Below are 90,520 nucleotides of genomic sequence, written 5' to 3' on the forward strand. Positions count from 1 at the left end.
CGATATATATAGCTGGTAAGAGAAAAGCAATCAAGAAACTCACTAAGCGAATCATTCGGACGAAAGAACCGACAATCCAGCGGTTATTATAATCGTCTGGTGATTGATAGAAAGCAAATAACGTAACAGGAACGATAAGCGCTGTGGGATCTCCATCAGATAAAATAGCAACTCGTCCTTCCATTAAATTTGCAGCGGTCCTATCTGGACGCTCTGTATTTAATTGCTGCGGAAATGGTGAGAAAGACGTATCCTCTATAAATTCTTGTATATATCCTGGAGGCATAAGTGCATCTGTCTTAATCGTTTCTAACCTTCTTTTTACTTCTGTAACTAAATCGTCATTCGCTATGTTTTGCATATAAGCAATTGCCACTTTCGTATGCATTTCTTCACCAAGTGTGAAATATTTAACGACGATATTTGGACTTTTTATGAGCTTACGAATCGAAGCTAAATTAGTTGCTAGATCCTCTACAAAACCAGTATGTGGACCGCGCACAATCCCTTCATTATCAGGCTCTGCTATATCTCGCTTTAAAGATAAAGCTGTTTCGAAAATAAAAAAACTGTCGACGTGTTCATGAAAATATAAGGATTTACCTTGTAATAAAAGCTGCACACCATAATTTAAATTCGTTTCTTTTTTCATATTTAATGTAGAAAAAGCTTTATCTATAGCTAAGTCTGACCGTGTTAATAAAGGCTCAAGAGCTAACTGATGAATTAGATTTGGATCTGCTAAAGATTCGATATATAAGATTATTCCTTTTCCGTTTTGAAAAGGGAGATCTAATTTTTTTATATCATCAGAATGAGAAAGTTTATTTTCAATGTAATTAATGTTCTCCGGAAGTGATGGAAACATATGCTTTTGGCCCGTACTCTCTTGTTGTTCTTTTTTCTCTGTCATAATTTCCACCTCTTTTAGATAAAGTTGCTTCTGTTAATTTTTGCTTTTTGTGAGAAATTTATGCTTGGATTATTTTTGACAAAGTAGCTTGAAAGTTACGTTACGTCATCTTTTATACTATAGAAAATAGGGTATAGGGGATGATATAAATGACTTTGAGGGATATGTGGGGATGGAAAGAAATTTTATATTTATTTATGTTTGTATTTGTTATTGTTCCAGTAACTGTTGAATCTCTTTTTTATAAATATATTTTAGAAATAATAGGTAACTCACTATATGCTGGAGTATTAATGGGCTTTATAATGGCAGTGATATTTACTACTGTAGTTTATCTTTTTTGTATCAAAAGATATAAACTCTCGTGGAAAGATATTGGAATTCGGAAGCTTTCATGGAAAGATCTTTTATGGACAGTTGGAGCGGTAATTTTCTTAATTGTAGCTAGTATTGCTGTATTAGTGATAATGGAGAAAATGGGTATTTCCTTTGAGAATAGTAAGACGGAGACGGTCCAAAATGATAAATCAATCTATTCATTCTGTATCGCGGTAATTGGAGCAGCAATTATATCACCAATCTATGAAGAAATTTTATATCGAGGTGTTTTTTATACATTTTTTCGTGATAGATATGGCATGTGGGGCGGTATGTTTATTAGTTCCATAATATTTACCGTTGTCCATATCCCTACATATAACACATTACTGGTGAATTTTTTGAGTGGGGTAGTATTTGCATGGTTATATGAGAAAACAAATTCTATTTTATCAGCTATGATTGCCCACGCATTATTCAATTTCATAGCAGTACTTCTAACATTTGTGTCGAATTAAGAAGATATATAGGAGGGATATATATGGAAATAGCTGTAGAACGTGTTTTTACAAAAGAGATTTTAAAAACAGCAGCGAATTTGTTTCATGTAACAGTGGAAGAAAAGCCACTTGGAGATTTTGAGAATTATATTTTTAAGGCGAAGGGTGATAATGATGAAGATTACGTATTACGTTTAACACATTCTTCTCATCGCTCTAAACAAGAGGTAGAGGCTGAACTAGATTTTTTACGATATGTTGCGGAGAATGGGGCAAAGGTAGCAGGACCTCTTTATTCAACGTCTCAAAATCTTGTAGAAGAAATCGCAGCAGAGGATGGGACTTTCTTTTTCGCTTCCTTATTTACATATGCAAAAGGTGAGCAAGTAAAAGGAGAAGAATCGCCTTATTGGGGAAATGCTTATTTTGAAGCGTGGGGAAAAGCGATTGGACAACTGCATCGCCTTACAATGGATTATCCTAAAACAGACTACCGTGATACGTGGGAAGAAGACGAAAGTGGAATTGTTAATGAATTAGAAGATGAGAAAGTGAAAGAGGTTGCTGCTGTATTAATGGGGGAAATAAAGACTCTTCCAATTGGAAGAGAAACATTCGGCCTTATGCATGGCGATATTCATCCAGGTAATTTCCATTATGATGGGAAAGAGCTTACAATCTTTGATTTTGATGATGCGGCCTATAATTACTTCATTCATGATTTGGCAATGGTTCTTTATTACTCGGTCCTTTTTACACCGTGGACAGTGGAGGAGAAGACGACATTCGCTCGTAAACAGTTACAAGTGTTAAGAAAAGGATACGAATATGAGCACAGGCTGGCGGATAGTTGGTATGAATCGTTACCACTATTTTTACGCTTACGTGATATAGGTTTATATGGAACGCTTCAAAAGAAGTTTAAAGGGAAAGATATGCCTGATAATTTCTTGAAATTATCGGAAGAGCTATACGGAAGAATTATCAAAAAAGAAGCAATTGTGAATATATAATACATTTAGTTCAAAACAAAGTATATAAAACAAATATATACTTTGTTTTTTTATACAAAAATATGTTTACTTTATTAAAATAATATTGTCCTAGATTCGGTATACACTTATAATTTTATATATATTCTGAATATTCTTTATAAAAAGAGGAGGGGGAATGTTGGAAGCTATCGTAAGTTGGATCAATAATATTGTTTGGAGTCCAGCACTTGTTTATTTATGTTTAGGAGCAGGTTTATATTTTTCCATTCGAACGAGGTTTTTACAAGTAAGGCATGTAGGAGAAATGGTGAAGCTTACATTTCAAGGAGAAAAATCGGATGCTGGTGTTTCTTCGTTCCAGGCGTTAGCACTTTCTTTATCAGGGCGCGTTGGAACAGGAAATATTGCGGGTGTTGCAACGGCTGTTGCATTTGGTGGACCAGGAGCTGTCTTTTGGATGTGGGCGGTAGCTTTTCTAGGAGCAGGTTCTGCTTATGTAGAATCGACACTTGCACAAATATATAAGACGAAGCATCAAGGGCAATTCCGTGGTGGTCCAGCTTATTACATTGAAAAAGGGTTAGGGGTTAAATGGTATGCATTAGTATTCGTTGCAGCAACAATTCTTGCAACGGGGATGCTGTTACCGGGTGTTCAGGCAAATAGTATTGCTGTAAGTTTGGAAACAGCTTTCGGTATTAATACTTCTGTATCTGGAGCGGTATTAGTAGCGGCATTAGCGCTTATTATTTTTGGTGGAGTTAAGCGAATTGTTAACGTAGCGCAAGTTGTAGTGCCATTTATGGCGCTTGGTTATATTTTAGTAGCTTGCGTCATTGTTGCTATGAATATTGAAAAATTACCAGATGCTTTCATGTTAATTTTAAAAAGTGCATTTGCATTAGAAGCAGCTTTTGGTGGAATTATTGGTTTAGCAATCTCTTGGGGAGTAAAACGTGGTATTTATTCCAATGAAGCAGGGCAAGGAACTGGGGCCCATGCGGCGGCAGCTGCTGAAGTATCACATCCAGCTAAACAAGGGTTAGTACAAGCATTTTCCGTTTACATTGATACATTATTCGTCTGTTCAGCAACAGCATTTATGATGATTATTACAGGCATGTATAACGTATTTGATGCAAGCGGAAAAAACTTTATCGTCAATAAATTAAATGGTGCACAGCCGGGTCCTGGTTATACACAGGCAGCGGTAGAATCTGTTTTCCCTGGATTTGGAAATGGTTTCGTTGCAATCTCTTTACTATTCTTCGCGTTTACAACAATTATGGCGTATTACTACATTGCAGAAACGAATATTGCATACTTAAATCGTGATAAAGACCGTCCTTGGATGTCCATCGTACTAAAATTTGTATTCTTAGGAGTCGTATTCTATGGTTGTGTAAAAACAGCTGCAACAGCATGGGCTTTAGGTGACATTGGTGTAGGGATTATGGCATGGGTTAACATTATCGCGATTTTACTACTACAAAAACCAGCATTGATCGCATTAAAAGACTATGAAAAGCAGAAAAAAGAAGGTAAAGATCCAGTATTTGATCCGCAGGAATTAGGAATTAAAAATGCTGATTTCTGGGAGCATGAATACGGGAAAGATAAGAAAGAAGAAGTATCTTAACAGAATAGAAATGAAGAAGTAAAGGGGAAACTCTTTGCTTTTTTTTATGGACAAATTGAAGCTAAAAGTTATTTTTGGGACTGTTTTTGAATATAAAAAGAATGTACATGCTTTGTTAGGGGAAGGGGTGAGTATGTTGATAGAGTTTCGTAACGTAAATAAATATTATGGCAACTTTCAAGTTTTGAAAAATATTAATGTGCAAGTGAAAAAAGGCGAAGTGGTAGTAGTAGTTGGTCCTTCAGGATCAGGAAAAAGCACGTTGCTTCGGTGTATAAATCAGCTAGAGACAATTACCGACGGAGAATTAATCGTACAAAATACGGAGGTACACAATGCAAAAACAGATATGAATGAATTACGCCGAAATATCGGGATGGTTTTTCAGCATTTTTATTTATACCCGCATAAAACGGTTCTTCAAAATATTACACTAGCACCTATTAAAGTAAATAAAGTTTCCAAAGAAGAAGCAGAAAAAACAGCAATGTTTTATTTAGAGAAAGTAGGAATCCCGGAGAAGGCTAATGTATATCCGCATCAACTATCCGGAGGACAACAGCAAAGGGTAGCAATTGCTAGAGGACTTGCGATGCAGCCGGAAATTATGCTATTCGATGAGCCTACGTCTGCTCTTGATCCGGAGATGATTGGGGAAGTACTTGATGTTATGAAAACGCTAGCTAAAGAAGGGATGACGATGGTCGTCGTCACGCATGAGATGGGATTTGCAAGAGAAGTAGCAGATCGAATTTTATTTATGGATGATGGCCAAATCATTGAGGATACAACACCAGTGCAATTCTTTGCAAGTCCTGAACAAGAAAGAGCGCGTCTATTTTTAAGAAGAGTGTTAAATCATTAAAGGAGGAATTTCATGCTTAAAATGAAAAAGTTGTTTACGTTAATCGTATTTTCATGTTTATTCGTACTTGTCGTTGCTGGGTGCGGAAGTAAAAAAGATGAGGCGAAAGAAACGAATACGAAGCAAGGCGGGGCTGTTGAACAAATTAAGAAGCGGGGGAAACTAGTAGTTGGAGTGAAGAATGATACGAACTTATTTGGCTTGAAAAATCCTTCAACAGGGCAGGTAGAAGGATTTGATGTTGATATCGCAAAGGCGCTTGCGAAAAAAATCCTTGGAGATGAAAAGAAACTAGAATTAAAAGAAGTAACGTCTAAAACGCGTATTCCACTACTGAAAAACGGTGACATTGATGCAATTATCGCAACAATGACAATTACGGAAGAACGTAAAAAAGAAGTTGATTTTTCAGATGTATATTTTAAAGCAGGGCAATCGTTACTTGTGAAAAAAGGAAGCAATATTAAGAGTATTGATGATATAAAACAAGGTGTGAAAGTATTAGCTGTAAAAGGCTCAACATCTACAAATAACATTCGTCAAAAGTCACCAGAAGCGACTGTATTAGAATTTGAAAATTACAGTGAGGCGTTTACGGCGTTAAAAGCAGGAAAAGGTGATGTTTTAACGACAGATAATGCAATTCTTTACGGCATGGCAAAACAAGATTCAAATTATGAAGTTGTAGGGAAAATTTTCACGGATGAACCGTACGGAATTGCAGTGCAAAAAGGTGCAGATGATTTAACGAAAGAGATTAATAGCTTGCTAAAAGATATGAAAGCGAATGGAGAATACGATAAATTGTATGAGAAATGGATTGGTCAAAAACAAGAAAAATAAAGTGACACTTAATTGGAATAAATAATAAGAGTGAGAGGATGAGGGATGCTCATCCTCTTCTTGTAAAGAAAGAGGGGAGAATATGTGCCTGATTTTTCTATACTAACGAATAACATTGATATGTATTTAGAAGGCTTTAAGTATACAGTTATGTCTAGTGTAATTGCATTAATAGGAAGCTTTATTTTAGGAGTAATTTTGGCGGTAATGCGTATTGCACCGATTCGTATTTTAAATTGGGTAGGATCAGCTTTTGTAGAGTTTGTAAGAAATATTCCACTCGTATTAATTGCATTTATATTTTATTTCGCTTTACCTGTAATAGGAATTACTTTAAATGGTTTTGTAGCAGGAACAGTTACGCTTACGGTATATACGGCAGCTTTTATTGCGGAAGTCATTCGCGCTGGTATTCTATCAGTCGCGAAAGGTCAGATGGAAGCAGCAAGGTCTTCAGGGTTAACGTATGTACAGGCGATGTATTATGTTGTCTTACCTCAAGCGATGAAAATCGTAATTCCTCCTCTAGGAAATCAATTTCTCAATTTAGTAAAAAACTCTTCCATACTCGGAATTATCGCTGGTACTGATTTAATGTATCAAGGAGATTTAATTTCAACGAAGACGTTTGTTACGTTTGATGTTTATATATTTGTCGGGATGTTTTATTTAATATTAACAATTCCGCTCAGTATGCTAGTGCGTTATTTAGAAAAACGCTTGGCAAAGGAGGCGGTGTAAATGGATTTTAAGGGAGCAATTACAGGGGATCATATTCTATTTTTATTAAAAGGATTACTTATAACGTTAGAGGTAGCGCTCGTAGCAATTGTACTTAGCTTTATTATCGGTAGTGTAATAGGAATATTGCGCTACACGAAAATACCTGTCGTCTCACAAATATTAGGAATTATCGTTGAAGTGATTCGAAACTTACCACTACTGTTAATTATATTTTTCACGTATTTTGCACTTCCAGAAGCAGGCTTGAAATTAGAAATTATAACAGCTACAATTGTTGCTTTAACAATATTTGAAGCTGCAATGATATCTGAAATTGTTCGAAGTGGTCTATTATCTATCGAAAAAGGGCAAATCGAAGCAGCGAGGTCTTCCGGATTAACGTATGTTCAAGCGCTGTGGCATATTATTTTGCCACAAGCATTAAGAAGAATGGTCCCGCCACTTGTCAGTCAGTTTATTTCATTGCTGAAAGATACAGCGCTAGCAGTCGTTATATCACTACCAGAGCTTATTCATAATGCTCAAATTATTAGCGGGCAAAATGTAAATTATATGATTCCGACGTTTATAGTAGTTGCTTGTATGTATTTTATCGTAAATTATAGTTTATCAATTTTATCGAGAAGGTTAGAACTTCGTTGACTCTTACAATATATGTAAGAGTTTTTTCCTTGTTTATCCTTATTTTCCTCTAAATAGAATCTAAATCTTGCGATAATTAGATTTTTTATATTATTTTATCAGAAAAGTTTTAATTTTATATAGAAAATGTAATCGCTTTCGTGTATATTTTTATTATCAGAAAATTTTAACAAGACATAGGGGTATGGTAGGGGGAGGATTTAGATGCAGCAACCAACGAATGAGAAATTACATCGTACGATGAAGAGTAGACATTTATTTATGATCGCACTAGGTGGTGTAATCGGAACTGGTTTTTTCTTAGGTTCAGGTTACACTATTAATCAGGCTGGACCAGGGGGAGCCATCCTTTCATATTTAGTAGGCGGATTTATTATGTATTTAACAATGCTTTGTCTTGGAGAGTTAACGGTAGCAATGCCGGTTTCGGGATCTTTCCAAAAGTATGCAACGAAGTTTATTGGACCAGGAACGGGCTTTATGATTGGCTGGTTATACTGGCTTGGCTGGGCAGTAACAGTAGGACTAGAATTAACGTCAATCGGTTTAATGATGAAAAGATGGTTTCCAAATGTTGATGTTTGGGTATGGTGCCTTGTATTCGGCGTTATTTTATATGCTTCAAACGCAATTTCGGCAAAAAGTTATGCCGAATTAGAATTTTGGTTTTCTAGTATTAAAGTAATTACAATCCTTGCATTTGTTGTTCTTGGTGGTAGTGCATTATTAGGATTTATATCGTATGACGGAAAAGAAGCAGCACCTCTTTTCTCTAACTTTGTAAGCGATGGTGGACTTTTCCCAAATGGACTAGCTGCCGTATTACTTACAATGATTACAGTTAACTTCTCGTTCCAAGGAACAGAGTTAATCGGAATTGCAGCGGGAGAAAGTGAAAATCCAGAAAAAACAATTCCACGTGCGATCCGTAATACAGTATGGCGTATTATGTTATTCTTCATTTTAACAATGACAATTTTAGTAGGATTAATTTCTTGGAAGGAAGCAGGCGTAATTGAAAGTCCATTCGTAGTTGTATTTGATAAAATCGGTATTCCATATGCAGCTGATATTATGAACTTCGTTATTATTACTGCGTTATTATCTGTAGCGAACTCTGGATTATATGCAGCGACACGTATATTATGGTCACTTGCAAATGAAGGAATGGCACCAACTTCTTTCAAGAAAGTAAATAAACGTGGTATTCCAATTACAGCGCTAGTCGTAACGATTGCGGTAGCTGGATTATCCCTATTCACAAGTTTCCTTGCAGAAGATACAGTATACATGTACTTATTATCGATAGCTGGTTTATCGGCTGTTTCAAGTTGGATCATTATTGCTCTATCGCAACTTCGCTTTAGAAGTCAGTATATAAAAGGCGGAGGAAAGTTAGAGGACTTAAAGTATAGAACACCACTATATCCGATTGTTCCAATTTTAGCTTTAATTACAAATAGCATCGTTGTTATTAGTTTAGCGTTTATTCCTGAACAAAGAATGGCGTTATACTGCGGTATTCCATTTATCATTTTCTGCTATATATATTATTATTATATGAGTAAGAAACAGCAGAAACCGATGAAAGTGGAGATGGACAAAACAAATGAAACTAATAATCAAACACGATGATATAAAGGCAGATTTATCGTACGCTCAATTAGCGATTGGAAAAGAAAACGGGTATTCACCGTTACAATTACTCGTTTCTTCTATCGCAGGATGTAGTGCAATTGTCTTTCGAACAATTTTAGAAAAGAAACGTATTACATACGATACGTTTACGATCGAAACTGAAATTGGTAGAAGTGAAGCTTTATCCAAACCAGTTGAAAGTGTTCATTTGCACTATAAAATTAAAGCGGAAAACATTACAGAAGAGCAGTTGGACAAAGCATTGCAGCTTGCAGTGAAGAATTGCACGATTGTTCAATCTGTAAAAGATAGTATAAAAGTTACAGAAACAATTGAACTAATAAAATGAAACATAAAAACGTGAGAGCCGTATTCTCACGTTTTTATGTTTTTAGAAAGAGGGGAAAGTGTAGTGGACTGTTTAGGTTGTAAATTAGCAAACGAAGAGAAAAAAATATATAAAGTATATGAAGATGATTATGTAACTTGCTTTTTAGATCATGCGCCTTTCTACCCAGGACATACTTTAATTGTGCCAAAGCAGCATGTTGTAGAAGTAGACGAATTAGATGACGTTGTAGCAAGATCAATTATGGATGCTTCTAAGCTGATTGCAAAAGCGATTAAGGCATTATATAAACCAGATGGAATTACAGTTTTTCAAAATGGTGGAGTATTTAACGAGTTAACACATTACCATATGCATGTCGTACCAAGATATAAAGAGCGTTCGTTTGCTGAGTTTTATACGGTGCAACCGGAGGAAAAGAAGAATCATAATTTGGAAGAAATAAAGATGTTGTTAAAAGAAGAGATAGAGAAAATATTGCACACTAAAAAGGTGTAAAAGAATTTCTCTTACGCCTTTTTAATCTTCATACATACTTAAAACTTCTTTCGCACGTATACGTAAACCATCTATCAATTCTTTCGGTTCTAAAACTTTTGCATCTTTTCCAAGTCTATAAAATAAAGGAGTAATAAAGTTAATCTCACCTTTATCAATTGTTGAATTTATATATCCTGTCCCATCCTCGTTTACTATAACGAATTCCTCAAGATAAGGAACGCTTTTACATTGGCGTACGCCTTCTGTTGTCAGTAAAACATGTAACTGAGTAGGATTGTGTACTACGTTAGAGTTAGAGGCAAACCACTCTTCTAAATTCATGAATGTATCTGTATTTTCTTCCATCGATAATATTGAGAGAATACGATCGACGCGATACAGTAATACTTTTTTTCTACCGAAGTCATAGGACGGTAAGTACCATAACCCGTCGTGAGCATATACACCAATCGGATGAACATGTTTTGTTTTTACCCCTGATTTAGATTCGTATTGAAAGTGTAAATTTTTATTTTCAATAGCCGCTGTTAACACTTCGTTTAAAAGTGGGGTCTCAATTGTTCTCTTCGGATTCCAAAAGGCGATATAAGAACGTATTTTATCAACTTTCACTTTCGCCTCATGTTGTAGAGAGCTATATAGTTTATGAGTGACAGAATTGATTTCTGTATTAAAAGGCAAGTCTCTGTAGTAGCTTAAAGATTGAAAGGCAAAAAAGATGGAGACCGCTTCTTCTTCCGTAAATAAGATAGGTGGAATGACCCTAGTTGTTAATACTTTATATCCTCCATTACGACCTTGTTCAGCATAAATGGGTAATCCCATATCACTTAAATCTAAAATGTATCTATGAACCGTACGAACGGAAATATTAAATTCATCAGCTATTTCTTGAGCTGTAAATGTTTTTTTCGCAGAAGCAAATATAAGAATATCTAATAAGCGTTTAGCTTTTGACAAATGTATCACCTTTTCTTTTTAACGTGACATAAATTGTCATGTTTTATTGTTAGTATATTGTTTACATCATATGTTATCAAGATGAGATGCAAGGAGGAAAAGATATGTCACGTGAAATAGTTTTATTTATTGCAGCTAGTTTGGATGGATATATTGCGAAAGAAGATGATGATTTAGAGTGGTTAATGGAAACAGAAGGAGAGGGAGATAACGGTTATACAGAAATGTACGAAACGATTGATACAATAATAATGGGAAAGAGAACGTACGATTATGTAGTAGAGCATACAGAGACATTCCCGTATTTAGATAAAAAATGTTATGTGTTTTCTAATTCAGAAAAAGGCACGGACGGACATGTAGAGTTTGTAAATGAAGATGTAGTGGAGTTTACAAAAAGGTTAAAAGCACAAGAAGGATCTAAAATATGGATGGTCGGTGGAGGGAGTCTACTGAGAGAATTCTTTAAGAATAATCTAATTGATGAATATGTTGTCACGATTACCCCTCACATATTAGGTTCTGGAGTTCCGTTATTTCAAGACAAGAATCCAGAAATTAATTTAACTTTAACGGATACGAAACGTTTTGGGCAATTTGTAAATTTATATTATAAAGTAAAATGATAAAGTGAAACTTTAATCAGTGGGGGTTTTGTTCATCTCCCACTGATTATTAGTTGAACCAATCGGGCTTTTACGGGCAGTTGATCCCCCACCTAACTTCTTTGCTTCCGCTGAATTTTGATGTAGGGGTCTTACTGCCCGTTAATGCGGGATAAAGAAACACGACTATTGATGATAGTCGTGTTTCTTTATAGATGGTAATGAAATTATAAAGCAAGACCCGTGATTGACTTCACTCGTTACTGTAATATTCCCGCCGTGTAGCTCTACAATTTCCTTCACGATAGAGAGTCCTAAACCAGTTCCACCTGTAGCTCGTGATCTAGCTTTATCAACACGATAAAAGCGGTCAAAAATGTGAGGGAGGTCTTCAGGCGGGATACCTTCGCCTTCATCTTCAATTGTAATGGAGATACGTTTATGTTCTTCTGTAATAGAAATGTTTATATGAGAATGTTCTTTTGAATGTCTATAAGCGTTATTTAAAATGTTTACTATAACTTGTTCAAATCGCTGTTCATCCAAGTTTACTAGCAGTGTAGGAGGACAAGAGAAAGAAACTTTAATGTATCTTTCTTTATACATGGCGTTTACTTTTTCAGCTATACGAGTAAGGAAGGTGTGTAAATGCACTTCCTTTACTTGGATAGAAAAGTTATGTTGTTCCATTTGTGCAAGTGAAAATAAATCTTGAACTAAGTTTGTAATGTAATCAGACTCATCTTTTATAATTGATAAATATCGCAAACGTTGTTCAGGAGAGGTGCTTTCTTTTAAAGCAATGTCAGCATAACCTCTTACGTATGTTAACGGTGTTCGTAATTCGTGAGCAACACTTGCTAGAAATTCACTTCGCTCTGTTTTCATATAATGTAAATCATTTGCGAGCGTTTGAATAGATGATGCTAGTTCACCAATTTCATCATTTCGAGTAGTCGTTAACGAAACGGACAAATCGCCTTTACTCATTTTTTCAGTTGCATGTTTCATGTGTAACAATGGTTTTGTTAATAAACGTGATAATAGAAAGATGGTGATGGCTGTTAGTAGAAACGTAATGACTCCGGCAATAATGAATTGTCTTGTTAGCCCGTTCACCATTTCCTCGATTGATTCCGTCCCGAGAAACATATATACGTATCCTTCCGTTTTTCCAGCCACTACAATGGGGCTAACTGTACATATATAATTAGATGTTTTCCAATGATTCTCTATAATTGCTCCGTCATGATCTGTCCGTGTTTGCATCTTTTCAATATGCTTTTTTATAGTAGTATTTATTTCATTGGATTTAGCTAGTACCTCCTTATTTGCATTTGTAATAACAACAGTAGTTTCGGCTTCGGATTCCATTAGTGCAACATGGGAGATTGTTTGCTTATCAAAATACTTTTCAAGGACATCTCTGTGACTATTTCCGCGCTTTAATAAAGCTGTCATTTCTTCATTTACTCTATTGTTGACAAGGCTATAATAAAGCGAGACAAATAGAACACTTTCGATTAAAAGTGTAACAATCAAAAAATAAAATCCGAGCTGAATAGAAATTCGCTTCATTGCTTTGCTCCTTAATCTAGAGTATCAACCCATCGATATCCGACTCCGTAAACAGTTTTTAAATGGTGATCAATAGGGAAATTTGCTTTTCGCAATTTATCACGTAAATTACGAATATGTGAATCGACTGTGCGATCTTCTGTATTTGTGTTTAACCCCCAAATTCGTTCGATGAGCTGATCACGGTTTAATACGTAGTTCACATGGCGTAAAAATAATCCGAGTAAAGAAAATTCAATTGGTGTGAGAAGGAGTTCTTCATTATGGACAGAAACGAAGTGTTTTGTTTCATCCCATACAATACCGTGATATTGGATTTGTTTATGTTCATTTGTACGTCTTAAAACGGCTTCAATTCTTGCGAAAAGTTCTTCTTCATGGAAAGGTTTCGTTACGTAATCATCGGCTCCAAGTTTTAATCCTTGAACGACATCTACTGTTTGATCACGAGCTGTAACCATAATAATAGGAATGTTACTAAAAGATCGGATTTTTTTGCACGTTTCCCATCCGTCCATCTTTGGCATCATAATATCGAGTAAAACAAATTTAAAGTTTCGATTTTCTATATGTAAAATAGCCTCTTCTCCTGAAGTCGCACATACGCAGTTATATCCAATTGGGGTAAGATAAAGCGTTAATAATTCAAGCATTCTCGGTTCATCGTCTACGAGCAGTATATCAATCATAGAGAGCCCTCCATATTTATAATCGTTACTTAAAGTGTAATGCAAAATCATGAAGAAATGGTGCAGATTATGATGTGTCTGCATAATTTCTTCAGAATTGCTTGTTATTGTGGAGTTGAAATTACATTTTAGGTAATCATATTGGCTCAAAAATGATTAATACGGAGGCGGTATAGTGAAAAAAATGACCCGGATTTTTGGGATAACAATAATTACAGCAGTTGGTCTTGCTGCATGCGGACAAACGAATACAGACCATAAAAACCATGAATCTACAAAAGAGAAAAAAACAGAGCAAAAGGAAATGAAAATGAATCAGGAGGTAACGGCGCCAAAAGAAATGAACGAAGGGGCATCGTATGATTTATTAACGACAAGTTTAAAAAATGTGACGAGGTTAAATACAAATGATCCCCTGCAAATGGCAGTGTTAACTTCGCAAACGATATGGCCAGCAACCCATAAAGAGAACCAGCCGGGTGCTGTTATTTTAGTACCAGCAAGCGAGTGGCAATTAGGTATTGCGAGTGCAGACCTTATTCATCATCCGAATAACGGGCCGATTTTATTTATAGAAAAAGAAAAGATACCGGAAATGACGTTAAAAGAAATAAAACGATTAAATCCAATCGGAACGAAAGATGGAACACAAATTATGGTGATGGGGGATGTAGGTACTAGCGCGCTTGAACAATTAAAAGGTTATAAAGTAAAACAAATAAAAGAAACGAACCCAGCTATATTTGCGAAAGATGTTGATAAGGAGTATGCCGATATAACAGGAAGCTACCCAAATAGTGTTATTGTCGGTTCGTCTGCAGAAGAAGGACGTTTATATACAACCCCCGCTGTAAACTGGATTTCTCATATGCCGGAACCACTACTCTATACAGAAAAGAATAAAGTGCCAGAAGCGACAATAGAGGCATTAAAGATGAGAAAAGATAAAGCAAATATATATGTACTAGGACCAGAAAAAATCGTTTCAAAAGAAGTAGAAAAAGAGTTAAGCAAATACGGGAAAGTAACGCGTATTAGCGGTGAGACTCCAACAGAAAATTCTATCGCATTTGCGAAGTTTAAAGATGAAAAAACAAAATTTGGCTGGGGATTCACAAAACCTGGTCACGGTGTATCATTTGTTTCAAGCAAAACACCAGATTTAGCAGTTGCTGGGGCACCTTTTTCACATATGGGTAAACACGCACCTGTTGTATTATTAGAAGAAGGTAAAGCTTCACAACCAGTGTATGACTTCCTTGCAAGCATTCAGCCGAAGTTTAAAGATGATCCAACACTTGGACCATATAATCACGGTTTCTTATTAGGAAGTACGAGTGATATTTCATTTGAAACACAAGGAATACTAGATGAGAGGTTAGAAATTGTTCAGGAAAGTGGTCAAGGACACGGTGGACATTAATGAAATGAGAAAAGATGCTACTAAGGTAGCGTCTTTTTCTTTAGGAAACTTTTACATAGCAAAAAATCTTCTACTCGTTATATAATAGCTTTCGTGCAGTCGGCTAGATTTTCTTATGGAGAAAATCAAATTATAAAGGAGTAGAGGAGTGGTATTTTGTTTCAAACGATAAAAAATGACTGGTTTTCTAATGTGAGAGGGGACGTGTTATCAGGAATTGTCGTTGCTTTAGCATTAATCCCTGAAGCGATAGCCTTCTCTGTTATTGCAGGCGTGGATCCGACAGTTGGACTATACGCAGCCTTTTGTATTGCGGTTACCATTTCATTTGTTGGCGGAAGGACTGGAATGATTTCAGCTGCAACAGGTGCAATGGCATTATTAATGGTAACGCTTGTTAAAGATCATGGTTTGCAATATTTATTTGCTACAACAATATTAACAGGTATCGTCCAAATTATTTTTGGCGTGTTCAAACTGAGCTCATTTATGAAGTTTGTTCCGAAATCTGTTATGAGTGGTTTTTTAAATTCACTTGGAATTTTAGTTTTTACAGCGCAATTACCGCATTTTAAAAATGCAACTTGGCAAATGTATGCACTCGTTGTATTAGGACTTGCAATTATATATTTATTTCCACGTATTACAACGGTTGTACCTTCTACGCTTATTTCAATTATTATTGTGACGAGCATTGCACTTATGAGCGGATTACAGTTGAAAACAGTAGGGGATATGGGAAGCCTGCCGAAAGAATTACCGTTCTTTAGTATTCCTGATGTGCCATTTACATTAGAAACATTAGGGATTATTTTACCTTATGCAGTTATGCTTGCAATCATTGGTTTACTAGAGTCTTTATTAACAGCTTCAGTTTTAGATGATATGACGCATACAGAAAGTAATAAGCATAAAGAGGCACGCGGACAAGGGATCGCAAACATCGTTGCTGGATTTTTCGGAGGAATGGCAGGATGTGCAATGATCGGTCAATCTGTTATTAATATTAAATCAGGTGGACGAGGTCGCCTATCAACATTTGTAGCGGGCGGATTTTTAATCGTATTACTATTCGTTTTAGGCGATTATGTCGTTCATATTCCGATGGCAGCTTTAGTTGCGGTTATGATTATGGTTTCAATCGGAACGTTTGATTGGAACTCTGTAACAACGATTCATAAAGTACCAAAAGGAAACGCATTTGTTATGATCTTAACAGTTGTGATTGTCCTAATTACACATAACTTAGCATTAGGTGTAATTATCGGAACAGTAATTAGTGCGGTGTTATTTGCATTCAATATGGCAAAGATTCACGTGAAACATTTATATATTGAAAATAAGAAAATATACGAAATTCACGGTCAACTTTTCTTTGCATCCACAGCCGATTTAATAAATAATTTTTCATTTAATGAAGATGTAAAAGAAATTGAAATGAATTTTACTCATGCGCACGTATGGGATGATTCAGCGGTGGCATCAATTGATAAAGTTATCATAAAGTATGAGCAAAGTGGTGTGAAAGTAAGTATAACAGGATTAAATGAACGTAGCTCAAAACTTGTTGCAAATTTAGCTACTTATAATAAAAGAATTGCTAGTTAAAAGCCTCCTTTTTAGGAGGCTTTATTATATAATACGAGTAGGATAACGAAAAGGGGATTCAGCATATGTACAAACAAATTATATTAGCATGTGACGGTTCTGAACATGCACTTCGAGCAGCGGAACATGCAACATATATTGCGAAATGTAGCGAAGAAACAAATGTTGAAGTTGTGTACGTAGTAGATAATAGAACGGCAAAATCAGATATTATACAAGGTCAAACAGATTTAGAAACAATATCGGCTAGTCGAAAAGATAAATTAAAAGAGATTGAAGTTTTATTAAAGAAAGAGAACATATCTTATACAATTACGATATTACATGGTGATCCTGGAGATACAATTGTTCAATATGTAAATACAGGAGATATAGATCTTGTTATAGCGGGAAGCAGAGGGCTAAACACACTGCAAGAAATGGTGCTTGGTAGTGTCAGTCATAAAATAGCAAAACGAGTGAAATGTCCGGTGATGATTATAAAATGAAATAGAATGTAACTAAAGACCTTAGTATAACTGAGGTCTTTTTTATGTATAAATGACTCTTATTTGTGGAAATACTAGATATATAAGTTGAGAAGATGTTAACTTACAAATTTGTAAGTTAGTTGTTAGAGAAATCGATGTTATGAAATTTTTCCCATTGGTAAAATAAAAGTATCAAAGGGGAGATAGGGAGGATGGAAGCAATGAAATCATTTCAAAATTTGTCATATAGTCAAGGGGTAAGCTTAATTTGTCTAGGAGGATTTGCTGCATCTGTTACGTTAGCTGTTTTAATAAAGGTATTTCATCAAATCTTTTAATATTAGAGTAGGGAAGGAATTGGTTGTTATAAATAGTAAGAAAAGGATTGTAAATAAAAAATAGCTCTTAGCATGTATATGGATGCTAAGAGCTATTTTTATGATTACTTTTCTACTTCTGGCTTTTCGCTTGTTACAGTAACGTCTTTCCATTTTGAAGTAATTTGATTCACTTCAGTGTTGACATTAAAATCTTTCACGCGCTTATTAACACCTGTTAAATCGAATGTGTAATGAATTGGAATCATCGGTGCTTCGTCATGAATTAATTTTTGCCATTTATCGTATACTTCTTTACGATATTTTTCATCAGTAGCTTTTTCTGATAATCCTGCGTCTAATAACTTCGTATTTTCATCATTTACCCAGCGTTGGTAGTTGAATCCGGCATTTTTGCCCCATAGGCCAGAAAGATCAGGGTCAGAGCCAGTGTTCCAAGCACCAGAGAAAATATCAACCTTCGGATCATCTTTTTTAATCATATCACGCATAGCATTAAATTCGTGTAAGCGTCCATCAACAAGTTCTACTTTTAAGCCGATATCTTTCCAAGATTGAATATAGAATTTTGCGAGTGGTTCACTTGTTTCACTACCGTTACTAGCTAGGAAGTTAATTTTAAGTTCATTACCTTTTGGATCCTCACGGAATCCATCACCATTCTTGTCTTTATAGCCAGCTTCATCTAATAGTTTTTTCGCTTTATCTACATCTAAGTTATATGCGCCAACATTGTTATTATGGTACTTTGGCATAGATGGTGGAATTGGAGAGTTAGCTGGAACACGAAGTCCGTGATATACTTTTTCTCCTAATTTTTCTCTATCAATTGCATATGCCATCGCTTGACGTAAACGAACGTCTTTGAATTTATCGTTATCCATTACAGCTTCATTCTTTGCTTTGTCCATATGTCCGAACTTAAATCCGATATAAGTGTAAGCAAGGTCAGTTTTACCAATTAGTTGTGTGTTTTTTAATTTACTTACGTTCGGATATTGGTCAGCAGTAATTGATGCAATATCAATATCACCTTTTTTCAGAGATGCACTAACAATAGATGGATTTACAACTTTTAATGTTACATTTTTCAGCTTAGGTTTGCCACCCCAGTAATCATCAAAGCGCTCATACTCAACTGATTCACCAGGAACGATTTTCTTCACTTTAAATGGACCGAACCCGATTGGATTTTGACGGATTTTATCAGATTCAGCTAGTTTTTCAATTGGTACATCGCCTAAATATTTTTTAGGTGTAGGATATGTCCAAATACCAGTTTTCAATGAAGGGTTTACTTCTTTATAAGTAATGGAAATTGTTTTTGGATCGACTACTTTAATACCGGAAATTTTGTCAGCTTTTCCAGTGTGATATTCTTCCATACCTTCAATCATTTGCATTTGTGTGTCGTAACGGATACCTGTATATTTACTATTACCAATAATTAAGTAAGAATATTCTAAATCCTCGGCTGTTACAGGATTACCATCGTGCCATTTTACATTATCTTTAATCTTAATAGTAATTGTTTTTTTATCTTCAGAAATTGTATAAGTTGCAGCACCGTCATTTGTAATTTCCCAGTTTTTATCTGTAGCTAATAAACCTTCATCAAAGAAATCCATAATTTCTGAATCTGGAGCAACTTCATACAATACTCTACTTAAAACACCAGCGAAAGGTGAATTTGAAACGAGTCCATAAGTTAATGATCCGTCTTTAATTTCTTTACTGTCATTTTTTACAGTAGCACTAAATTTATTTGTTTCTACTTTTTTTGTGTTTGCCTTTTTACTACCGCTATCAGCACCCCCACATGCAGATAGTAATAATGTTGAAGCAGCAAGTGTACTTAATACTTTGTACAGTTTTGGTTTGTTCATAACTTCTCCACCCCTTATCCTTTTCTTTGTCTCGCATCAGCCGCACGCTTTAACGCTTGACCAATAAAATTTATACACAGCATCAGCACTAAAATCATGATTGATGCGGGTAACCAAATCCACCACTTTTCTTGCAATACATCTGGATTTGTTGCGTAACTTACAAGTGTACCAAGACTCGGTGTGCTTTCTGGTAGACCGAAGCCTAAGTAAGTTAAACTAGATTCGATCCCGATGTTACCAGCAAGATTTAATGTAATATTTACGATGATAATAGAACTTAGATTAGGTAATATTTGCTGGAAGATTATTTTCCAATTTGGTGTTCCTAACGTTTTTGATGCAGATACGTAATCAAGTTCTTTCTCAGTCAATACTTTAGAGCGTATAAGCCTTGCTTTTCCGACCCATAAGAAAGCCGTCATTATGAGAATAAAAGTTGTAATATTGAAAGTTGGAACGAGTGAGATAAACACGATAACAATCATTAAGAATGGTAAAATCATCATGAAGTCGATAAAACGCATAATGATGTTATCGACAACTCCGCCAAAATAGCCAGCAATTAGTCCCGTCGTAAGACCGATAAGGGTTGCTAAAAGAGTGATGGCTAAACCAACTGTAAAGGAGTTACGTGTACCAATAATTAATTGTCCGAAAATATCACGGCCTCCATAATCAGTTCCTAACCAATGTTCAGCAGAAGGAGGGTCATAAATAGCGAACAAATCGACTCGGACGATATCTTCTTGCTTCATAATAAATGAAGTTGCGTAAACGGCTATTAATATTAAAGCTAAAAAGAATAGAGAAAACATTGCTAGTTTATCTTTACGAAATTCTCGCCACATAATGGAGAAACCAGAGGGGCTCTTTTCGTAATGAATGACTTCAGTTTGTTTTTCAGGATTTGCTAACATAACGTTTCTTCACCTCCATTAATCAATACGAATACGTGGATCAACGATGCTTAGAATAATATCGGAAAGAAGAGTCCCGAGTAGCGTTGCGAATCCAGTAAATAATACAAGAGCAGTTACGACACTGAAATCACGTTGAGTGATAGATTGGAAAAATAGTTGTCCAATTCCTGGATAGCCGAAAATATTTTCTAGAATAATAGAGCCTCCAACTAAACCTGTAATTTCATATCCTAAAAATGCTGCAATTGGTAAAAATGAATTTCTTAAAATATGTCTGGAATATACTTTAGATTCTGGTACACCTTTTGCTTTTACTGTGCGTACAAAATCTTTATGTTTCGTATCGATAATTTCACTTCGTAAATATTGTACAGTTCCTACAGTCCCAATTAATGCCCCAGATAAAGCTGGTAAAATCATATGATTGAATTTACTTAAATAGTAATCAAATGATCCTGTTGCAACTTGTGGATCAACGCTACCACTCGTAGGGAAAATTGGATATAAAAAGCCGAATAAGAATAACATTACTAACCCGAAAATAAATAGTGGTGTACCGAATCCTAAAAAGTTATAGAGCGTAATGAGTCGATCAGCCCACGTATCATTCCAACGTCCACTTATAACTCCAAGTGGAATAGCAATTAAGTAAGTAAGAATAAGAATAAGAAGAGCTAACAGTATGGTATTGCCAAGACGTTCCCCGATAATATCTGTTACTTTTATTTTATGTGCGTAAGAAATACCGAAATCCCCTTGTACAGCATTTGAAATCCACCTTACATATTGAGTGGGAATAGGATCGTTTAAACCTAGTTTTTCACGTTGTTCTTCGAGCACTTTTGGATCGGCTTTTGGGTTTGCTAGTTCAGCGCCACTTAATGCATCACCTGGCATTGCCTTAGCCAGTGTAAAGACGAGTACGCTTAATATGAATAATTGCGGTATCATAACTAAAACCCGGCGTAATATAAATTTCCACATATTTTATCACTCCCTTAAGGTAATGCCACCCGGTGTGTTGGCGAGATTGGTTTTAAATCGTAAGCACGACCATTTTCATTGAAATAACTTTCGTATGATTTCTCATACTCAACGCTTACCTCACGACGCAATTTACGTTGTTGCTCGCGGTTTTCTGGACGAATATCAGGAATAGCTGATATTAGGCGCTTCGTATAGATGTGCTGTGGATTATTATAAATTTCAGCACTAGTTGCTTCTTCCACAATGCGTCCGCGATACATAACACCGATACGGTCACACATATGGCGAACTACACCTAAATCATGACTAATAAATAGGTATGTTAGTCCGAGTTCAGATTGTAAATCTTGCAAGAAGTTTAAAACTTGAGCTTGTACCGACACGTCAAGCGCGGATACAGGTTCATCTGCGATAATAAGCTTCGGTTTTAGTGTAAGTGCGCGTGCAATACCAATCCGCTGTCTTTGTCCACCGGAAAATTCATGTGGGTATTTATACATAGACTCAGGATTTAATCCAACTTTATCAAGATAATCTTGAACAGCTCTACGCTCTTCATCAGGTGAGAGTTTCTCAAAATTTCGAAGTGGTTCAGCGATAATATCCATAACACGTTTCTTCGGATTTAATGATGAATAGGGATCTTGGAAAATCATTTGAATATCTTTTCGTTGTTCTCTTAGTTCTGAGCGACTTAATTTTGTTAAATCTCTATTATTAAAATGAATGCTACCGCCTGTCGCTTTTGTTAAGTGCATAATTGCTTTTCCAGTTGTTGATTTGCCGCTCCCAGATTCCCCAACGATTCCGTATGTTTCGCCAGGTTGTAGTTCGAAGCTTACGCCATCAACAGCACGAACGTAATCTAATGTACGGCCGAAAACACCACCTTTAATTGGAAAGTGTACTTTTAAATCTTCTACTTTAAGCAGTGCCATGAGTTACGTCATCTCCTTTCTTATGTTGGAAATTGAAATGTTTGTAGCAAGTGCAACGTACCCAATGGTCTTGTTTTACTTCATGTAAAACGGGATTTTCTTCATGTTGATCAGGTCTAATCCATGGAATCCGTGCTTGGAATCGACAACCTGTGCGAGGTAACTTAGCTAATGTCGGTACAACGCCTTGAATAACATGTAATTTTTCTTTTTCAGCAGATGCAGACGGGATTGAATTTAATAAGGAACGAGTGTATGGATGAAGAGGATTATTAAAAATCTCTTCTACTGTTCCTGTTTCTACAACTTGTCCTGCATACATAACGACAATACGATCGGCGGTTTCGGCAACGACGCTTAAATCGTGTGTAATTAAGATGATGCCCATTTTTGTTTGTTCTTGAATGGATTTTAGTAAGTCTAATATTTGAGCTTGAATTGTTACATCTAGAGCGGTTGTTGGCTCATCTGCAATGATGAGTCCAGGCTTACAAGCAATTGCAATTGCGATAACAATTCTTTGTCTCATTCCGCCAGATAATTCGTGTGGGTATTGTTTATATGTAAGTTCTGGTTTTGGAATACCAACTTGATGAAGTAGTTCTAAGGTGCGTTCTTTCTTTTCAACTTTTGAAAGGCTTGTGTGGTAGTCTAAGTTTTCTTCGATTTGTTTTCCAACTGTCATAAGAGGATCGAGTGCTGTAAGAGGTTCTTGGAAAATCATTCCGATATTTGAACCGCGTACTTTATTTATTTCGGCGGTTGACATGCTTAGTAAGTCCTTATCTCTATAGTAAAGCTGCCCTTGTAATTTTGTATTTGCTTCATTATGCAGTCGCATAATGGAAAGGGCAAGTGCACTTTTTCCGCATCCTGACTCACCAACGATAGCAACAATTTCATTTTCATGAACAGTTAAGGATACATTATCAACTGCTGCATGATACTGATCTTGTATACGAAAGGAAGTTTGCAAGTTTTCAATACGAAGAAGTGAATTCTTCATGGCTATCCCTCCATCTTTTCTGAAAAGACTAAATATTTTGTATGTTGTTATTTTAATATAAATTGACAATGTTTGACAAGGGTAAGTTGAAAAAATATTCAAAAATCTTTTTATATAAAAGTGGAATGCAGTTGTATTAGGTGTTGAAGTAATTTGGAAGCGCTAACATATATATGAGAGGAAAATAAATCTTTTGTAAGAAAAAAGATTTATATGTAGAAAAAAGAGAGGCATTCTGGAAAGAATGGTCTCTCTTTTTTTGATAAGTATAATATTTGTACTTAAGCTTGCTTTTGTTTTGTTGATCCTGTATTTAAAGTAAGGGCAAGGAAGAACATTGCAAGTATGCAAGATGCAAGTAATAAGATAAATCCGCCATCCCATCCGAATGCATCTACGATAAAGCCCATAGCGGCGCTAGCGAAAGCAGCTCCGCCTAAGTAACCGAAGAATCCAGTTAAGCCTGCTGCAGTTCCAGCAGCTTTCTTTGGTGCTAAATCTAGAGCGTGTAGACCAATTAGCATAACCGGTCCGTAAATTAAAAATCCAATTGCGACAAGTGCGATACTATCAACCATTGGATTACCAGGAGGGTTTAACCAGTAAACAAGAACTGCGATAAATACACCAACCATAAATAAAATACCAGCAGGTGCACGACGTCCTTTAAATAGTTTATCACTCATCCATCCGCAAAGAAGTGTACCTGGAATACCAGCCCATTCATATAGAGCATAAGCAGTACGTGAGCTACTATGAGTAAAGCTTTTTTCTTCTACTAAATAAGTAGGAGCCCAGTCTACAACGCCGTAACGTACGAAATATACGAAAACGTTCGCAATAGCGATGTACCATAAAAACTTATTGTTTAGTACGTATTTAAATAAAATTTCTTTTGCCGAAAGTTCGCGTTCGCGATCTTTTATTTTCTCATCTGGTGGATATTCTCCAGTATGCTCTTCAATAGAAGGTAGTCCACAAGATTGAGGCGTATCTTTCATCGTAATTAATACATAAATACCAACTAAAATTGAAAGAATACCTGGGAAGTAAAAAATACTTTTCCAGTCATTTGCAAAGAAGTATAAGCCTAATGTTACAAGAGAAGGCATAAGCGCGCCGCCGACATTATGAGCGACGTTCCAAATAGACATTTTTGTACCACGTTCGCTAATAGAGAACCAGTGAACCATCGTACGACCACAAGGAGGCCATCCCATACCTTGTACCCATCCATTTAAAAACTGAAGTACAAACATAAGTATAATGCTCGTTGTAATGAAAGAAAATGAGCCGAAAATAATATTAATGATACCTGATAAAAATAGCCCAGCTGCTAAAAAGTAGCGAGGATTACAACGATCGGATACGATACCCATCAAGAATTTACTTAATCCGTAAGCGATAGATACTGCTGAAAGGATAACCCCAAGTTCCCCTTTACTAAAGCCTTGTTCGATTAAGTATGGCATTGCTAGTGAAAAGTTTTTTCGAACAAAGTAGTAACCTGCATAACCGATGAAGATACCTAAGAATACTTGTAAACGTAATTTACGGTATTCGCTATCAACGCGATCAGCTGGTAAGCGTTCCGCGTGGGGCGCAGGTTTAAATAATTGTGTGAAAAACATAAAATGAAAATCCTCCCCTAATTAATTCGAAGCGTTTTAAGACAGAGAATATAAAAAGGCCATGAAATATAAAAAAGTTTCCTTTTTTATGATTCATAGCCGTGTACTCCGTTTCTCCGTGACTGTCAATATTAACTTCGTCGAAAATTATACAACTTTGTGACAAAAATGTAAACGTTTTTATGAATAAAAGTATTGACGGATTTTGTTCGTGGGATTAATATTTAAATACGTTAAATATTTTATTGTTTAAATAAGAGGTGGATAACATGCCAAATGATATGACGCATATCGATAAAATTCAAGCTCTTGCCTTTTCGATTGGAAAGAAAATGCAGACGGAGTTATTAGAACAAATGCAAGCAACAGGACTTACACCACCGCAGTTTTATATTTTAAAGATTTTAGATCATTATGGGGCTTCAAGAGCGACAACATTAGCAAAAAAGATGTATGTGAAGCCTAGCGCGATTACAGTGATGATTGATCGTCTAATCGATCAAGAACTTGTAGAACGCTATCACGACAAAGATGACCGTCGTGTTGTCATCATCGAGTTAACGAAAAAGGGGAAAGCTAGAGTAGAAGAGGCAATGACAGCTCGCAATGAGCATATTGCAAAATACTTTTCACATTTAGAGTTGCAAGAAAGAGAAGATTTATTACGTCTCTTTGAGAAGTTAGAAACCATTATTTGCGGGACACAAGAGAAAAAAGAGAATAACTAAGAGGAATTGAGGAGATTACATGGAGCAACAAGAAAATCAAAATAGAAAGTTGTTGTTAATCGGTTTAGTAATCGCGATGCTATTTGCTGCATTAGATGGAACAATTGTTGGTACAGCAATGCCACGTATCGTCGGTGACCTAGGCGGATTAAGTTTAATGACATGGTTAACGACAGCTTATATGTTAACATCAACGACAGTTGTACCAATTGCAGGTAAATTAGCGGATTTACTTGGTCGTCGTAACGTATATATAACAGGGCTAGTTATTTTTATGATTGGTTCGGCGTTATGTGGTATGGCGAATGGTATGACAGAATTAATTATTTTCCGTGGTATTCAAGGTCTTGGTGGCGGTATTATGATGCCAATGGCTATGATTATTATTGGAGATATGTTCACGGGAAAAGAACGTGCGAAATGGCAAGGTATTTTTGGTGCGTTATACGGTCTTGCTTCTGTAATTGGACCGCAAGTTGGTGGTTGGATTGTAGATGCAGTGAACTGGAGATGGGTATTCTACATTAACTTACCGGTTGGTATTTTAGCAACAATCTTTATTGCAATGGGATTAAAATCACATAAACAAACAGGACCAATTAAAATTGATATCGCTGGAATCTTTACGATGATTCTAGGTGTTGTAAGTTTATTACTTGCGCTAACGTTTGGCGGAAAAGATTATGCATGGGATTCTTGGCAAATTATCGGTTTATTCGCACTAGCTGTAATTGGTATCGTTAGCTTTGTTATTGTTGAAACGAAAGCTGAAGAGCCGATTTTACCAATGCATTTCTTTAAAAATCGCACATTTACAATACTGAATGCGATTGGATTCTTTATGAGTATTGGAATGTTCGGCGCGATTATGTTCGTACCATTCTTCATGCAAGGTATTGTAGGAGTAAGTGCTGCTGAATCAGGAACAATTATGACTCCAATGATGATTACAATGATTGTAATGAGTATTATCGGTGGGCAACTTGTATTAAAAGTTGGTGTAAAACCACAAATTATCGCAGGTATGCTTATTATGGCCGGTGGTTTCTGGTTATTAACAACGATGGATATGCACACAACGAAGCTTACAGCTACTTCTTATATGATGGTTATCGGTTTAGGAATGGGTCTTGTAATGCCGACATTAACATTAGCGTTACAAGAAAGCTTCCCGAAAAAAGACCTTGGTGTCGTAACGTCATCAAGTCAGTTCTTCCGTCAAATTGGTGGAACATTTGGTATTACAATTTTAGGATCAATTATGAATAACACTTCAGGTACAACGTTAACAAATAAATTAGTACCTGTATTAGATACATTCCCGAAAGAAGCGGGACAAATGGTAACGAAATTTAAAGATATGATTCACACAGATCCACAAGGTTTATATTCGATGCTATTTAGCCCAGAGGCATTAAAACAAATGCCAGAAGCGTTTGCTAACAGCATTGTACCTATTTTGAAAAACTCTTTAGTAGACTCGCTTCATACTGTATTCTTAACAGGATTAGTATTTATCGTAGTAGGTGCCATCTTTACGATTTTCTTACAAAAAATTAAATTATCAGATCGTAAAAAAGATGCTGAAGAGCCTGCTGTAGAAGAAAAAGAAAAAACTGTATCATACTCGTAATGAAGAAGCATCGCCTTATGGCGGTGCTTTTTTGAGTATAACCTTAAAAGCTTTTTAGTGAGAAATGATTGACGTATTTTTAGAAATACGTTATATTATTTTCTGTAAACGGTTACATGAAATGAGGAGAAAAGAGAATGAGTACGATTAAAGACGTTGCGAAATTAGCGGGAGTATCTGTTGCGACCGTTTCCAGAGTTTTAAATAAAAATGGATATGTTCACGAAGATACATTAAAAAAGGTAGAGCGTGCAATTGAGATGTTAGATTATAAGCCTAGTACAGTAGCACGTTCACTGTATAATAAAAAGTCTCGTTTAATTGGCTTAGTTGTTCCAAATATCGTGAATCCGTTCTTTCCAGAAGTTGCACGTGCCGTAGAAGATGTAGCACATAAACAAGGTTACACAGTTGTCCTTTGTAACTCTGATGAAAGTTTAGAAAAAGAGAAACAATACATTGATGTACTTAGACAAAATAATGTAGATGGATTTATTGTAGCAACAAATCCACAAAATAGTGTTAATTACATGAATTTATCTGTCCCGGTTGTTGCGATTGACCGTATGTTTAATGAGCGTATTCCTACTGTATATGCAGATAACTATGCAGGAAGTCAGGCTGCGACAAAGTTGTTACTAGATAAAGGATGTAAACATATTGCACATATTCGCGGTCCACGTGATGTGAGTACTGCAAATGAACGTTTTGAAGGTTTTGTAGACGTTATTACGCAAAATAACCTTTCGTATATGATTGCGGAGAGTACGTTTGAGCCAGCAAATAGTGAGCGTGTAGCGATGGAATTATTAGAAGAATACCCGCATATTGATGGTATTGTTGCTGGGAATGATTTAATTGCGATTGGTATTGTAAAGGCTGCACTTCAAAAGGGGATTGCCATTCCAGATGATTTACAAATTATCGGATTTGATGGAATTTCTTTAACAGAAATGATGTATCCATCTATTACAACAGTTGCACAACCGATATATGAAATGGGGAAAATTGCAACAGAGTTGTTGTTAGAGCAAATGGAAGGAAATACATTAGAAGAGAAACACTATCGTTTGCCGATTGAAATTATAGAACGAAATACAACGAAGTAAGGAGATGAAACAGATGCCAAATATTGCAGTAGTAGGAAGCATTTCAATGGACTTAGTGGCTGTTTCAAAAAAACGGCCGAAAGCAGGAGAAACAGTAATTGGTGAAGCGTTTCATACAATCCCAGGAGGGAAAGGGGCAAACCAAGCAGTTGCTGCAGCTAGGTTAGGAGCAAATGTAGCAATGGTTGGAGCGGTAGGAAATGATGATTATGGAACAGTAGTTAGAAAAAATTTAGAGAACGAACGCATTTTTATCGATTATGTGGTACCGGTTACAGATAGAACGACAGGAATTGCTCATATCGTTTTAGCAGAAGAAGATAACAGTATAGTTGTCGTACAAGGGGCAAATGCTCTTGTAAATAAGTCAGTTGTAGATCGCTCCAAAGACCTTCTTGTAAAAGCGGATATGGTTGTTCTTCAACTAGAAATTCCACTTGAAACAGTAAAATATGTATTGGCTATTTGTGAAGAACATAATATTCCAGTTATGTTGAATCCAGCGCCAGCACAAGTTTTATCAGAAGAAATTTTAGAAAAAGCAACTTATATTACGCCAAATGAACATGAGTGCCGCATTGTATTAGATGATTTTACATCACCAATTAAAGATTTATTGGCGAAGTATCCAAATAAATTATTGATGACAGAAGGTTCTAACGGTGTTCGTTTCCATAATGGCACGGAGATTGTACATGTTCCTAGCATTGCTGTTGATGTAGTGGATACAACTGGAGCTGGTGATACATTTAATGGTGCGTTAGCAGTTGCACTTTCTGAAGGAGAGACACTTCAAAAAGCAATTCGTTTCGCGAATATTGCCGGTGGTCTTTCTGTAACGAAACTTGGAGCACAGGGCGGTATGCCAACGAGAGATCGAGTACGTGAAGTGCAGGTGATTGTTGGATGAAAAAGCATGGTGTATTAAACAGTGAAATCGCGGCAGTCCTTGCTTCACTTGGGCATACAGATACGGTTGTAATTGCTGATTGCGGGTTACCGATTCCGGATGGAGTAAAACGAATTGATTTAGCTGTTGAGATTGGAAAACCGAGTTTTTTAGAGGTGTTACAAGTTGTAGCTGATGATATGGCAATCGAAAAAGTGACGTTAGCAGAAGAAGTCATTATAAATAATGCGGAAGTAAATAAAGAGATCGAGCAAAAATTAATAGAGCCAGCATTTGAGTATGTATCTCATGAACAATTTAAAGAGCATACAAAGAAAGCGAAGGCGATTATTCGTACAGGCGAGGCTACGCCTTATGCAAATGTAATTTTACATGCAGGCGTGATTTTTTAATAAAGGGAAGTGATGGGAATGCATATTGAAATGAAAAACATTTCAAAGGCGTTCAATGGCAATCCTGTTTTGAAGAATGCACAGTTTATGATTGAAACAGGAGAAGTCCATGCATTGATGGGGGAAAATGGAGCGGGTAAATCAACGCTCATGAAGATTTTAACAGGTGTATACAAAAAAGATGATGGGACAATCACGATTGATGGGCAAGAGCGCACCTTTAAAAATGCGAAAGAAGCTGAAGAGTACGGCATCGCATTTATACATCAAGAACTAAACATATTGCCGAATTTAACAGTAGCTGAAAATATGTTTCTTGGTAAAGAGTTAATGTATGGGAAAACAGGTATTTTACGCACTCGACAAATGAACGCGATTGCGCAGCAGCAACTAGCAGAGCTAGGATTGCATGTAAGAGGTGCTATGTTAGCAGAGGAACTATCGGTTGGACAACAGCAAATTATCGAAATTGCGAAAGCGTTAATGACAAACGCGAGCGTTATTATTATGGATGAACCTACTGCGGCACTGACGGATCGTGAAATCGAAACGCTCTTTACAGTAATCAATAAGTTACGTAAAGAAGGTGTTTCATTCGTGTACATTTCGCATCGTATGGAAGAGATTTTCTCAATATGTGATGCCATTACGATTTTGCGTGATGGAGAATACGTTGGAAAGAGATTAATTCCAGAAACATCATTTGATGAAGTAGTGAGTATGATGGTGGGGCGCAGCATTGGTGAACGTTACCCAGAGCGAAATAGTCAAATTGGTGATGTCATTTTTGAAATGCGTAACGGAACGAAGAAAGGGAAATTTGAAAATGTTTCGTTTCAAGTGAGGAAAGGTGAAATCCTTGGTGTAGCTGGTTTGATGGGGGCTGGTCGCACTGATATTATGAAAGCGATATTTGGTTATGAACCTTTAGATTCTGGACAAATTTTTATAAATGGACAAGAAGTAAAGATTGATAGTCCGATAGATGCAATTAGACAAAGAATTGCTTTCATTACAGAAGATAGAAAATCTGAAGGGTTAGTGTTAGATTTCTCAATTCGAGAAAACTTATCGTTACCGAATTTAGAAAGTCTTTCAAAGGGAAGTGTTCTGAGCAACGAGCTAGAACAACAGTTTACAGAAGATATGATGAAGCTTCTTAATGTGAAAGCATCTAGCGGAGAGCAGGCAGTGAAATCTCTTTCTGGTGGAAATCAGCAAAAGATTGTAATCGCAAAATGGCTAGGCATTCATCCGCAATTACTCATTTTAGATGAGCCAACAAGAGGTGTAGATGTTGGAGCGAAAAAAGAAATTTACTCTATCATGAATAAGCTTACAGAGCAAGGCGATGCCGTTATTATGGTATCATCTGAGCTTCCGGAAGTTTTAGGGATGAGTGATCGAGTTCTTGTTATTCATGAAGGAAAAGTCGGCGGCATTTTAGGGAAAGATGAGGCATCACAAGAGTCTATTATGGCACTAGCTACAGGGGGAGAGTAAGGATGGCTAAGAAGGGGAATGTATTACAACAACTCGGTTCTTTAATCGGTTTAGTATTAATTATCGTCGTAATTACAGCTTTAAATCCAGCGTTCATTGAAATTCCAAATTTATTTAATATACTGCGTCAAGTATCGATTAATGCGCTTATTGCATTCGGAATGACCTTTGTAATTTTAACAGGGGGTATTGACTTATCGGTAGGTTCTATTTTAGCATTATCAAGTGCACTTGTTGCTGGAATGATGGCAAGTGGCATGGATCCGTTCCTTGCAATGGCAGTTGGACTATTAGCAGGTCTTGTAATGGGAATTGTAAACGGTATCATCATTGCGAAAGGAAAAGTAGCTCCATTTATTGCAACTTTAGCAACAATGACTATTTTTCGTGGGTTGACGCTTGTTTATATGGACGGACGTCCGATCACTGGTCTTGGTGATCATTTAATGTTCCAAATGTTTGGCCGCGGTTATTTTCTTGGTATTCCGGTACCAGCTGTTACAATGATGATCGCTTTCGCAGTACTGTACTTCATTTTGAAGAAAACGACATTTGGCCGTCGTACATTTGCAATTGGTGGAAATGAAGAAGCAGCAGCACTATCAGGTATTAATGTTACGAGAATTAAAGTAATGATTTACGGTCTTTCCGGAATTTTGGCAGCGCTTGCAGGTATTGTCTTAACATCACGACTAGATTCTGCACAGCCGACTGCAGGTACTTCTTACGAATTAGATGCAATTGCAGCAGTTGTATTAGGTGGAACAAGTCTTTCTGGGGGAAGAGGATGGATTGTTGGTACATTCATCGGTGTACTAATTATCGGTGTACTAAATAACGGTTTAAATTTATTAGGTGTATCTTCTTTCTTCCAACAAGTTGTAAAAGGACTTGTAATCTTACTAGCTGTATTAATTGATCGCCGAAAAGAAGCGTAATGGAGGGACAGTTCATGAAGAAATGGTTACTTATACTCGTTGCATGTATTATGGTCATTACTGCTGGTTGTTCAATGGAACCACCAGAATGGGCAAAGAATTCTAGCGATAAAGGTCGAAATAAAACTATTAAAGTTGGATTCTCTGTTTCAACTTTAAATAATCCCTTCTTTGTAACTTTGAAAAAGGGTGCAGAAAAGAAAGCGAAAGATAGCGGCATCGAATTGATTGCTGTTGATGCGCAAAATGATGCAGCGAAGCAAACGAACGATGTTGAAGATTTAATTCAAAAGGGTGTCGATGTAGTTGTTATTAATCCGACCGATTCAGATGCTGTTGCTTCAGCGGTAAGTGCGGCAAATGCAGCAAATGTTCCTGTTATTACAGTAGACCGCGTTGCGAATTCAGGTAAGGTTGTTTCTCACATTGCATCTAATAATATCGAAGGTGGTCAAATGGCTAGTGATTACATTCGTGAATTAGTCGGCGAAGGAGCAAACGTTGCTGAGTTAGAAGGAATCCCTGGATCGTCTGCTGCTCGTGAACGTGGGAAAGGATTCCATAACGTAGCCGATAAGTCTTTAAAAGTAGTTGCCAAACAAGCGGCTGATTTTGATAGAGCGAAAGGATTATCTGTTATGGAAAACATTTTGCAAGCAAATGGTGATATTAAAGCCGTGTTTGCGCATAACGACGAGATGGCATTAGGTGCACTTGAAGCATTGAAGTCTGCTGGAAAAACAGATGTAGTAGTTGTTGGATTTGATGCAACAGAAGATGCTGTGAAAGCGGTTAACGATGGGCGTATGGCTGCAACAGTCGCTCAAAAACCGGAATTAATCGGAGAGAAGGCGATGCAAACAGCAAAAGAGATAACACAAGGTAAAAAAGTGGACAAATCTATTCCGATTGAATTAGAGCTTATTAAGAAAAATAAATAAATATAAAATGAAAATTAGGAAGGAAGAATAACAAATGAAATTCTTTATTGATACAGCAAACATTAACGAAATTAAAGAGGCAAATGCATTAGGCGTAGTAGCTGGAGTAACGACAAACCCATCACTTGTAGCAAAAGAAGGCGTAGATTTCCATGAGCGTATTCGTGAAATTTGCAGCTTTATAGAAGGACCTGTAAGTGCAGAAGTAATTAGCTTAGAAGCTGATAAAATGATTGAAGAAGGAAAAGAATTAGCGAAGATTGCTCCAAACGTTGTTGTAAAAGTTCCAATGACAACAGAAGGTTTAAAAGCAGTAAAAGCATTCTCAGATTTAGGAATTCGTACAAACGTTACATTAGTATTCTCAGCAGTTCAAGCATTACTTGCAGCTCGCGCTGGTGCAACATATGTTTCACCATTCTTAGGTCGTTTAGATGATATCGGTCATAACGGTATGGATTTAATTCGTCAAATCGCAGAAATCTTTGCAATTCATGGCATCGAAACAGAAATCATTGCAGCATCTGTACGTCACAGCGTTCACGTAACTGATGCAGCATTAAACGGTGCACATATTGCAACAATCCCAGCAAACGTAATTGCTTCATTAGTGAAGCACCCATTAACAGATCAAGGAATTGAGAAATTCTTAGCTGATTGGGAAAAAACACAAGAGAAATAATAGAAAATCAAGAATCCTAGTTTAATTGACTAGGATTCTTTTTTTATTTAAAAGAATTTTCATGCAATTTTGCATATTGTCTTTTAAATTTTTTATATAAGATATTTAATATATATCACATAACTCTTTATTTTTCATATTTCGATATAAAGTGAAACTTTAATCAGTGGGGGCTTTGTTCATCAGCACACTGATTATTAGTTGAACCAAGGGATAAACAGATAGAGGGTCTGACCAGAAAACTGGAGGGCATGATTCTATAACAGAAAGTTTAATGTTTATAGAATTATGTCTTTTTATATAGGGAGGGTAGTAAACAGAGATTTCGACAAAAATGCACCGATTTATCTGAATTTTAAGTTTTATAAAAGGAGAGAAATGGAATGAGAAGAAAAGCCCCATTTAAAGTGTTGTCATCATTAGCAATTGCAGCAATTATCGGATGCACATCTGTAATGAGTGCGCCGTTAGCATATGCAGAAACGCCAGCAAAAGAGAAAGAGAATGTGTCTACAACGTCAATTGATTACAATTTAATTCAAGAAGATCGTTTAGCGGAAGCTTTGAAAGAAAGAGGAACAATTAATCCAGCATCTTCTAAAGAAGAGACGAAAAAGGCTGTCGAGCAATATATTGAAAAGAAACAAGGAGATCAGGCGAACAAAGAAATTCTTCCAGATGCTCACTCACAAGAAACGTCTGATTTCACAAAAAAAGTAAAAGAGAAAAAGATGGAAGAAAAGGAAAATGTAAAAAAGACTGAAAAAAATATTAATCTTGAGCAAAAGCCAGAACCAAATAAAAAGCAATTAAATGGGCAAGTTCCAACTTCAAAAGCAAAGCAAGCTCCATATAAAGGATCTGTTCGATCGGATAAAGTATTAGTGCTACTCGTTGAATTTAGTGATTATAAACATAATAATATTGATCAAACACCAGGTTATATGTATTCGAAAGACTTTAGTAGAGAACATTATCAAAAGATGTTGTTCGGTAAGGAGCCTTATACATTATTTGATGGTTCAAAAGTAAAAACGTTTAAACAATACTATGAAGAGCAGTCTGGTGGTAGTTATACGACAGACGGATATGTAACGGAGTGGCTAACAGTTCCAGGAAAAGCATCTGATTATGGAGCTGATGGTAGCAGTGGTCATGATAATAAAGGTCCGAAAGGTGCACGTGATTTAGTGAAAGAAGCTTTGCATGCAGCTGCTGAGAAAGGACTAGATTTATCTCAGTTTGATCAGTTTGATAGGTATGATACAAACGGGGATGGGAATCAAAATGAACCTGACGGTGTAATTGATCATTTAATGGTAATCCATGCTGGTGTTGGTCAAGAAGCAGGTGGTGGTAAATTAGGTGATGATGCGATCTGGTCACATCGTTCAAAATTAGCAGTAGATCCAGTAGCGATTGAAGGTACAAAATCAAAAGTAGATTACTTTGGTGGAAAAGTAGCAGCACATGATTACACAATTGAACCAGAAGATGGAGCTGTAGGTGTGTTTGCGCATGAATTTGGACATGATCTTGGATTACCAGATGAATATGACACGAAATATACTGGAAATGGTTCACCTGTCGAAGCTTGGTCATTAATGAGTGGAGGTAGTTGGACAGGAAAAATCGCAGGAACGGAGCCGACAAGTTTTTCACCACAAAATAAAGACTTCTTACAAAAGAATATGGGTGGCAACTGGGCAAAAATATTAGAAGTAGATTACGATAAAATTAAGAGTGGTGTGGGAGTTCCTACCTATATTGATCAAAGTGTTACGAAATCAAATCGTCCAGGCGTTGTACGTGTTAACTTACCAGGTAAAAGTGTTGAAACGATTAAACCGGAGTTTGGAAAGCATGCATATTATAGTACAAGAGGCGATGATATGCATACAACGTTAGAGACACCATTCTTTGATTTAACAAAAGGAACAAATGCAAAATTCGATTATAAAGCAAATTATGAGTTAGAAGCAGAGTGCGATTTCGTCGAAGTACATGCAGTAACAGAAGATGGAACGAAAACATTAATTGATAGACTTGGAGAAAAAGTAGTCCAAGGAGATAAAGATACAACAGATGGGAAATGGATTGATAAATCATATGATTTAAGTCAATTTAAAGGCAAAAAAGTGAAACTACAATTAGACTATATTACAGATCCAGCTGTAACATATAAAGGTTTTGCGATGGACAATGTAAATGTAACTGTTGATGGACAAGTTGTATTTTCTGATGATGCAGAAGGACAGTCTAAAATGAATTTAAATGGTTTTGTTGTTTCTGATGGGACAGAGAAGAAAGCTCATCATTACTACTTAGAGTGGAGAAACTATGCGGGATCAGATAATGGTTTAAAAGCAGGAAAAGGTCCAGTGTATAATACAGGTCTTGTCGTTTGGTATGCAGATGATAGTTTCAAAGATAACTGGGTTGGGGTGCATCCAGGTGAAGGATTCCTTGGTGTTGTAGATTCTCATCCAGAAGCGCTAGTTGGTAATTTAAACGGAAAACCAGCATACGGTAATACGGGCATGCAAATTGCAGATGCTGCATTTTCATTTGATAAAACACCAGCATGGAGTGTAAATTCATTAACACGTGGTCAGTTTAACTATTCTGGATTACAAGGTGTTACAACTTTTGATGATTCAAAAGTATATAGTAACAAGCAAATTGCAGATGCAGGAAGAAAAGTTCCAAACCTTGGACTTAAATTCCAAGTTGTTGGACAGGCAGAAGATAAATCGGCAGGCGCTGTTTGGATTAAACGTTAATAACATAAAAGCACATTCTTCATATGAAGAGTGTGCTTTTTAATTTGTACAGTAAGTTATTATTTTAGTTTATGTAATACAAGTGTTTATTCATGTGTAGTGTATCAAATTATGTGGGGAAAGGAAATATTTCCGAGGAAATTGTCGAAGTATCGTCGGTATTTATAAACTTTCTTTTTAAAAGAAGCGATGTATTATTGCCTTTACGGCTCAATTTATTTACATTGTTATTTGGTTATACACAAAAGTAATATATTGGGCAAAAAAGAGTTCTATTCAATAGGGCTCTTTTTATAGATAGAAAGGAGTAAGCGATAAATGAAAGAAGTTATTGAATGTCCACAGTGTGAAGGGGATATTACTGTACAGCATATTATTGATCTCCCGCATCCTTTTTCATTAAGGTGTCCACATTGTAAGGTGAAGTTGAAAGAAATAAGGGTAACGCCATGTTTAATATTAGCGATGATTTGTATAATTCCATTGTTTATTATTATTGGAGAGAGTATTAAGGAATTACTAGTAAAATATTTTTCTATTGTAGACAATGTACCAACTGTACTTATTTTCTTTTTATTTTGTTATCCATTGTATTATTTCTATGAAAAATATAATGCTATATTGTTTATTAAATATGGTTTGCTGAAAGTTAAAAGTTAAATTGAATAGGAGATTATCATTATGCTTTGGAAAATATATTTAGTTATTGTAGCAATGTTAGCTATTATTTCGTTAGTAAGGGGTATGTTTCAAACACCAATTCAAAAGTTTGACTTTGTAGTATCTATTATTACGTGGATAGGGCTCTTTGGTTTTGTATTTGATATACAAATATTAACCTCAATTGTTTGGAAATGTATCTTCTTGTTTAGCGTCATTTGGACTTTAACTGCAGTTTTTGTTTTTCGTTTATATGAAGAGCGAGATGAGCCATTACCTTTTATATTTAAATTAATTGGCATTATTCCAACGCTTCCATTATATTACGGATTATATCAATATGCATTTTAAAAAAGACAACGATGGATTATCCCATCATTGTCTTTTTTACTTTGCTTCTTACATAAATCATCCCAGCAAATGTTAATAAAAATGCTGTCCCGATAATGAAGCTGATGCTAGGTGATGCTCCGATTGCGCCGACTGTAAAGGAGCCAGCAACAACTCCTAATGAGAAGAAGGCATAAAATAATCCGAATGCCTTTCCGCGATTATCGTCTGTAGTATTTTCAACGAGTAAAGCGTTAATAGACGGAAAGAGGATTGCGAATCCAATTCCATAAATCATCATTACGATAAAGAGCATACCTTTTGTAGCAAATAATCCGAGTAAAGATAATGCGAATGCCATAACTGCAATTCCGATTAGCATTAGTTTCGAACGATTAAATCGATCGTAAATACGATTTGTTGGAAGCAAGAAGAAGAGGATAGCAGTAATACCGAATACACTTAACATCATGCCTGTTGTAGATGCTTTAAGCGCTAATGCCTCAACTTTTACTGGTAACATATAAGTGACAATCCCTTGTGAAAACATTAATGTGAAAGCACCAATATATGCTTGTAATAACGGTTCTGATTTTAAAAGTTCAACCATATCTTCTTTGTTCATCATTTGCGTTCTTGATGTATCTTTTCTTGATACGTTATTTGGTAAGAAGAATAGAGATACGATCGTACCAAGAGCCATTAAAATAGAAATAGTAATGAAGACCCACTCTACGCCAGCTGTTGCTTTCATAATACCGCTGAAAGCAGGTCCTACGATTGCGGCTGTTCCAACAGCAGCACCAGATAGAGCCATTGCTTTTCCTTGTCTTTTTGCATTTGTTTGTTTTGATAAAAATGTAAAGGCAGCAGGAATTAAAAAGCCATCACTAAATCCATGCATAAAGCGCACAACTAATAGTTGTTCACCACTTTGAACAACGGTGTATAACAAGACTATGAAACTCGTAATTCCCATGCTTATATAAAGGATTTTTTTTGCACCAAATTTATCGACAGCGGCTCCAGCAATAATATTACCGATCATATTAGCGAATGAGTACATACCGACAACTAGCCCGATAATAAGAGGAGTTCCTCCAAGGCTTTGAGCGAATGTACTCATAATAGGTAATTGTGAAAATGTATCTAAAAATGCCACGATAACGATAAAGTAAATAAAATATTTCAAGCGATATTCACCTCTCCTATGCTATTATGGCACAATGCTAATTTCACCTGCAATGAAATTGAATTAACAGATGTGGAAAAAAGTACAAAGTGACAAAATATTGAACGTTATTTGTAAAAAATTAGTGGGAATGTGATTGTTTTTTTGAAATATATGGATAGAAGTATTATAATAGAATTGTAAACTTCACCAGGTTAAGTATATACATAGAGAGGGATGTATAAAATGAAAGCACTACTTTGGCATAATCAACGTGATGTACGAGTAGAAGAAGTACCAGAACCAACAGTAAAACCAGGAACAGTGAAAATCAAAGTTAAATGGTGTGGTATTTGTGGGACAGACTTGCATGAATATTTAGCAGGGCCTATTTTTATTCCAACAGAAGAACATCCATTAACACATGTGAAAGCACCTGTTATTTTAGGTCATGAGTTTAGTGGTGAGGTAATAGAGATTGGTGAAGGAGTTACATCTCATAAAGTGGGAGACCGCGTTGTTGTAGAGCCAATTTATTCTTGTGGTAAATGTGAAGCTTGTAAACATGGACATTACAATGTTTGTGAACAACTTGTTTTCCACGGTCTTGGCGGAGAAGGCGGCGGTTTCTCTGAATATACAGTAGTACCAGAAGATATGGTTCATCACATTCCAGATGAAATGACGTATGAACAAGGTGCGCTTGTAGAACCAGCAGCAGTAGCAGTTCATGCAGTACGTCAAAGTAAATTAAAAGAAGGGGAAGCTGTAGCGGTATTTGGTTGCGGTCCAATTGGACTTCTTGTTATCCAAGCAGCTAAAGCAGCAGGAGCAACTCCTGTTATTGCAGTTGAACTTTCTAAAGAACGTCAAGAGTTAGCGAAATTAGCAGGTGCGGATTATGTATTAAATCCAGCAACTCAAGATGTGTTAGCTGAAATTCGTAACTTAACAAATGGTTTAGGTGTAAATGTTAGCTTTGAAGTAACAGGTGTTGAAGTTGTACTACGCCAAGCGATTGAAAGTACAAGCTTCGAAGGACAAACTGTAATTGTTAGTGTATGGGAAAAAGACGCAACAATTACTCCAAATAACTTAGTATTAAAAGAAAAAGAAGTTATTGGTATTTTAGGATACCGTCACATCTTCCCAGCTGTTATTAAATTAATTAGCTCTGGTCAAATTCAAGCAGAGAAATTAATTACGAAAAAAATTACAGTCGATCAAGTTGTTGAAGAAGGATTTGAAGCACTTGTAAAAGATAAAACCCAAGTGAAAATTCTTGTTTCACCTAAATAAGATAGAATCGAAAAAAGTAGCCCTTTTCTAGAAATAGAAGAGGGCTACTTTTTTTCTGTACAGAAAGGTGATAGACTTTCCTGTAACTAAAGGTATTTTGTTTGGAAGGGGAAGTCTAATGCTTTCATTTATGTTGACATTGAAACGGATGCTAAAAGCTTGTTTGCGAGCATGGAAAGATAAAGAATTTCAAGTGTTATTCGTATTAACAATTTTGACATTAATATCTGGTACAATCTTTTATAGTACAGTGGAGGGGTTACGTCCTCTGGATGCTTTATATTTTAGCGTTGTGACGCTGACTACTGTCGGTGATGGGCAATTTAGTCCCCAAACTGACTTCGGAAAGATATTTACGATATTATACATATTTATAGGGATCGGATTAGTGTTTGGATTTATACATAAGTTGGCAGTTAATGTACAATTGCCAAGTATATTATCGAATAGAAAAAAAGAGTAAAGCATGTGTATGCTTTACTCTTTTTTTACATTAGTTTAGACAAGCCTTAATAATAGTTTATTAAAATGAAAGTGTATTCATTCATTATATTCACTGTGTATAAAGTTATAATGATATGAACATTTGCATATTTTAATTTAGTGATAGAAATTTCGTGAAAGGTGGGATATTCTAGTCATAGGTTAACCGGACGACATCATAGGATCCTAACAAAATGTTTACAATAATTCAATTATAAAATGGAGGATTTTATATGAAAAAGAAAGTACTTGCTTTAGCGGCAGCTATTACATTAGTTGCTCCATTACAAAGTGTTGCATTTGCTCATGAAAATGATGGGGGACAGAGATTTGGAGTTATTCCACGCTGGTCTGCTGAAGATAAACATAAAGAAGGCGTGAATTCTCATTTATGGATTGTAAACCGTGCAATTGATATTATGTCTCGTAATACAACACTTGTAAAACAAGATCGAGTTGCACTATTAAATGAATGGCGTACTGAGTTAGAGAACGGTATTTATGCTGCTGACTATGAAAATCCTTATTATGATAATAGCACATTTGCTTCACATTTCTATGACCCTGACAATGGGAAAACTTATATTCCGTATGCAAAGCAGGCAAAGGAAACTGGAGCTAAATATTTTAAATTAGCTGGTGAGTCTTACAAAAATAAAGATATGAAACAAGCATTCTTCTATTTAGGCTTATCTCTTCATTATTTAGGGGATGTAAACCAACCGATGCATGCGGCAAACTTTACGAACCTTTCGTATCCACAAGGATTCCATTCTAAATATGAAAACTTTGTAGATACGATAAAAGATAATTATAAAGTAACGGATGGAAATGGATATTGGAACTGGAAAGGTACGAATCCAGAAGATTGGATTCATGGAGCGGCAGTAGTTGCGAAACAAGATTACGCTGGCATTGTAAATGATAATACGAAAGATTGGTTCGTAAGAGCAGCTGTATCACAAGAATATGCAGATAAATGGCGCGCTGAAGTTACACCAATGACAGGTAAGCGTTTAATGGATGCACAACGTGTTACTGCTGGATACATTCAGCTTTGGTTTGATACGTACGGAAATCGTTAAGTATTTGAAAAAGGTCAAATCTCAGAATAGAGTATTTGGCCTTTTTATTACTATACAATACATGGAGGTATGAAACGTGAAAGGTAAATTGCTAAAAGGTGTACTTAGCTTAGGGGTTGGTTTAGGAGCTTTATATAGCGGAACTTCAGCTCAAGCAGAAGCATCTACAAATCAAAATGATACATTAAAAGTGATGACGCATAATGTATATATGCTATCAACAAACTTATATCCGAACTGGGGACAAACTGAGCGTGCTGATTTAATCGGGGCGGCAGATTATATAAAGAATCAAGATGTTGTTATATTAAATGAAGTGTTTGATAATAGCGCTTCAGATCGTTTATTAGGCAATTTGAAGAAAGAATATCCAAATCAAACAGCAGTATTAGGTCGTAGTAGTGGAAGCGAATGGGATAAAACGTTAGGAAACTATTCATCTTCAACTCCTGAAGATGGTGGCGTTGCGATTGTGAGCAAATGGCCAATCGCTGAAAAGATTCAATATGTATTTGCAAAAGGATGCGGGCCAGATAATTTATCGAATAAAGGATTTGTATACACGAAAATTAAGAAAAATGATCGTTTCGTTCACGTGATTGGGACGCATTTGCAGGCTGAAGATAGTATGTGCGGAAAAACTTCACCAGCATCTGTACGTACGAACCAATTAAAAGAAATTCAAGATTTTATTAAAAATAAAAATATACCAAATAATGAGTATGTGTTAATTGGTGGTGATATGAACGTAAATAAGATAAATGCAGAGAACAATAATGATTCAGAGTATGCATCTATGTTTAAAACATTGAACGCTTCTGTACCATCTTATACTGGACATACAGCGACTTGGGATGCAACGACAAACAGTATTGCAAAATATAATTTCCCTGATAGTCCTGCCGAATATTTAGATTATATTATTGCAAGCAAAGACCATGCGAACCCATCGTATATAGAGAATAAGGTGTTACAGCCGAAATCTCCACAATGGACTGTTACATCGTGGTTCCAAAAATATACGTATAATGATTACTCTGATCATTATCCAGTAGAGGCGACTATTTCTATGAAGTAGTTTCAAAAAGTTTCTTCGTAAAGAAGAAACTTTTTTTATTTGCAAACAGGAAAATCATACTTTCTTTCCAATATGTATAAGACATATTGAAAAGAGGAGAGAAAAATGTGGATCGAGGAATTTTTAAAGAAGTTCCATTACCGTGTGCATTTTTGGATGAAGTGGCTTTAGATAGAAATATTCAATCGATTATAGAGTTAAGTGGAAATAAGAAGATTCGTATAGCGAGTAAATCGTTACGTTCTGTTCCGATTATGCAAAAGATTTTAGCTGCAAATGATCGATTTCAAGGTATTATGTGCTTTTCACCTAGAGAGGTTTTATTTTTAATAGAACAAGGATTTAATGATTTATTGCTCGGATATCCTGCTTATGATGAAAGAGCTTTGTGTGAAATTAGTTTGCTAACAAAGAAAGGTTTCATTATAACTTGTATGGTGGATTGTGAAGAGCATATTGTGTATTTAGAAAAAATTGCTGAGAAATCTAAAGGATGTTTTCGTGTTTGTTTGGATATTGATATGAGTAGTCGTTTCTTTCAATTTCATTTTGGTGTACAAAGATCCCCAGTAAAAAATGTGCAGGATGCGTTGAAAGTAGTAGAAAAGGTGAGAAGGTCATCATATTTAATGTTAGATGGTGTGATGGGTTATGAAGCTCAAATTGCTGGGGTGGGAGACCATATACCGAATCAATGGCTGAAAAGTAAAGTGATTTCGTATTTAAAGCAGAAATCAGTGCTAGAAGTGAAAGAAAGAAGAGAATATATTGTAAAAGCAATACAAAAACTTGGTATTGAGCTAAGGTTTGTAAATGGAGGCGGAACAGGAAGCATAAAAACAACTGAGAAAGATAATTCAGTTTCAGAGATTACAATAGGTTCTGCTTTTTATTCTCCGAAGCTGTTTGATTATTATAAAGAGGTGAAATTTCATCCAGCGGTCGGATTTGCTTTACCAGTTGTGCGTAAACCAGTCCCGTTTATTTACACTTGCCTAGGTGGTGGATATATTGCTTCAGGAGCAGTTGGAAAAGATAAAGAGCCTGAAGTTTGGAGACCGAAGGGTGCAAAACTATTAGCTTTAGAAGGTGCTGGCGAGGTACAAACGCCAATTTTTTATAGCGGCGAGGAACGAGTGGATATAGGAGAGTCCATTTTGTTTCGTCATAGTAAGGCTGGTGAATTATGTGAGCGCTTTCTTTTTTTGTATCGTGTTAAAAAAGGAGAGATTGTTGGGGAGTATTCAACATATCGGGGGGATGGCCAATGCTTTCTATAAAGGGACAAAAGTGGAGGAATTGGACAGGGAATGTAGAAGGAACGCCGCATTATACGATGTATCCAGAAAGTATACAAGATGTAGTAGAAGTAGTGGGGCTTGCACGAAAAAAGGGGCGGAAAATTCGTGTTGTTGGTTCAGGACACTCGTTTACACCCCTTGTGCAAACCGAAGAAGTTTTAGTTTCTTTAGATGAATTGAAGGGCATTGTGAATATTGATGAAGAGAAGATGGTCGCTGAAGTGTGGGCAGGAACAAAGTTATATGATTTAGGGAAGTTACTTGAGGAAAAAGGTTATGCGCAAGAAAATTTAGGGGATATTGATTCACAATCTATTGCAGGAGCGATTAGTACGGGGACTCATGGAACGGGCATTACCTTTGGGAGTTTATCAACACAAGTTATAGAGATTACGGCCGTTTTATCTAATGGTGAGAGTATAGTTTGTTCGGAAGCTGAGAACGTAGAATATTGGAGAGCGTTTCAGTTGTCACTTGGAATGTTAGGTATCATTGTAAAGATAAAATTGAAGGTTATTCCAGCGTATTCACTCGTTTATGAAAGTGAAAAACAGTCATTATCTACTGTAATGAATAAACTAGAAGAGTATAAGAAGCATCGTCACTTTGAATTTTTTGTTTTTCCTTATTCTGATGAAGTACAAGTAAAACTTACGAACGAAACAACGCATACAGGCAGTGATTTGAAATGGCATAAACTAAAGGTGGAGTTACTTGAAAATAGGATGTTCTCTTTGCTATCTAAAGGGTGTAAATGGTTTCCTTCTATAAGTAAAGGAGTGAGTCGATTATCAGCTAAGGCTGTACCAAACACAAAAATAATTGGCCCGAGCTATGAAGTATTTGCTACATCACGTACGGTACCATTTTATGAAATGGAGTATAGCATTCCTTCAAAGTATATGAGGACGGTTGTAGAAGAAATCTCAAATCTTATTGAAAAGAAAAAGTATAAGGTGCACTTCCCGATCGAATGCCGCTATGTGAAAGGTGATGATATATGGCTTAGTCCAGCCTATGGAAGAGATTCAGCGTATATCGCTGTTCATATGTATAAAGGTATGAAATATGCTGCTTACTTTGGCGAAGTGGAAAAAATTTTTCTGAAGTATGAAGGGCGTCCGCATTGGGGGAAAATGCATACATTATCGTATGAGCAATTACAAGATATATATCCAGAGTTTCATTCGTTTTTACAGGCGAGGAAGTCTCTAGATGAACTTGGAATGTTTTTTAATCCTTATGCAGAAAAGTTATTTATCCCGCTATTTGCTGGGCAGTAAGACCCCCACTGATTAAAGTTTCACATTATGTATATAAAAAAGCTGACAAATAATTATTTGTCAGCTTTTTTTAGTGTAATTGCATTTCTTGTATGACTAATATGTTCATAAAATAGTAGTTTATCACGGCTAAATACATGCAGTAAAACATGAATAATGAATAGGCCGTTAATGATAAATAGGAATAACAATGTAACGAGTAATACTAAAGGTTCTGTATGATTTAACATAGAGCTACTAGAAAGAATATAATTGATTCCGCCTAACGCAAAATAAAATATACCGTAGCGAATAAATAGTTCTTTTAATGTAATACGATCTGATTTTCCTTTCAGATGAATGCGGAGCAATGCTTTCCCAATTGTTTTTCCATTTGTAAAGTATGGAATAAGAATAAAATAAATAAGGATTGAACACGTAATGAAAATGAGTTCATACATATTCGTGTAAGATTGCATATTAGAAACGAAGAAAGAATTTCCTTTGTTTTTAACGACAGGTACGACGATAGATAAGAAAATCCAATCAATTTGCATCGCGATAAGGCGACGAATGAATCCGACTGGTTTCGTTTCCAAATCAATATGACTATCTAACTCGTTTGTCTTCGGAAGGAAGTACGTAAATATTGGTGCAATGATAAAACCAATTACGCCACCTAATGTATTTAAAAACAAATCATCGATATCAAATAATCGGTATGCACAATTGTATATACCGTATAATCCAGTCACTTGTGTTAGCTCGAAAAATAGTGAAAGGAAAAAGGAAATGCAAATTGTTTGTAAGAAACTACGTCGGAAATAATAACGTAAGTAAATACCGAATGGAACAGTTAATAGAACATTAAATGCAACTTGTAAAAACGCAGACTCTTTTAATAAGTAGAAATAAGTAGCTGGTTTCGTTAAAACTGCCGATGTATGACTACTAATCTCTTGTATGAAATAAAATGGTGAGAGTTGCATGTGTTGTGTATTAGCCGGTTGTAGGCTACAAGTATCAAACGTTTGTGGTAACGGCAAAATAACAAGAAAATAGGCATTTAATAAGTAAAGTAATAATGAGTATAAAATAAATGAGCGCCATTTATTTAAATAACCGTATTTTCGATAATTAAATATTAAAAAAGGGATTAAAAGAAACATTGCTAAAAAGGGAAATAAAATAAATGCTGTTTTTACTGGAAATAAATATGCAGTCAAAGTAAAACTCCTTTCAATGAAAATTCGTTTATCATTATAGCGCTAAAAATATTTAAATACAAAGTTAAAATCTTTCGAAATAGAAATAATTACTAATTTTATAGGAATTAAGTTATAATAAATTTAATATGAGGATATTATGATTATATAAGTTGAGAGAGGGTACAAGAGATGCGATATGAACTTTTTTCTGTAAGTGGGGATCATATTACGACTTTTGAAAGTGCATGGCGTTTTCAGGAGGGAGAACAGATTTTTGTTCATGATGATCAAACAAAAAGAAACTTTATTATTATTCGTCTGACGCATGATGTATTTCAACAAAATAAACATGTTATTCGTTTGTATTGTCAAGAGAAGAAAGTGTATGCATAAGAGAAGCCCTCTTACAGTATGAAAAGTAAGAGGGGCCTTATCTCGTTATTTGTGAACAGCCCGATTGATGAGAGCTGATTAAAGTTTCACTGCCCCTCGTAAGGAATAAAAAGAGAAGGGTTAATGTACATAGCTAGCATTTGATTTGGAAGAAAGGATATAGCTTTGTATTTTGCGCTTCAAAGTTACATTTCTTTCTCTTTGAGAAAGCCATGTATGGTAATCTTGTTGTGTTTTCCATAACATACGAATCATATATTCTGCCTTATCATTTGTACGATGAACATGTGAAAACTCTATGTTAATACAACCGTTCGTTCCGGGAGAAGGATAATATTGTTTAAGCCCATAAAGAAGCTCACTTTCATATCCGTACTTAATATGAATGAGTTTAGTAACAATAAACATATAAACACCTCTTTTACGATAATAGTAGGAAAGATAGCTTTACTATAATAGTGAACTTAAATAATATTATACTATTCAGAAAATTCAAAGTAAATGATAGATTTTAACTTAATACAGGTATAAAAAAGCGAGTCATCTAGTGTAATAGAATGACTCGCTTTCAATTTGTAAGTTTCATTTTATAAGAAAATAAGAGTAAGTACACCTACGATAATACAATAGAAAGAGAAATATTTTAAATTTCCTTTTGCCATAATGTTCATAAACCATTTTAGTGAAATATACGTCATGATAAATGTTGCGATGAATGCAACAACATATGGCACGAATAATGTGTCTAGATTTGGATCATTTGCAATGTCAGTAATGCTTAACAATAAGCCACCTAAGCTAACAGGGATGTATAGTAAGAATGAAAAGCGAAGAGCTGTTTCTTGCTTCATACCAAGTAACATTGCTGCTACAATTGTGGCACCAGATCGGCTTATTCCGGGAATCAGTGCGCAAGCTTGTGCTAATCCGACGATGATTGCATCTTTCATAGAAAGGTCGCCATCATTTTTACGACCACGTAAATTTCTAATAATCCAAAGGCCGACAGCAGTAATAAGAAGGGAAATCCCAACCATTTTCACACCTTTTAAGTACTGATCGATGTAATCTTTAAATAAAACACCAATAACACCTGCTGGAATGGTTGCAATAACAAGATAAATAATAAAGAAGAAATCTGATTTTGCGTCTTCTGCTCTTGTAAATATATAAGAGAGACCATTCTTCGTTAGACGAATTAAATCATTTCTATAAATAAGTAATACAGCTAATAATGAAGCTGAATTAACAAGTAGTTCGAAGCTAAACCCTTCTATTTTTAGTCCTAGCAAATGTTGTGCTAAAACGAGATGACCACTTGAAGAAATCGGAATTGGTTCTGTTAGTCCTTGGAACAGACCGAGAATTAAATATTTTAAAACGTAGTAAAATTGTTCCATAATAACCTCCTTGTTTATTAGTTGAAAGAAACAACTTTTCCATTATAACAAAGATATGGATGAATATTGAAAAGAAATAAATATTCGAAATAAAATAAAAATCCCTCATAGCAGTATAAGGGATTTTTATTTTTAATTAAGAATTTACTGTTCCTTGAAGACTTTTAGACAATTGAACATCGACTTTTTCAGCATCATGAATATGATTCATAATAGTAGTATTTAATTTTTGGAACATTTGTTGTGTGTTAGCGAATTCTCGTAATATGTCATCATTACAAGATTTTTGGTTTTCAATAGCCTTAATAACATTTGTAGCACCATTTTGTAACGTTTGAATCATAACTAAAATATTTTCAATTCTAGCGTTTGTATCGGCGCTCATTTCTACACCTTCATCGACTAAATGTAAATTATCTTTTGTGTTATCGTATGCTTTTTCAATTTCTTCTTGAATTTTTTTCGTTAAGTTGCCTATGTTTTTTGTACTTTCTGCTGTACTTTCTGCTAGTTTTCTTACTTCATTGGCAACGACAGCGAATCCTTTACCGTGTTCTCCAGCACGTGCGGCTTCAATACTCGCATTTAAAGCAAGTAAATTTGTTTGTGCTGCAATGTTTTGAATGACTTCTACAATTTGCTCGATTTCCTTTGAGCGTTCGCTTAGATGATTCATACTATTAGACGTGCGTTGGGATTGTTCACCTAATTTATTAATTACAATAAGTAAGCGGTGAACGGATTCTTTTCCTTCATTAGAGCAGTCAATAATTTCTGCAATAGACTGAATTAAGCTTTGTTCCTTTTGCAACATTTCATTATTTAACTCATTGGAATGTGTCGTACGTGTTGAAACATTTTCGAAACATGAACTTAATTGTTGAACTAAATTTTGAAGTGTATTGTGTTGGTTATTTACAAGTTGATGCTCTTGGACAACGCTTTGTACACGATCGTGGATAGTAGAAATAGTCTCTTGTTTTTCAATATCTTTTTGTTTTAATTCTGCTTCTAATTCTTGTATACGCTCTTCTAATTGAGCAATTGTATGTTGGAGTGATTTTTTTTGAGTAAACATGTATTTATTTCAACCGCCTTCGAAAGTTATATTTTCTCTATATTTGGATTTTAGCATCTTTTGTATTTTTTAAATATAGGAATTGTTAAATATTTAAGAATCTATTACATTTTATTCATAATTCTCTTTTTTTCGTCACGAAAAATAAACTGTATTTAATCGTTTTGTAAACAAACTGTAAAATAAATCATGTATAACTGTATAAGAAGGGAGTCGGATTATGAACTATTTTAAGCGAATCAGCTGTCTAGTATTAGCAGGAATTATTGGTCTTTCTAGTACAGTCGCTGTTAAAGCAGAGTCAAACGACGAGAAACTTAACAACATGCAACAGCAATTGCAACAAAACGATGCAGAAATGCAAAAGAAAGAGCAAGAGAAGCAAGCTGTTAGTAAAGAAATTAAAGGTATCGAAAACGAACTACATAATTTAAATAATACAATTGCAAAAAATAAAGAGGATCAAGCTGCTATTCAACGTAAAATCGATGAAACACATAAGCAGATTGAACAAAAAAAGGAAGAAATTGTCGTTTTAGAGGATAAAGTCCTTGCTCGTAAAGATATTATGAGAAAACGTATGGTTTCTGTTCAAAACAGCTCAAATACAAGTTTAGTAGTAGAAGTTGTAGTAGAGTCAAAAAACTTTGCAGACTTCTTACAACGTATGAACGCAGTTTCTACTATTCTAGAAGCTGATAAAGAAATTTTACGTCTACAAGAACAAGATCTTCGTCAAATTGAAGAAGATAAGAAAACAATTGACGAAAAAGAAGCATCTTTAGTAGTAGACAAACAAAAATTAGCAAAAGCGCAAGCTGAACTGCAAGATAACTTGAAAAAACGTCAAGATAACTTACAAACAGTTCAAGCTAAATATAATGAGGTTGCAAGTCAACTTAATTTAGCAGCGGAAGAAAAAGCTAAAATTGAATCAAATATGAAGGCAGTACAAGAAACAATTGCTCGTGAACAAGAAGCAGCAAGAATTGCGGCGGAAGAGCGTGCAAAAGCAGAAGCGGCTGCAAAAGCAGAGCAAGAAGCTTTAGCGAAAGCACAAGCGGAAATTGCTGAAAAGCAAAAGCAAGAAAAAGCTAATAAACCAGCTGAACCAGTTGCTAATAATAATTCGAAGGTAGAACCTGCAAAACCTGCACAACCTGAACCATCTTCTAAGCCAACTGCTGGTGGGAAAGAACTTTATGTACATGCAACAGCTTATACAGCAGATCCAGGTGAAAATGGCTATGCACCAGGTCAACAAGTATATTCTGCATGGGGAGGCTATAATCTAACTGCAAACCCAGGAATGAAGTTGATTGCGGTGGACCCATCTGTTATCCCATTAGGTTCTCGTGTATATGTTGAAGGATACGGAGAAGCAATTGCAGCAGATACTGGTGGCGCGATTAAAGGTCACAAAATTGATGTTTTAATGCCAGATAAAGCTTCATCTAGTAAGTGGGGCAGAAAAAATGTTAAGCTTACAATTTTAAACTAAAACGTAATCCAACTTTACAATACGTAAAGTTGGATTTTTTTGTAAGAATAATGTTAGGTTGAGTTTACATTTTGTTAAGGGTAGCATACAATAACGGTGAGAGGTGGTAAATTTGACCATTTTAAACAGAGTAAAAGAATTAAGAGCTCGTTTTAATTTTTCACAAAGTGTATTAGCAGAAAAGGTTGGAGTGACGAGACAAACAATTGCAGCAATTGAAAAAGGGGATTACGTTCCTTCATTGTTACTAGCATTGACGATTTGTGATGTATTCCAGTTAAAGATGGAAGACGTGTTTGTTTTAAATAAGGAGGGGGAAGAGGATGAATAGAATTGGTTTTTCTTATATTATAAATGTACTCTATACTGCACTAGCATGCTGGACATTTGTTGAATTTTATAGTGTTATTACAGAGTTAGCAGATATAATTAAAAACGAGAAATTCCCATTTGAAGTATGGTTTAATGGAGTACCATTCATTTTATTATTTATTGGAGCAATTATAGTTACAATTTTTTATAGAATTCAAAAGAAAAAATATAAGAATTTATCTTTTTGGATGTATCCATTATTATTTCCACTAGAAGATGAACGTGAAAAAGCGATTACGGATAAAGCTTGCCGAACAACATTTGTATCGTTATGGTTTGTGTTACCTTGTGCAGTTGGATTTTTAACTTTTTCGCCTATTATTAATGAATATCTTCCTGGATACCCATTATATATTATATTTTCGATTTTCTTTATTCAAATGACAGTATTTCACGTATCACTATACAGAAATAAATTAGCTTAAAAAGAAACCTTCTTGCACCGGCAAGAAGGTTTCTTTTTAGCTAATACTTGTACATATGGCGATATTATTTTATCATTTTATATAGAGTAAGATTTTGTAAGGGAAAGGAATTGTATATGAATAAGCAAAGAATTTATAGTATAGTAGCAATCCTTCTATTTGTTGTAGGTGGCGTGTTAATTGGAAAGCCATTTTATGATGGATATCAGGCTGAAAAGAAACAGACTGAAAATGTGCAGGCTGTTCAAAAGATGGATTATGAAAAGCATGAGACGGAATTTGTAGATGCTTCCAAAATTAATCAACCAGACTTGGCGGAAGTAGCGAATGCATCATTAGATAAGAAACAAGTAATTGGTCGTATTTCGATTCCAAGTGTTTCAGTAGAACTGCCTGTTTTGAAAGCTTCTACTGAAAAAAACTTATTATCAGGTGCAGCGACAGTAAAAGAGAATCAAGTTATGGGAAAAGGGAATTACGCACTAGCAGGACATAACATGTCTAAAAAAGGTGTTTTATTTAGTGATATAGCTTCTTTGAAAAAAGGCGATAAAATTTATTTGTATGACAATGAAAATGAATATGAGTATGCGGTTACTGGTGTATCTGAAGTAACTCCTGATAAGTGGGAAGTTGTAGAGGATCATGGGAAAGATGAGATAACACTTATTACATGTGTATCTGTAAAGGATAATTCTAAGCGTTATGTTGTTGCTGGTGATTTAGTAGGAACGAAGGCGAAGAAGTAAAAAAAGAAGGTGAACTCTTTAAAGAGTTCACCTTCTTTTTTACTAATGTTGAGAAATAATAGAATATTTTGGTTTGTATTTAAATATTCTTCTATTTATGTATAATAAAGTTAGAATTCTATATTTTGGGAGGGACAAGAGTGAGACAACAGGTGAAGAAACTTCTTTTAACAACGAGTATAGCGTTATTGGTAGCTCCAATTTCAGCTTATGCGCATCCAGGGCGTACAGATGCTAATGGCGGACATACGTGTCGTACAAATTGTGAGAAATGGGGATTACAGTACGGGGAATATCATTATCACAATAAACCAGCTTCTAGTAGTGGTGCAACGAGCCCAGCTCCTAGCCAGAATAATAATAGTGCTGTAGAAGCTGAGAGACAAGCAGAAGCACAGCGCAATACTGAGGTTGAAAAACAACGTGCTGCAGAAGCACAGCGTAACGCTGAGGCTGAGGCTGAAAAACAACGTAATGCAGAAGCACAGCGTAAAGCTGAAGAAGAGAGACAACGTGTAGCCGAGGAACAAAGAAAAGCTGAAGAGGCACGTAAACAAGAGGAAGCGCAGCGCCAAGCTGATATTGAAAAAGGTCAACTTGAAGGTCAAAAGAATGGAGAAACTGATTTTAAAGCAGGAAAAAATGATGCAGAAGTGCATGTAGCTGGAAAATCTGATGCATATAAACAAGCGTTTAAAGCGACTTATGCAGCCGCATGGTCTTTAGAAGAGCAGAAGAAAACGCATTTTGAAAAAGGAAAAGAACAAGGTTTAGCGCAAGAGACGATGGACGATAGTCAAGTTGCTCCAGAGTTTAAGGTAAACTTTGCAGACGGGTTCAAAGTAGGGAATAAAGAAAGAGTAGAAAAAATTGAAAAAGAGCAAGCTGAATTAGGGGAAAAGACAGGGAAAGAATTAGCTGAAAAGAATCCTGGAAATAGAGAGAAAGAAGTATACATGAAGGCATATGAAACAGCGTATGAAAAAGGCTATAAATCTACAAAAAAGGCAGTAGAAAAAGCTGGCTATAAGTATGCATTTGAAAACTATGATTTAAAAGTTCCTGCTAAGTATGAAAGAAAGGAATTGTTAAAGAAATGGTTTACTGAAGGATTTAAATCGAATAAAAAAGCAGCGGAAATTCGAGAAGAAGGGTATAAAAAGGGAGACAGCTGGTTCTCATTCTTCTATAAGAGTTTCGTACCAAGTGAATATAAAGAACATAAAGAGCTGTACGAACAAGCAATCGAAAAAGGTAAAACAGCATAAAAAAAGATGAGGAGAAATTCCTCATCTTTTTTAATCCATCCATTTCACTAATTTCTTAGAAATTAATAATAAAACACAACCTAATACAATTGCCACAGCGCCAATAACTGTGAATACTTCAGCGTATCCAAGTGAAGTTGTGAAGCTTGCAAGTTGTCCGCCTAAAATGTTGGCGATACCTGAACTTGCTAGCCATACACCCATTAGTAAAGATGCTAATTTTACCGGAGCAAGCGCACTAACCATTGATAGTCCGACAGGTGATAAGAATAGCTCACCTAACGTATGGAAAAGATACGTAAAGACGATAAATAGTAAGTTTGCTTTTTCTGTAATGTTATGTTCATCACTACCTGTTTTTAATGTAGCGATAACGAGAATGATATAACCGATACCGAGCAAGATCATCCCAAGTCCCATTTTAGTTGGGATTTTTAAATCACCGCGCTTGCGAGTTGCAAGTTTTGCCCATAATGCAGAAATGACTGGAGCAAGCAAAATAATAAATAATGGATTGACCGATTGGAACCAAGATGTTGGAACTTCCCATCCGAACACAGAGCGGTCTACAAATTTGTTTGTATATAATGTTAATGAGCTACCAGCTTGTTCAAAGCCAGCCCAGAAGAAGACAACGAAGCATGTTAAAATGACGATAACTGCGGTACGTTGTTTTTCTTTTTTTGTTAATGGTGTATCTCCTACTGATGGTTGTCCAGCAGCTGTTTGTAAATCGCGAGTTGGTTTTTTACCGATATTACCAAGGAAGCGATTTGATAGTGTTGTAAATAAAATTTGTCCAATAATCATTCCGATTGAAGCGGCTAAGAAACCGTAACGGAATCCGTAATGTACAACGCCATCAACTGTTGTTTTGAATAAATTTTCTGATAAAAATCCGCAAACGAGTGGAGCTAAAAATGACCCGACGTTAATACCCATATAGAAAATGGTAAATGCACTATCACGTTTTGGATCGTTCTCTTCGTATAATTCCCCAACCAGTGTAGAGATGTTCGGTTTGAAGAATCCGTTACCGATAATAATAAGCGCTAATCCGAGGTATAGGCCTAATTGGTTTTGCAAGGCAAATAGTGTAAGGTTACCGATCGCCATTGTTATACCACCAATTGTGATTGCTTTTCGTCTACCTAGAAAACGGTCTGTTAAGTAACCACCAATCATTGGTGTGAAATAACAGGCTCCAGTATAAAATCCGTAAATAGAGAGTGCCCATGCGGGACTAAACCCAAGACCACCGCTTACTAAAGCTGTCGTTAAATATAATGTTAATAATCCTCGTAATCCATAGTAACTAAATCTTTCCCACATTTCTGTAAAGAAGAGTAAGTATAAACCTGGAGGATGTTTCTTTTTTCTTTGTTGTTCTTTTTCTAGTTGTATCGTTGATTCCATTTTATTTTCCTCCTGACACAAACAAAAACAAAGTTAATAATTTTGTACATTTAATATTTTACCTTATTAACTATTATAAGTCAATAAAGGTTGATTTTTCAGAAGAAATTGGAAAAGGGGGATAGCTATAGAAGGGGTGTTTCTTTTGTGATAGACTATGGACTATGTTTTCTTTGTAAGGAAGCAGGTTATTGTACTTTTTTTATATGTGGAATTGATTTCATAAGAGATGAAATTAAAGAAGGAGAAAGAAATGAAATTGTTACAGAAAAAAGAAATTTTACTTATTAGTCTTATGTTATTTTCGATGTTCTTTGGAGCAGGGAATCTTATATTCCCACCTTTTCTTGGATATGAAGCAGGAGAAAATGTGTGGATTTCGTTAGTAGGATTTATTATATCAGCAACAGGTCTTCCTATATTAGGTGTTATCTCTATTGCAAAAGCAGGAAGTTTTCAAACGTTAGCGGGTAGAGTTCATTCTTCATTTGCAATTATTTTTCCATGTATCGTGTATGTATTTATTGGACCTGGGCTTGGTATACCGCGTGCGGGAAGTTTAGCCTTTGAAATGGGGCCAGGTGAGTTATTCCCTGAAGCAGGAAGCGGAGTATTATTGTTTTACACAGTTATTTTCTTTAGTATTGTTTACTGGTTAAGTTTATCACCATCTAAACTAATGGGGTTGTTTGGAAAAGTCTTGACGCCGTTATTATTATGTATGATTGCACTTATTTTTATAAAGAGTATGTTTACAACAGTAGGAGATATGAAAGAACCAATAGGGAACTATGGCCAAGCTCCTATGTTTCAAGGGTTTTTAGATGGATATTTAACAATGGATGCGTTAGCTGCTTTAATCTTTGGAATTGTTATTGCAAATGCATTACGTGCAAAGGGTATTGAAGATGATAAAGGTTTAGCGAAATATATGAGTATTGCTGGAATCGGGGCAGGACTATTATTATCGATTATTTATGTCGTCCTTGGATATGTGGGGGCAATTAGTGGCTCATTAGGAACATTTGATAACGGTGCGAAAGTGTTAGCACAAGTTATGATTACATTATTTGGACAGGGCGGAGTCGTTTTATTAGGTCTTATTTTTACTATCGCGTGTTTATGTGTTTCAATTGGACTTGTTACGTCTTGTAGTCAATTTTTTGCGAGTGCATTTCCGAAAGTATCTTATAAAGTGTGGGCATTTATAGTAAGCGTTGTTAGTATGATCTTAGCTAATTTAGGGTTAACGCAAATTTTAAAAGTATCAGTACCAATTCTTGGATTTATTTATCCAATTGCATTAACGCTTATTATTCTAGGGTTATTCCATAAGTATATTGGGAGGTATGCATACGTATATGCAGTAACTGTTTGGGTTGTAGCGATATTTAGTGCAATTGATATTTTAAATAAAAATGTAATGATGAATCAGTGGACGTCAGTATTAAAATACATTCCGTTTTATACAGAAGGTGTTGGGTGGATTGTTCCAGCTATTGTAGGCATGTGTCTTGGTTTCATCGTTAGTATTGCTTTAAATAAGAATAAATGAGTAAAAAGGTGTTTTCCTATTTTGGGAAGACACCTTTCTTTTTTTTGGAAAAATACTATTGAAAATGAATAGACTAAGAGTATGATAAAGATAATTGGTAATATATAGGTTTAATGAGAGTTACGAATAAGGGGGTAGCATATGAAGAAGGATTTGGATAAGAAAATAGAAGCACTCGAAACGGCAATTGAAACGATTCAAGAAGCACTTGCTGAATTAAAGGTGAAGCAAAGGGAAATAGAAGTAGAAAACGTTCAGCAACATGTTAGTAAGGAAAAGAAGGAATATATTGAAACGGTAATGGAGGAAAAGCCAAAAGAAGAAATAGTTACGATAAAAGAGCCTGTGCAAGAACGTGAGGTAAAACAAGTAGATATATCTGCTTTTAAACCAGAGCCATTTAATATTATTAAGTTTTGTCAAACGTGGTTACCGCGTGTATTTGTCGGTATTATGTTGCTTGGAGTGATCTGGTTATTTAAAGCAGGAGTAGATGCTGGTTTATTAACACCAGCAATACGAATTGTGTTTGGTATCGCATTATCTATCGGTTTGTATTATATAGGAGATATTCAAATTAAAAGAGAGCGGCAGGCGTTAGGATTAGTATTGGTTGGAGGAAGTATTTCGGGGATTGTTTTAACGACGTTTGCGGCACATTATTTGTATGCATTTATTCCGGCAAGTATCGCGTTTCTCTTTAATATTGCATGGGTTATTTTAGGGATTTATTTAGCGAAAAGATATAACTCGGAATACCTTACTATCTTCGTAGCGGTAGGAGCGTTCTTCGTGCCATTCTTGTTAAATAGTACGACTCCTAATCCTTATATTTTCTTTGGATACGAGACGATATTAACACTTAGTTTATTATGGTATGGATTGAAAAATCGTTATAAATACTTATATATGATTTCTTACGCTGTTGCGGCCATTGTTCTTTTTGTCTTCTTTGCTGTTATGTCAATATTAGTAGAGAACTTGCAAATACAGTTAACGATTGTATATGGTTTGATTCATTTACTATTATTTTGGCATATGTTTACGGAGAGAAGTTTTATACCAGAACCACGTTTGGCGATATTTAGTGCGAATGCAGTTTTCTTTATACTAGCTATTGCCAAAATACCTGATTTTACAACATGGGGATTGATTATTAGTGCAATTGTGCACGCTGCTATGTTTGTGCTTGAGTATAGGAAGAATAGACATTCTACATTTACAAATCTCTTATTTGGTTTCGCAATGGGAGCATTTAGTTTAGCGATTTTATACGAGTATAGTTTAGTGAATGCAGCGATTGTACTATTATTACAAGGTTTCCTCGGCATGGTCACTTCTATTAAAGTAAAACAACAGATAAAATTGTATGTTAGTGCGACGGTTTACGCAATTGGAATGATACAGACGATTTTTAGCCCGTTTGATGAATTTATTTCGGCAGGTTTTGTTGCTCATCTTATTTTAATAGGAACGTTCTATTATTGCATGAGACAAGCGAAAGAAGTGTTAGCGAGTATGGGTAAGTATGTGTACTCTATAGCGCTCTACTGGTTAATGGTCATTGTATTTATTACAATCACTAGAATTGGTGAAGTTCTTTCTACAGATGGAAGTATAATTAGCGTATCTGTATCGTTATTATGGATGATATATGCGTTATTTGCAGTTTGGTTTGGCCGTTATAGACAGATGAATGAAATATTATATGCTGGATTAATCGTATTAGTAGTAACGGTAGGGAAGTTATTCCTACTTGACTTACCAGAGGTATCGATGATGATTAGGGCAGTGTTATTCCTAATCGTCGGTAGTATAGGTATCGTTATTTCAAGAATGTTTTTCTCGAAGGAAGAGAAGTGAGAAGAAGGCAATCCATGTATGGATTGCCTTTTTCATTATTTCTTATTAATCGTTACAGTTTCATTATATTTCGTTGTTGTATTTTGGCGTAGACGAAGAGTTGCTTGTCCAGTTGTATTTGAATCAATCTGTACATTTACAACTTTCTCAGCAGAGCCTAAGCTGTTTGTTGTGAAAGAGAAGGCACTACTATATCCAAAAGCAGATGGCCAAGTGCCGTTTGTATTTTGAATTTTTGCTACTTGTGTTCCACCAGTAGTGAATATACCTAAAGAATAGTTGTTATAAGTTGTATTAGGTAGTAAGTTGTTTACTTGAATCTTCATTTGGAAAATTTCATTGTTTGGTAGAATGCTAGGGTGTGTAACGACGTAGTCGCTTGTTGTTACCGCACCATTATAACCGTATGAACCTGGTTTAAAAGTATTTGTATTAAACCATTGATAACCTGCATTTGGTGCACTCCAAGGTTCAGGTTGTGGTTCTGTTGATAAGCTTGGCTGTTCAAATGTTTGTAGAGCTGTAGGTGAATCAAGCTGTAAACCATTTACTTGATCTAAACTTGTAAATGTCTCTTTATTCGATAACCAATTTACGATGTTTTCTAATAAAATCGCATCGTTTTCTTCTTTATAACCATCGTAAGTTTTCTTTGTTTGGCCAGAATCTTCACGAACGTACTTTGGCGTAGCATCTTCAACAGGAGAAGAGTCACCAATAAAGGCAGCTTTTCCAAGTCCTACTTTTGCAATTGCAGCATATGGGCCTTCTGCAAGACCACCGCCATTATAAACGCCACTATCAACAGCGTTATTCCATTTTGATGGATTTTCTGGAAGGTAAACAAGTCCTTTTGCTAGTTTTGGGTTTGTAATTGCTAGAGTAGAACCAGCATGCATTGCTACAGAAGAAACACCTTTTGTAATTCCGAAAGATTGTTCAGGCGATACAATTGTTTTCGCTGAAACATCACCAAGTGCATTGTAGCGGAAGCGAATACCGAAGTTGTCAGATAGCCAATCAGAGCTTTCTACTCCTTGCATAGCTTGTGAATTTGCTTCTTCATTAGACATTCCTTTTGCTGGATTATCCCAAGCACCGCGTCTATATCCATTAAATACTTCAGAAGAGTCCCAGCGATTTTTATTACGATCTGCATTGTAATGATCGGCAATAAAGAAGATACTACCGCCATTTTTTACATATTGTAACATAGCGTCCTGCTCAGATTTTTTGTAAGGAATATTAGCTTCTGGAACGATAAATACATTGTAACCTTTTAAGTCTTCGTACGTAATAGGTGTTGATTTACGAAGTTCTTTTACGTGATAACCGTTTTTTGCAATGCCGTTTCCGAAGTCAGAAAAGCCGCCGTCAATAACCCAGTCAGCTGTCCCAGCAGTTTGACCGTGTGTATTATCGAATAATACTTTCTTCCCATTGTTTTGATTTACAACTTTTGCAGCAATTTCAGGAGCTGGGTCTACAGAGCTTTCGGCATAAGTAGACGGTATGAACGAGGTCCCTATACTTAGTGTAATTGCTGTTGCTAAAGAAAATGTAATCCATTTTTTATTCTTCATAGAAGAATCCCCCTAATAATAAATATATGTGCTTTAATAATGTAATTTATTTTTCTGTAAAAATAAAGACGGAAAACATAAAAAATATTAAAAGATTGTAAAAATACCGTGAATTTTGTTGAGAAATATTTATATAGATATAAAAAAAACCTTCTAAGTAATAAGGAAGGGGTTTTTGCTTAACTAATTTTTGAGTTAGGTGTTTCATCAATCTTATGAAACCCTTTCATGTAATATACGATTGCTAAGCCGATAAGCCAAATTGGGCCGACAATCAATGCAATTCGTGTATCTTCTGAATACGCCATTATACCTAGTACTAATACAAGGAAAACGAGTGAGAAATATGAGCTTAATGGGTATAAAGGCATTTTATACGATAACTTTTGTTTATTTTGAGTAGGTAAGCTTTTACGGAATTTAATTTGAGCAACTAATATAATTCCCCAAGTCCAAATTGCGCCGAAAGTTGAAATGCTAGTAAGCCATGTAAATACCTTTGCAGGTACGAGATAGTTTAATATAACACCAATGAGTAAAACGATAGCAGTTGCTACAATTCCTTGGCTTGGAATGCCATTTTTATTTAAACGACCAAATCTTTCAGGAGCTTTTTTCTGCTGAGCTAATGTAAATAGCATACGGCCTGTACTAAATAAACCACCGTTACAAGAAGAAAGAGCTGCTGTTAATACGACAAAGTTAATAATACCTGCTGCTTTTGCGATACCAATTTGCTGGAATGTTAATACGAATGGGCTTCCTTTCTCCCCAAGTTCGTTCCATGGATAAATTGCCATCATAACGAATAGAGCTCCTACGTAGAACAGTAATATTCTCCAAAACACGTTATCAATTGCTTTTGCGAGTGTTTTCTTCGGATTTTGAGCTTCACCAGCTGTGACACCGATTAATTCAACGCCTAAATAAGCGAATAGTACCATCTGCATGGAGAGTAGTAACCCAGAAAAACCATTTGGGAACCAGCCACCATGTGACCAAAGGTTTGAAATGCCAGTAGCGATACCACCGTTTCCGAATCCGAATAAAATAATACCAGCGCCGACCACTATCATACAGATAATTGTGACAATTTTAATCAGAGCAAACCAAAACTCAAGTTCTCCAAATACTTTTACTGATAAGAAGTTAAAAGCGCTCATTAACAATAGAGCAAGTAACGCCCAAGTCCAGCGCGGGATATCAGGGAACCAGTATTGCATGTAAATACCAGCTGCTGTAATTTCAGCCATACAAGTAACAACCCATAAGAACCAGTAATTCCAGCCAGTAATATAACCAGCGAGTGGGCCGATATAATCATATGCATATTTACTAAAAGAACCGGCAACAGGTTGTTCAATTGCCATTTCCCCGAGAGCTCGCATGATGAAAAAAATAACGAGTCCGGCAATCATGTAACCTAGTAAAATAGAAGGACCGGCTAGTTTAATAGCGGAAGCAGATCCTAAAAATAGCCCAACGCCAATAGCTGAGCCAAGTGACATTAAAGTAATATGTCGTTCTTTTAAACCACGATTTAAAGTTCCAGATTTGTTTGTGTGCTGCATAAGAAGAATCCCCCTTGTAGAGTGAACAATATTTGAATGCGTTTACTAAGTATTTAACTATTTCAAATTATAAAACATTTCTATCTGTTATGCTACAAAAATAATCATAATGAACTGTACTACATCTGTACTTGTCAGACTTAAACTTAAAATTCGAACTATTAGGGAATATATTGACTCTTCTTTTTATTGATTGTTAAGATTAAGTATTATATTTTCTCACATACTAGTAAGAAAAAGAATGTGTGATAATAATTCAGGTGTAGGAAGGGTACATAAGCATGTTTCAATTACAAAAATATAACACTTATGTGAAGCAAGAGTTTTTAGCTGGCATCACAACTTTTTTTACATTTGCGTATATTCTTGTCATCAATCCAAAAATATTATCTGATGCAGGTGTACCATTTGACCAAGCGTTTACAGCAACAATTATTGCAACCGTTGTTGGAACAGTAGGTATGGCGATTTTCGCGAATTACCCGATTGTTATTGCTCCAGCTATGGGAATGAATGCATATTTTGCTTATTCTGTTGTACAGAAGGCAGAAGGGATTACATATGTAGTTGCCTTTTCAGCTGTATTTGTAACGGGGATTATTTTTCTTTTATTATCTTTTACTTCGTTTAGGCAAAAGTTAATTTTAGCAATTCCTGATAGTTTAAAGCATGCAATTGCAGGTGGAATTGGACTATTTATTGCTTTTATTGGATTGCGCCTTTCTGGAATTATCGTGGATCATCCTTCTAATTTAGTTACGATTGGTGATTTTCATTCTCCAGCTGTTATTTTAACTTTAATTGGTTTAATATTAGCGGCGGTATTAATGGCATTACGTGTGAGTGGTGCATTATTTATTAGTATGATTGTGACAGGAGTTATCGCCTTCTTTACAGGGCAATTGAAGTTTGCTGATAAAATTGTGGCGATGCCTCATTTGCCAGAGGGTATTATCGTTTCAAACCCAATCAATGCATTTTCAGATGTAATTGAATACGGATTATATGGTGTTGTATTTTCATTTTTACTTGTACTTTTATTCGATACAACAGGTGCATTACTTGGTTTAATTAAACAAGCAGGTTTAATTACAGACAATACAGAGAAGCGTTTTGGTAAAGCGTTTATTGCAGATGCAATTGGCGGGACTACAGGTTCTATCTTTGGAACAAGCCCAACAGCAGCGACGATTGAATCGTCAGCAGGTATTGCTGCAGGTGGGAAAACTGGATTAACAGGGATTGTAGTTGTTGGTCTAACAATTATAACGGCATTTTTCAGTCCTGTTATTGCTTCTTTATCAAGTGTAGCCGCTATTACAGCTCCTTCATTAATTATAGTAGGTAGTTTAATGGCACAAAGCATTCGAGATATTAATTGGAATGAATTTGAAGATGCGTTACCAGCATTTTTGATTTTTATAGGTATTCCGTTAACGTCTAGTATTGCAAATGGAATTGCAATTGGATTTTTAGTATATCCAGTTTTGAAAATTGTGAAGGGTAAAGGAAAGGAAGTACATCCATTACTATACTTATTTACAATTTTATTTGGATGTCATTTATTCTTATAATATAGATATAGGAGAGTGAGCTTCTTATGAGAGGCTCCTTTTTTGTGTATAATAAAGTGAAACTATAGGCAGTAGTGGGGATTTATCCCCACTGTGTATTAGCCCGCATCAATCGGGATAATGTGGAAATTAAATTAATTTCGTAAAATATAAATTACCTAATGGAATGTATATGTTACAATAAAGGTGGAGGAGGAACATGAATGGCTGTAAGTAAAATAAAAGTCGCGCGTGTTCAGTTAGATTTAACACAGCAAAAATTAGCAGAAAAAGTAGGCGTTACAAGGCAAACGATTAGTTTAATTGAGAAGGGGAAATACAACCCATCTTTAGATTTATGTTTGAAAATTTGTTATGCGGTAGATAAAACATTGAATGATTTGTTTTGGGAGGAAAAGGAGTGATAGGGTGAAAATCGTGAAAGATGAACGTTTAATGATTGAGGGGTTAAAACACATTAGGTTAGTTTTCATTTTACAAAATATCATCATACTAGGCATTGTTTTTTACCGTTATGTTTTGCAAGGAGCAGGATATGAAAGTGTTTCGGATCTATTAATGGTATTTATGGGCGGGATCGTAGCCATTAACTTCTTAAATTTAAAACATTCTGTAGAGGCATATGAGCATACAGGTGGGGTATCACGTAGCTATTTCATGAAACTATTATTCATTCCGGTAGGTGTTGTTATTGGACTGTTAGCTATTTGTATTATTGTAACACCGAATATTTCGATAAAAGCAATCAGTATAACAGCACTTATTATGTTTGCTTGTTTTTTAGTTCCTAGTTTATTTATCTACATATATATGAAAAAGATAAAAAGTGAAGATTGAAATATAAGAAAGGCTTTCCCGTATTGAGGAAAGCCTTTCTTATATCTTTTTATACAGTACTTTATGAAGGCCAATCGGTTCAATTTCAAAGATTTCACCATGCTCCTGAAAGTCTAATCGCTTGTAATAGTCAGTTACAGTAATACGGCCATTACACCATAGGATGTTTGCTTTCCGTTCTTTTAAAATTTGTTCTGCCTTCTGAATTAAGGAGCTTCCAGCTCTTTTGTTCCGAAAGTTAGGTAATGTTGCCATTCCTCGTAGTCTATAATGGATACCTTTTTGCAAATCAGGATATATTTCTTTTGAGAAGGAAGCGATGCTAATCAACTCATCGTTTATAAAGGCACCTAAGTGGAATGTGTCTTTTTCGTAATCAGAAGAGTATTTACAGTCTGCCAGGGACTGATTGGGACGCAACACCGCTTGGCGTAATAAGTGTGTCTCGGATGCATCAATATACTGCACAGTAATCATGTTATCATCCTTTCTTATAAACCTTTTTCTATAAGTTGTATAAAGAAGTATGCAGGTGCAGCGAGAAGGCCGAGTATACTAGCGGTTCCGAGAAGGAGTGAAAGAAAAAGGAATGAGTATTTAACTCCATTTGATTTTTTCCAACCATAGCTGCAAATTTCAATGCTAACACCGATGAGAATAATGGCGACAAGTACTTCCGCTAATAATAAGAGAGCTAAAGTTACAATAGACATAATGTAATCCATCCTCATAATATGTGATAGTAACATTTTACCATATGAAATTAAAAAAATGCCCCTCAATTATGTGAGGGGCATTTTTTTACTCTAATATGTTTTTTAGTGTATCGATATGCTCTTTTGAACCTGTTACAAGTAATGTATCGCCGTGTTGTAGTCTTGTATCACCATGTGGTATTAATGCTTTATTACCGCGGTAGATTTGAATGACAAGTACATCACCTAAAAACGGAAGGCGGCGAAGCGCAATGCCGTTATATTTATTGCTGCGTAGTTCAACTTCGCGTACTGTTTCGTTTGCTGTTGTAATTAAGCGAACGAGACTAGGTTTATCAATAAGTGCACGTAATAAAATACGTGTAGAGTTAATTGTTGAGAATACAGCGATATGTTCTTGCGTTGCTTTTTCTTGTAGAAGTGGATCTTCTACACTTGCAATAACATGTTCAACACCTAGCTCTTTTGCATGTTCTGCTAATAATAAGTTTTGTTCATCATCGCTTGTTGCAACAACGACGCGATCTGCATCAAATGCTGTTTGTTCAGTTAATGATGCGATTGTGATGTCATCTAATTTCACGATAGGGAAGTCATGCGATTTCGCTTCCTCATCATTTATTTTGTTTTGACGCATCATATATAGTGTTACGTCATAATCTTCTCGTTTTAAATCTAGTGATAACGGAAGGGTAATTCTGCTCGCGCCAATAATAGCTACTTTTGGTTTTGGTGTTTCTACTTTTGGGAACATTTTTTTAAACAATATAGGTGCAAAAATACAAGTAATAACTGCGCTTAAAATAAGAGAGGCAGATAAACTTGGACTGATGATCCCTAGTTTTTCACCAATTTGTGCAGCCGCGATAACTAAAGAAAGTGTCGATGTTAATAAGATTGCACTTCCAAGTACGATATTACGTGGATACCATTTTCGTAAGACGAGTGATGGTAAGAGTTTTGAAATAAAGAGTCCTACAATTAAGATTGGGATCATTAGCATGCTAGAAGGCTCTTTAAAAATAGACCATACCTCTAGATTTACACCAACCATTACGAAGAAAATAGGGATGAAGAAACCATAGCCGATGGAATCAAGTTTTTCCACCATATCTTCATTGGGTGATAATAACGATACAAGTACACCTGCTAAGAAGGCACCTAAAATATTTTCTGCTCCAACAGATTCCGATAACCCAACTAAGATTAAAATGAGTGCAAAAACAGCCCGTGTATCAATTTGTACACTACCAGCTTTTAAACTATCTAAGTATGGAATGTTTTTAAAGCGTTTTGCAATAAAGTAAATGACAATACCGGCACCGAATAGAAGAAGTAAGAGCCACATACTTTGGCCGCTTTCGGAATTTAATCCGACGAAAACAGCGAGTAAAATCATTGTAACTAAGTCTGCAATAACAGCAACTAATAAAATGATTTGTCCGATTGCAGTTTTTCCTAGGTTGTTCTCTTTTAGTGTTGGTACAACAACACCTAAAGAAATAGTTGAAATAATTAAAGTCATGAACATTGCATTATCTACAAATCCTAGCCATACGAATAGTAATGATAGGGCATAAGATAAGATGAAAATAAATAAGAAGATAATGCTTGCTGCTTGAAATGTATTTGGTTCGTTTGTCGTATTTTTTTTCCCTTTTTGTTTAAAGATAGAAAAATCAATTTCTAAACCGCTTAAGAACATGAGGAAGATAAATCCTAATGTTGATAAAACTTGAAGCCACATATCTGGCTCAATAATATTAAACCCACTTTTACCTACAAAGATTCCTGCAATAATTTCTGCAACGACAACAGGAAGTGCTTTTAATTTAAAGCGTTGTAACAAAAGGGGAACGAAAAACGCGATTGCAACGACAACCATAAGTGATAGAACAGAAGTATGATGTTCCATTGCGTTCTCTCCCTTCAAATAAATATAGTACCTATTTAGCCATATAATAGGTAGAAAAGCAACGCATATGGATTCGATTTCATAAAGAAAGACTTTTCTTAACATTTGTCATAATAAGTATATTCTTCATGATTCTGCTGTTAATTCCGTAATGTGGATGTAATAGGGGAGGGAATAAAAAAAGACTGCTGAGATTCCTCAGCAGTCTTTTTCATGTACATTACATTGAGAAGAAGATCCATACAGTTAAACCAACTGTTGCAGTTGCAACGAAGAAACTGTATATCATTGTAAGAATTTGAACTCTTCCTTCTCCTTCTTTTAAATGCATGAACATAATTAATTGTAACAATGCTTGCGCAACAGCCATTATGATAATAGTTGTTAAGACTGTTGAAAGTGGCAATGTTGTGTAAAGTGCCACGTATAACGCTAGAAACGTTAATGCAAGCGATAAAATAAATCCGAAAACGTGTGACCAAGGGAATCCGCTATGCGCATGCCCATTTGCTTGATTGTTGTTTTGAGCCATTTACGCCACCATCCCGTTCAAGTAAACTAGTGTGTAAATAAAGACCCAAACAAGGTCAAGGAAATGCCAGTATAAGCTGATAATGAATACTTTACGAGCTGTTACTGGTGTTAAACCTCGTTTTAAAATTTGGATAATAACACAAATTGCCCAAATGATACCGCCTGTTACGTGGGCTCCATGCGTTCCAAGAAGAACGAAGAATGCAGATAGGAAAGCACTTGTTTGAATTGTTGCGCCTTCACCAATATACATAATGAACTCTTCAATCTCGAAGAATAGGAAACCTGCACCTAAAAGTAATGTAAGGACGAACCATCCAAGCATTGCTTTTTGGTTGTGCTTACGCATTTCGTGAATTACGATACCACATGTGAAACTACTTGTTAAAAGTAGTAATGTTTGAATTAAAAGCGTTTTAAGTTCAAACAGCTGCGCTGGTGTTGGGCCATCTGCCGTACGACCAGCAAGGACTAGATAAGAGGCGAAAAGTGTTGCGAACAGCATAATTTCAGCCCCAAGAAAAATCCAGAATCCTAGGATATTCAATCTGCTTTGTTCGGATTGATATTCCAAAGGTAAGCTTTTATCTAAAGCCGCCATGTCATTTCACCTCTCATGCTATATGTTCTGTTTCTTTAATTTCATCAACGCTTACGTAGTAGCCATCATCATAATCGAATGAACGATAGATTAAGCAAGCTAAAATACCAACGCCGCCGATTGCTGCAAGCCAGAACCAGCTAAATACTAATGCGAAACCTGCAAGACCGAAGAATAAAGACGCAATAATAGGCACACCAGAGTTACTTGGCATGTGAATTGGTTTGATATCTTCTGCTGCTGGTGTAACTGTTTCTCCGCGTTTTTTCATGTACCAGAAAGCATCAGCTTCTTTGATTTCAGGAAGTTTCGCGAAGTTGTAATGTTGTACAGGAGATTGAGTTGCCCATTCAAGTGTACGGCCATCCCATGGATCTCCAGTTGTGTCACGTTCACCGTGACGTGCACTCCAAATTACGTTGTAGCAAAGAAGTAGGAAGCCAATACCCATCATTACCGCACCAACAGATGCGATTTGGTTTAGCCATCCCCATCCAAGACTTTCAGAGTAAGTGTACATACGACGAGTCATACCGTCTAAACCTAAGAAGTACATTGGGAAGAAACAGATGTTGAATCCGCTCATAAAGATCCAGAATGTCCATTTACCTAGGCGTTCATTTAACATATGACCAGTCATTTTTGGATACCAGAATGTGAATCCAGCAAGCATAGCGAATACTGTACCTGCGATTAATACGTAGTGGAAGTGAGCGATTAGGAAGTAGCTGTTATGGTATTGATAATCAGCTGCTGCCATTCCAAGCATAACCCCTGTAACCCCACCGACTACGAAGTTTGGAATAAATGCCAATGACCAAAGCATTGGAACTGTAAAACGGATACGTCCTTTATACAGTGTAAACAACCAGTTAAAGATCTTAACACCGGTTGGAATCGAAATCGCCATTGTCGAAATCGAGAAGAATGAGTTAACCGCTGGACCTGCACCCATCGTGAAGAAGTGGTGAAGCCATACGACGAAACTTAGTAAAGAAATTGCAACCATTGAGTATACCATCGCACTGTAACCGAATAGACGCTTACGTGAGAATGTACTAATGATTTCAGAGAAAATACCGAATGCCGGTAAAATAACGATATATACTTCAGGGTGACCCCATACCCAGAACAGGTTGGCCCATAACATCGGCATACCGCCGCTCGCCATCGTAAAGAAGTGAGCATCGAATAGACGGTCAAATGTCATTAATGCAAGAGCAACTGTTAATACTGGGAAAGCGAAAATAATGATAATTGTTGTAATTAAGATTGACCAAGTAAACATTGGCATTCTCATTAAAGTCATACCAGGTGTACGCATTTTTAAGATAGTAACAAGGAAGTTAATACCGGTCATTAGCGTTCCGAGACCTGAAATCTGTAATGCAATTGCGTAGTAGTTATTTCCTACGCCTGAAGTAAACTCTGTACCTGCCATTGGGAAGTAAGAAGTCCACCCAGCGTCTGGAGAACCACCGATTACGAAAGCGATGTTGAATAACATTGCTCCGACAAAGAATAACCAGAAACTTAAAGCATTTAAGAACGGATATGCAACATCACGAGCACCAATTTGTAATGGTACTACAAGGTTCATTAATCCCATAACGAATGGCATTGCCATGAAAAGAATCATTACTGTACCATGCGTTGTAAAGATTCCGTTATAGTGTTCAGCGTTTAAATAAGTTGTTTCTGGGAATGTTAACTGTGCACGGATCATTAAACCATCCATACCACCACGGAATAACATGATAACCGCAGAAATAATATACATGGCTCCGATTTTTTTATGGTCAACAGTTGTTAACCATTCGTCCCAAAGCCATTTCCATTTTTTATACTTTGTTAGTACGAAAATGATTGCTAATGTCACAAGAACGATAGAAGCGTCTGCACCGTAAATAATCGGGTCACCTGTGACAAAGAATTCATCAAGCTTCACTGTGTTCACTCCAATCTGTTGGAATAATAGCTATTATTTTTTGTTTTTGTAGTAGTTGTAATCACAATATTCAAGTGATTTTGGATCTACATAACTTAAGTGGTGACTAGAGAATGTCATACGACCAACTACACCAGGTTTAACAATTTCGTTGTACTTAGCTTCTGTTAGTTTAGGAGCAGTTTCTTGTACTTCTTTAACCCACTTGTCATATTTCTCTTTAGTTTTCGCTTCAACTTCGAACTCCATGTGTGTGAATCCTTCACCAGAGAAGTTCGCACTACGGCCTAGGTAAGAACCTGGCTTATCAGCTTGTAAATAAAGATCCATAATCATGCCATCCATTGTGTACTTCATACCACCAAGTTCTGGTACCCAGAAAGCATTCATTGGGCCGACAGAAGTCAGTTTGAATTGAATTGGTACACCAGCTGGGATGTTTAAATAGTTAACGGTTTCAATTTTTTCCTCTGGGTAACTGAATAACCATTTCCAGTTTGCAGATGTAACATAAATTTCAACTGGTTTAATATGTTTGGACTCTTTCGGAACCTCTTCCGAAGCATAAGTTGCTTTTACTGTTGGAATCGATAATGCGATAACGATAATAACAGGAACAAGCGTCCAAATAATTTCTAGTAATGTGTTACCGTGTTGTTCAGGTGGCTCATAGTCCATATTCTCTGGTTTTTCACGATAACGAATCAAGATGACTGTAAACAGAATGAATACAATTGCGATAATTAATGACATAAGCAAGAATGACCAAACAATTAAATCATACTGTGCTTTTGCAACAGGTCCTTGCGGATTTAATACTGCGAGTTTTTTATCACAGCCACCGAGGAACAGAAGTAATGATAACGGAAGAAGCGAAGCCAACTTCCAAAACGCTTTCTTTAGTTGCACGATTGAAAATCTCCTTTCTCCTTGGATTGAAACTATGCCAATAAAACAATATAAACCTATTAATTTATAGAAGGCAATAGTTTTTGATATATTGTTAAAAAATAGACACAAATGCACACTTTTTAAGGTGAATATCATTTGTAACTTGATTACATTGTAAACTATTTTCCAGAGAAAAACGTGATTGTGAAAATTTTAAGATAAATAAAGTTATACCAGGATATCCAAGAAATAGAAAAAAGCTATCTTATCATAAGAAAGATAGCTGAATATTTTGTATATTTAGTTTATTTCTTGTGTGATAGTTCGTGGCTGTTCAAGTGTGACAACTTTTTTATATTTAACTTGGTATAAAATGTAACAAATAATCATAAATGGAATGCCACAATAAAGAGCAATTCTTTGATCTGGAATGAAAGCCAAACTAACAAATGTAATGAAATTGAGCGAGAACGCTACGATTGGAACTAGCGGATAGAGCGGTGTACGATATTTTAAATCATTTATGTCGCCACCATTTTTCACGAAATTTCTACGGAAGAAAAACTGTGAAGCGGCGATTGACATCCACACGACAACAGCAGCCATTGCTGCAATAGAGGTTAAAACTAGAAAGACAGTATCTGCCGCAAATACACTTGTTAATAAAGAAAGGCTAGCGAAAATTAGGCTGAAAATTAGTGCATTTAGCGGTACACCTCTTTTAGTTAATTTCGTAAATGCTGGACTTGCCATTCCTTGTTTTGCCATCGCCCAAAGCATACGAGAATTTGCGTATAGACCAGAGTTAGCAACGGATAATACAGCTGTAATAATAACGAAGTTCATAATGTCTGCTGCATATGGGACACCGGCTACATCAAAAACAAGTACAAAGGGACTTTCGACTAGATTAGCCTCTTGCCATGGGAGTAAACCTACAACAACTGATATAGCTAAGACGAAGAAGAAGAGAGTTCGCCAAATTGTGTTTTTGATTGCTTTTGGAATTGTTTTTTCAGGGTTTTCACTTTCTCCTGAAGCGATTCCGATTAATTCTGTTCCTTGGAAGGAGTAATTTACTGTAATCATCGTAAGAAGAACAGCTAATGCGCCGTTTGGAAATAGCCCGCCATTTTCAGTGAAATTATGAAGCATTGGAGCTGGCTTTCCATTAAAGTCTAGTAGACCGAACATAACAGCGCCACCAAGTACGATAAAAATAACAATTGTCGCGACTTTTACACTTGCGAACCAAAACTCTGCTTCTGCATATGCTTTTGCTGATAAAGCGTTTACGAGGAAGAGTGCTGCTGCAAATGTAACGCACCAAATCCATGAAGAAACGTCTGGAAACCAGCGTTTCATTAAAATACTTACAGTTGTTAACTCTACTCCCACCGTAACAGCCCAATTTAGCCAATACATCCAACCGACAACAAATCCAAAACCAGGTGAAATAAATTTGCTTGCATAGCTTTGGAATGAACCTGCTTCTGGCATAGCAACGGATAATTCACCAAGACATAACATCGTTAAATACATAACAAATCCACCGACTAAAAATGCAAGAATAGCACCACCAGGTCCGGCATTATGGACGATTTGACCAGATCCCATAAATAGACCGGTTCCGATAACGCCGCCGAGTGCAATCATAAATAGGTGTCTACTTTTCATTGTTCGTTTTAAATCTGTTTGTTCAATTTGTTGATTCATATGCCCCTCACCCCGTATTTTCTTGAATGTGTGAACTTCGTTTTATTCTGAGTTTTTAATCATTAGTGGGGGATGCAAAACACACTCGGTTTATTTGCTATGAAATGAATGGAGTATGTAAAAAAACGAACTATGACTAAATACTCTAAGAATGTTTGTTAACATGGTGATATCTTCACTATGTTAACAATTTTGATTTTAGCAAAATATTCTGGAAATGTATATTTATTTTTCTTTTTATTAAAAATAATTAGAATTTTTATAATTAATTCTATGAGCGATAATTCACATGATCTTTCTAGCAAACTAGTAAGAAGAAGGGTACAATGATAAGAGTTGTGTCTGTAAAATAATAATTAATGGAGTTTTGTTTATAATGAAAAAGTTAAAATATCTTTTTGTTTTTGGGATTATACTTGCTGCTGCATTTTTTATAGGAAAAGATAAAATCATGCAAAAGGCGCAAGTTCTACGCTTAGAGTTTCTATCTGAAATGAAAGAAGCAGCTATGATTGAAGATGTTCCGTTTATTAAACAATTACCAGAATTACCTCGAGGATGTGAAGTGACAAGTTTAGCTATGTTGCTGCAATATAAAGGTGTACAAGTAGATAAGATGCAACTTGCTAGCGAAATTCATCGCGTTCCATTTGAACAAAATGGCGTACGGGGAAATCCTTACGAAGGGTTTGTTGGAAATATTTACACAAAGGCAGAGCCTGGATATGGTGTATATAATCAACCGATTTTTAATTTAGCAGAAAAATATGTTCCTGAAAAAGTAATTAATTTAACAGGTAGAGACATGCAAGATATATATAAAGTAATTAGTTCTGGTTCACCGGTATGGGTCATTATTAATACGACGTTTAAGCCGCTAGCTGAAAGTAGTTTTGAAACATGGAATACGAGTTCGGGCGAAGTGAAAATTACATATTATGAGCATAGTGCAGTAGTAATTGGATATGATCAAAACTTTGTATATGTAAATGATCCTCTTAAAAATAACCCGCGTTTGGCTGTTCCACGAGCAGAATTTGAGAAAGCTTGGGAGCAAATGGGAAAACAAGCAATTACTATTTTATAATAATGAAAAAGTCATCTTTTGGATGGCTTTTTCTTTTTAGTTTATCATCACTGAAAATTCAGAAGATTCTTTTAAAAGTTAGCAATTCACGTTATAATAACATTTAACTTGGTGAAGAAGGAGTGAAGGGGTATGGATGTTGCAAAGGAACTTGTTTTGTCAAAAAATCAGTTAGTTGAGTGGAGAAGGCATTTTCATAAGTATCCAGAGTTATCTTTTCAAGAAGAAAAAACATCGCAGTTTGTGTTCGACATACTTCGGAAATTCCCGTATTTAGAAGTGTCACGGCCGACTAAATATAGTGTGATGGCAAAATTAGTAGGTAAACAGCCGGGCAAAACAGTTGCGGTTCGAGCCGATATGGATGCTCTTCCTATTCATGAAGAAAATGAGTTTGATTTTATTTCTACATATAAAGGTGTGATGCATGCATGCGGTCATGATGGACATATAGCGATATTACTTGGAGTCGTACATAAGTTAGTGGAAGAAAGAGAGAAGATTAAAGGGGAGATTCGTTTTCTATTCCAACATGCTGAAGAGAATTTCCCTGGTGGTGCAGAGGAGATGGTTGCTGCAGGTGTAATGGAAGGTGTGGATTATATTATTGGTGCTCACCTTTGGGCGTCGTTAGAGGTTGGGAAAATAGGTGTTATTTATGGTCCTGCAATGGCTGCACCGGATGTTTTTAAAATTAAGATAGAGGGAAAAGGTGGACATGCTGGAATTCCTCATGAAACGGTGGATAGTATCGCAATCGGAACACAAGTCGTTTCGCAACTTCAGCAAATTGTATCTCGCCTCACGAATCCATTAGATTCGCTCGTAATATCTGTTACGCAATTTCATGCGGGGACAACTCATAATGTAATACCAGAGCAAGCCGAGATTGAAGGGACAGTGAGAAGTTTAAGACATGAATTACGAGGTGAAACAGAGAAGAAGATTGAGCGGATTGTGAAGTATATTACGGAATCTTACGGAGCGAAATATACATTTTCATATGAATATGGATATCGACCAGTTGTAAATGACTATGAAGCTACAGAGCTTATTGAACAAACGGCATTACAACTTTATGGAAGGGATAGAGTTGTTCGTTTACAGCCAACGATGGCTGGAGAAGATTTTTCAGCGTTTTTACAAAAGGCACCGGGGACATTCTTTTTTATCGGAGCAGGAAATAAAGAGAAAGGTATTATATATCCTCACCATCACCCTCGTTTTACGATTGACGAAGATGCATTACCGATTGGAGTGGAAGTCTTTGTATCAGCCATTATGAACTTTATAAGTAAAGGAGAATGAGATGAAGAAAATACACATCCTAGCGCTTATTCCAGTTCTTTGTTTAGTAGTTGGGCCAATATTTGCGAATTCAGTTACTCCTTACGTATTAGGGATGCCCTTTTTATTATTTTGGGTATTATTATCAGTGTTTATTACTTCTCTTTGTATGGGGCTTGTGTACGTGTTTGATCCTGCTAATAAGGAGGATGTAAAATGACTGCATTACTTATCATTATTTTATTTTTGTTTCTCGCACTATTTTTAGGGATTCGGGCACAACATGGAAAAGATATGAATTTAGAGCAATGGTCAGTTGGAGGAAGAGGGTTTGGCACTATTTTTGTTTTTCTCCTTATGGCAGGTGAGATTTATACGACGTTTACATTTTTAGGAGGAAGCGGCTGGGCATATAGTAAAGGCGCACCTACCTTTTATATTTTAGGCTATGGTGCTTTAGCTTATCTTTTATCGTATTTTTTATTGCCACCGATTTGGAAGTATGCAAAAGAGCATAACCTTGTTTCGCAGTCGGATTTTTTTGCGAAGAAATACAGAAGTAAGGCGCTTGGACTTATTGTTTCAATTGTTGGTGTTGTTTCCATCATCCCATATCTTGTTTTACAGTTAAAGGGACTGGGAATTATCGTTTCAGAAGCGTCTTACGGAAGGGTATCACCTGTTGTTGCGGTTTGGATTGGTGCTATTGTTATAACTATATATGTAATGGTTTCAGGTATACACGGTTCAGCTTGGACGGCTGCTTTGAAGGATATTATGATACTGTTTATCGTTATGTTTTTAGGTATATATTTACCGTATCATTATTATGGAGGATTTCAGCCGATGTTTGAAGCTGTAGAAGCAGCGAAACCAGGATTTTTATCTTTACCTGAAGAAGGAATGAGTATTTCTTGGTTTGTTTCTACTATTATATTAACGGCCCTCGGTTTCTATATGTGGCCTCATACATTTGCTTCTGCTTTTTCTGCAAAAAATGAAAAAGTATTTCGTAAAAATGCAGCAATTATGCCATTGTATTCTTTAGTGTTACTTTTCGTATTTTTCGCAGGGTTTGCTGCTATATTGCAAGTTCCTGGGTTAAAGGGAGCGGATGTAGATCTTTCGTTAGTTCGTCTTGCTTTACAAACTTTTGATCCTTGGTTTATTGGGATTATTGGTAGTGCGGGAGTATTAACGGCATTGGTTCCAGGCTCTATGCTTGTTATGGCGGCTTCTACACTGTTAGCAAAAAATATTTATCGAACGATTGTTCCATCCGCTTCAGATAGACAAGTTGCTAAGATGGCAAAATTATTTGTGCCTGTAGTAACGCTCGTGGCAGTTTTATTTACATTTAAAGGAGGGGAAACAATAGGAGCGCTTCTCTTAATGGGGTACAGTATCGTTACGCAACTTTTCCCTGCACTTGTATGTAGCTTGTTTCCACGCCAAATTGTTACGAAGCAAGGAGCGATTGCAGGAATGGGAGTTGGGCTGTTAGTGGTCGCATATATTACCTTATCTGGCTCAACTATAGCTACGATGTTTCCGAGTTTTCCGCAGTATATAAAAGATTTGAATGTGGGCATAGTCGCATTGTTAATTAATATGATTGTGATGTTTGTAGTTAGTGGATTTACAAAAGGTGTATTTATAAAGAAAAACACTACAATAGTAGAAAAGTAATTCGTTTATTGGAGCTATCTTTGCAAAGAGATAGCTCTTTTTTGTATATATTTTCTTCTATTAGCGGAATCTAACTAAAAACTTGTTGAAAAGGAAGTTAGGTGGGGAAATTGTTAGAGCTTGAAGGTAACTTATTTGAAGTTATGAAAGAAATTAGGGATGAGTTAGGTTCACCTAATGATTTAACAATTAGAGAAGTTGCTCTTGCTGGGAGTTTTACACGTTGTGCGGTTGTGTTTTTATGTGGATTAACAGATAAGGATAATGTTTATAAATATGTCATTCGCACACTGCAATACGAAGAAATTCAAAATGAGGAAGCTGTTGTTCAAACGTTATTGGATCGTTTTATTTCTATCGCAGAAGTGGGTGTAAAGACGAAGTTTCCAGATATTATGAATGCGATTTTAGCGGGAGATACAGTTATATTAATTGATAATATTCAAACTGCTATCGTTATTAATAGTAGGGCTTGGGAGAAGAGAAGTTTAGAGCCACCAGTGACAGAAGATTTAATACGCGGACCGAGAGTTGGATTGAATGAAGATATTAATGTGAATAAAATGTTAATCCGACGCAGTTTACGCGATCCAAAGTTGAGGTTCCAATCTTATATTATGGGGAAGCGATCGCAGAAAGAAGTAACCCTAGTATATATAGAAGATATTATAAATCCTCACATTGTAAAAGAGTTAGATCGCCGTCTTCAATCAATAGTGACAGATGTCGTTTTGGAAACAGGTACGATTGAACAATTAATTCAGGATAATAATTTATCCCCATTTCCACAATTTTTGAATACGGAGAGGCCTGATAATATTATAGCCTCATTAGCGAAAGGGAAGGCGGCCATTTTAGTAGATGGATCCCCGTTTGCTCTTATCGCGCCACTCGTATTTGTTGATATTTTTCAATCTGTAGAAGATCATTACGAGCGCTGGGTGATTGGAACGTTATTAAGATTTTTACGTATGGGATCAGGTATAATTGCGGTTTTGTTACCAGCTATGTATGTAGCGCTTGTATCTTACCATCAAGGACTTATTCCTTCTAAACTGGCTTATTCAATTGCGGGTGCGAGGGAAGGTGTTCCGTTTCCAGCATATATTGAAACGTTAATGATGGCCTTGACTATGGAATTAATACGAGAAGCTGGAATCCGATTGCCGAAACCGATGGGACAAACGATAGGGATTGTAGGAGGTCTTGTAATTGGAGAAGCTGCGGTAAATGCAGGGATTGTAAATCCGTTTTTAGTTATTATTATTGCGGTTACTGCGATTGCTACGTTTTCGCTTCCTGTATATAGTATTACGATTACGTTCCGAATTTTACTTTTCGTCTTTGTATTAGCTGCAACGGCTTTTGGGTTGTATGGGATCATTCTAGCTCTGATTGCACTTGCTATTCATATTACAAATTTAACAAGTGTTGGTATACCGTATACAACCCCAATTGCTCCTGCATTTTATAAAGATTGGAAAGAAGAATTTATTCGCATGCCAAAATCGATGTTGAAAGATAGACCAGAGTACTTACAAACAAAAGATTCTACAATACGTCCAAAGGAGCGAAAATAAGTGAAACCATTTGAGTATGGCGATGAAGAGATTGGATCTCGGGAAATTGGGTTTGCGGTATCATCGACCATTATTGGTATAGGGGCATTGTCTATGCCAAGAGATATCGCTAACCAAACTTTATTTTCGGACGGTTGGATTATCTTGCTTTTGGGTGGATTGATCTGCGCAGTTTTAGGTTGGTTTGTGACGAGAGTAGCTATCTTATTTCCGAAACAAAATTTTGTTCAATATACGAGTGCGCATTTGACGAAGCCTGTTGCATACACAATTAGTAGTATTTTAGTATTAACGTTTGCTGCTTTGACAGCATATGAATCGCGAATGATTTCAGTTATTTCTCAAACGTATTTATTTAGTGATACACCGATACAACTACTGTCTTTCTTCTTCTTATTAGTTGTTATTTATGGAATAGCAGGATCACGAGCAGCCTTATTAAGGTTAAATGTTTTATTCTTACCTATTGTTTTAATTGCAATAGTACTTCTTTCTTTATTGAATATAAATTTAATGGAAATAAATAATTTACTACCAGCTTTTCAAACGAAAGTAAGTCAATATGCTGTTGGAGTTAAAAATTCTATTTTTACGTTTATTGGATTTGAAGTAGCTTTATTTTATGCGGTGTTGCTAAATGATAAGACAGCGAAAAAAGCGCCAATGGCAGTCGCGAAAGCGGTGATGGTAAACGTGCTGTCATACATTTTAATTTATGTAACTTGTATTAGCGTTTTTACTTATATGACAACACGTGGATTGACATATCCAACAATTGAATTAGGGAAAGAAATTGAAATTGGGGGAGGATTTTTAGAAAGGTTTGATGCGATTTTTTTTACGACTTGGATTATTACAATTTATAACACTACAGCAATGTATTATGACGTCGCATCTTTATTGTTTTGTGCTATGTTTCCGAAAGTGAAGAAACATATTTTTATTTTCGTAAGTGCCCCTATTATTTTTATGGTGAATATGATACCTAGTAGTTTGAATACTTTATCAAGTTATGGGACTTATTTAGCTTGGATAGATATGGGGTTTGTTGTGTTAGCTCCTTTGCTCGTTTTAATTATATATAAAATAAAAAGAAGGAATGGTGGCAATGAAACGCCTTCTTAAAATTATAATGGTTATGGCTTTAACTGGATTTATGAGTGGGTGTTCTGAGTTAGAAGAGATAGAAGAAAGAGGATTTGTAGTAGGAGCGGCTTACGATATCGTGAAGGAGAAGAAAGCGAATCCAATTATGAAAGGGACCTATCAGATGGTACTCCCTAGTAAATTGTCTCAACAGGGCGGACAAGGGGGTGGGGATAGCGAAAATTATATTAATGTTAGTGCAAAAGCAGATAGTGTATTTGAACAAATAAGAATAATCGCAAAAAAAATTAGTCGTACATTATTTTTCCCTCATATACAGGTGATTATTTTCTCTGAAGAATTACTTTCACATCCATACATTTTACAAAATACGTTAGATGTATATATTCGCGATCATGAGATGAGAAGAAATATTCGTTTGTTCGTTTCTAATAAAAATGCCGAAGCTATTTTAAAACAAAGTGCCAAGCCTGAAAATTTACCGGCGCAGTATATTGATATGTTAGCTGAACACCCTCCGAAAAATGCCCAAATGATTGAGGCTGCAAGAATTGGTGAGGTGCAGGAAAAGATGATCTCTAACCGAAGTTTTGTATTGCCTATTCTGGAACTAACAAAGCAAGGAGTACAAATGAACGGTGCAGCATTGTTTCGTGGAAAGGATAATAAGTGTGTAGGCAATTTGAGTGGGGAAGAAACATTAGGGATGAATTATATAATAGGTAAAAAAATTGGAGGCTTTTTTACCATCCGTAAAAAGAATCAACTTATTACATATGAAATTCATAAGTTACGTCGAAAAATTAAAGTATCCACAACGAATGCTACAAAACCGAAATTTAATATTCATTTATTTCTGGAAGGTACAATAGCTGAGTTGCACTTTAGTGATCATAAAAAGGTTTTGAATGAAAAGCGTTTAGAGAAGGATATATCGGAAGAAATGGAGGAGCGTATTCAAAAATCGATTAAGCTTGTTCAAAAAAAATATAAGGTAGATGTATTAGAGTTAGGGGAAGTGTATAAGAGACATAATTATAAAGAATGGACAAAAATAAGTAAGAATTGGGATCAAGGCGAAAATTACTTTAGTAATGCTGAAATTACTGTTCACGTTCATCCAACAATTGAACATTCAGGTTCAGCTTTACCGAAAAGAGTGAAATAAGGTGATGAAAGTTGTTTACTGGATTAGGAATTAGTTGCACGATATTAATGGCGGTGCTGCCGGGGGCTATTTATTTCATTCATAAAAAACTCACAACGTATGGAGCGCAGCCGTGGAATACTGATGTACAAAAAAAGAAACCTGAATGATTTTCAGGTTTCTTTCGGGCAAAGCATATGTGAAGGGGGATGCCTTCTATGTATGCTTTGTTTTATACAAGCCCTAACCAATGTACCAATTGTGTAGAGAGGAATGTAACAACAATGGCGATAACGGTAGGGATTGCAAACGATAAGAATGTCCATTTTGCACTTTTTGTTTCTTTGTATATGTTAACCAGTGTTGTTCCACACGGGAAATGAAGAAGTGAGAACAACATTGTGTTTAACGCTGTTAACCAAGTCCAACCATTTTCTAGGAATAGATTTTTAATTTGATTAAAATCATCTATTTCAGTTAAAGCCCCAGTTGATAAGTAAGACATTAATAAAATTGGGATTACAATTTCATTAGCGGGTAGTCCAAGAATGAATGCAGCTAGAATAAACCCGTCAAGTCCTAACATTTTAGCAAATGGATCTAGGAAATTTACAAAATACATAAGTAAGCTTGTGTCACCGATAAAAATATTAGCAAGTAACCAAGTTAATGCAGCTGCAGGGGCAGCAACAACTATAGCTCGTTTTAAAACGTAGATTGATTTATCGAGTGTTGCGCGAACAATTGTATTCCAAACTTTTGGCTTGCGGTACGGAGGTAACTCCAGTGTGTAGTGAGTTGGAACCCCTTTTAAGGCTGTTTTTGATAGTACCCAAGAAACAGTTAATGTCATAATAACACCAATTACAACCATTCCAACTACAACGCCAGCAGTAACCAATGTTTGCATACTGCCTGTATAACCAGCAGCCATAAATAGTGAAGCCATTAAAATTAACATAGGCCAGCGACCGTTACAAGGAACGAAGTTGTTCGTTAAAATTGCTAGCATACGTTCACGTGGTGATTCAATGATACGTGTTGACATAATGGCTGCTGCATTACAACCAAATCCCATTGCCATTGTTAAAGATTGTTTCCCGTGTGCGCCGGATCGTTTGAATAAGCGGTCCATATTAAACGCGACACGTGGTAAGTATCCGTAGTTTTCTAATAGCGCGAACATAGGGAAAAAGATTGCCATAGGTGGTAACATAACGCTAATAACAGCACCGATACCACGGAACAAACCAAGTATTAAAATGCCATGTAACCATTCAGGTGCATGCGCTGCTTGGAACCAAGATGTTAAATATCCTTCGGCCCATCCGAAGAATTCGGCAATCATATCAGATGGTACGTTAGCGCCTGCAATTGTAAGATAAAAAATAATAGATAAAATACCGAGCATAATTGGGAATCCCCAGATTGGAGATGTGAAAATTTTATCTAGTTTTTCGGAACGATATAATTTATCAGTATTTGTATATTGGACAGATTCTTTACATATGCTTGCAGATGTTCGGTAAATATCTCCGACTATATCATCTCGTATATCTTCTTTTGAAAGTGTTTGTGCATGTTGAATAATATAGTCTAATGGAAGAGCTTTACTGGCTGAGTGAGATTCCATTAATTACGACCTCCCTTACAAGTGGTTCATTATGGTGTTTTTGAAGTGTAGTTAAGAAATTTTTATCTCCATCTAATATACGTAACGCAATCCAACGTGCTGGATACGTATCACCGAACACTTTATAAATTTGTGGTTCTAATTCCTGAATCATATTTTCGATTTTTTCGCTGTAAGTAATTTTAATTGGTGTTGGAATTAGTTTTTTATTTGCTACTTTTGCAATAACATTTAGCAAATGACCAATACCTACTCGGTTACGTGCTGAAATTTTAACGACAGGTACACCAAGTGATTTTGCTAATTTCTTTTCATCGATAACAATCCCTTTTTTCTCGGCTTCATCAATTAAGTTAATGCAAATGACTACATTATTTGTCATCTCCATCACCTGGAGTGCTAAATTTAAATTTCTTTCCATAGCAGTTGCGTCTATGACAACTACAGTTACTTCTGGTTTTTCGAATATAATATAATCCCTCGCTACTTCTTCGTCTGCGGAATTTGAGTATAGTGAGTAAGTTCCAGGTAAATCTATTAATGTATAATTACTTCCGTTATGTTCATATTCTCCTTCAGCTTTTAAAACAGTTTTTCCCGTCCAGTTTCCAGTATGTTGTTTTAAACCTGTTAAAGTATTAAATAATGTACTTTTCCCGGTATTCGGGTTACCAGCTAAAGCAATACGATGTTTGCTCATCTGAAATCATCTCCTATTAATACCCCGAAAATAAGGGAGCTTTCTTCTTTGCGCAGTGCAATAGTTGTGTTGCTCACTTGATAAGCGACCGGATCTCCAAGTGGACTGCGTTGCAATACTTTAATCGTTGCCCCTGGGATAAATCCCAAATCTAATAAACGTCGTTTCATAGTTCCTTCTAATTGTATCTTCTCAATTTGTACAAACTCCCCTGTTTTAAACTCGGAAAGGGGTTTAGTATTAGCCGATACCATAAAAGTTACCTCTTCTCTATATTTTTAGTGTTAGTTTAAAAAGTTTCCTTAGGTAAACTTTTTGTTAGTAATATAGTAGACTACATTGGATGATGCTGTCAATTAGTACTTTAAAAATATTCATTTAATTTTAGAATTGTTCCAATTTATTTAGTTGTACTAAAAAATATTACTGAAATTCTTTTTAATGTGCATAAATTAGGCGTGAAAAAGTTACAAAATACAGCGGAATTGTAAATGTAACTTTAACTAAAAGGGAAAAAGAGAGAAAAACATTTACATTGAATTTACATTGTTAAGAATAAATTTACATTACAGCATAGTTAGTGTGGTTTTTGTTTGCTTCTTTAACTACAAATGTTGGGATTCCTAGCTTTTGAGGATGATTATCGTCATTTACTTAAAATTAAAAATTGCTTAACACTCACATAATATTGTTGTCCTACAATGAATTTGTGTTCGAAAGAAAATGAATTCGAAAAGTGATAATCCAAATGGGGGTACAAGACATGGTTATGAAAAAAGGTATTAAATTTTCTTTAGCAGCTTTAGTGGTAGCAGGAGCATTAGTTGGGTGTGGGAAAGCAGAAGATACAACTAGTAAAGAAACTGCTAAAGGAAGCGATAATACAAAACAAGAATTATCAGGTACGATTGCAGCAGCTGGTTCTACAGCTCTTCTACCTCTTGCGGAGGAAGCTGGAAAGAAATTCATGGAGAAAAATTCAAAAGTTTCTATTCAAGTTCAAGGTGGCGGTAGTGGAACTGGGATTAACCAAGTAGCATCTGGTGCAGTACAAATTGGTAATTCAGATGTTCCGTCTGGAGATAAAATAAAAGATGCTGAAAAGGCGAAAGAATTAGTAGATAACAAGGTAGCGGGTATTGCATTCGCTCTTGTCGTAAATAAAGATGTAAAAGTTGATAACTTAACAGTGCAACAAGTACAAGATATCTTCACTGGAAAAGTAACAAACTGGAAAGAAGTAGGCGGAAAAGATGAAAAAATCAACGTAATTAATCGTCCGGCTTCATCTGGTACACGTGCTACATTTGAAAAAACGATTATGAAAGACGCGAAAATTAATGATGGAACTGGTACAACACAAGATTCTAACGGTGCAGTAGAGCAAGCTATCAATTCTACTCCAGGTTCAGTAAGCTATTTAGCGATGTCTTACATGGTTGGAGATAAAAAAGGTGCACTACAAACAGTGAAAATTGATGGTGCTGAACCGAAAGTTGAAAACATTGCGTCTGGTAAATATCCATTCTGGTCTTACGAGTATATGGTAACAAAAGGTGAAGCGAAAGAAGCAACAAAAGCTTACATCGATTATGTAAAAGGTAAAGACTTTGAAAAGCAAGTAGAAGATATGGGCTACATTCCAATGTCTAAATTAAATAAGTAATAAAGTTTTATGGGGCTGGCTGCAAGGCCAGTCCTGTTCATTTCAATCTGTGAAGTGGGGTCTGTCCTGTGATGAAGGGGAAAAAACAAATTAATTACGTGAAAAGTGAATATATAGGAAGATCACTTGTTACGTTTTGTGGTATTTTTATTGTTTTAATTACATTAGCTATTATTGCGTTTATTTGTGGTAAAGGTATTCAATCTTTTACACAAAGTGGTATCTCATTTACTGAGATGTTAACATCGACAAAATGGAATCCAAATGCTGATCAAGGATCCTTCGGGGCTTTAATTTTCATTGTAGGTTCAACGGTGGTTTCGTTAGGTGCGGTTATTATTAGTGCACCAATTGCTATAGCTCTTGCTATATTCATGAATTTAATTTCGCCAAAGTTTGGAAATAAAGTATTGAAGCCTGTTCTAGAATTGTTAGTTGGTATTCCTTCGGTTGTATACGGATTATTAGGGGTTACGATTTTAGTACCACTATTACGTGATTCGTTTGGGGGAGTAGGCTTTAGTTTAATTGCGGGTATTGTTGTATTAAGTATTATGATTTTACCTACTATTGCTAGTATCGCTTCTGATGCAATACGTTCTGTTCCATTTGATTATTTAGAAGCTTCTTATGGTCTAGGATCAACAAAATGGCAAGCGATTAGCCGAGTGATTGTTCCTGCTGCGAAAAAAGGGATTTTAACAGGTGTTGTTTTAGGCTTAGCGCGTGCTTTCGGTGAAGCGTTAGCGGTTCAAATGGTAATCGGGAATACGATTAAATTACCAGAAGGAATATATAGTCCGACAGCGACGTTAACTGGTATTTTAACAATGGATATGACGAATACATTGAACGGAACTGCTTGGAACAATGCGCTATGGACTTTAGCGATGATTTTACTTGTTATTTCATTCCTGTTTATTTTAGTAATTCGAGCGATTGGGCAAAGAGGTGAGCGATAATAATGAATGCAAGAACGGTAAATAAAGTTTGGACAGGTATCTTTTATGCGGTTGCGGCTTTAGTTGTAGCTTTGCTAGTGTTCTTAGTATTTGAGATTTTACAAAAGGGATGGGGATTTTGGGATCCTAATTTCTTGTTTGGAGAACCAAGCAATACAAGAGCTGGTGGTGGGATTGGTCCGCAGTTATTCAATTCCTTCTACATGCTTGTTATAACGCTTATTATATCTATTCCTCTTGGATTAGGTGCTGGAATATATTTAGCGGAGTACGCAAAACAAGGACGTTTTTTAAATTTTGTTCGTCTATGTATAGAGACGATGGCGTCTTTACCTTCTATTGTTGTTGGTTTATTTGGTTTGTTAGTGTTCGTTACAATGACAGGTTGGGGATACACAGTAATGGGTGGTGCTCTTGCTTTAACTATTTTAAATTTACCAGGTTTAACGCGTGTTTGTGAAAATGCGATTTCAGAAGTTCCTCATAATGTAAAAGAGGCAAGTCTTGGATTAGGTGCAACGAAGTGGCAAACAATCGCTCGTATTATTATCCCATCGTCATTACCACAAATTATTACAGGGATTATTTTAGCGGCGGGTCGTATATTTGGGGAAGCGGCAGCATTAATTTACACAGCGGGTTTAACATCCCCGATTTTAAATTCAGCAGCGGATTTCTCAAGTCCTGCGCATCCTTTAAATCCGTTTAGACCAGCTGAAACATTAGCGGTTCACATTTGGAAATTAAATTCTGAAGGAGTTATTCCAGATGCGAAGTTGATTGCGACAAAATCTGCAGCTGTATTAATTATTATGGTATTACTATTCAATGTTATTTCACGCTTGATAGCATCTATATTACACAAGCGCTTTACAGGAACGAAAAGAAAAAGTAAAGCAACGAAAAAGGTAAAAGCGGCATAAATTATAAAGAAGAACTCTCTATTTATAAGTAGGGGGTTCTTTTGTATTTTAATATAGAAGGAATGGATGTAATGGTTGTTGAATTTGTGATTAATTATAAAGAAGAACAGATGTAATTTAGAGAGGAGTTTTAATTTGTTTTTTCTGCAAATGTCAGGTTTTCCTGGGTCAGGAAAATCGACAGTTTCTAAGTATATAGCGAAATTAACAGGTGCTGTAATTATAGATCATGATGTTTTGAAATCCGCGTTGTTAAAATCATTAAAAGTAAAAGGAATTGAATCAACGATTGTTGGTGGGCTTGCGTATGATGCCGAATGGGTATTGATTGATTCTTATTTAGAACAAGGGCATAGTGTTATATTGGATAGTCCGTGTTTATATGAGGGAATGGTTGAAAAAGGAAATAAATTATCAACTAAACATGGTGTGAAATATAAATATATTGAGTGTTATCTTAATGATATGGAAGAGATTAATAGGAGACTGCAAACACGTAAGCGTATGATCAGTCAAATTGAAAAGGTGGAGTCGGAAGTAGGTTTTGAAAAGTGGTTAAATGGTAGTCAAAGACCTTTAAATAATGAATACCTTATTGTGGATTCTAGTAAACCTATAGAGCAATATATGGAAAAAATGATGGATTATATGACTAAGTAGAGAAAAGACGTTATCTTCATTTGTGAAGATAACGTCTTTTGTTTTTAAATATCAGGTGTTTCTGTAGAAGTGCTTATTTTCCTACGGGAGCGTCTTTTTCTCCCGATTTTATCTAATAATTCATACATAACTGGAACGACTACTAATGTAAGAATAGTTGAGACTGCCAAACCACCGATAACAACGACGGCTAAACTTTTTGATACCATACTTCCTGCTTGGGATTGGCCAAATAGGAGTGGGAGCATAGCAACGATTGTTGTTATAGCTGTCATAATAATTGGGCGTAGTCTAGTAGAGCCTGCTTCAAGTAAGGCTTCTCTTGTTTCCATTCCGTGTTCCCGATTTTGTTGGACTCTTTCTATTAATACAATAGCATTTGTAACGACAATTCCGATTAACATTAATGCGCCGATCAAGGAATTTACATCAACAGGTGTTCGTGAAATGATTAATCCTAAAATACCACCGACAGCAGCTAACGGCAAGGAGAATAGGATTGCAAAAGGAGCGCGTGCTTGCCCGAAGGTGATAACCATAATTAAATATACAATCCCGATTGCAATCCCCATAATTTTGAATAAATCTGTAAAATTCTCTTGCATAGATTCAGTAGCTCCTGCGATATTTACTTTTGAACCGCTAGGTAAATCTAAGTCAGTTATCGCTTTATTTACTGCTGTGTTTACTTTACTCAAATCTTCATTTGAAGCTTCGGCGGCAATTTGAATTGTTTCTTTTCCGTCTTTATGGAAAATTTCTGTTTGCGTTTGTTTTTCTGAAATAGTTGCGATGTCTTTTAAAGGAATTGGTCCATTAGTAGGTGATAGTATGTTTGTATTTAAAATATCTTCTTGTTTACTAATGTTTTCCTTTTTATGTTCTATCATAATAGTAGTTTTTTCGTTATTAATTGTAATTTCGCCAATAGGTGACTTCTTAATAAGGAATGCTACTTGTTGCGCAGCTATTTCTGGTGTTAAACCTAGTTGTTCAGCCTTTGTTTGATCAATATGAATTTGCCATTCTTTCTTAGAGTCTTCTAAATTCGTTTTTACTTTAGAAAGATCATCCATGCTTTTTAGTTTTGTTTCGACGATAGTAGCCGCCTCTTTTAAATCCGCTTCGTTAGTAGCTGTTACGTTAAATTGTAAGTTGTTGCCGCCGCCAGAGCTTGAATAACTTGTTTTTATATAATCAAGTTCAGCAGGCTCAAAAGTTTTATTTTCCTTTTTTAACTCTTTAATATATTGATCAATATCAGAACCTTTTTTAAAGACTACAAATATACTAGCAAGGTTATTTTTAGTTGTTTGCCCCCATTGTGCATCTTCTGCGCTAGATCCCATTCGTAAAATAACGTCTGTTACATCTGAATTAGAAAGTAATTTCTTTTCGAAATCGAATGCTTTTTGTTTTTGAGCTTCAGCATTATAATCGGCTGGAAATGTCATGTTAATAGATAACATTGTGTCGTCCTCAGATTTTATGTTTGCTTTCGGTAGTAATATATAGGCTGCAATTGATCCTGCAAATAATAAAAATGCAGTAAGTAGAATAATGAATTTATGAGAAAGAGACCACTTTAACGTAGTGACATATCGTGATGAAGAACTTGGCTTTCGATGCTTTGTTTTTTTGAGTAGTAAAAAAGCCATAAGTGGAACGACTGTGAGTGCAACGATTAAGGATGATAGAATAGAATATACAACTGCTAATACCATAGGTAACATTAATTTTCCGATTGCTCCTGATACGAGGCCGATAGGTAAAAAAACAGCGACCGTTGTTAAAGTAGAAGAAGTAATTGCGACGGCAACTTCTTTCGTTGCATCAAGAATAATATTTTTAGAGAAAGAATCTTTTTGTAAACGGCGGAAAATATTCTCGATGACAACGATACTATCATCGACGAGACGTCCAACCGCAACAGCTAAACCACCAAGGGTTAAAATGTTAAGTGTGATGTTAGATTGATGTAGTAAAAAGAGTGTTAATAAAATAGATAATGGAATACTGACAACAGCGATGAGTGTTGTTCGGAAGTTACGTAAAAAGATTAAGATAATTAGAGTTGCAGCGATTGCTCCAAGTATTACTTCTTTTCCCATGCTAGTAACAGCATTTTCAACTTGTTCATGGGTTGAGGCCAAAAGTTTAATGGAAAACTGATCTTTATATTCCTTATTTATCTCTTTAACTTTTTTATCAATCTCTTTTCCAATTGCAACTGCATTTTTGCTCGGTTCTTTCATGATGATTAATCCAGTGCCTTCTTCTCCGTTTATATGTGAGATTGTATCGTAGTGTTGTTTGATTTCGATTTGAGCAATGTCTTGCAATTTTACTTGGGGTACCACAGTGATGTTTTTAATGTCATTTACATTTTTTATGTCCCCAATGACGCGGAGGTTGTATTCTTCCTGATTAACAGTAATTGCCCCAGCTGGAGTAGAAGTTTCTTTTCCTTGTAAAACAGTGAGTACCTGCTGTGATGTTACGTTTTTGTTTTTTAATTGGTTCGGATCAAGTACGATAGATAATTCAGAGGTGGATTTTCCGAAAAACATAACATTAGCAACACCATCAATGTTTTCGAGTTGTGGTACGATTTCTTTTTCAATTTGTTTTTCATCTGCTTTTGAAAACCCGTTTTGTTTCTGGATAGTAATTTGGGCGAGTGGAATCATAGAAGTGTTTAGTTGACTAACTACGGGCTTGGTTACATCTTTAGGTAATTTAATTGTATTGACGGCTTTTTCGACTTCGCGTGCTGCATCTTTCATGTTTGCTTTTGATGTATACGCAATGTCGATACGTGATAATCCCTCGTATGTAGAAGAAGTAATGGTGTCGACGTGCTCTAAATTGCGAAATTGTTTTTCGAGAGGATCAGTTACATCCTTTGTCATCGTTTCAGCGTCGAGTCCTTGAGATAAGGTTGTGACGGTAATTGCTGGATTGTCGATACTTGGTAAAAATTCCATAGGTAATTTAGAGCCGGAATAAACACCGAGTATGGAAATGAGAAAAATCATGATGATAATGGCAGCTCGGTTTTTTAATGAAAACTTTGTTAACCTATCCATAAAATAATTCCTCCATTGGTTTATTTATAGTTGAGTACATCCTTTCTTACTATATAACAAAAAATGGATATTTTTCATTAATTAAATGTAAAAAAATTCTAACAATATTCTTAAGTTTATATTTGCATTGGAATTGTTTAATGTGGATGGAATTTTTTCTTAAGGCTAAGTTATATCGTTATTCTATAGAAGGATAATTATTATAAACTTTAATATAGAAGAGAATGAAAACTTGGGAAGGTATTGTGAAATGCAATTTGGTTGAATGAAGTGTAGTAGTATACAATCAGAATAACTATTTTTAGTAGGAAGGATAATAGTTCTTTCTATAGAAGAAAGTAGGATAGATATTTTTTTGTGTTTTTTATAAAAAACACTTGTTATTTAAAAAACATGATGGTATATTAATAAACGTCGCTGATGCGGAAACGCAGAAAACGACAAAAAAGAAATTTAAAAACTTAGTTGACATCGAAAAATGAAGATGTTAATATGATGAAGTCGCTTCTGAAGCGGCGGACAAGTTCTTTGAAAACTGAACGAAACAAACAACGTGAAACGTCAATTTTTATTTTTAGATGCTAGACAAACTAACTTTA

The 90,520-nt window shown here is 35.7% G+C and carries 85 protein-coding genes and 1 pseudogene (1 of these 86 only partly in view); 56 read left to right on the forward strand and 30 right to left on the reverse strand.

Going from position 1 to position 90,520, the window contains the following annotated elements; translation table 11 throughout:
- Positions 1–913, reverse strand: partial view of a spore germination protein GerKA gene (gene gerKA, locus MRP26_RS24650; RefSeq protein WP_088115043.1) — the 5' portion only. 590 nt of this gene lie to the left of the window's left edge; only the first 913 of its 1,503 coding nucleotides appear in the window; it begins with the start codon at positions 911–913; its stop codon lies off the left edge, out of view.
- 149 nt (positions 914–1,062) lie between these two features.
- On the opposite strand from gerKA, the gene MRP26_RS24655 reads away from it, so the two are divergent.
- The 10 genes from MRP26_RS24655 (at position 1,063) to MRP26_RS24700 (ending at position 9,944) form a co-directional block, all read left to right on the forward strand.
- On the forward strand, positions 1,063–1,749 hold the full coding sequence (locus MRP26_RS24655; protein ID WP_063220871.1) for a CPBP family intramembrane glutamic endopeptidase: 687 nt from the start codon (positions 1,063–1,065) through the stop codon (positions 1,747–1,749).
- A gap of 23 nt (positions 1,750–1,772) precedes the next feature.
- Entirely contained in the window at positions 1,773–2,744 is a 972-nt protein-coding gene (locus MRP26_RS24660) for a phosphotransferase enzyme family protein (RefSeq protein WP_053565255.1), read from the forward strand.
- A 160-nt stretch (positions 2,745–2,904) separates the two neighbouring features.
- On the forward strand, positions 2,905–4,365 hold the full coding sequence (locus MRP26_RS24665; RefSeq protein ID WP_000387486.1) for an alanine/glycine:cation symporter family protein: 1,461 nt from the start codon (positions 2,905–2,907) through the stop codon (positions 4,363–4,365).
- A 46-nt stretch (positions 4,366–4,411) separates the two neighbouring features.
- Positions 4,412–5,230, forward strand: a complete 819-nt coding sequence (locus MRP26_RS24670) for an amino acid ABC transporter ATP-binding protein (protein ID WP_103574428.1) — start codon at positions 4,412–4,414, stop codon at positions 5,228–5,230.
- A gap of 12 nt (positions 5,231–5,242) precedes the next feature.
- The gene (gene glnH, locus MRP26_RS24675) at positions 5,243–6,073 is read left to right on the forward strand and encodes a glutamine ABC transporter substrate-binding protein GlnH (protein WP_000916477.1); all 831 of its coding nucleotides are present in this window, start codon (positions 5,243–5,245) and stop codon (positions 6,071–6,073) included.
- Between the two features lie 84 nt (positions 6,074–6,157).
- Entirely contained in the window at positions 6,158–6,814 is a 657-nt protein-coding gene (locus tag MRP26_RS24680) for an amino acid ABC transporter permease (protein WP_001112682.1), read from the forward strand.
- Positions 6,815–7,459: an amino acid ABC transporter permease gene (locus MRP26_RS24685; protein WP_000345978.1), complete on the forward strand. Its 645-nt coding sequence runs from the start codon at positions 6,815–6,817 to the stop codon at positions 7,457–7,459. It begins immediately after the preceding gene.
- Between the two features lie 204 nt (positions 7,460–7,663).
- Entirely contained in the window at positions 7,664–9,094 is a 1,431-nt protein-coding gene (locus MRP26_RS24690) for an amino acid permease (protein WP_001187093.1), read from the forward strand.
- Positions 9,069–9,446 (forward strand): OsmC family protein, encoded by a 378-nt coding sequence (locus MRP26_RS24695; protein ID WP_053565250.1) that lies wholly within the window; start codon positions 9,069–9,071, stop codon positions 9,444–9,446. The genes MRP26_RS24690 and MRP26_RS24695 overlap by 26 nt, the downstream gene beginning before the upstream one ends.
- Before the next feature lie 63 nt (positions 9,447–9,509).
- Entirely contained in the window at positions 9,510–9,944 is a 435-nt protein-coding gene (locus MRP26_RS24700; RefSeq protein ID WP_242807035.1) for an HIT family protein, read from the forward strand.
- 21 nt (positions 9,945–9,965) lie between these two features.
- Here MRP26_RS24700 and MRP26_RS24705 read toward each other — a convergent pair whose 3' ends face one another.
- Complete coding sequence (locus MRP26_RS24705) at positions 9,966–10,907, reverse strand: helix-turn-helix transcriptional regulator (protein ID WP_197241437.1); 942 nt, start codon at positions 10,905–10,907, stop codon at positions 9,966–9,968.
- Between the two features lie 104 nt (positions 10,908–11,011).
- Between MRP26_RS24705 and MRP26_RS24710 the strand changes: the two genes are divergently transcribed.
- Positions 11,012–11,533, forward strand: coding sequence for a dihydrofolate reductase family protein (locus MRP26_RS24710; RefSeq protein ID WP_098678225.1), 522 nt, complete (start codon positions 11,012–11,014; stop codon positions 11,531–11,533).
- 165 nt (positions 11,534–11,698) lie between these two features.
- Here MRP26_RS24710 and MRP26_RS24715 read toward each other — a convergent pair whose 3' ends face one another.
- Positions 11,699–13,090, reverse strand: coding sequence for a sensor histidine kinase (locus tag MRP26_RS24715; RefSeq protein ID WP_161114607.1), 1,392 nt, complete (start codon positions 13,088–13,090; stop codon positions 11,699–11,701).
- Positions 13,091–13,101: 11 nt separating this feature from the next.
- On the reverse strand, positions 13,102–13,779 hold the full coding sequence (locus MRP26_RS24720) for a response regulator transcription factor (protein WP_053565245.1): 678 nt from the start codon (positions 13,777–13,779) through the stop codon (positions 13,102–13,104).
- 175 nt (positions 13,780–13,954) lie between these two features.
- Here MRP26_RS24720 and MRP26_RS24725 point away from each other — a divergent pair, with 175 nt between their 5' ends.
- The 4 genes from MRP26_RS24725 (at position 13,955) to MRP26_RS24740 (ending at position 17,618) form a co-directional block, all read left to right on the forward strand.
- Positions 13,955–15,202 (forward strand): cell wall-binding repeat-containing protein, encoded by a 1,248-nt coding sequence (locus tag MRP26_RS24725; protein WP_197241439.1) that lies wholly within the window; start codon positions 13,955–13,957, stop codon positions 15,200–15,202.
- A gap of 156 nt (positions 15,203–15,358) precedes the next feature.
- Positions 15,359–16,810: a SulP family inorganic anion transporter gene (locus MRP26_RS24730; protein WP_242807037.1), complete on the forward strand. Its 1,452-nt coding sequence runs from the start codon at positions 15,359–15,361 to the stop codon at positions 16,808–16,810.
- 65 nt (positions 16,811–16,875) lie between these two features.
- A complete protein-coding gene (locus MRP26_RS24735) occupies positions 16,876–17,298 on the forward strand; it encodes a universal stress protein (protein ID WP_000278001.1) in 423 nt (140 codons plus the stop codon).
- Positions 17,299–17,501: 203 nt separating this feature from the next.
- Positions 17,502–17,618, forward strand: coding sequence for a DUF4027 family protein (locus tag MRP26_RS24740; RefSeq protein WP_000834733.1), 117 nt, complete (start codon positions 17,502–17,504; stop codon positions 17,616–17,618).
- A 104-nt stretch (positions 17,619–17,722) separates the two neighbouring features.
- On the opposite strand, the gene opp4A is transcribed toward MRP26_RS24740, so the two are convergent.
- The 6 genes from opp4A to glpT all read right to left on the reverse strand — a co-directional run bounded on the left by opp4A (position 17,723) and on the right by glpT (position 24,989).
- Positions 17,723–19,504, reverse strand: coding sequence for an oligopeptide ABC transporter substrate-binding protein (opp4A, locus tag MRP26_RS24745; RefSeq protein ID WP_069354965.1), 1,782 nt, complete (start codon positions 19,502–19,504; stop codon positions 17,723–17,725).
- A gap of 14 nt (positions 19,505–19,518) precedes the next feature.
- Complete coding sequence (locus tag MRP26_RS24750) at positions 19,519–20,424, reverse strand: ABC transporter permease (RefSeq protein WP_000880730.1); 906 nt, start codon at positions 20,422–20,424, stop codon at positions 19,519–19,521.
- Positions 20,425–20,442: 18 nt separating this feature from the next.
- Positions 20,443–21,411 (reverse strand): oligopeptide ABC transporter permease, encoded by a 969-nt coding sequence (gene opp4B, locus MRP26_RS24755; protein ID WP_000265452.1) that lies wholly within the window; start codon positions 21,409–21,411, stop codon positions 20,443–20,445.
- Between the two features lie 14 nt (positions 21,412–21,425).
- Complete coding sequence (locus tag MRP26_RS24760) at positions 21,426–22,352, reverse strand: ABC transporter ATP-binding protein (RefSeq protein ID WP_001196381.1); 927 nt, start codon at positions 22,350–22,352, stop codon at positions 21,426–21,428.
- Positions 22,339–23,358 (reverse strand): ABC transporter ATP-binding protein, encoded by a 1,020-nt coding sequence (locus tag MRP26_RS24765; protein ID WP_197241440.1) that lies wholly within the window; start codon positions 23,356–23,358, stop codon positions 22,339–22,341. Before MRP26_RS24765 ends, MRP26_RS24760 begins: the two co-directional genes overlap by 14 nt.
- 281 nt (positions 23,359–23,639) lie before the next feature.
- Entirely contained in the window at positions 23,640–24,989 is a 1,350-nt protein-coding gene (gene glpT, locus MRP26_RS24770; RefSeq protein WP_000466388.1) for a glycerol-3-phosphate transporter, read from the reverse strand.
- A 269-nt stretch (positions 24,990–25,258) separates the two neighbouring features.
- Here glpT and MRP26_RS24775 point away from each other — a divergent pair, with 269 nt between their 5' ends.
- The 12 genes from MRP26_RS24775 to MRP26_RS24830 all read left to right on the forward strand — a co-directional run bounded on the left by MRP26_RS24775 (position 25,259) and on the right by MRP26_RS24830 (position 37,619).
- The gene (locus MRP26_RS24775; RefSeq protein WP_001132365.1) at positions 25,259–25,717 is read left to right on the forward strand and encodes a MarR family winged helix-turn-helix transcriptional regulator; all 459 of its coding nucleotides are present in this window, start codon (positions 25,259–25,261) and stop codon (positions 25,715–25,717) included.
- A 19-nt stretch (positions 25,718–25,736) separates the two neighbouring features.
- Entirely contained in the window at positions 25,737–27,350 is a 1,614-nt protein-coding gene (locus MRP26_RS24780; RefSeq protein WP_000437647.1) for an MDR family MFS transporter, read from the forward strand.
- Positions 27,351–27,487: 137 nt separating this feature from the next.
- Positions 27,488–28,459: a ribose operon transcriptional repressor RbsR gene (gene rbsR, locus MRP26_RS24785; protein ID WP_000104051.1), complete on the forward strand. Its 972-nt coding sequence runs from the start codon at positions 27,488–27,490 to the stop codon at positions 28,457–28,459.
- A 13-nt stretch (positions 28,460–28,472) separates the two neighbouring features.
- Positions 28,473–29,369, forward strand: coding sequence for a ribokinase (gene rbsK, locus MRP26_RS24790; protein WP_197241441.1), 897 nt, complete (start codon positions 28,473–28,475; stop codon positions 29,367–29,369).
- Complete coding sequence (gene rbsD / locus MRP26_RS24795) at positions 29,366–29,761, forward strand: D-ribose pyranase (protein ID WP_000716151.1); 396 nt, start codon at positions 29,366–29,368, stop codon at positions 29,759–29,761. Before rbsK ends, rbsD begins: the two co-directional genes overlap by 4 nt.
- Before the next feature lie 18 nt (positions 29,762–29,779).
- Positions 29,780–31,264 carry a ribose ABC transporter ATP-binding protein RbsA gene (rbsA, locus tag MRP26_RS24800; protein ID WP_064532095.1) on the forward strand — a complete coding sequence of 495 codons (1,485 nt, stop codon included), beginning with the start codon at positions 29,780–29,782 and terminating at the stop codon, positions 31,262–31,264.
- 2 nt (positions 31,265–31,266) lie between these two features.
- Positions 31,267–32,202, forward strand: coding sequence for an ABC transporter permease subunit (locus MRP26_RS24805; protein ID WP_001074641.1), 936 nt, complete (start codon positions 31,267–31,269; stop codon positions 32,200–32,202).
- Positions 32,203–32,216: 14 nt separating this feature from the next.
- Entirely contained in the window at positions 32,217–33,143 is a 927-nt protein-coding gene (rbsB, locus tag MRP26_RS24810; protein WP_242807038.1) for a ribose ABC transporter substrate-binding protein RbsB, read from the forward strand.
- 34 nt (positions 33,144–33,177) lie between these two features.
- A complete protein-coding gene (gene fsa, locus MRP26_RS24815; protein ID WP_000667666.1) occupies positions 33,178–33,825 on the forward strand; it encodes a fructose-6-phosphate aldolase in 648 nt (215 codons plus the stop codon).
- A 383-nt stretch (positions 33,826–34,208) separates the two neighbouring features.
- Complete coding sequence (inhA2, locus tag MRP26_RS24820; protein ID WP_242807039.1) at positions 34,209–36,608, forward strand: M6 family metalloprotease immune inhibitor InhA2; 2,400 nt, start codon at positions 34,209–34,211, stop codon at positions 36,606–36,608.
- 318 nt (positions 36,609–36,926) lie between these two features.
- Positions 36,927–37,268: a hypothetical protein gene (locus MRP26_RS24825; protein ID WP_000665754.1), complete on the forward strand. Its 342-nt coding sequence runs from the start codon at positions 36,927–36,929 to the stop codon at positions 37,266–37,268.
- 21 nt (positions 37,269–37,289) lie between these two features.
- The gene (locus tag MRP26_RS24830; RefSeq protein ID WP_000964465.1) at positions 37,290–37,619 is read left to right on the forward strand and encodes a hypothetical protein; all 330 of its coding nucleotides are present in this window, start codon (positions 37,290–37,292) and stop codon (positions 37,617–37,619) included.
- A gap of 16 nt (positions 37,620–37,635) precedes the next feature.
- Here MRP26_RS24830 and MRP26_RS24835 read toward each other — a convergent pair whose 3' ends face one another.
- Positions 37,636–38,790, reverse strand: coding sequence for an MFS transporter (locus tag MRP26_RS24835; RefSeq protein WP_000873271.1), 1,155 nt, complete (start codon positions 38,788–38,790; stop codon positions 37,636–37,638).
- Positions 38,791–39,015: 225 nt separating this feature from the next.
- Between MRP26_RS24835 and bdhA the strand changes: the two genes are divergently transcribed.
- The 6 genes from bdhA (at position 39,016) to MRP26_RS24865 (ending at position 45,298) form a co-directional block, all read left to right on the forward strand.
- On the forward strand, positions 39,016–40,068 hold the full coding sequence (bdhA, locus tag MRP26_RS24840) for a (R,R)-butanediol dehydrogenase (RefSeq protein WP_000645827.1): 1,053 nt from the start codon (positions 39,016–39,018) through the stop codon (positions 40,066–40,068).
- Positions 40,069–40,186: 118 nt separating this feature from the next.
- Positions 40,187–40,531: a potassium channel family protein gene (locus MRP26_RS24845; RefSeq protein WP_000948244.1), complete on the forward strand. Its 345-nt coding sequence runs from the start codon at positions 40,187–40,189 to the stop codon at positions 40,529–40,531.
- A 253-nt stretch (positions 40,532–40,784) separates the two neighbouring features.
- Entirely contained in the window at positions 40,785–41,636 is an 852-nt protein-coding gene (gene cerA, locus MRP26_RS24850; RefSeq protein WP_000730997.1) for a phospholipase CerA, read from the forward strand.
- A 76-nt stretch (positions 41,637–41,712) separates the two neighbouring features.
- Positions 41,713–42,714 carry a sphingomyelinase C gene (sph, locus tag MRP26_RS24855; RefSeq protein ID WP_000676799.1) on the forward strand — a complete coding sequence of 334 codons (1,002 nt, stop codon included), beginning with the start codon at positions 41,713–41,715 and terminating at the stop codon, positions 42,712–42,714.
- Positions 42,715–42,821: 107 nt separating this feature from the next.
- Positions 42,822–43,994, forward strand: coding sequence for an amino acid deaminase/aldolase (locus MRP26_RS24860; protein WP_098126224.1), 1,173 nt, complete (start codon positions 42,822–42,824; stop codon positions 43,992–43,994).
- Positions 43,982–45,298: a D-arabinono-1,4-lactone oxidase gene (locus tag MRP26_RS24865; protein ID WP_000948958.1), complete on the forward strand. Its 1,317-nt coding sequence runs from the start codon at positions 43,982–43,984 to the stop codon at positions 45,296–45,298. Before MRP26_RS24860 ends, MRP26_RS24865 begins: the two co-directional genes overlap by 13 nt.
- Before the next feature lie 53 nt (positions 45,299–45,351).
- On the opposite strand, the gene MRP26_RS24870 is transcribed toward MRP26_RS24865, so the two are convergent.
- Positions 45,352–46,503 (reverse strand): VanZ family protein, encoded by a 1,152-nt coding sequence (locus MRP26_RS24870; protein ID WP_000128025.1) that lies wholly within the window; start codon positions 46,501–46,503, stop codon positions 45,352–45,354.
- 171 nt (positions 46,504–46,674) lie between these two features.
- Between MRP26_RS24870 and MRP26_RS24875 the strand changes: the two genes are divergently transcribed.
- Entirely contained in the window at positions 46,675–46,878 is a 204-nt protein-coding gene (locus MRP26_RS24875) for a hypothetical protein (protein ID WP_001268332.1), read from the forward strand.
- Between the two features lie 120 nt (positions 46,879–46,998).
- Here MRP26_RS24875 and MRP26_RS24880 read toward each other — a convergent pair whose 3' ends face one another.
- The 3 genes and pseudogenes from MRP26_RS24880 to MRP26_RS31145 form a co-directional block, all read right to left on the reverse strand.
- A complete protein-coding gene (locus MRP26_RS24880) occupies positions 46,999–47,286 on the reverse strand; it encodes an antibiotic biosynthesis monooxygenase (protein WP_053565233.1) in 288 nt (95 codons plus the stop codon).
- Between the two features lie 179 nt (positions 47,287–47,465).
- Positions 47,466–48,278, reverse strand: a complete 813-nt coding sequence (locus MRP26_RS24885; protein ID WP_000434794.1) for an undecaprenyl-diphosphate phosphatase — start codon at positions 48,276–48,278, stop codon at positions 47,466–47,468.
- A gap of 136 nt (positions 48,279–48,414) precedes the next feature.
- Positions 48,415–48,945: pseudogene (locus MRP26_RS31145) on the reverse strand (methyl-accepting chemotaxis protein); the annotation flags it as partial.
- A 631-nt stretch (positions 48,946–49,576) separates the two neighbouring features.
- On the opposite strand from MRP26_RS31145, the gene MRP26_RS24895 reads away from it, so the two are divergent.
- The 5 genes from MRP26_RS24895 (at position 49,577) to MRP26_RS24915 (ending at position 53,671) form a co-directional block, all read left to right on the forward strand.
- On the forward strand, positions 49,577–50,857 hold the full coding sequence (locus MRP26_RS24895; protein WP_059304140.1) for a 3D domain-containing protein: 1,281 nt from the start codon (positions 49,577–49,579) through the stop codon (positions 50,855–50,857).
- Between the two features lie 112 nt (positions 50,858–50,969).
- Positions 50,970–51,188 carry a helix-turn-helix transcriptional regulator gene (locus MRP26_RS24900; RefSeq protein ID WP_000154011.1) on the forward strand — a complete coding sequence of 73 codons (219 nt, stop codon included), beginning with the start codon at positions 50,970–50,972 and terminating at the stop codon, positions 51,186–51,188.
- Complete coding sequence (locus MRP26_RS24905) at positions 51,181–51,654, forward strand: DUF2178 domain-containing protein (protein WP_059304139.1); 474 nt, start codon at positions 51,181–51,183, stop codon at positions 51,652–51,654. Before MRP26_RS24900 ends, MRP26_RS24905 begins: the two co-directional genes overlap by 8 nt.
- Before the next feature lie 116 nt (positions 51,655–51,770).
- Positions 51,771–52,403: a class A sortase gene (locus MRP26_RS24910; protein ID WP_001041724.1), complete on the forward strand. Its 633-nt coding sequence runs from the start codon at positions 51,771–51,773 to the stop codon at positions 52,401–52,403.
- A gap of 140 nt (positions 52,404–52,543) precedes the next feature.
- A complete protein-coding gene (locus MRP26_RS24915) occupies positions 52,544–53,671 on the forward strand; it encodes a YHYH domain-containing protein (RefSeq protein ID WP_242807040.1) in 1,128 nt (375 codons plus the stop codon).
- A 30-nt stretch (positions 53,672–53,701) separates the two neighbouring features.
- On the opposite strand, the gene MRP26_RS24920 is transcribed toward MRP26_RS24915, so the two are convergent.
- Positions 53,702–55,087 (reverse strand): peptide MFS transporter, encoded by a 1,386-nt coding sequence (locus MRP26_RS24920; protein ID WP_029441641.1) that lies wholly within the window; start codon positions 55,085–55,087, stop codon positions 53,702–53,704.
- A 253-nt stretch (positions 55,088–55,340) separates the two neighbouring features.
- Between MRP26_RS24920 and brnQ1 the strand changes: the two genes are divergently transcribed.
- Together brnQ1 and MRP26_RS24930 are read left to right on the forward strand one after the other, a co-directional pair.
- Entirely contained in the window at positions 55,341–56,642 is a 1,302-nt protein-coding gene (brnQ1, locus tag MRP26_RS24925) for a branched-chain amino acid transport system II carrier protein BrnQ1 (RefSeq protein ID WP_197241446.1), read from the forward strand.
- A gap of 141 nt (positions 56,643–56,783) precedes the next feature.
- A complete protein-coding gene (locus tag MRP26_RS24930) occupies positions 56,784–58,505 on the forward strand; it encodes a DUF2339 domain-containing protein (protein WP_069355011.1) in 1,722 nt (573 codons plus the stop codon).
- 35 nt (positions 58,506–58,540) lie between these two features.
- Here MRP26_RS24930 and MRP26_RS24935 read toward each other — a convergent pair whose 3' ends face one another.
- Positions 58,541–60,088 (reverse strand): DNA-binding protein, encoded by a 1,548-nt coding sequence (locus MRP26_RS24935; protein ID WP_197241448.1) that lies wholly within the window; start codon positions 60,086–60,088, stop codon positions 58,541–58,543.
- A gap of 179 nt (positions 60,089–60,267) precedes the next feature.
- Complete coding sequence (locus tag MRP26_RS24940; RefSeq protein WP_001164892.1) at positions 60,268–61,659, reverse strand: amino acid permease; 1,392 nt, start codon at positions 61,657–61,659, stop codon at positions 60,268–60,270.
- A gap of 281 nt (positions 61,660–61,940) precedes the next feature.
- On the opposite strand from MRP26_RS24940, the gene MRP26_RS24945 reads away from it, so the two are divergent.
- The 3 genes from MRP26_RS24945 (at position 61,941) to MRP26_RS24955 (ending at position 64,070) form a co-directional block, all read left to right on the forward strand.
- A complete protein-coding gene (locus MRP26_RS24945; protein ID WP_242807041.1) occupies positions 61,941–63,233 on the forward strand; it encodes an NCS2 family permease in 1,293 nt (430 codons plus the stop codon).
- Positions 63,234–63,436: 203 nt separating this feature from the next.
- Positions 63,437–63,637: a helix-turn-helix transcriptional regulator gene (locus tag MRP26_RS24950; RefSeq protein ID WP_000301177.1), complete on the forward strand. Its 201-nt coding sequence runs from the start codon at positions 63,437–63,439 to the stop codon at positions 63,635–63,637.
- 4 nt (positions 63,638–63,641) lie between these two features.
- The gene (locus MRP26_RS24955; RefSeq protein WP_053565223.1) at positions 63,642–64,070 is read left to right on the forward strand and encodes a hypothetical protein; all 429 of its coding nucleotides are present in this window, start codon (positions 63,642–63,644) and stop codon (positions 64,068–64,070) included.
- A gap of 39 nt (positions 64,071–64,109) precedes the next feature.
- Here the strand turns inward: MRP26_RS24955 and MRP26_RS24960 are convergent, their stop codons facing one another.
- The 8 genes from MRP26_RS24960 to MRP26_RS24995 form a co-directional block, all read right to left on the reverse strand.
- Positions 64,110–64,547: a GNAT family N-acetyltransferase gene (locus MRP26_RS24960; protein ID WP_000633846.1), complete on the reverse strand. Its 438-nt coding sequence runs from the start codon at positions 64,545–64,547 to the stop codon at positions 64,110–64,112.
- A 14-nt stretch (positions 64,548–64,561) separates the two neighbouring features.
- Positions 64,562–64,819, reverse strand: coding sequence for a DUF4022 family protein (locus tag MRP26_RS24965; protein ID WP_071714271.1), 258 nt, complete (start codon positions 64,817–64,819; stop codon positions 64,562–64,564).
- Positions 64,820–64,871: 52 nt separating this feature from the next.
- Entirely contained in the window at positions 64,872–66,701 is a 1,830-nt protein-coding gene (locus tag MRP26_RS24970) for a monovalent cation:proton antiporter family protein (RefSeq protein ID WP_000399979.1), read from the reverse strand.
- Between the two features lie 220 nt (positions 66,702–66,921).
- Positions 66,922–67,233, reverse strand: coding sequence for a cytochrome aa3 quinol oxidase subunit IV (gene qoxD / locus MRP26_RS24975; protein ID WP_000068425.1), 312 nt, complete (start codon positions 67,231–67,233; stop codon positions 66,922–66,924).
- Positions 67,234–67,836 carry a cytochrome aa3 quinol oxidase subunit III gene (gene qoxC / locus MRP26_RS24980; RefSeq protein ID WP_000729316.1) on the reverse strand — a complete coding sequence of 201 codons (603 nt, stop codon included), beginning with the start codon at positions 67,834–67,836 and terminating at the stop codon, positions 67,234–67,236. It lies immediately after the preceding gene.
- A 13-nt stretch (positions 67,837–67,849) separates the two neighbouring features.
- Positions 67,850–69,784: a cytochrome aa3 quinol oxidase subunit I gene (qoxB, locus tag MRP26_RS24985; RefSeq protein ID WP_000762374.1), complete on the reverse strand. Its 1,935-nt coding sequence runs from the start codon at positions 69,782–69,784 to the stop codon at positions 67,850–67,852.
- A 33-nt stretch (positions 69,785–69,817) separates the two neighbouring features.
- Positions 69,818–70,693, reverse strand: a complete 876-nt coding sequence (locus MRP26_RS24990) for a cytochrome aa3 quinol oxidase subunit II (RefSeq protein ID WP_001176165.1) — start codon at positions 70,691–70,693, stop codon at positions 69,818–69,820.
- Between the two features lie 282 nt (positions 70,694–70,975).
- Complete coding sequence (locus MRP26_RS24995) at positions 70,976–72,391, reverse strand: amino acid permease (protein WP_088021833.1); 1,416 nt, start codon at positions 72,389–72,391, stop codon at positions 70,976–70,978.
- 376 nt (positions 72,392–72,767) lie between these two features.
- On the opposite strand from MRP26_RS24995, the gene MRP26_RS25000 reads away from it, so the two are divergent.
- The 8 genes from MRP26_RS25000 to MRP26_RS25035 all read left to right on the forward strand — a co-directional run bounded on the left by MRP26_RS25000 (position 72,768) and on the right by MRP26_RS25035 (position 80,458).
- Positions 72,768–73,478 (forward strand): C39 family peptidase, encoded by a 711-nt coding sequence (locus tag MRP26_RS25000; RefSeq protein WP_000734491.1) that lies wholly within the window; start codon positions 72,768–72,770, stop codon positions 73,476–73,478.
- A gap of 132 nt (positions 73,479–73,610) precedes the next feature.
- Positions 73,611–74,786, forward strand: a complete 1,176-nt coding sequence (locus MRP26_RS25005; protein ID WP_075717261.1) for an amidohydrolase — start codon at positions 73,611–73,613, stop codon at positions 74,784–74,786.
- Position 74,787: 1 nt separating this feature from the next.
- Positions 74,788–74,985, forward strand: coding sequence for a DUF3311 domain-containing protein (locus tag MRP26_RS25010; RefSeq protein WP_000719836.1), 198 nt, complete (start codon positions 74,788–74,790; stop codon positions 74,983–74,985).
- Complete coding sequence (locus tag MRP26_RS25015; protein WP_063546480.1) at positions 74,982–76,454, forward strand: sodium:solute symporter family protein; 1,473 nt, start codon at positions 74,982–74,984, stop codon at positions 76,452–76,454. Before MRP26_RS25010 ends, MRP26_RS25015 begins: the two co-directional genes overlap by 4 nt.
- Before the next feature lie 101 nt (positions 76,455–76,555).
- Complete coding sequence (gerLA, locus tag MRP26_RS25020; RefSeq protein WP_103574563.1) at positions 76,556–78,034, forward strand: spore germination protein GerLA; 1,479 nt, start codon at positions 76,556–76,558, stop codon at positions 78,032–78,034.
- Positions 78,035–79,159: a spore germination protein GerLB gene (gene gerLB, locus MRP26_RS25025; RefSeq protein ID WP_000802006.1), complete on the forward strand. Its 1,125-nt coding sequence runs from the start codon at positions 78,035–78,037 to the stop codon at positions 79,157–79,159.
- Positions 79,143–80,309: a spore germination protein GerLC gene (gene gerLC / locus MRP26_RS25030; protein ID WP_144465663.1), complete on the forward strand. Its 1,167-nt coding sequence runs from the start codon at positions 79,143–79,145 to the stop codon at positions 80,307–80,309. Before gerLB ends, gerLC begins: the two co-directional genes overlap by 17 nt.
- Before the next feature lie 11 nt (positions 80,310–80,320).
- Entirely contained in the window at positions 80,321–80,458 is a 138-nt protein-coding gene (locus tag MRP26_RS25035) for a hypothetical protein (protein WP_000493991.1), read from the forward strand.
- A gap of 62 nt (positions 80,459–80,520) precedes the next feature.
- Here MRP26_RS25035 and MRP26_RS25040 read toward each other — a convergent pair whose 3' ends face one another.
- Genes MRP26_RS25040 through MRP26_RS25050 form a run of 3 tightly spaced genes read right to left on the reverse strand, consistent with a single transcriptional unit; the run spans position 80,521 to position 82,875 of the window.
- Complete coding sequence (locus MRP26_RS25040) at positions 80,521–81,921, reverse strand: nucleoside recognition domain-containing protein (RefSeq protein ID WP_000443602.1); 1,401 nt, start codon at positions 81,919–81,921, stop codon at positions 80,521–80,523.
- A complete protein-coding gene (locus MRP26_RS25045; RefSeq protein ID WP_000033865.1) occupies positions 81,899–82,621 on the reverse strand; it encodes a FeoB small GTPase domain-containing protein in 723 nt (240 codons plus the stop codon). Before MRP26_RS25045 ends, MRP26_RS25040 begins: the two co-directional genes overlap by 23 nt.
- A complete protein-coding gene (locus MRP26_RS25050; protein ID WP_000252989.1) occupies positions 82,618–82,875 on the reverse strand; it encodes a FeoA family protein in 258 nt (85 codons plus the stop codon). Before MRP26_RS25050 ends, MRP26_RS25045 begins: the two co-directional genes overlap by 4 nt.
- 509 nt (positions 82,876–83,384) lie before the next feature.
- Here MRP26_RS25050 and MRP26_RS25055 point away from each other — a divergent pair.
- The 4 genes from MRP26_RS25055 to MRP26_RS25070 all read left to right on the forward strand — a co-directional run bounded on the left by MRP26_RS25055 (position 83,385) and on the right by MRP26_RS25070 (position 86,832).
- Complete coding sequence (locus tag MRP26_RS25055) at positions 83,385–84,287, forward strand: phosphate ABC transporter substrate-binding protein PstS family protein (protein WP_000245112.1); 903 nt, start codon at positions 83,385–83,387, stop codon at positions 84,285–84,287.
- Positions 84,288–84,358: 71 nt separating this feature from the next.
- Positions 84,359–85,249 (forward strand): phosphate ABC transporter permease subunit PstC, encoded by an 891-nt coding sequence (gene pstC, locus MRP26_RS25060; RefSeq protein WP_000676676.1) that lies wholly within the window; start codon positions 84,359–84,361, stop codon positions 85,247–85,249.
- Between the two features lie 2 nt (positions 85,250–85,251).
- A complete protein-coding gene (gene pstA / locus MRP26_RS25065; protein WP_000994139.1) occupies positions 85,252–86,172 on the forward strand; it encodes a phosphate ABC transporter permease PstA in 921 nt (306 codons plus the stop codon).
- Between the two features lie 135 nt (positions 86,173–86,307).
- Positions 86,308–86,832, forward strand: coding sequence for a P-loop nucleotide/nucleoside kinase family protein (locus tag MRP26_RS25070; RefSeq protein WP_075718855.1), 525 nt, complete (start codon positions 86,308–86,310; stop codon positions 86,830–86,832).
- 44 nt (positions 86,833–86,876) lie between these two features.
- Here the strand turns inward: MRP26_RS25070 and MRP26_RS25075 are convergent, their stop codons facing one another.
- Positions 86,877–89,921: an efflux RND transporter permease subunit gene (locus MRP26_RS25075; RefSeq protein ID WP_242807042.1), complete on the reverse strand. Its 3,045-nt coding sequence runs from the start codon at positions 89,919–89,921 to the stop codon at positions 86,877–86,879.
- Positions 89,922–90,520: the final 599 nt, after the last annotated feature.

The organism is Bacillus sp. CCB-MMP212, assembly GCF_022748145.1.
Taxonomy (GTDB): domain Bacteria; phylum Bacillota; class Bacilli; order Bacillales; family Bacillaceae_G; genus Bacillus_A; species Bacillus_A cereus.

Excerpts from the sequence above, each read along its gene's own strand:
- MRP26_RS24765 (WP_197241440.1), bottom strand. The coding sequence starts at position 23,358 with ATGAAGAATTCACTTCTTCGTATTGAAAACTTGCAAACTTCCTTTCGT.
- inhA2 (WP_242807039.1), top strand. The coding sequence starts at position 34,209 with ATGAGAAGAAAAGCCCCATTTAAAGTGTTGTCATCATTAGCAATTGCA.
- MRP26_RS25015 (WP_063546480.1), top strand. The coding sequence starts at position 74,982 with ATGACTGCATTACTTATCATTATTTTATTTTTGTTTCTCGCACTATTT.
- MRP26_RS24910 (WP_001041724.1), top strand. The coding sequence starts at position 51,771 with ATGAATAAGCAAAGAATTTATAGTATAGTAGCAATCCTTCTATTTGTT.
- glpT (WP_000466388.1), bottom strand. The coding sequence starts at position 24,989 with ATGTTTTTCACACAATTATTTAAACCTGCGCCCCACGCGGAACGCTTA.
- MRP26_RS25075 (WP_242807042.1), bottom strand. The coding sequence starts at position 89,921 with ATGGATAGGTTAACAAAGTTTTCATTAAAAAACCGAGCTGCCATTATC.
- MRP26_RS24885 (WP_000434794.1), bottom strand. The coding sequence starts at position 48,278 with ATGGAACAATTTTACTACGTTTTAAAATATTTAATTCTCGGTCTGTTC.
- brnQ1 (WP_197241446.1), top strand. The coding sequence starts at position 55,341 with ATGAAATTGTTACAGAAAAAAGAAATTTTACTTATTAGTCTTATGTTA.
- MRP26_RS24880 (WP_053565233.1), bottom strand. The coding sequence starts at position 47,286 with ATGTTTATTGTTACTAAACTCATTCATATTAAGTACGGATATGAAAGT.
- MRP26_RS24805 (WP_001074641.1), top strand. The coding sequence starts at position 31,267 with ATGGCTAAGAAGGGGAATGTATTACAACAACTCGGTTCTTTAATCGGT.
- MRP26_RS24690 (WP_001187093.1), top strand. The coding sequence starts at position 7,664 with ATGCAGCAACCAACGAATGAGAAATTACATCGTACGATGAAGAGTAGA.
- fsa (WP_000667666.1), top strand. The coding sequence starts at position 33,178 with ATGAAATTCTTTATTGATACAGCAAACATTAACGAAATTAAAGAGGCA.
- pstA (WP_000994139.1), top strand. The coding sequence starts at position 85,252 with ATGAATGCAAGAACGGTAAATAAAGTTTGGACAGGTATCTTTTATGCG.
- cerA (WP_000730997.1), top strand. The coding sequence starts at position 40,785 with ATGAAAAAGAAAGTACTTGCTTTAGCGGCAGCTATTACATTAGTTGCT.
- pstC (WP_000676676.1), top strand. The coding sequence starts at position 84,359 with ATGAAGGGGAAAAAACAAATTAATTACGTGAAAAGTGAATATATAGGA.
- MRP26_RS25045 (WP_000033865.1), bottom strand. The coding sequence starts at position 82,621 with ATGAGCAAACATCGTATTGCTTTAGCTGGTAACCCGAATACCGGGAAA.
- MRP26_RS24930 (WP_069355011.1), top strand. The coding sequence starts at position 56,784 with ATGAAGAAGGATTTGGATAAGAAAATAGAAGCACTCGAAACGGCAATT.
- MRP26_RS24825 (WP_000665754.1), top strand. The coding sequence starts at position 36,927 with ATGAAAGAAGTTATTGAATGTCCACAGTGTGAAGGGGATATTACTGTA.
- MRP26_RS24750 (WP_000880730.1), bottom strand. The coding sequence starts at position 20,424 with ATGTTAGCAAATCCTGAAAAACAAACTGAAGTCATTCATTACGAAAAG.
- MRP26_RS24685 (WP_000345978.1), top strand. The coding sequence starts at position 6,815 with ATGGATTTTAAGGGAGCAATTACAGGGGATCATATTCTATTTTTATTA.
- MRP26_RS25000 (WP_000734491.1), top strand. The coding sequence starts at position 72,768 with ATGAAAAAGTTAAAATATCTTTTTGTTTTTGGGATTATACTTGCTGCT.
- rbsK (WP_197241441.1), top strand. The coding sequence starts at position 28,473 with ATGCCAAATATTGCAGTAGTAGGAAGCATTTCAATGGACTTAGTGGCT.
- MRP26_RS25055 (WP_000245112.1), top strand. The coding sequence starts at position 83,385 with ATGGTTATGAAAAAAGGTATTAAATTTTCTTTAGCAGCTTTAGTGGTA.
- MRP26_RS24720 (WP_053565245.1), bottom strand. The coding sequence starts at position 13,779 with ATGATTGATATACTGCTCGTAGACGATGAACCGAGAATGCTTGAATTA.
- MRP26_RS24830 (WP_000964465.1), top strand. The coding sequence starts at position 37,290 with ATGCTTTGGAAAATATATTTAGTTATTGTAGCAATGTTAGCTATTATT.
- MRP26_RS24715 (WP_161114607.1), bottom strand. The coding sequence starts at position 13,090 with ATGAAGCGAATTTCTATTCAGCTCGGATTTTATTTTTTGATTGTTACA.
- opp4B (WP_000265452.1), bottom strand. The coding sequence starts at position 21,411 with ATGTGGAAATTTATATTACGCCGGGTTTTAGTTATGATACCGCAATTA.
- MRP26_RS24780 (WP_000437647.1), top strand. The coding sequence starts at position 25,737 with ATGGAGCAACAAGAAAATCAAAATAGAAAGTTGTTGTTAATCGGTTTA.
- MRP26_RS24670 (WP_103574428.1), top strand. The coding sequence starts at position 4,412 with ATGGACAAATTGAAGCTAAAAGTTATTTTTGGGACTGTTTTTGAATAT.
- MRP26_RS24695 (WP_053565250.1), top strand. The coding sequence starts at position 9,069 with ATGAAACTAATAATCAAACACGATGATATAAAGGCAGATTTATCGTAC.
- MRP26_RS24865 (WP_000948958.1), top strand. The coding sequence starts at position 43,982 with ATGCTTTCTATAAAGGGACAAAAGTGGAGGAATTGGACAGGGAATGTA.
- MRP26_RS24940 (WP_001164892.1), bottom strand. The coding sequence starts at position 61,659 with ATGCAGCACACAAACAAATCTGGAACTTTAAATCGTGGTTTAAAAGAA.
- rbsB (WP_242807038.1), top strand. The coding sequence starts at position 32,217 with ATGAAGAAATGGTTACTTATACTCGTTGCATGTATTATGGTCATTACT.
- qoxD (WP_000068425.1), bottom strand. The coding sequence starts at position 67,233 with ATGGCTCAAAACAACAATCAAGCAAATGGGCATGCGCATAGCGGATTC.
- MRP26_RS24995 (WP_088021833.1), bottom strand. The coding sequence starts at position 72,391 with ATGAATCAACAAATTGAACAAACAGATTTAAAACGAACAATGAAAAGT.
- MRP26_RS24935 (WP_197241448.1), bottom strand. The coding sequence starts at position 60,088 with ATGAAGAATAAAAAATGGATTACATTTTCTTTAGCAACAGCAATTACA.
- MRP26_RS24710 (WP_098678225.1), top strand. The coding sequence starts at position 11,012 with ATGTCACGTGAAATAGTTTTATTTATTGCAGCTAGTTTGGATGGATAT.
- MRP26_RS25050 (WP_000252989.1), bottom strand. The coding sequence starts at position 82,875 with ATGGTATCGGCTAATACTAAACCCCTTTCCGAGTTTAAAACAGGGGAG.
- MRP26_RS25010 (WP_000719836.1), top strand. The coding sequence starts at position 74,788 with ATGAAGAAAATACACATCCTAGCGCTTATTCCAGTTCTTTGTTTAGTA.
- MRP26_RS24660 (WP_053565255.1), top strand. The coding sequence starts at position 1,773 with ATGGAAATAGCTGTAGAACGTGTTTTTACAAAAGAGATTTTAAAAACA.
- MRP26_RS25040 (WP_000443602.1), bottom strand. The coding sequence starts at position 81,921 with ATGGAATCTCACTCAGCCAGTAAAGCTCTTCCATTAGACTATATTATT.
- MRP26_RS24775 (WP_001132365.1), top strand. The coding sequence starts at position 25,259 with ATGCCAAATGATATGACGCATATCGATAAAATTCAAGCTCTTGCCTTT.
- MRP26_RS24905 (WP_059304139.1), top strand. The coding sequence starts at position 51,181 with ATGAATAGAATTGGTTTTTCTTATATTATAAATGTACTCTATACTGCA.
- MRP26_RS24655 (WP_063220871.1), top strand. The coding sequence starts at position 1,063 with ATGACTTTGAGGGATATGTGGGGATGGAAAGAAATTTTATATTTATTT.
- MRP26_RS24875 (WP_001268332.1), top strand. The coding sequence starts at position 46,675 with ATGCGATATGAACTTTTTTCTGTAAGTGGGGATCATATTACGACTTTT.
- MRP26_RS24965 (WP_071714271.1), bottom strand. The coding sequence starts at position 64,819 with ATGTTACTATCACATATTATGAGGATGGATTACATTATGTCTATTGTA.
- qoxC (WP_000729316.1), bottom strand. The coding sequence starts at position 67,836 with ATGGCGGCTTTAGATAAAAGCTTACCTTTGGAATATCAATCCGAACAA.
- MRP26_RS24970 (WP_000399979.1), bottom strand. The coding sequence starts at position 66,701 with ATGGAACATCATACTTCTGTTCTATCACTTATGGTTGTCGTTGCAATC.
- rbsA (WP_064532095.1), top strand. The coding sequence starts at position 29,780 with ATGCATATTGAAATGAAAAACATTTCAAAGGCGTTCAATGGCAATCCT.
- MRP26_RS24895 (WP_059304140.1), top strand. The coding sequence starts at position 49,577 with ATGAACTATTTTAAGCGAATCAGCTGTCTAGTATTAGCAGGAATTATT.
- MRP26_RS24735 (WP_000278001.1), top strand. The coding sequence starts at position 16,876 with ATGTACAAACAAATTATATTAGCATGTGACGGTTCTGAACATGCACTT.
- MRP26_RS24740 (WP_000834733.1), top strand. The coding sequence starts at position 17,502 with ATGAAATCATTTCAAAATTTGTCATATAGTCAAGGGGTAAGCTTAATT.
- MRP26_RS24960 (WP_000633846.1), bottom strand. The coding sequence starts at position 64,547 with ATGATTACTGTGCAGTATATTGATGCATCCGAGACACACTTATTACGC.
- MRP26_RS24945 (WP_242807041.1), top strand. The coding sequence starts at position 61,941 with ATGTTTCAATTACAAAAATATAACACTTATGTGAAGCAAGAGTTTTTA.
- bdhA (WP_000645827.1), top strand. The coding sequence starts at position 39,016 with ATGAAAGCACTACTTTGGCATAATCAACGTGATGTACGAGTAGAAGAA.
- MRP26_RS24760 (WP_001196381.1), bottom strand. The coding sequence starts at position 22,352 with ATGGCACTGCTTAAAGTAGAAGATTTAAAAGTACACTTTCCAATTAAA.
- MRP26_RS25005 (WP_075717261.1), top strand. The coding sequence starts at position 73,611 with ATGGATGTTGCAAAGGAACTTGTTTTGTCAAAAAATCAGTTAGTTGAG.
- gerLC (WP_144465663.1), top strand. The coding sequence starts at position 79,143 with ATGAAACGCCTTCTTAAAATTATAATGGTTATGGCTTTAACTGGATTT.
- glnH (WP_000916477.1), top strand. The coding sequence starts at position 5,243 with ATGCTTAAAATGAAAAAGTTGTTTACGTTAATCGTATTTTCATGTTTA.
- MRP26_RS24920 (WP_029441641.1), bottom strand. The coding sequence starts at position 55,087 with ATGGAATCAACGATACAACTAGAAAAAGAACAACAAAGAAAAAAGAAA.
- opp4A (WP_069354965.1), bottom strand. The coding sequence starts at position 19,504 with ATGAACAAACCAAAACTGTACAAAGTATTAAGTACACTTGCTGCTTCA.
- MRP26_RS24845 (WP_000948244.1), top strand. The coding sequence starts at position 40,187 with ATGCTTTCATTTATGTTGACATTGAAACGGATGCTAAAAGCTTGTTTG.
- rbsR (WP_000104051.1), top strand. The coding sequence starts at position 27,488 with ATGAGTACGATTAAAGACGTTGCGAAATTAGCGGGAGTATCTGTTGCG.
- MRP26_RS24950 (WP_000301177.1), top strand. The coding sequence starts at position 63,437 with ATGGCTGTAAGTAAAATAAAAGTCGCGCGTGTTCAGTTAGATTTAACA.
- rbsD (WP_000716151.1), top strand. The coding sequence starts at position 29,366 with ATGAAAAAGCATGGTGTATTAAACAGTGAAATCGCGGCAGTCCTTGCT.